Below are 115,343 nucleotides of genomic sequence, written 5' to 3'. Positions count from 1 at the left end.
ATCTGGAAGAAACCGCCGCCTCGATGGAGGAGCTCACCTCTACCGTCCGGCAGAACGCCGAAAGCGCCCGCCAGGCCAACCAGCTGGCCATCGGCGCCACCGGCGTGGCCTCGCAGGGCGGCGAGGTGGTCTCGCAGGTGGTCACCACCATGTCGGGCATCGAAGCTTCGTCCAAGAAGATCGCCGACATCATTTCGGTGATCGACGGCATCGCGTTCCAGACCAACATCCTGGCCCTGAACGCGGCGGTGGAAGCCGCCCGTGCCGGCGAACAGGGTCGCGGCTTTGCCGTGGTCGCCTCGGAAGTGCGTACGCTGGCACAGCGCTCGGCCGGTGCCGCCAAGGAGATCAAGGGCTTGATCGACGACTCCGTGCACAAGGTGGCCGAGGGCTCGGCCCTGGTACGCAAGGCCGGTGCAACCATGGCCGAGATCGTGGCCAGCGTGCAGCGCGTGACCGACATCATGGGCGAGATCTCCGCCGCCTCGCAGGAACAGTCGACCGGCATCGAGCAGGTCAACCAGACCATCACCCAGATGGACGAGACCACCCAGCAGAACGCCGCCCTGGTGGAAGAAGCCACTGCGGCCGCACGCTCGATGGAAGAACAGGCCGGCCACCTGGCCGAAGCGGTGTCGGTGTTCAAGCTGGACGAGCCGGCCGCTCAGGCCGCTCCGGCCGCGCGCGTACGCCCGGTCGCCTCGCGCCCGGTCGCGGTGAAGTCCGCAGCCAAGGCGGCGACGCGTGAAGCCACCCCATCGCGCCCGGCCAAGCCGCAGGCCGCGCTGGCCGACGGTAACTGGCAGGAGTTTTAAGCCGCTGCTGTCTCCCCACAAAGCCCCGGCACTGCCGGGGCTTTGTGTATCTGCCCCCGGCGCAGCGCGCACTGCCCTGCCGCCGGCTGCGATCGCACCGCCCGCGCAGCGCCGTGCACCGCCAGCGGACCCGGCTGTCTGCAATGCACGATTGGTGCTTCAGTTGCATGACCACATGGCCGATATCCAGTCATAGCTAACGACGCGTATGGATATGACGACCACCTCGACTCCCGCTTCAGACACACGCGAATTTGATTTTGGCGACCGCGATTTCAAGCGCGTCTGCGACCTGATCTATCAGCGTGTCGGCATCGCCCTGGCTCCGGCCAAGCGCGACATGGTGTATGGCCGGTTGTCGCGTCGCCTTCGCGTGCTCGGCCTGCGCTCCTTCCGCGACTACCTGGACCAGCTGGAAGCAGGCAACGACGAGGAGGAATGGCAGGCGTTCACCAACGCGCTGACCACCAACCTGACCTCGTTCTTCCGCGAGCCGCACCACTTCGACAAGCTGCGCGAAGAACTACAAAAGCGCGCCTCGCAGGCACCGTTGAAGATCTGGTCGTGCGCGGCCTCCACCGGCGAAGAGCCCTACTCCATCGCCATCACCGCCTGCGAAGCCTTCGGCACCTTGACCCCGCCGGTCAGCATCGTCGCCACCGACGTCGACACCCAGGTGCTGGAGACCGCCTCGCGCGGCGTCTACGCCATCGACCGCGTCGCCTCGCTGGACGCATCGATCAAGCGCAAGTACTTCCAGCGCGGCAGCGGCCCCAACGAAGGCAAGTGCCGGGTGATCCCGGCATTGCGCCAGCTCATCGAATACCGCCAACTGAACCTGCTGGCACCGCGTTACGACGTGGGCGGCCCGTATGCGGCGTTGTTCTGCCGCAACGTGATGATCTACTTCGACAAACCGACCCAGCGCGGCATCCTGTCGCGGCTGGTCAGCCACATGGGCGACGACGGTCTGCTCTACACCGGGCATTCGGAGAACTACCTGCACGCGGCCGATCTGATCCAGCCGTGCGGGCGCACGCTGTATCGGCGCAGCCCGCGCGCGGGAGCGTCTGCATGAGTACCGCCGTGCAGGTCGACGATGTCATGCGCTACCGCGATTCGCGGTTCCAGACCATCACCGCCAAGCTGTTGCCCACCCAGTACCTGGTGGTCGACGACGACACCGCGTTGACGACCACCTTGGGATCGTGCGTTGCCGCCTGCCTGCGCGACCCGGTCCTGAAGATCGGCGGCATGAATCACTTCCTGTTGCCGGAAGGACAGGTCGGCGATGGCGCACCCGCGCGTTATGGCAGTTATGCGATGGAGTTGCTGATCAACGACATGCTCAAGCGCGGCGCGCATCGCAAACGTATCGAAGCCAAGGTCTTCGGCGGCGCCAACGTGCTCAAGGGCTTCACCAGCAACCCGGTCGGCACCCGCAACGCCGAGTTCGTGCGCCAGTACCTGCAGGCCGAACACATTCCCATCATTGCCGAAGATCTGTGCGGCATCCATCCGCGCAAGGTGTGGTTCTTCCCGACGACCGGACGCGTGGTCGTGCAGCGCTTGCCGCATGCACACGAAGCCGAAGTCGCCGCCGCCGAATCGGCCGTGCGCGCCCGTCTGTCCAAAGCACCGGTTACCGGTGGAGTGGAGTTGTTCGAATGACGCTGGAAACCCCTGTGCGTGTATTGATCGTCGACGACTCGGCGGTCGTACGCCAGATGCTGACCGAAATTCTTTCGCGCGATGCAGGCATCGAGGTGATCGGCTCGGCCGCCGACCCGATCCTGGCGCGCGAAAAGATCAAACGCCTCAATCCGGACGTGATCACGCTGGATGTGGAAATGCCGCGCATGGACGGTCTGGTGTTTCTGGAAAACCTGATGCGCCTGCGCCCCACCCCGGTGGTGATGATTTCGTCGCTGACCGAGCGCGGCGCCGACACCACCTTGCAGGCCTTGTCGCTGGGTGCGGTGGATTTCGTCTCCAAGCCCAAGATCGACGTCGCACGCGGGCTGGAAGGCTACGCGGAAGAAATCGTCAGCAAGGTCAAGATGGCCTCCAAGGCCAAGGTCAGCGCGCTCAATCGTCCCAGCGCGCCCAAGGTCACCCTGGACATGCAGTCCGCACCGGTTCCCGGCAGCGCGCTGCGCTTCCGCACCACCGACCGCCTGATCGCCATCGGCGCATCGGCCGGCGGCACCGAAGCCCTGCGCGTGGTGCTCGAACACATGCCCGCCGATGCCCCGGCGGTGGTGATGACCCAGCATCTGCCGGCCAGCTTCAGCACCGCCTTCGCCGAACGCCTCAATCGCCACTCGGCGATGTCGGTGCGCGAGGCCAGCGATGGCGAGGCGATCCTGCCGGGTCACGCCTACCTGCCGCCGGGCGGCCAGCACCTGCGCATCATCCGCGACGGTGCGCGCTGGCGCTGCCGCATCGACGACGGCCCGCCGGTCAATCGCCACAAGCCGGCGGTGGACGTGCTGTTCCGCTCCGTCGCCGCCAACGCCGGCCCGAATGCGGTCGGCGCCATCCTCACCGGCATGGGCGACGACGGTGCACGCGGCCTGCTGGAAATGTTGCAGGCCGGTGCGCCCACGCTGGTGCAGGACGAAGCCAGCAGCGTGGTGTGGGGCATGCCAGGCGCCGCCTACAAGCTCGGCGCCGCGCAGGAAGTGGTGCCGCTGAGCCGCGTTGCCGAGCGCCTGATCGCGCTGTCGGCACAGGCGCGTTGATCCGGCATGACCGTTCGTCCCCCGCATCCGGCTGAACAGGCGGCGGTTCCCGGCGTCGCGGTAACCGCATCGCTGGCGACGGCGGAGACACCGGCAGATCACGCGCCCCTTCCCAGGACGTTCAAGGTCGGCCCGATCACCGCTGGCGTGAGCAGGCCGGACGAACATCCCGATGCCACGCGCTCGCGCCTGCTGGCCGAAGCGCTGGACGGCAGCAGCAGTGCGATCCTGATCTGCGATCTGCAATCGCGCCTGCTCTACGCCAACGACGGCTTCCAGCGCATGTTCGGCTATACCGAGGCCGAACTGGTCGGCAAGCGTCCCTCGGACGTGCTGACCCGCGCGCAAAGCGACCAGGACGAGGTGGCGCGCATCCGCGACCGCGCCGATGCGTTGCAGCAGACCCAGGCCGACCTGCTGGTATACCGCAAGGACGGCACGCCGCTGTGGATTTCGCTCAACTTCAATCCGATCTACGACGCCAGGCATCTGCCGTCGCATTACGTGGCGGTGCTGACCGACATCACCGACACCAAGATGCATGAGGTGCTGCAGCACCGCGTGCTCGAGGCGCTGGTGCAGGAACGGCCGCTGATCGAGGTGATGACGCTGATCTGCACCGAGGTCGAGCGCATCGCACCGGACGTGCTGGCCACGGTCATGAGCGCGGACAACCAGGGCTGCCTGCATTCGCTGGCCGCGCCCAGCCTGCCGCCGGAATATGCCGATGCGGTCAACGGACTGAAGATCGCGCCGGGTGCAGGCGCCTGCGGTACGGCCGCCTGGCGCGGCCGCCCGGTAATGGTGGAAGACATCGCCACCGACCCGCTGTTTGCGCAATTCCGCGAACTGCTGCTGCCGATGGGTCTGCGCGCGTGCTGGAGCACACCGATCCGCTCCAACAGCGCACGCGTGCTCGGTACCTTCGCGCTGTACTACCGCAAGGCGCAGCGTGCCGATGCCTGGCACGTACGCCTCACCGATCTGTGCCAGCAGTTGTGCACACTGGCGCTGGAACGCGAACAGATCCGCCAGCGCGTGCATCAACTGGCGTTCTACGATGCGCTGACCGGCCTGCCCAACCGCATCATGTTCAGCGCACGCGCCGAGCAAGCCCTGACACAGGCCGAATACGCCGGCGAACCGGCCACGTTGATGTTCATCAACATCGACCGCTTCAAGTTGATCAACGACAGCCAGGGCCATGCCGCCGGCGATGGCCTGTTGCGCGACATCGCCTTGCGCATCGGCGAACAGCTGACCGCCACCGCCATGCTGGCGCGCCTGGCCGGCGACGAATTCGCGCTCGCGCTGCCGCAATGCAGTGCCGAGCAAGCCAGTGCCGCCGCAGAACGCGTGCTGGGCACCATCGCCAGGCCGTTGCCGGTCGGGCACATGACCGTGCATCCGTCGGCCAGTATCGGCGTGGCGATGTTTCCCGAAGATGGGCGCGACATCAACATCCTGCTGCGGCATGCCGATCTGGCCATGAACCGCGCCAAGCAGGAAGGCGGCGGGCGGTTCCGTTTCTTCAGTTCCGACATGAACCGCATGGCGCAGGAACGCGTTGCGCTGGAAGCGGAGCTGCGCCAGGCGATCGACCGCGATCAACTGCAGTTGCACTACCAACCGCAGTTGCACAGCGCCGCACCGCACGCGCTATACGGCGTGGAAGCGCTGTTGCGTTGGAATCATCCGCAGATGGGCGCCATTTCGCCGGCGCGGTTCCTGCCCGTGGCCGAAGAGCAAGGCATGATGCCGCAGCTCAACGACTGGGTGCTGCGCAGTGCCTGCCGGCAGATCGCCGATTGGCGCAAGCGTGGCGTGCCGGTGTCGCGCGTGTCGGTGAACCTGTCGGCGAGCAGCTTCGAAAGCCCGCGCATGCTCAGCGACCTGTTGCGCCTGATCGCCGACATGGGCGCGCAGCCCTCCGACCTCACGCTGGAAATGACCGAGAGCGTGATGCTCTCCGGGCAACCCGGCGTCCTGGAAAACCTGCACGCCATCCGCGAAGCCGGCATCTCGTTGTCGCTGGACGACTTCGGCACCGGCTACTCCAGCCTGAGCCACCTGCATCGCCTGCCGATCGACGAGCTCAAGCTGGACATGAGCTTCGTGCGCGACATCGAACACAGCGAAGACGCCCGCGCCCTCACCACCTCGGTGCTGCGCATCGGCGAGCATCTGCGCAAGCACGTGGTTGCCGAAGGCGTGGAAAACGAAGCCCAACGCCTGTTCCTCGCCGACCTCGGCTGCGAAGTGCTGCAGGGCTATCTGTTTTCGCGGCCATTGCCGGCGGCGGCACTGGAAGCCTGGCTGGGTGCGCAGTCTTAGAGCGGCTCACGACAACCATGTCGTGGTTTGTCAGGCTGTTCTCCTAGCGTTTTATGCCGGCATCAGCAGATCGAAGCAAATTGCCGGAAGGCAAAGCATCTGATCTGGTGCTTCTGTGCAGGGCCCTTGCCGCCCACCCTCGCAGGACACGCTGCAAGTACATCCCTGTAGGCGCTTACGCGGCATCCATGCCGCGCAAGGTCCGGCGACGGTGCGCAGGCAAGGACCAAGTGAGGTGGTCGGTGCTCATCGTTGCAAGCAGCGCCAACTGAGGTGGCCGGTGCTCATGCTTGCAGGCAACACACGGTGTCGTTCTGATCGCCAGATCAGCGGCACATCATGAGAGCGATGCCTGTGCCTGACTGTTGTCTTCAAGCGCGCGCCTTTGCATCCGCGTCGAATCCGATGCCACGGTGCGCTTCAACCAACCCAGCAATTGCGCAGTGACGAAGGCCGGATTCTCCAGCGATGCGATGTGCCCGGCATCGGGGATCAGCTCATAGTCGCACCCGATCACCTCGGCCATCAGCCACAGCTCTTCGGGCGGGCGCGGAATATCGTCTGCGCCGCCAAGCAGGAAGGTGCTGGCCGGATTCAGCGCGGACATCGCCTCCAGGCGATCCGCGCGCCCGAAGATCAGCCGGCCCAGCGGCACGATGGAGGTGCGCAACTGCTCGGCAGACAGCGCGGCCAGACGCTGCGCAAACGCAGCCGGCAGCGCGGAATTCAGATCGATGCCGGGGCGGAAAAAGATCGGCATGATCGCCTCGATCAACGCAGGCGTCACCTGCCCGGCTGCTTCGATCGCATCGAGCAAAGCGAAATAACGCGTTTGCGTGGCCTGCGGCTCGGCACCCAGGAAGGTATCCATCAGCACCAGGCTGCGCACGCGCTGCGGTGCCAGCAGCGCCAGCTCGGCGCCCCACATGCCGCCGACCGACAGGCCGACCACTGCGCATTGCGGTAGCTCCAGCGCATCAAGCAACAGCAGCATCTGCCTGGCAAGGTCGCCCACCGTCTGCGTGCCCGCTGGCAGTGCCGCCGATTGCCCGTGCCCCCACAACTCGGGAACGATGACCCGATAGTGCGGCGAGAGCGCCTGGATCTGCGGTTCCCACATGGCCGCGTCCCAGAGATAACTGTGGCCAAGCAACACCGGAAACCCTTGACCGTATTGTGCGTAGTGCAGCGTTTGACCAGCGATCGTGCAAGTAGGCATTGGAGATCAATCAGAGCGATGGGAGCGGCGCCACTCTAGACCTGCCGACTTCAGATTTTTGTTGCAATGCGACAGACGAGTTAACTGCGATTGCCTTAACTCCCGGCATTGCGCAGCTAAAACGAAGTCATCGCCCGAATAACGAAAAACGCCCGGCATTGCCGGGCGTTTTTCGAACAGGTGAGCAACCAACTGGATCAGGCAGCGACGGTATCGGCCACGTCCTGATATTCCTGGATCTGATCGAAGTTCATGTAGCGGTAGATTTGATCGCCACTGGTCTTGATCACGCCCACATCGGCCATGTACTCGTCCTTGGTCGGGATGCGGCCCAGACGCGAGCAGATCGCCGCCAGTTCCGCCGAACCCAGGTACACGTTGGTATTGCGGCCCAGACGATTCGGGAAGTTACGCGTGGAGGTGGAGAACACCGTGGCGCCCTCGCGTGCCTGCGCCTGGTTGCCCATGCACAGCGAGCAGCCCGGCATTTCCATACGCGCGCCGGCAGCGCCGAAGGTGCCGTAATGGCCTTCCTTGGTCAGCTCGGAGGCGTCCATCTTGGTCGGCGGTGCAACCCACAGACGGGTCGGGATATCGCGCTTGCCTTCCAGCAACTTGGCAGCGGCACGGAAGTGACCGATGTTGGTCATGCATGAACCGATGAACACCTCGTCGATCGCCGCACCGGCCACGTCGGACAGCGTCTTGACGTCGTCCGGGTCGTTCGGGCACGCCACGATCGGCTCGTGGATGTCGGCCAGGTCGATCTCGATGACGGCGGCATACTCGGCGTCGGCATCGGGCTGCAGCAGCTGCGGATCGGCCAGCCACTCTTCCATCTTCTTGATGCGGCGGCCCAACGTGCGCGCATCGGCATAGCCTTCGGCAATCATCCAGCGCAGCAGGGTGATGTTGCTGGTCAGGTATTCGATGATCGGCGCCTTGTCCAGGTGCACGGTGCAACCGGCCGCCGAACGCTCGGCCGAGGCATCGGACAGCTCGAACGCCTGCTCCACCTTCAGGTTCGGCAGGCCTTCGATTTCCAGGATGCGGCCGGAGAAGATGTTCTTCTTGCCCTGCTTGGCCACGGTCAGCAGACCGTCCTTGATTGCGTACAGCGGGATCGCGTTGACCAGGTCACGCAGCGTCACGCCCGGCTGCATCTCACCCTTGAAGCGCACCAGCACGCTCTCGGGCATGTCCAGCGGCATCACGCCGGTGGCGGCGGCGAAGGCCACCAGGCCGGAGCCGGCCGGGAACGAAATGCCGATCGGAAAACGCGTGTGCGAGTCGCCACCGGTACCGACGGTGTCGGGCAGCAGCATCCGATTGAGCCAGCTGTGGATCACGCCATCGCCCGGACGCAGCGACACGCCGCCACGGGTGGAGATGAACTCCGGCAAGGTGTGGTGGGTCTTGACGTCGACCGGCTTCGGATAAGCGGCGGTGTGGCAGAACGACTGCATCACCAGGTCGGCCGAGAAGCCCAGGCAAGCCAGGTCCTTCAACTCGTCGCGGGTCATTGGGCCGGTGGTGTCCTGCGAGCCCACCGAGGTCATCTTCGGCTCGCAATAGGTACCCGGGCGCATGCCCTGCCCTTCCGGCAAGCCGCAGGCGCGGCCGACCATCTTCTGCGCCAGCGAAAAGCCCTTGCCGGTGTCCGGCGGGTCCATCGGCAGGCGGAACAGGTCAGAGGCCGGCAGGCCCAGGAACTCGCGCGCCTTGGCGGTCAGGCCGCGGCCGACGATCAGCGGAATGCGGCCACCGGCGCGCACTTCGTCGAACAGCACGTCCGACTTCATCGCGAACTCGGCGATCACCTGCCCGTTCTTCAGCGCCTTGCCGTCGTACGGCCGCAGCTCGACCACATCGCCGTGCTCCATCTGCGACACGTCCAGCTCGATCGGCAACGCGCCGGCGTCTTCCATCGTGTTGTAGAAGATCGGGGCGATCTTGCTGCCCAGGCACACGCCGCCGAAGCGCTTGTTCGGAATGAACGGAATGTCCTCGCCGGTCCACCACAGCACCGAGTTGGTCGCCGACTTGCGCGAGGAACCGGTACCGACCACATCGCCCACGTAGGCGACCAGATGGCCCTTGTCCTTGAGATCGGCGATGGCCTGGATCGGGCCGCGCTTGCCGTCTTCTTCCGGCTCGAAGGCCGCGCCGTCGCGCTTGTTCTTCAGCATCGCCAGCGCGTGCAGCGGGATGTCCGGGCGCGTGGTCGCATCCGGGGCCGGCGACAGGTCGTCGGTGTTGGTCTCGCCCGGCACCTTGAACACGGTGACGGTCATGCTCTGCGGCACTTCCGGCTTGCTGGTGAACCACTCGGCATCGGCCCAGCTCTGCAGCACGGCCTTGGCATGCGCATTACCGGCTTCGGCCTTTTCCTGCACGTCGTGGAAGGCATCGAACACCAGCAAGGTGTGCTTGAGCGCTTCGGCGGCGGTGGCGCCCAGCTCGGCGTTGTCGAGCAGGTCGATCAGCGGCTGGATGTTGTAGCCACCCAGCATGGTGCCGAGCAGCTCGGTTGCACGCGTCGGGCTGATCAGCGCGGTTTTCTCGGTGCCGAAGGCCACCGCGGCCAGGTACGAAGCCTTGACCTTGGCGGCATCGTCCACGCCAGCCGGCACGCGCTGGCTGAGCAGCTCGACCAGGAACTCTTCTTCGCCCGCCGGCGGAGCCTTCAGCAGCTCGATGACCTCAGCGGTCTGCTGCGCGGTCAGCGGCAGCGGCGGGATACCGAGCGCGGCGCGCTCTGCAACGTGGTGGCGGTAGGCTTCCAACATGCGGATTCTCCGAAAGACAACAGTGAATGTGTAGACGCGAAACGTGGATCAGCTTGCGGGTTTGGGAACAACGATCTTCAAACCCTTGAAGTAGTCGCGGAAAAAGCCCTCGTCGCGGGTGATCAACCCGTCGCACTGGAGCAGCGCGTGGGCGCCGATCAGGAAATCGGCCACCACCCGCTCGCGTTTGCCGCCGCGCGCGCGGAAGCGCTTGTTCATATGGCCGGCGCGCACCGCCGCCGCTTCCTGGGTGGCTTCGTAACGCACCCCGATCGAGGCCAGGGTTTCCATCAGGTCGACCTGGGTATCGAGCATGGCCAGCACCTCGGCCACCACCGCATCGCAGACCACCACCTCGTCGCGCGCCAGCGCATCGCCGATGCAGATCTCCGACACTTCGCCGTAGACCGCATCGCCGACCAGGATGTCCAGCAGCACCGATGAATCCAGGGCGATCATGGGTCGAATGGATCCCCGGGGGCGCGGCCGCGGATGGCGCGCATCGCCTCGTCGGTGCTGGTCAGCCCGTCGACCAGCTTGAACTTGCCGCGCACCTTGCGCAGCGCCTCGCTGACGTCCTTGCGCAGGATGATGCGCCCGCCGTCGAGCTCGATCTTGAGCGTGGTGCCCTTGGTCAGGCCCAGGGCATCGCGCACGGCCTTGGGCAGCGTGATCTGTCCGCGTTCGGCAACTGTGGCTTCCATGGAGGTGACCCCGGCAGAAAGTATGCGCCGATTTTACATACTTGACTTGTCGTACTCAAGGCCACATACCCTGTCCTGCAACCGAACGTACACACTGAATTGGTCACACTGTTCCAGACAGACCTACAGCCTGCAGCCATAGGAGTGATGCATGAGCGATTCCTTTTCCACCCGCACCTCGCTTGAGGTCCACGGCAAGCGCTACGAGTACTACAGCCTGCCTAAGCTGGGCGAGCGCTTCGATATCGGCCATCTGCCCTATTCGATGAAGATCCTGCTGGAGAACCTGCTCCGGCACGAGGACGGCGGTGTCACCGTCGGCAAGGACCATATCGAAGCGGTCGCCAAGTGGGACCCCACCGCCGAGCCCGATATCGAAATCGCCTTCATGCCCGCCCGCGTGGTGCTGCAGGACTTCACCGGCGTGCCATGCGTGGTCGACTTGGCCGCGATGCGCGATGCCGTGGTCAAGCTCGGCGGCAACGCCGACCAGATCAACCCGCAGATCCCCTCCGAACTGGTTATCGACCACTCGGTGCAGGTGGACGTGTTCGGCTCGGCCGATGCGCTCGACCTCAACGGCAAGATCGAATTCCAGCGCAACCAGGAACGCTACGGCTTCCTGCGCTGGGGCCAGAAGGCATTCGAAAACTTCAAGGTGGTGCCACCCAACACCGGCATCGTCCACCAGGTGAACCTGGAGAATCTGGCGCGCGTGGTGATGAGCGCGGACAAGGACGGAACACAGATCGCCTACCCGGACACCGTGTTCGGCACCGACAGCCATACCACCATGATCAACGGCATCGGCGTGCTGGGCTGGGGCGTGGGCGGGATCGAGGCCGAGGCCGCGATGCTGGGGCAGCCCTCGTCGATGCTGATCCCGCAGGTGGTCGGCTTCAAGCTCAGCGGCAAGCTGCCCGAAGGCGCCACCGCCACCGATCTGGTGCTCACCGTCACCCAGATGCTGCGCAAGGCCGGCGTGGTCGGCAAGTTCGTCGAGTTCTACGGCGAAGGCCTGCAGCATCTGCCGCTGGCCGACCGCGCCACCATCGGCAACATGGCACCGGAGTATGGTGCCACCTGCGGCATCTTCCCGGTCGACGACGAATCGCTGACCTATTTGCGCCTGTCCGGCCGCAGCGAGGAGCAGATCGCGCTGGTCGAGGCCTATGCCAAGGCGCAGGGCCTGTGGCACGACGCCAACACCCCGCCGGCGCAGTACAGCGCCACGCTGGAGCTGGACATGGGCGAGGTCAAGCCGTCGCTGGCCGGCCCCAAGCGCCCGCAGGACCGCGTGCTGCTGGAAGACATGCAGTCCAACTTCCGCGAGAGCCTCAAGCCGTTCGTGGATGCGCGCAGCAAGCGCCTGACCGACATCAAGCAGGAAGACCGGCTGAAGAACGAAGGCGGCGGCGGCACTGCGGTCGGCGCCAAGGCAGCGCAGGCCGAGAGTTCCACCGACAGCGGTGCCGGCTGGCAGCTGCGCGACGGCTCGGTGGTGATCGCCGCGATCACCTCGTGCACCAACACCTCCAACCCGGCAGTGATGCTGGGCGCCGGCCTGCTCGCGCGTAACGCGGCGGCCAAGGGGCTGAAGGCGCAGCCATGGGTGAAGACCTCGCTCGGGCCGGGCTCACGCGTGGTCACCGATTACCTGAGCAAGGCCGGTGTGCTCGCCGATCTGGAAACGCTCGGTTTCTACGTGGTCGGCTACGGCTGCACCACCTGCATCGGCAATTCCGGCCCGCTGCCGGACGATGTGTCTGCGGCGATCGCCAAGGACGACCTGGTGGTGTCTTCGGTGTTGTCGGGCAACCGCAACTTCGAAGGCCGCGTGCATCCCGAAGTGAAGATGAACTACCTCGCCTCGCCGCCGCTGGTGGTGGCGTACGCGATCGCCGGTACCACCGACATCAACCTAACCACAGATCCGCTGGGCACCGGTAGCGACGGGCAGCCGGTGTATCTGCGCGACATCTGGCCGAGCAACAAGGAAATCGGCGACACCATCGCCGCCACCGTCGGCCCGGAGATGTTCAAGCAGAACTACGCCGACGTGTTCAAGGGCGACAGCCGCTGGAACACCATCGCCTCCCCGGATGGTGCGCTGTACGAATGGGACGCGGCCTCGACCTACATCAAGAACCCGCCCTACTTCGACGGCATGACCATGCAGGTCGGCCATGTCGAGGACGTGCACGGTGCGCGCATCATGGGCCTGTTCGGCGACTCGATCACCACCGACCACATCTCGCCGGCCGGCAATATCAAGAAGGATTCGCCGGCGGGCCGTTTCCTGCAGGAGCGCGGCGTGCAACCGGCCGACTTCAATAGCTACGGCAGCCGCCGCGGCAATGACGACGTGATGGTGCGCGGTACCTTCGCCAACATCCGCATCAAGAACCTGATGTTCGGCGGCGAAGAAGGCGGTAACACGCTGTACTACGGAAAGGACGGCGCGGCACCGGAAAAACTGGCGATCTACGATGCGGCAGTGAAGTACAAGGCCGACGGCGTGCCGCTGGTGGTGCTGGCCGGCAAGGAATACGGCACCGGCTCCTCGCGCGACTGGGCGGCCAAGGGCACCAACCTGCTCGGCGTCAAGGCGGTGATCGCCGAGAGCTTCGAGCGTATCCATCGCTCCAACCTGGTCGGCATGGGCGTGCTGCCGCTGCAGTTCCTGGAGAACGAAAACGCGCAGACGCTGGGCCTGGATGGTTCGGAAGTGCTGGACATTACCGGCCTGCAGGACGGCGCCAGCCGCCGTGCCACCGTAGATGCCAGAAAGTCCGATGGCAGCGTCAAGCAGTTCCAGGTCAAGGTGCTGCTGCTGACGCCCAAGGAAGTGGAGTACTTCAAGCACGGCGGCCTGCTGCAGTACGTGCTGCGCCAACTGGCCGCACGCAAGGCAGCCTGATCGCAAGGCGCGCTGCGCCATCAGCTCGACGACACTCCCGCCGCCTGGCGGGAGTGTCGTTTTGGGTGGCCAGAACTCGCCAACGCCGGGACGGTGAACCGTCGTCGGAGGCAGCAAGACGCTGCACGCGACGCAGCGCAACGGGGGAGATACCTTGCCACCAGACACCGGTCGCGCTCGCCTGACGATGCGCACACCGGAGTCGCCGTGCTCAGCGCCCCGCGGGCTCCCATTGCGCGTGCGTCAGCTGCCAGTCGCCGTCCTGCAGGCGCCAGCCGGTGGTCACCTGATAGGTCTGTGCCTGCTCGGGCAGCCAGCGTCCGCTGCCACCGGTCAGCAGCGCGGTGAAGCGCACGCGCGCGGTGTCGTCGCGCAGCTGCACCTCCACCGGCCCCAGGGTCACGCCGATGCGGCGGTTGCCCAGCATCTGCAGTTGCATCAGTCGCCGCAGCCCGGCTGCGTCCAGTCCTTGTTCGCCGACAAAATCCTCGGCCACCGGCGCCATCGCCGCGCCAATCTGCCGCGCCTCGATCGCCTGATGCATCGTCTCCAGTGTTGCGCGCAGTCGTTGCTCCGGTGCGGCACGCGTGCAACCGCTCAAGGCCACGACCAAAATCGCGACCAGCCCGACCCGCCACCACGCTTGAATGCTGCTCTGCATCACGCTTCGCCTTTTCCATCCATGACGGTATGCTGCCTGCTGTTGTAGTGCCGTGGAACACACCGCGTCACGTACCGAATACCCTGGAGGGGGGCAGATGAATCAGGCACGTCCTTGGTTGCAAAGTTACCCGGCCGGCGTCGCCGCCGAGATCGATCTGGAGCAGTTCCGTACCGTGGCCGAGGTGTTCGCCACCTCGGTCAAGCGGTTTGCCGACCGCCCCGCGTATCACAGCTTCGGCAAGACCATCACCTATCGCGAAGCTGATCAACTGGTCGAGCAGTTCGCCGCCTATCTGCTTGGCGAACTGCAGTTGAAGAAAGGCGACCGCGTCGCCCTGATGATGCCCAACTGTCTGCAGTATCCGGTCGCCACCTTCGGCATCCTGCGTGCCGGCCTGACCGTGGTCAACGTCAATCCGCTGTACACCCCGCGCGAGCTGAAGCATCAGCTGATCGACTCCGGCGCCAGCGTGCTGGTGGTGATCGACAACTTCGGCACCACCGTGCAGCAGGTCATCGCCGACACCCCGGTCAAGCAGGTGATCACCACCGGGCTGGGCGACATGCTCGGCTTCCCGAAAGCGGCGCTGGTCAATTTCGTCGTCAAGTACGTCAAGAAGCTGGTGCCCGATTACCGCATCAATGGCGCGATCCGTTTCCGCGACGCACTGGCGCTGGGCCGCAAGCACAGCGTGCCGACCTTGCAGATCGAGCCCGACGACATCGCCTTCCTGCAGTACACCGGCGGCACCACCGGCGTGGCCAAGGGCGCGATGCTCACCCACCGCAATCTGGTGGCCAACATGCAGCAGGCCCATCAGTGGCTTGCCGGCACCGGCAAGCTGGAAGAAGGCGCCGAGGTGGTGATCACCGCGCTGCCGCTGTACCACATCTTCGCATTGACGGCCAACGGCCTGGTCTTCATGAAGATCGGCGGCTGCAATCACCTGATCAGCAATCCGCGCGACATGCCCGGCTTCGTCAAGGAACTGAAGAAGACCCGCTTCACCGCCTTCACCGGGGTCAACACGCTGTTCAACGGCCTGCTCAATACCCCCGGCTTCGATCAGGTGGATTTCTCCTCGCTCAAGATGACCCTGGGCGGCGGCATGGCGGTGCAACGTTCGGTCGCCGAACGCTGGAAAAAGGTCACTGGCCTGACCCTGGTTGAGGCTTACGGCCTGACCGAAACCTCGCCGGCCGCCTGCATCAACCCGATGGACCTGAAGGACTACAACGGCTCGATCGGCCTGCCGATTCCGTCCACCGATGCCTGCATCAAGGACGACGCCGGCGCGGCGCTGCCATTGGGCGAGATCGGCGAGCTGTGCATCAAGGGCCCGCAGGTGATGAAGGGCTACTGGAAGAAGCCCGAAGAAACCGCCAAGGTCATGGATGCCGACGGCTGGCTGCATACCGGCGATATCGCGCGGATGGACGAACAGGGCTTCGTCTACATCGTCGACCGCAAGAAGGACATGATCCTGGTGTCCGGCTTCAACGTGTATCCGAACGAGATCGAGGACGTGATTGCCGAGATGCCCGGCGTGCTGGAAGTGGCCGCCGTCGGCGTACCGGACGAGAAGTCCGGCGAGATCGTCAAGGCTGTCATCGTGAAGAAGGACCCTGCCCTGACCGCCGACGCCGTCAAGGCGCACTGCCGCGCCAACCTGACCGGCTACAAGCAGCCGCGAGTGATCGAATTCCGCAAGGAGTTGCCGAAAACCAATGTCGGCAAGATCCTGCGCCGCGAATTGCGGGATGCGCCACCCAGGTAATCGCAGACATGTCCCGGCAGGAAGTGAAGATCCTGCCGAAGATGCACACCAGAGGGCTTTCCCGGCGATGGGAAAGCCCTCTGCGTTCATGGAGATAGTGCCGGTGTAGCATCGATTTGGAGTGGATCGTGCGCGCCCGCCGGCATCCACTCTCCCATCGCGGGCCCTCCCAGGATCATGCCCATGAACACGATTGAAAAGCGCTACCTCGGCCGTCCTCACTCCACCATTCGTGTTGACTCATCGGTCGCCGACGGCACCCACTGGTTGTTTATGCATGCGGACGCGGATGCCGGAGTACGGCCGTGCTGCCGGACCGACTTGCTGGAAGACATGTGGGAGATCATGAGCACCATCACCCGCGCTCCGCATGAGCGTCGCACCGGCGAGCTCCGCCATTTCGTACTGGCCTCCGACGCGGACGCCTTCAATCTCGGTGGCGATCTGGACCTGTTCGCACGCTTGATCCGCGAACAGAATCGCGAACAACTCATGCGGTATGCGATTCGCTGCGTGGAAGGCGTCCATCACCTGCATACCGGCTTCGGTGGGGACGTGCGCAGCATTGCGCTGCTGCAGGGCGATGCATTGGGAGGCGGGCTGGAGATGGCCCTGGCCTGCCATACCATCGTGGCCGAGGAAGGCATCGGCATGGGACTGCCCGAGGTCCTGTTCGGCCTGTTTCCGGGCATGGGCGCGTATTCCTTCCTGTGCCGCCGCGTTTCGCCTCAACTGGCAGAGAAGATCATTCTCGATGGACGCATCTACAGCAGCGAAGAGATGCATGCGATGGGGATCGTGGACGTGCTGGTGCCCAAGGGACAGGGCGTCGCGGCTACCCAGACCCTCATCCGCCAGCAGAAGCGCATCTCCAATTCCTATCTGGCAATGAACGCGGCGCGCAATCTGGCACAGGCAGTGCCTTACGACGAATTGCTGCGCATTACCGAAGTCTGGGTCGACACGGCGCTGGCACTGAGCGACAAATCGCTGCGTACGATGGACCGCCTGGTCAAGGCACAAAATCGCCGAGCCGGCGCAAGCGTTGCCTGATTTTTGGTCGATCCAATACTGGGGGAATCAGGCCCGGCCGATGGCCGGGCTTTGCTCAGCCCGAATCGCCGTTGCCCGTGACGTCGCCATCGGATGCTTTCTGGGCCCGCAGGGCAAGCGCTTCGCGTCCTTGCATCAACCCGTGATTGAGCTGCTCCAGCCGCTGCCGCCATTCGGCGCGTAACTGGGCTTCGGAAAGCCGCATCAACTCACCGCCCTGCTCGGCCAGTCCGACCAGCCCGAGATTGCTGGACACCCCCTTGACGGCATGCGCATGCTCGCGCAACCGCTCCCAGTCCTGGTCGGCGGCGGCCTTGCCAAGCTGCACCACACAGGCAGCCGCATCGCTGAGGCACTGTTGGATGAACTCGCGTTCGAATTCCTTCCCCATGCCCAGTTCGGCCAGTTCGTCCAGGACCGCAGGATCGAGCACCACACCGCTCAACGCCGGGCCACGCTGGACGATGACCGGATCGGCCTGACGCAATTTCTGGTTGACGGCAATGTCGGCCAGGGTGTCCAGCAGCTTGACCGCCGCAACGGGCTTTGCCAGAAATGCATATGCACCCGCTTGCTCGCAACTGCGAATCGACTCGGGTGTCACGTCGGCACTCAGCACCACCACCGGGGTGCCCGGTTTGCCACCCGCCTGCATGACCCGCAGTTGCTTGAGCATGTCCAGGCCGCTGACGCCGGGCATGTGCAGGTCGACGATGGCGGCGTCGTAGTCGGTTTCGGCCAACGCGTCCAGCACGGCCTCACCCCCATCCACGCAGGTCACGCGATGTCCCGCTTTCTGCAACAGCCGCTGCAGGACCAGGCGGTTGGCCAGGTGATCGTCTGCCACCAGGATCATCATGCTGCGTACGCGGGCACGGTGGCGCAGGAATGGATCGGCAAACGCGATCACGTTGCCCGGGATCGTTGTGGCATCGGCGTCCTGCAACACGGGCGGTGTCGAGGTGGCCGGCTTGGCGGTCGCCGGACCGAACGGGAGCTCGAACCAGAACAGGCTACCGCCTTCTGGATTTTCATCGAAACCGATTGCGCCGCCCATCGACTGGACCAGTCCCCGCGCGATGGTCGTTCCCAGCCCGCTGCCTTCGAACCGCCGGGCCAGTCCGGTATCGGCCTGTTCGAAGGCCTCGAACAGGCGCGGGCGCATGTCGACCGGCACGCCGATACCGGTATCCAGAATCTCGAACCGCAGCCGCAGTCCGGCGCGGGCATGCACTGCGGTCGCCGCCTGGGCATTGCTGACCGCCACGGTCAGCTGCACGCGGCCATGATCGGTGAACTTGACCGCATTGCCGACCAGATTGAGCAGGATTTGCTGCAGGTGGATCGCATCCCCATGCAAGAGCGTCGGCACGTCCTCTGCCACGTTCGCCCGGTAGTCCAGGCCCTTGGTCTTCGCCTGCGGTTCCAGGATCAGCGCAATGGCCTGCAGCGTATCGCGCAATGCGAAATCGGACGCATTGATGCGGAGCTTGCCAGCTTCGATGGCCGAGATGTCCAGCACCTCCTCCACCAGCGCCAGCAGACTGCGTGTGGAGGCTTGAATGGTTTTCAGGCATTCGCGCTGCTCATCGTCCAGCCGCGTCGTTGCCAATACCTCGGTCATGCCGGACAGACCGTTCAGCGGTGTCCGGAACTCGTGACTCATGTTGGCCAGAAAGCGGCTCTTGGCCTCGCTGGCGCGGCGCGCCTCGGCGGTTGCACGGGTCAACTGCCGCAGCAGACTGGAGAAATACAGCGGAACGGCTGCCAGACCCACCGCAAGCCCGACCCCAAGGCGCTGGTTGCGTTGCCAGTATTCGGTCATCGACAGCGTCGTGGAAAAGCTCACCACCGCCATTGCCACCGCAAGATACAGATAGCGGTTGCCGTAGCGCAGGCCGTTACCGACGGTGACCCACATCACCACGACATACACCCAGGCCAGCGGCTCGCCCATCTGGATCATGCCGGCAGCCATCAGCCCGTAGTCGGCCAGCATGCCCAGGATGCGACGCGCATCCGAGCGGTCGGGTCGCCACAGCAGCCATCCAAACAACGTCAGGCCAAGCCCGAGGCCTGTCAGCACGATGACCAAGACACCGGTGTGCTGGTGCAGCGGCAAACTGTGCCGGACACTCGGCACGAGGACATACGACAGGATCAGGCTGATCAGAACGATGCGGACGATCGCCTGGCCATGTTCGCTGTCAGGTCGATTCATCAACCGCTGCCGGATCCTTCCGAACGGATTCATAGCCTTACACCCCGGGTCGTGCCGATGCGGTCGAGAATTCGCCGCAGATCTGGTCCAGCTGCGCGCGGCCGCGCAGCAGCGCATCCACACAGCGTGGGTCGAACAGGCGACCGCGTTGTGCGTAGAGATAAGCCAGCGCGGCGTCCATGGTCCAGGCCTCCTTGTACGGGCGCGGCGACAACAGCGCGTCGAAGACGTCGGCCACCGCCACGATGCGCGCTTCCAGCGGAATCGCCTCGCCCACCAGTCCATCCGGATAGCCGGTGCCGTCGTAGCGCTCGTGGTGACGCAGCGCGATCAGGGCGCCGACCTGGATGAAGCGGTTCTGGCTGCCGCTGAGCAGCTCGTAGCCGATCCGCGGATGCCGCTTCATGATGCTCATCTCGTCGTCGGTGAGCTTGCCCGGCTTGAGCAGCACCGCATCGGGAATGGCGATCTTGCCCATGTCGTGCAGCGGTGCGGCCATCTCGATGATGCGCACTTCTTCTTCCGACAAGCCGAGCTGCTCGGCGATCAGGCCGGCCACGTGCGACATGCGCTCCAGGAAGGCGCTGGTGCCCGAATCGCGGTACTCGATGGCACGCGCCAGCCGTGACAGCGTCTCGCGTTCGCGCTCCTCGACCTCGTTCATGCTGGCCAGCAGACGCTGCTCCAGCGACAGTGCGCGTTGCTTGACGCTTTCGCTCTGCTGACGCAGCTGCAGCAAATTGGCGCAGCGCGCACGCAGTTCGCGCGGGCGAATCGGCTTGACCAGGAAATCGATCACGCCCGCTTCCAGCGCCGCCTGGCGGATCGGCTCGTCGCCGACGATGGTGATCAGGATGATCGGAATATCGCGATGGCTAGGCAGCCGGCGCAGACGCCGGGCGAACTCCAGGCCATCCATGCCGGGCATGCGGTAGTCGAGCAGCAACAGGTCCACCCGTCCGGCCTCGCACCACGCCAGCGCGTCGAGCGGGTCACCGAAATCGTGGACTTTCAACTCCGGTGCGATGTCCTCGATGACGTGGCGCAGCATCGTCCGCGCAGACATCTGGTCATCGACAATGACGATGTTCAATCCCAGATCCGCCTTTTCCGACCAGCTTCCCGATGGATCCGCCGACGATACGCCGGCAAGATTACCCAAAACATCCTGCATAGCCGTTGCTCCTCTATCCCGAGAACGGAAAAGCGATGACGCCGGCCGCTGTGCCGACTCCCCCGACGATACGCCATTCGGGGCTCCGCTCTAGCATATGCAGTATCTGTGCCGTCGGCACGCCGACGGCACAAAAAAGATCAGGCTTCCGGACGCATGTACGGGAACAGCAGCACATCGCGGATCGAGGTACTGCCGGTCAGCAGCATCACCAGCCGGTCGATGCCGATGCCCAGGCCGCCGGTCGGCGCCATGCCGTACTCCAACGCACGGATGTAATCGGCGTCGTAATGCATCGCTTCGTCGTCTCCACCGTCCTTGGCCTGCACCTGCGCCTGGAAGCGCGCGGCCTGGTCTTCCGGGTCGTTGAGCTCGGAGAAGCCATTGGCGAGCTCCTTGCCGTTGATGAACAGCTCGAAGCGGTCGGTGTACCCCGGCTCGGTGTCGCTGGAACGCGCCAGCGGCGACACCTCGACCGGGTGGTCGGTGATGAAGGTCGGCTGCACCAGGGTGTGTTCCACGGTGGCCTCGAAGATTTCCAGCAGCAACTTGCCCCAGCCGTAGGACGGCTTGACCTTGATCTTCAGCCGCTCGCAATGGCGCAGCAGCGCATCGCGATCGGTGCAATCAGCCGCGCTGATCTCCGGATTGTGGTGACGAACGGCCTCATCCATGCGCCAGCGCCGGAAAGCCGGCGCCAGATCGATGGCGGCGCCGTCCCAGTTCACCTGGGCGGTGCCCAATACCGACTGCGCGGTGTCGCGGATCACCTGCTCGGTCAGGTCCATGATCTCGTGATACGTGGCATAGGCCTCGTAGAGCTCGAGCATGGTGAACTCGGGGTTGTGCCGGGTCGACACACCCTCGTTGCGGAAATTGCGGTTGATCTCGTAGACCCGCTCCAGCCCACCGACCACCAGCCGCTTGAGGTACAGCTCCGGCGCCACGCGCAGGTACAGGTCCAGGTCCAGCGCGTTGTGGTGGGTGGTGAACGGCTTGGCGGTGGCGCCACCGGGGATGTAATGCATCATCGGCGTTTCCACTTCCAGGAAGCGGCGCGTATCCAGCCAGGCGCGGATCGCGCGGATGATCCTGGAGCGCTTGATGAAGACCTCGCGCGCCTCCGGGGTGACGATCAGATCGACGTAGCGCTGGCGATAGCGCTGCTCCACGTCCGACAGGCCGTGCCACTTGTCCGGCAACGGACGCAGCGACTTGGTCAGCAGGCGCAGCGCGCTGGCCTTGACCGACAGCTCGCCGGTCTTGGTGCGGGTCAGCCCGCCCTCCACCGCCACGATGTCGCCGACATCCCAGCCCTTGAACGCGGTATAGGCATCGCCCAGCACATTGCCCTGCAGGAACAGCTGCACGCGCCCGGACTCGTCCTGGATCTGCGCAAAGCTGGCCTTGCCCATCACCCGCTTGGCCATCAGGCGGCCGGCCATCCTGACCGTGCGGCCGCTTGCTTCCAGTGCCTCAGAGGTCCAGGTGTCGGCATCGGCAAATTCGGCCTGCAGATCGCCGGCGAAGTGTTCGCGCACGAAATCGTTGGGATAGGCGATGCCCTGGCCGCGCAACGCGCCCAGTTTCGCGCGACGCTCGGCGATGAGGCTGTTCTCGTCGGCGGGGATCTGCGGCGCGGGGGTCTGCTCGGTCATGGCGGGAATCGGTCTGCGATAGGTCGGGCGCGTGCCCGGTGGAGAATGCGGAACCGGGCTAGCCGGTTCCTGCGTTTTACGGTGTATCGGTGACAACTGCACGGCGCGACGGGACTGCGTGACGATGTACAGGCTGCGCGGCGCTGCACATGTCGCAGCGTCCGCGAAAAAAGACGTCGCTGCGCGGCGGGCGCGGCGAGGTCTTGCTGCGGTCAGGCATCCAGGCGCTTGGAGCCTGCCGCCAGACCGGCCTTGAGGCTGGCCTCGACGAATTCGTCCAGGTCGCCGTCCAGCACTTTTTGGGTGTCGCTGCGTTCGATGCCGGTGCGCAGATCCTTGATGCGGCTCTGGTCGAGCACGTAGTTGCGGATCTGGCTGCCCCAGCCAATGTCGGACTTGGTGGCTTCCAGCGCGTCGCGCTCGACGTTGCGCTTCTGCACTTCCAGCTCGTACAACTTGGCGGCCAGCATCTTCATCGCGTTGTCGCGGTTCTGGTGCTGGCTGCGGCCGGTCTGGCAGGCGACCACGGTATTGGTCGGGATGTGCGTGATGCGCACCGCCGATTCGGTCTTGTTGACGTGCTGACCACCGGCGCCCGATGAGCGATACACGTCGGTGCGCAGGTCGGCCGGGTTGATGTCGATCTCAATGTTGTCGTCCACTTCCGGCGACACGAACACCGAGGTGAAGCTGGTATGCCGGCGGTTGTCCGAATCGAACGGCGACTTGCGCACCAGCCGGTGCACGCCGATCTCGGTCTTCAGCCAGCCATAGGCGTACTCGCCCTCGATGCGGATCGTGGCCGACTTGATGCCCGCCACTTCGCCGCCGGACACTTCCATCAGTTCGGTCTTCCAGCCGCGCGACTCGGCCCAGCGCAGGTACATGCGCAACAGGATTTCGGCCCAGTCCTGCGCCTCGGTGCCGCCGGCGCCGGCCTGGATGTCGACGAACGCATTGGCGCCGTCCATCTGGCCGGAGAACATGCGCTGGAATTCCAGCTTCTCGACATGGGTCTGGTACTTGTCCAGATCGGCGATCACCGCCACCGCGGTGTCCTCGTCCTGCTCGCTTTCGGCCAGTTCCAGCAGATCGGCCGCATCGCTCAGGCCGGCCAGCACATCGGCGATGCCGATGACGGTCTTTTCCAGCAGCGAGCGCTCGCGGCCCAGGGCCTGCGCGCGCTCGGCATCGTTCCACACATCGGGGCTCTCAAGCTCCCGGCTGACTTCTTCTAGACGCTCTTTCTTGACGTCGTAGTCAAAGATACCCCCTGAGCGAGAGCACGCGATCGTTGAGATCGGTGATGCGCTGGCGGATCGGATTGGTTTCGATCATGACGGACTTCCGGCAAACAAGCTGGCTAGTTTAGCAAGCGGGCGACGGTGACGGAACGCGGTAGGCATGCTGTTCAGCCCGGCATAGCCGGGACCGCTGGCGCCTCGGCATGTCCGGCGGCGCGCCGCAGCGGCGCCAGGTAACGACGGCTGCAGGGCAGCTGGCCATTGCCGGACAGGTGCACGCGCGCCTCGCCTGCGTCCAGCGGTTCGATCGACACCACGCAGCCCAGGTTGACGATGTAGCTGCGATGGATTCGCACAAACACGGCCGGATCGAGTCTGGCCTCGATCGCGGCCATCGTGCTGCGCAGTGGGTAATCATGGCCGCGTACATGCAGGTTGACGTAGTTGCCCGACGCCTGGGCCCACTCGATGTCGGCAGTGGCGACCAGGAAGTCGCGCCCCAGCTTGCGCACCAGAAAGCGTTCCGGACGGTCCAGCGGCTCGACCGGCGGGCCTTCGTCCGGCGCGGCCAGCAGCCGCACCTCGCCCTGCAGGCGGCGCAGCAAAAACCGGTAGCCATGCATGCACGCAACGATGATCGCGAAAGTACGCACGTCCTTGAGGTACTCGTAGAACAATTCCTGCGGCCACGCTCCAAAATCATAATGTTCGCCCAGCAGCCGATAGGTCAGCATGCGCAGGCCGACCATCGTGACGACATGCACCACCGAGACCGCCACGCTGACCAACAGATACCAGGGTAGCCGGCGCCGCCAGGTATCCAGATGTAACGGCAGCTTCCGCGTGAACCAGGCGATGACGGGGACGAGCATCAGCAGCCAGACCAAGCCGCTGGACATCTCCCACACCCAGGGTTCCCAGCTCTGGATCGGCAGCCCGGCGCGCCGGCGATCCATCAACTCGGTAACGGCGTTGCCACTGGCGTTGACCACCACCACCATCAGCCAAAACAACATGCCTGCGCTGCGCTGCCAAGGCAGAAAGCGCTCCAGGATCGTGCGTGCCGGGTCGGTACTCATCCCCATATTCTAGGCTGGCGGCGCCGATCGTCACCCCACGGCGGAACCCATTCGTCCCTGAAGATCCCTGTTTCGTCCCTTCCCGCTGGTCGCCCGCTGCGTCATCTCGCGTAGTTGGGGCATATCATCCTTGGTGCAGGGCGGCCAATGCAAAGGCGTCACGATCTGGACTGGCTGCGCGTCATCGCCTTCGGCCTATTGGTGCTTTATCACGTCGGCATGTATTACGTGACCTGGGACTGGCACGTCAAAAGTTCCTCGACCCACCTGATGCTGGAGCCGGTCATGCTGCTCAGCAGCCCGTGGCGGATGTCGCTGCTGTTCCTGATTTCCGGTGTCGCCACCGCCTTCATGCTGAACAACAAGCCCGAGGGCTTGCTGTACCGACGTTCGCGCCAGCTGCTATTGCCGCTGCTGTTCGGTATGGCCGTGATCGTGCCACCACAGTCCTACTATCAAGTCGTCGAACAATTGCCCGGCGGCTACCGCCAGGGCTATCTGGCGTTTTATGCCAAGTATCTGAGCGCCTACCAAGGGTTTTGTGGAGCCGATGGCGACTGCCTGCGCCTGCCCACCTGGAATCACCTGTGGTTTTTGCCCTACCTGTGGGCGTACACCCTGGTGGTGTGGCTGCTCTGGCGCCTGCTTCCTGCGGCAGCGAAGGTGCGTCTGTGCGCATGGGCTGCGCGCCCGCTCCAGGGCTGGGGTGCGTTACTGGTACCGCTGACGCTACTGGCGGTCGCACGGCTGGTGCTGGTGGCTCGCTTCCAGCAAACCAACTGGCTGTTCGATGACTGGTACAACCACGCGCAGTACCTGCTGGTCTTCCTGATCGGGGTGCTGATCGCGCCAATAGCCAGCATCTGGGAATCGTTACAGCGCCTGCGCTGGGTGGCACTGCTGCTGGCCTCTTGCAGCTATGCGCTGATGATCCACACCTGGTACTTCTCCATCTATGACGATGCGCACCCGGCACCCACCGCCCTGCGCCTGCTCTTGCGTGCCGTGTGGGCGGTAGAACAATGGTGCGCGATCGCCGCCATCCTGGGCTTCGCCTATCGTTTCCGTCATGCCGATGGTGCCGTGCTGCGCTATCTCACTGCTGCAGTGTTTCCGGTATATGTCCTGCACCAGACGATCATCGTGGTACTGGCGCATTCCCTGAAGCCATTGGCGCTGCCGCAGCTAGCCGAGAGTGCGACGCTGATCGTCGCAACCGCTGTGCTGTGCTTGGCCAGCTATGAGGTCATTCGCAAGCAGCGCTGGCTGCGGCCGCTATTTGGCCTGCCGACGTTACCGGCGCCGCGCGCCGCAATTCCAATAAAGGGTGAAACTGAGGTCTAGCAATGTCAGACCTGGCTTCTGACTCGGGAATGCAGCCGCGCATCTTCGACAAAACCGCCCGCTTGCCGTCCCCGGTTCGTCCCTGTGGGACCGCAACTGGTCACTCGGGGACGGCATCGCCGCCCTTGGCACAGCTGCTTGGGGCCTGCGTTGCCGAGGATGCGGGCATGCCTCCTGCCGACACCACCATGACCGAACGCCGTCACGATATCGATGCCTTGCGCGTCTTCGCCTTCGCACTGCTGATCCTCTACCACGTGGGCATGGCCTATGTGGCCGACTGGGATTTCCACCTCAAGAGCGTGCACACCGCGCAGTGGCTGCAATGGCCGATGATCGTGCTCAACCGCTGGCGGATGCCGCTGCTGTTCATGATCTCCGGCATCGCGATCGGGCTGGCGCGGCCGCAGGCCAGGCCCTGGCGCTTTGCCTTGCAGCGCTGCGGGCGATTGCTGCCGCCGCTGTTGTTCGGCATGTTCGTGGTAGTCGCGGTGCAGGCCTATTGCCAGGGCGTGAGCAACGGCAAGGTCAGCCCGGGCTTCGGCAGCTTCCTGCTGCGCTACTGGCAGGTGCGGCCATGGCCGGCCGGCAGCTTCGATGGCTGGGAGCACGGCATCACCTGGAACCATCTGTGGTATCTGGCCTATCTGCTGCCCTACACCATTGCCTTGATGGCGCTGGTGTCGTTGGCCCGACCGCTGCGGTTGGCCGCGTGGCCGCGCTTGCCCGCTGCGCTGGCGGTGCCGGCACTGCTGCTGTTGCCAATGCTGTGGGAAGCGTTCTGCGTGCTGTGGGTGATGCCGCGGCACCCGCCCACCCACGCGCTGTTTGGCGACTGGTTCGTGCACGCCGAATCGTTCCCGCTGTTCGTCCTGGGGTATCTGCTGGCACGCCGCGAACGCTTCTGGCAGCTGGCCGTACAACTGCGCTGGCTCACCTCGGTCGCCGCACTGGTGGCGATCGGCACCGAACTGGGCATTCGCTATGCCAGCATCCAGGGGCAGACTGCGCAACTGGGTGCACCGCTGGCCGCGCTGCCGTGGGAGGCGATCGAACACAGCGCACGGGCCGTCTACACCTGGCTGGCGCTGCTGACGATTCTTGGCTGGGCCAGGCTTCGATTGAATCGCCCGTTCCGCTGGCTGCCGTACTGCACGGAGGCGGTGTTCCCGTGGTACATCCTGCACCAGAGCCTGATCATCGTGACGCTGTACTGGCTGATGCCCCTGCATCTGCATGCCTGGCTGGAGCCGGCGCTGGTACTCGCCGCCACCGTGATCGGCTGCCTGGCGTTGCATGAGTTTGCGATCCGCCGGGTGCGCTGGTTGCGTCCCTTGTTCGGATTGCGTGCGCGCAGGCCGCGCCTGGCGAGCAAGACCGACAGCGCGCCGGTGCCGTCATGAAAATGTTGCGCAGGCGTGTCCCGCTTCGGCATGCGACGCACTGGACGGCCCGTCGGCAGCAACGCAAGATGCGCGCCGGATACGCTCTTTCGAAGACACCATGCGCCCTACCCTGCTCGCCGCCACCTTGTTGCTCGCACCCGTCGCCGCCCTTGCCGATGCGCCGGTCGGCATCGCCTTCGATCACCAGGACTGGACCATCGCCTGCGACAACACCCGCACCTGCCGCGCTGCCGGTTATCAGCCGGATGACGACGGCAGCACGCCGGTATCGGTCTTGCTGACGCGCAAGGCCGGTGCGGGGCAGCAGGTCACCGCCGAGTTGGTGCTGGGCCAGTACGACGAGCTCAAGATGCCGGCATCGCTCACCTTGCGCATCGACCAGCGCGACCTGGGCAAGCTGGCATTGAATCGCGACAGCGGCACCGCACCGCTGACCAGCGCGCAGGTGACCGCACTGCTGGCCGCACTGACCCGCAGCAGCAAGATCGTGGCGCTCGGCAACGATGGTCGCCGCTGGCAGCTGTCCGACCGCGGCGCCGCAGCGGTGCTGCTGAAGATGGACGAGTTCCAGGGCCGGCTGGGCACGCGCGGCGCCCTGTTGCGCAAGGGCGATCGCGACGAGGCTGCAGTGCTGCCGGCTGTGCCCGCACCGCAGGTGCGAGCGGTCAAACTCGCAGCAACGCAAGCAGCCGATGCGCGCCTGGGCACGCTGCCGGCGTTGTACCAAGCGCTGCGTGCCAGCTTGCCGGCCGATGAGGAATGCAAGGGGCTGCAGGCTGGCGATGCAGCCGAGCCGCTGTCGGTCACCCGGCTCAGCGGCGACAAACTGCTGGTCTCGACTGACTGCTGGATGGGCGCCTACAACATCGGCACCGGTTTCTGGGTCATCAATGCACGTCCGCCGTTCGCGCCGACGTTGGTGACCACGCAAGCCAGCGATATCGACGGCTCCACCATCCTTGCATCGCAGAAGGGACGCGGCCTGGGTGACTGCTACAGCGAGTCCAGCTGGACCTGGGACGGCCGCCGTTTTGTGCCGACCTCCGAATCCACCTCGGGCCTGTGCAGATTGGTCGCCGCTGGCGGCGCGTGGGAATTGCCGACCTTGGTGACCGAGGTCAAGAAGGCGCCTTGACCGGGGCGAGGTCGTGCGAGCGCAGGTCTGCTTGCAGCACTGTCTTGCAAGAGGCCTTGAGCGACGAACCAAACCACCTTGCCGCCATCAGGCATGCGCCACTTGCGGCATGTACCACCACGTACATGCCGGCTGTGGGTGCGCCGCCCCGTGTAGAGCGGTTGATGTGAAGCCTGGCTGCAGGGCCGCGCTGCCGCCCCTACCGAAGCCCGCGGTTGACAGCCGCGCGCTCAGCCCGTGACTGTCGCCGGCTCGCAGTGCTCGACGATCAACTGCACCGCGGTGCCGCCGCGATAGTCGTCGCTGACCAGGCGGTACGCCAGCCGCACCATACGTGCCGGCTCGCTGCCGCGCCAGCCGTTGAAGTGGATGGCGTTGAGCGGTTCGGCACGGCCGGCACAGCGCAGCGTGAGCTTGAGATGGCGTTCCTTGAGCAGGCGCCATTGCAGCACTTCGAACTGACCATCGAACAGCGGCTCGGGAAAGCCCTGCCCCCACGGCCCGGCCACGCGTAGCGCCTCGGCATGCAGGTGATCGAGTTCGTGCGCGGCCAGTTCGCCATCGCTGTGCAATTCGGCATGCAGCAGCGAGGCGTCGACCATCGCCTGCACCTGGCGCTGGAATGCCTGTTCGAAGGTCGCCAGCGCGGCATGCTCCAGACTCAGCCCGGCGGCCATCGCATGCCCGCCGAACTTCTGGATCAGGCCCGGGTGGCGCGCATCCACTGCCGCCAGCACATCGCGGATATGCAGGCCGGGGATCGAGCGTGCCGAACCACGCAGCTGGCTGCTGCCCGGCTCGGCCGGCGCCAATGCAATCACCGGGCGATGCAGGCGGTCCTTGAGCTTGGAGGCCACCAGGCCGATCACGCCCGGGTGCCAGTCGGCATCGAACAGGCACGCGGCGATCGGCAACGCGCCATCGGCATCCAGCACCACCTTGGTGACGGCCTGTTCGGCATCGTCGGTCATCAATTGCTGCACCGCGCGGCGCTCGGCGTTGATCTCTTCCAGCATGCCGGCGATCTCGCGCGCCCGGTTCCAGTCCTCGCTGAGCAGCAGCTCGATGCCCAGCGCCATGTCTTCCAGCCGGCCGGCTGCGTTGAGACGCGGGCCCAACGCAAATCCGATATCGCTGGCGCTCAGACGCGCCACGTCGCGGCCGCTGGCATCGATCAAGGCGCGCAGGCCGATGCAACCCTTGCCCTCGCGCAGGCGGCGCAGGCCGGCCGACACCAGCGCACGGTTGTTGGTGTCCAGCGGCACCAGATCGGCGACGGTGCCGACTGCCACCAGGTCCAGCAATACCGACAGATCCGGCTCGGCGCGTTCGGCGAAGGCGCCGCGCGCACGCAGCACACCGCGCAAGGCCATCAGCACATAGAAGATCACCCCGACCCCGGCCAGGGATTTGCTCGGGAAGCGATCGTTGGCCAGATTCGGATCGACGATCGCATCGGCCGGCGGCAGCACCTCGCCAGGCAAGTGATGGTCGGTGACCAGCACCGTCCAGCCACGCGCCTTGGCGGCGGCCACGCCGGCGTGGCAGGCGATGCCGTGATCGACCGTGACCAGCAGATCCGGCTGCAATGCGGCCAGCTCCTCCACCAGTGCCGGCGACAGGCCGTAGCCATGCACCATGCGATTGGGTACCGCGTGATGCACATCCAGCGCGCCGAGCATGCGCAAGCCACGCACGCCGACCGCACAGGCGGTGGCGCCATCGCAGTCGAAATCGCCCACCACCAGGATGCGCCGTTGCCGGGCGATCGCATCGGCCAGCAACTCGGCGGCCACGTCACTGTTGTGCAGCAACTGTGGCGACAGCAACTGACCCAGGCGCGGGTGCGCGCCGTGGGTATCGGTGACGCCGCGCGCGGCATAGATGCGGCGCAGCAGCGGCAACATGGCATCGGGCCAGCTGCCGGCCTGCCCGGGCGGGCGCCGGACGATCCGCGGGGTGGAGGTCATTGCGCCAGCTGTACGCGCGGCTTGCGCCAGAAACGCCAGCGTTGCGCATGCGTCAGCGACACGGTTTCGCCGTCCTGGAAATCCAGCACCAGCCGATCCAGTTCGCCACGTGCCATCGCCGGCAGCAGGGGCGCCACCGCATCGTCGCTGAACTGCTGCAGCGAGCGCAGATGGCGCAGGTCCACCAACGCATCCACGCGTTGTTCGCCCTGCGCATCGGCACCGGCCGCCAGCGCCAGCGCACGCAGCAGCGATTCGCGGCTGCGTACCTGACGGTGCGGCGAGCTCACCGCATGCGGCAGCACGCCGCCGCCCCAGAACCACAGCGAATTGATCGCCGGTTTGCCGCTGGCCACGCGGCCCTCGTTCCAGGGATGCTGATGCAGCACCACCTGCGCCTCGGTCAGCAAGGCACGCCAGCGCCGGCCGATCTCGCCGGCCGGCAGATGCTCGAACAGGTCATCGCCGATCGCCAGATCCGGTGGCGCAAATTCCGGCAATTTGGCATCCGGCGACAGCCGCAGGTACCAGCGCGCAGGCGTGGGCGCATCCAGCAGGAAGCCGGCATCGCCGAACATCGGCTTGAGGATGGGCAGCAACACCGCCAGGTCCTCGGCCGTGGGGCCGAGTGCCTCGCCGTAGCCCATCAAGCGCGCGCCCTGCATATCCGGCACCACATAGGCCGGATCGGCACGCACCCAGGTCGCACCCGCCGCATCGCCGGCATCGAGCTGGCGGGTCAACGCGGCCACCGGCCAGTGCGCAGGCGTCAGCGTGAAGTGGCGCTGCAGCTGCGCCACTTCGCCGGGCTCGGCACCGTGCTGGTCGGCACGCGCCAGCGCACGCGCCACCGGCGTGTCGCCCAGTTCACCGGGCAGGCGGCGTTTTTCCGGCAGCAGCAGCGTGGCGGTGGTCATCGGGCGATGGCGTCGTTCAATCCCGGCCCGTCAGTCCAGATAGGCAACGCTGACCACTTCGTACTCGCGCTGGCCGGCCGGCGCATCGATGGTGACCGAGTCGCCTTCCAGCTTGCCGATCAACGCACGCGCCAGCGGCGAGGAGATCGCGATCATGCCCAGCTTGATGTCCGCTTCCAGATCGCCAACGATCTGGTAGCGCTTCTCTTCGTCGGTCTCGGTGTCGGCCAGCGTCACCGTGGCACCGAACACGATCTTGGTGCCGGCCGACAGCTTGGTGATGTCGATGATCTCGGCATGCGAGAGCTCGCCTTCCAGCTGCTTGATGCGGCCTTCGATGAAGCTCTGCTGCTCGCGCGCGGCGTGGTATTCGGCGTTTTCCTTCAGATCGCCGTGCGCGCGCGCTTCGGCGATCGCGTTGATCACCGCCGGACGCTTGACCGACTTCAGCTGGTCCAGCTCTTCGCGCAGACGCTGCGCGCCCTTTGCCGTCATGGGTGCTCTCATGCTTCCAGCTCCTTGTGCAGTTCCTGCAGCGACCACACAGGGCCGGTGCCGCGGAATTCCAGCGAATGCACCAGCGCCTTGGCGCCGGCAACGGTGGTCGAATAGGTCACGCGATGCTGCAACGCTTCACGCCGGATCGAGAACGAGTCGGAGATGGCGGCGCGACCTTCGGTGGTGTTGACGATATACACGATCTCGCCGTTCTTGATCGAATCGACGATATGCGGGCGCCCTTCGGCGACCTTGTTGACGATCTCGCAGCTCAGCCCGTTCTGCTGCAGCCAGGCACCGGTACCGCGCGTGGCGACCAGCGTATAGCCACGCTCCACCAGCGCCTGCGCCACCGGCAACACGCGCTGCTTGTCCGGATCGCGCACCGACACAAACGCCTTGCCCACCGGCGGGGCCTTGATGCCGCCGGCCTCCTGCGCGCGTGCAAACGCGGCGCTGAAGCTGCGGCCCACGCCCATCACCTCACCGGTGGAGCGCATCTCCGGCCCGAGGATCGGGTCCACGCCCTGGAACTTGGCGAACGGGAAGATCGCCTCCTTCACCGAGTAATAACCCGGCACGATTTCCTTGGTGGCGCCCTGCTCGGCCAGCGTCTTGCCAGCCATGCAGCGCGCGGCGATCTTGGCCAGCGGCATGCCGATCGCCTTGGACACGAACGGCACGGTGCGCGAGGCACGCGGGTTCACTTCCAGCAGGAACACCACGTCGTCGCCGGCCTCGTTCACCTGCACCGCGAACTGGGTATTCATCAGGCCGACCACGTTCAGACCTTCGGCCAGCATCACCACCTGACGGCGCAGCTCGGCCTGGGTCTTGGGCGAGAGCGAGTACGGCGGCAGAGAGCAGGACGAATCGCCCGAATGCACGCCGGCCTCTTCGATGTGTTCCATCAGCCCGCCGATCAGCACGTTGCCGTCCTTGTCGGCAATGATGTCCACGTCCACTTCCACCGCGTTGTCGAGGAAGCGGTCCAGCAGCACCGGCGAATCGTTGGAGACCTTGACCGCATCACGCACATAGCGCGCCAGGTCGGATTCGCCGTAGACGATTTCCATCGCGCGGCCGCCCAGCACGTAGCTCGGGCGCACCACCAGCGGATAGCCGATCTCGCGCGCCAGCACCAGGGCTTCCTCGGCATTGCGGGCAATGCGGTTCGGCGGCTGCTTCAGGCCCAGCTTGTCGACCAGTTGCTGGAACCGCTCGCGGTCTTCGGCCAGATCGATCGAATCGGGCGAGGTGCCGATCACCGGCACGCCGTTGGCTTCCAGCGCGCGCGCCAGCTTCAGCGGGGTCTGGCCGCCGTACTGCACAATCACGCCCTTGGGTTTTTCCAGCTCGACGATTTCCAGCACGTCTTCCAGCGTCAGCGGCTCGAAGTACAGACGGTCGGAGGTGTCGTAGTCGGTGGACACGGTCTCCGGGTTGCAGTTGACCATGATGGTCTCGTAGCCGTCATCGCGCAGCGCCAGCGCCGCATGCACGCAGCAGTAGTCGAACTCGATGCCCTGGCCGATGCGGTTGGGGCCACCGCCCAGGATCATGATCTTGTCGCGGTCGGTCGGCAGCGCCTCGCACTCGTCCTCGTAGGTCGAATACAGATACGCGGTGCTGGTGGCGAATTCGGCGGCGCAGGAATCCACGCGCTTGTAGACCGGGCGCACCTTGAGCGCGCGACGCAGCGTACGCACCGATTCCTCGTTGGTGCCGGTCAACTCGGCCAGCCGCGCGTCGGAGAAACCGGCGCGCTTGAGCGTGCGCAGACGCGCCGCATCCAGTGCCGGCATGCCGTCATCGGCCAGTTGCTGTTCGTGGCTGATCAGTTCTTCGATCTGATCCAGGAACCACGGGTCGATGAACGACAGCGCGTAGACATCGGCCACGCTCATGCCGGCGCGGAACGCATCGGCGACATAGAACAGACGCTCCGGGCCCGGTGCCTTGAGCTCGCGCTTGAGCGCGGCGATATCGTCTTCGCTGCTCAGATCCAGGCCGGTCGGGTCCAGCCCGATCTTGCCGGTCTCCAGGCCACGCAGCGCCTTCTGCAGCGATTCCTGGAAGGTGCGGCCCATCGCCATCACCTCGCCCACCGACTTCATCTGGGTGGTCAGGCGCGCATCGGCCTGCGGGAATTTCTCGAACGCAAAGCGCGGGATCTTGGTGACCACGTAGTCGATCGACGGCTCGAACGAGGCCGGGGTCAGGCCACCGGTGATCTCGTTCTTCAATTCGTCCAGCGTGTAGCCCACCGCCAGCTTGGCGGCGACCTTGGCGATCGGGAAACCGGTGGCCTTGGACGCCAGCGCCGAGGAGCGCGACACGCGCGGGTTCATCTCGATCACCACCACGCGGCCGGTGGTCGGGCTGATGCCGAACTGCACGTTGGAGCCGCCGGTATCCACACCGATCTTGCGCAGCACTGCGATCGAGGCATCGCGCAGGCGCTGGTACTCCTTGTCGGTCAGCGTCTGCGCCGGCGCCACGGTGATCGAGTCGCCGGTATGCACGCCCATCGGATCGAGGTTTTCGATCGCGCAGACGATGATGCAGTTGTCCGCGGTGTCGCGGACCACTTCCATCTCGAATTCCTTCCAGCCCAGCACCGATTCTTCCACCAGCACTTCGGTGGTCGGCGACAGTTCCAGGCCACGGCCGACGATCTCGATCAGCTCTTCGCGGTTGTAGGCGATGCCGCCGCCGCTGCCGCCCAGGGTGAAGCTGGGACGGATGATGGTCGGGTAGCCGACCCGGGTCTGGATATCCAGCGCCTCTTCCAGCGTGTGCGCCACTTCGGCGCGGGGGCAATCCAGGCCGATCTCGCCCATCGCCACGCGGAACAGCTCGCGGTCTTCGGCCATGCGGATGGCTTCGCGCTTGGCACCGATCAGCTCGACGTTGTACTTCTCCAGCACGCCGTGGTCGGCCAGATCCAGCGCGCAGTTCAGCGCGGTCTGCCCGCCCATGGTCGGCAGCAGGGCATCGGGCTTTTCCTTGGCGATGATCTTCTCGACCGTCTGCCAGTTGATCGGCTCGATGTACACCGCATCGGCCATGTCCGGGTCGGTCATGATCGTGGCCGGATTGCTGTTGACCAGCACCACGCGATAGCCCTCGTCGCGCAGCGCCTTGCACGCCTGCGCGCCGGAGTAATCGAACTCGCAGGCCTGGCCGATGACGATCGGGCCGGCGCCGATGATCAGGATGGTTTTTAGGTCGGTGCGCTTTGGCATTTCTTTACTCGATTAGGAACATGCGGCAAGCCGCAGGTGCGGAAGAGTGGCCGCGGCGATCGCATCGCGACGCGGCGTGATAGTGCATCGACTCGGCAGAGTCGAACGCCGGGTTCATCCGGCAGATCCATAGCCCAGGGCGCGCAGGGTGTGCTGCATCCATTGATACAGCCCGAAGGACGCGGCAAAGCTGCCCAGGATCAGCAGCCAGCCGATCCCTGAGGTCTTGCCCCAACGGCGTACCTTGTCCGGGTCGGTGTTCTGCATGCGATGGTGAAAGGATCCCCCTCCAACCACATAGCCGACGCCGAAAACGAAGCACATCGGCACCAGCAAGGCCAGCTTCATGCCGCCATGCAGCGTGATCGACTGTGCACCAGCGCGTGCCTGCTCCAGCGGCATCCACACGCCCCAATACGTCAGCGCAACGCCCATCAGCACGATCAGCACACCCATCAAACGAGCGCTCATGCGCGCTTGGCATCCTTGGCCATCAACTCCACGAACCGGTCGAACAACGGCCCCACATCGCGCGGCCCCGGCGAGGCTTCCGGGTGGCCCTGGAACGAGAACGCCGGTGCGTCGGTCAGCGCGATGCCCTGATTGGTGCCATCGAATAGTGACCGATGGGTCACCCGCACATTGGCCGGCAGCGTGCTTTCGTCGACCGCAAAGCCATGGTTCTGCGAGGTGATCATCACCCGTCCGCCGTCCAGATCCTGCACCGGATGGTTGGCGCCGTGATGGCCGGTGGTCATCTTGACCGTGCTGGCGCCGGCGGCCAGCGCCAGCAGCTGATGGCCCAGACAGATGCCGAAGGTGGGCACCTGCCTGGCGATCAGTTCCTGGATGGCGCTGATGGCGTAATCGCAGGGCTCCGGGTCGCCCGGGCCGTTGGACAGGAACACGCCGTCCGGATTCATCGCCAGCACCTCGGCCACCGGCGTGCGTGCCGGCACCACGGTGACGTCGCACCCACGGTCGGCCAGCATGCGCAGGATGTTGAGCTTGACGCCGTAATCGTAAGCAACAACCTTGTGCTTCAGCTCGGCGCGCACGAAGGTGTCGGAATTCAGATCCAGCGAGCCTTCCTGCCAGCTGTAACTGGTCTCGGTGGAAACCACCTTGGCCAGGTCCATGCCCTTCAGGCCGGGGAAGCTGCGCGCGGCTTCCAGCGCCTTGGCGACATCGATCTCGCCGGCCATCAGTGCGCCGTTCTGGGCGCCCTTCTGCCGCAACAGGCGGGTCAGCTTGCGGGTGTCGATGCCGGAAATGGCCACCACACCGCGGGCCTGCAGCCACTCCGGCAGTGCGACTTCGCTGCGCCAGCTGCTGGGGCGACGCGGCACGTCGCGCACGATCAGGCCGGCCGCCCAGATCTTGCTGGCCTCGTCATCCTGATCGGTAAAGCCGGTGTTGCCGATATGCGGATAGGTCAGCGTGACCATCTGGCGGGCGTAGGAGGGATCGGTCAGGACTTCCTGGTAACCGGTCATGGCGGTGTTGAACACCACTTCGCCGACGGAAAGCCCGTTGGCGCCTACGGATTCGCCCTCGAACACGGTGCCGTCTTCGAGGACAAGGATTGCGGGTTGGGTCACGTGGGGGTCTCGCTCTGGCTGCCTGGGACTCCGATGCGCTTCCGGCCAAATTCCGGTTGCAGCAAAGCGCGGACGCGGTGCTGAGGACCGGTCCGACGCTGGTTCGGGCAAGCGAGAATTGTAAAGGCAAGTGCCCCGGCATGCCAGCCTGGAGAACACCGGTCGCCGCGGTGGCATCGCAATGGCGGGATGAATGCGCCACCGCGATCACTCGCCATTCATGCGCGGCGACGCGCCGGCTTACAGCACCAGATCGCGCACGCGATAGCTGCCGGCCGGCTTGCCGAGCAACCGCTTGGCCGCATGCAGGGCACCGCGCGCGAAGATGTCGCGGTTGGTGGCGCGGTGCACCAGCTCCACCCGCTCGCCCAGCCCGGTGAACTGCACCGTGTGCTCGCCGACGATGTCGCCGGCGCGCAGGCTGGCAAAGCGCGGCTGCGCGCCGCTGCCGGTGGCCGCCTCCCCCAGCGTCAGTGCGGTCCCGGAGGGTGCGTCCTGCTTGTGCACGTGATGCGCCTCGACGATGTCGCAATCCCAGCCCGGCAGGCTGCCGGCGGCACGCTCCACCAGTTCGGTCAGCACCGCAACGCCCAGGCTGAAATTGGACGCCCACACCAACGGGATCTGTTGCGCGGCCTCCAGCAACGCGGCGCGCTGCGCCTCATCCAGACCGGTGGTGCCGGACACCAGCGGTTTGCCGCGCTGCGCGCACAGCGCCAGGATCGGTGCGAAGCCCTGCGGCAGGCTGAAGTCGATTGCCACATCGAAGGCCGGCGCACCGCCGAGTTCGCTGGCGGCAAAGTACGGCACGCCGTCCACCACGCGCTGCGAAGGCGAGCGCCCCACCACCGCACCGACGACGTGCAGCGCCTCGTCTTCGGCAGCCAGGCGCAGCAACGCCTTGCCCATCCGCCCGGAGGCGCCGTGGATCAGAACTTTCACAGGAGACGGTGTCATGGCGGCAGGCCTAGCTGGGCGATGGGGTTGTACAAGATAGCTGGGAATCGGGAATCGGGAATCGGGAATCGTAAAAGCTGGGATTGGGGAGTCGGGATTGGGGAGTCGTTAAAGCCGGGAATCGGGATCAGGGACTCGTGAGAGCGGATGCGGGTGTGCGCGTTTTACGTGCTGTGGCGCTTTGGCTTGGTGGCGTCCGTGGGGTGCGCGTGGTGGTTGGCATACAACGTCGCGAGCGGCCATGGGTTGGTAAGGGCTGCGCCACTGCACGTTGGTAAGGACGATGAGGACGCATGGCATACGGCCATCATGGCGGCGCTTGGAAGGTGGCGTTTGCCGACTTCGTGACCGCGATTCCCCAATCCCGACTCCCGAATCTCAGCCCTGCAGCTAGCGCGGCTGCGGCCTTTGATCGCGCGCGATGGTGTTGGCGGCTCTCAGTCGCCTGCGCCGTGCAGGCGCTTGCTCCAGCTCTCTATTTCGCGGCGTTGCAGGCGGCGTTCGAACAGCGCCTGCCATGACGGCACCAGCGGCAGTTGCAGCACCTCGGTAATGGCGGCGACATCGACATCGCGCGCATACAGCAGCTGTTGCAGGCGCAACAGCGTCCATTGCGGATGCGGTCGCTGCTGCAGTGTCAGCATGTCGCCGGCCGCAACGTCGCCGGACTGCAGCACGCGGTAATACCAACCGGTGCGGCCGGTGTCCTGCACGCGGCGCGCCATGTCGCGCACGCCGAAACGGTCGGACAGCTTCCAGCATGGCTGACGCAGCTGCGACACTTCCACCACTGCCGTACCCAACGCAAAGCGATCGCCCAGGCAGACCTCGGCTTCGGTAAGGCCGAGGCTGCTCAGGTTCTCGCCGAATGCGCCGGCCGTCTCCAGCAACGCATGTGCACCGAGCTCGGTCCGCCAGGCGGCGTAGTGATCGCGTGGATAATGGTGGATCGCCTTGTCCGGCCCGCCATGCACACGCCGGTCGCCCTGCTCGTCGCCGTGCAGACCGTCGGGACCGACGTGCACCCTGCCGTCCACCGCCCGCTTGTCGATCGCGCTGCGGCTACCGGGCCGGGTGAAGTCGCGTGCGATACCGATCGCGACGCTGTCGATGGTGATCGCAAGCGCAGGCGCAGGCGCCTGCACGCCAGCGGCCTGCGTGCTCACGCGCCCTGCCCGGGCAATTCGGCCAGCGCCTCGCGCAGCACCTCGCCCAGGACCTGGATGCCGGCGTCGATCCTGTCGCCAGGCACGGTGACAAACGACAGCCGCAAGGTATTGACCTGCGGCAAGGTGGCGTAGAACGGCGCGCCCGGCACGAACGCCACATTGCGCGCGATCGCCCGCGCCAGCAGCGCGGTGCCGTCCAGCCCGGGTGGCAGGGTCACCCACAGGAACATGCCGCCTTCGGGGCGATTCCATTGCACCTGGGGCGGGAAATGCCGATCCAGTGCCTCCAGCATCAGGCTGCATTGACGCGCATACAGCGCGCGGATCTGCGGAATGTGCGTGTCCAGGAAATCGTCCTGCAACGTCTGGTGGACCACGCGCTGGGTGAACGAGGGCGTATGCAGATCGGCCGCCTGCTTGGCCTGGATCAGCTTGCCCAGCACCGCTTCGGGCGCGACCACGTAGCCCAGCCGCAACCCGGGCGCGAGCACCTTGGAGAACGAGCCCATGTAGATCACGCCCTCCGGGTTGAGCGACAGCAGGCTCGGCAGCGGCTGGCCGCTGTAATACAGCTCGCCATACGGGTCGTCTTCGACGATCGGCACACCCGCCTCCGCCGCCCGCGCCACCAGGGCCTGACGGCGCGCCAGCGGCAGCCGGCGACCGGTGGGGTTCTGGAAGTTCGGCAGGCAATACAGAAAGCGCGCATCGGCCAGCACTGCTGGATCCAGCGCGTCCACCACCACTCCGTCCTCGTCCGAGGGCATGCCGACGAAGCTCGGCTGGAACAGCGAGAACGCCTGCAGCGCGCCCAGGTAGCTCGGCGTTTCCACCAGCACCTTGCTGCCTTCGTCGATGAAGACCTTGCCGAGCAGGTCCAGGCCCTGCTGCGAGCCGGTGGTGATCAACACCTGGCTGGGCCGGATGCTGGCGCCGTCGCGGCTCAGGCGTGCGGCCACCCATTCGCGCAGCAGCGCATAGCCTTCGGTGGGGCCGTATTGCAGCGCGGCCTGCGGCGCATCGCGCAGCACCTGATCGCTGGCCGCGCGCATGCGCTCCACCGGAAAGGTGGCCGGCGACGGCAGCCCGCCGGCGAAGGAAATCACCTCCGGCCGCTCGGTCACCTTGAGGATTTCGCGAATCGCCGAACTTGTCAGCGCCTGCGCACGTCGGGAGATCTGGAAGGAGGTCGTCATCGCGCAAGCATAGCGAAGGCCCGTGGCCGACGCGCTGTGCACTGCAGCGTCGACGACGCGACTCGGCTAGTGACAGTGTTGCTGCTGCACCGATCATTGCCACGCGTCACGACGCTCGCCTGGGTTGCAGCGGCGCTAACGAACACCCGCTACAGTGATGCCGATGCACTGGCGTCGATGCCAGCCGGCAAGGCAATCGCTACACGCGCATCCCCTCGCCCAGGATGGTCACCGGCTTCTGTCGTCGACGCGGGTTACCTGCGCAAATCGGCTGGGCCGCGAGCCAGGGCAGCGCGTACCGATCACAGGCCGCCCTTCTGCGCATCGATGGCGCCGGCACGACAATGCGGCGGCAATCGTGCCAACGGCGTTCAGTCGTACGCCGGGCCGACCCACGCAGTGCCTTCGCTGCGTTCGATCAAGGTCTTCCAGCGCTTGCGAACCAGCTTGTCGCGCGAGCGGAAGGTCATGCGCAAGCCCGGCAAGCCGAGCGTGGCGCGCGTCTCGACCATGGCCGAGGCCTCATCGGCAGCAATCTCGATCTTGGTGATCGACTGCTTGTAGTCGATCACCTCTTCCGGGTTGGCCACATGACGCATCTGACGCAGCACCTGCGCCCATTCGCCATTGGACTTGCAGTACTGCTCGCGCGTGGTGGTCTGCCGCTTCTGGTGCGAATCCATGCGGTACAGCACCACCATTTCGAACGTCGGCGCGGTCATCGTACACAGCGCTTCGCCGTCCTGACCGAGCATGGCCTTGTCGTGCGCGGCGTAGAAATCGCGCACCTGCGCTTCGTCCAGCGCGTTGCCACCGTAGTTATAAATGCCGGCAACCGCCGCCAGGATTGCCAATAACACCAACAACCGCATCTGTGTCCCCTGCACCGCCGCGTCCTGCGGCCGCGCAAGTGTAAGGGATGCGATGGATCAGTGACGACGTGGCGGCGCCGGTCCGCAGCTGTCGCAGCCACCGCAGGCCGCGGCGTTCTGCGCCGCCGGCGGCGCCACGCGGCGGCCCAGCGCCCGCATCCACGCAGGCCGCCCATCGCGCAGCAGGCCGATCGCCACTGCGCCACGCAGACGCCGCAGCGTGCCGGGAAATTGCTTCTTCATCACCACCCACAGGCTGAGCAACACCGCCAGCGCGATGACCAGGTATTGCAGCGTAAGCGACAGATCCACTTCAGCCGGCTCCCAGCAGCACGGCCAGCTGGTAGGTCACCAGCGAGGCCAGGTAGGCCAGCGCGAACAGGTACACCGCGCTGACCGTCATTTGCTTCCACGAGTTGGTTTCGCGCTTGATCGTGGCCAGCGTGGAGATGCACATCGGCGCGTAGATGTACCAGACCAGCAGCGACAGCGCGGTGGCCAGCGACCAGCCATCACTGATCAGCGGCGACAAGGCCTGCGCCGCGGCATCGTCGTCGGCAGCCGACAGCGCGTAGACGGTTGCCAGCGAGGCCACCGCCACTTCGCGCGCGGCCAGGCCGGGGATCAGCGCGATGCAGATCTGCCAGTTAAAGCCCAGCGGCGCGAAGAAGATCGCCATCGCATGGCCGATGCGCCCGGCGAAGCTGTAATCGATCGCCGGCAAGGTGGCGTCGGCCGGCGCGGCCGGGAACGACAGCAGGAACCACAGCAGGATGGTCAGGGCCAGAATGATGCCGCCGACGCGCTTGAGGAAGATCAGCGCACGCTCCCACAGCCCCAGCGCCAGGTCGGGCAGATGCGGCAGGCGATAGGACGGCAGCTCCAGCATCAGCGGATGCTCGCTCTTGTCGCGGCGCCACTTCTTCATTGTCCACGACACCAGCAGCGCACTGACGATGGCCGCGGCATACAACCCGAACAGGATCAGGCCCTGCTGGTTGAAGATGCCCCACACGGTCTTCTGCGGGATGAAGGCGCCGATCAGCAAGGCATACACCGGCAGGCGCGCCGAACACGTCATCAATGGCGCGACCATGATGGTGGCGAGCCGGTCGCGCGGGTCCTGGATGCTGCGGGTGGACATGATGCCCGGCACCGCACAGGCAAAGCTCGACAGCAACGGGATGAACGAGCGCCCGGACAAGCCGGCGGCAGACATCATGCGGTCGAGCAGGAAGGCCGCGCGCGGCAGGTAGCCGGACTCCTCCAGCGCCAGGATGAAGGCGAACAGGATCAGGATCTGCGGCAGGAATTTGATCACCCCGCCCAGGCCGGTGATGATGCCGTCCTTGAGCAGGCTGTTGAGCGGGCCCTCCGGCAGCGTGGTGCCTGCCCAATCGCCCAGCATCGCAGTGCCGGCATCGATCAGGTCCATCACTGGGTTGGCCCAGGCATACACCGCCTGGAAGATCAGGAACATCACCACCGCCAGCGTGACCAGCCCCCAGAGCGGGTGCAGCAGCCAGCGGTCCAGCGCATCGTCCACGCGCGAGGTCCGCGTCGGCATGGTCACAGCCGCACTCAGGATCTGTCGCACCTGCGCATGGTAGTTGCCATCGGCAGGCGGCGTGGCGCTCGGTGCCGCCAGGCGCGCGGCCTGCGCGTCGATGCGCTCGACCAGCGCCCTGGCACCGCCGCGGCGTACCGCCACCGTTTCCACCACCGGTACCCCGAGCGCCTGTTCCAGCGCAGGCAGGTCGATGACGATGCCGCGTCGTTGCGCGGCGTCGACCATGTTCAAGGCCACGATCATCGGCCGACCCAGCTCGCGCAGCTCCAGCGCAAAGCGCAGGTGCAGGCGCAGGTTGGTCGCATCCATCACGCAGACCAGCACGTCCGGTGCTGGTTCGCCGGGATAGAAGCCACGGCACAGGTCGCGGGTGATCGCCTCGTCCAGGCTGGCCGGCTGCAGGCTATAGGCGCCGGGCAGATCCAGCACCGCGAAGTCGCGCCCGGATGGCGCACGGAACTGCCCTTCCTTGCGTTCGACGGTGACGCCGGTGTAGTTGGCGACCTTCTGCCGGCTGCCGGTCAGCTGATTGAACAGTGCGGTCTTGCCGCTGTTGGGATTGCCCACCAGCGCCAGCCGCAACGGGACGCTCGCCGCGCTCATGCCTGTGCTCCATCGACGCGCACCTGCACGCGTGCGGCCTCGCTGCGGCGCAGGGCGAACCGGGTGTAACCGACCTGTACCAGCAGCGGTTCGCGCCCGACCGGCCCGGTCGCCAGCACCGTGACTTCTTCGCCGGCGACAAAACCCAGTTCGCGCAGACGCCGGGCGATCGTGTCGTTGGGGAGGCGATCCTCCACGGAATCCACGATGGCGGCGCGATGCAAGGGCATGTCGGACAGCGTCACAAAGACGGCCTGATTGTTAGGAATGGTTCTCAATTCTAGCATCGACGCACCGCGTCATGGCTCAGCCGACCCGTGCCGCTATCATGGTTCGCATCCCATTCATGGACGTTGACGCAATGCAGGACACCGGCTTGATCGTGGAGGACCAGGGAGCGGTCCGCACGTTGCGACTGAACCGCCCAGCGGTGCACAACGCCTTCGATGCGACCTTGATCGGCGCGCTCACCGACGCCTTGCAGCAGGCCGGCCGGGCAGCGCAGATCCGCGTCGTCGTGATCACCGGTGCCGGCGCTGCGTTCTCCGCGGGCGCCGACCTGAACTGGATGCGCGGCATGGCCGGTGCCAGCGAGGCCGAAAACGCGGCCGATGCACTCGCCCTGGCGCGCTTGATGCGCACGCTGGACGAGTTGCCCAAGCCGACCATCGCGCGCGTCAACGGCGCGGCATTCGGCGGCGGCGTGGGCCTGGTGGCGTGCTGCGATATCGCCATCGGCTGCACCGAGGCGCGCTTCGGGCTGACCGAGAGCAAGCTCGGCCTGCTGCCGGCGGTGATTTCGCCGTATGTGATCGCCGCGATCGGCGCGCGCCAGGCACGGCGCTGGTTCGCCACTGCCGAGATCTTCGACGCGGCCACCGCGCAGCTGCTGGGCCTGTTGCATCAACTGGTGGCCGCCGACCAACTGGATATCGCGGTGGAGCGCCAGGTCCGCCTGTTGCTGGCGGCAGCGCCATTGGCCGCGGCCAGCGCCAAGGCGCTGGTACGCGCGGTGCTGCCGCCGATCGACCGCGATGCCATCGACGCTGCCAATGCCGCGTGGATCGCACGCCTGCGCGTTTCCCCGGAAGGTCAGGAAGGCCTGGGAGCCTTCCTCGACAAGCGCAGCCCGGCCTGGGTGCCGGAGGGCGCGGCGTGAGCGACTTCGTCCGCATTGTCGAGGTCGGCCCGCGCGATGGCCTGCAGAACGAAGCGACGCCGATCGCCACCGCCGACAAGATCGCCTTGATCGATCAACTCTCCGCGACCGGGCTGCGCAGCATCGAGGCGACCAGCTTCGTCAGCCCGCGCTGGGTGCCGCAGCTGGCCGATGCGGCCGAGGTGTTTGCCGGCATCACCCAGGCGCCGAGCATCGCCTATCCGGTGCTGGTGCCGAACCTGCAGGGCTATGCGCGCGCACGCGCCGCCGGTGCACAGGAGGTGGCGGTGTTCACCGCGGCGTCGGAGGCCTTCAATCGCACCAATACCAACGCCGGCATCGACGAATCGATCGCGCGCTTTCGGCCGATCCTGGAACAGGCCGCGCTCGACGGCGTGCGCGTGCGTGGTTATGTCTCCACCGTGCTGGGCTGCCCGTATCAGGGCGAGGTGCCGGTGGCCGACGTGGTCGGTGTCGCGCAACGGCTGTACGCACTGGGCTGCTACGAGATTTCGCTGGGCGACACCATCGGCGTCGGCACCCCGGCCAAGGCACGCCAGATGCTGGCCGCGGTGGCGCAGGCGGTCCCGATGCCGGCATTGGCCGTGCACTTCCACGACACCTACGGCCAGGCGCTGGCCAACATCGCCGCCTGCCTGGAGCAAGGCGTGCGCGTGGTCGATGCGGCGGTGTCCGGTGCCGGCGGCTGCCCCTACGCCAAGGGCGCCAGCGGCAATGTGGCTAGCGAAGACGTGGTGTATCTGCTGCATGGGCTGGGCATGTCGACCGGCATCGACCTGCCTGCCCTCGCCCGTACCGGCCGCTGGCTGGCGCAGTTGCTGGGCCGCGAGACCGGCAGCAAGGTCGGCAAGGCCTTGGCGGCGGCCGGCTGAGATTTCAGTCCCGCACGCCGCCGCACCCGCACATCTTCCAGGGCGGTCACACGGACGCTTCGGCTAGAATCGCCGGCTGCGCCGTCACCCGTTCGCCTGCCGGCATCCACCGGCTTCCAGGATTTCCAAGGAACCACCGCATGCAGCCTTCTTCTGTTCTTGCCATCGTCACCGGCGGCGTGTCCGGCCTGGGCCTGGCCGTGGCGCAGCGCATCGTGGCCGACGGCGGCAAGGTCGCCCTGTTCGACGTCAACGCCGACAAGGCCGAGGCGGCGCTGGCGCTGCTCGGTGACGGCAACGCGCAGTATTTCGCCACCGATGTCACCGACGAGGCGCAGGTCGCCGCCAACGTGGCGCAGGCCGCGCAGGCGCTGGGCGGGCTCAACCTGGCGGTGAACTGCGCCGGCATCCTGGGCTCGGGCCGCGTGCTCGGCAAGGAAGCGCCGATGCCGCTGGCGACCTTTCGTACCACCGTGCTGGTCAACCTGGTCGGCAGCTTCAATGTCGCCAAGGCCGCGGCCGATGTGATGCAGCACAACAGCGCCGGCGACGACGGCGAGCGCGGTGTGATCATCAACACCGCCTCGGTGGCGGCCTACGAAGGCCAGATCGGCCAGGCCGCCTATGCCGCCAGCAAGGCGGGCGTGGTCGGCATGACCTTGCCGATGGCGCGCGAGCTGGCGCGCTTCGGCATCCGCGTGATGACGATCGCGCCGGGCGTGTTCTGGACCCCGATGGTGGACGGCATGCCCGAGGCGGTGCAGCAATCGCTGGCCGCGGCGATCCCGTTTCCCTCGCGTCTGGGCCAACCCGACGAATACGCCGACACCGTCGCCTTCATCCTGCGCAATCGCTACCTCAACGGCGACGTGATTCGCCTGGACGGCGGCGTGCGGTTGGCGCCCAAGTAGCAGGGATTGGTGCGTCGGGATTGGGGATTCGTAACAGCACTACTGCCCTGCCCGCCCGCTCCAGCCCTGCTTTGCCAATCCCTCATCCCAAATCACCAATCCCTGACTCATTCCATGAAAGCTAACGACATCAAGAAAGGCAACGTCGTCGAATACAACGGCGGCATTTACCAGATCCGCGACATCGAGCGCAGCTCGCCGCAGGGCCGCGGTGGCAACGTGCGCTTCCGCTTCATCATGTACAGCGTACCCGGTGGCGCCAAGCTGGACGCCAGCTTCGACGCCGACGACAACCTGCCGGAAGTGGAGTTGCTGCGTCGCCTGTCGACGTTCTCGTACAAGGATGGCGAGGCGTTCGTGTTCATGGACGACGAGGACTTCACTCCCTACACGCTGGATGCGGACGTGATCGGCACCGATGCCGGCTACATCATCGACGGGCTGACCGGCATCTACGTGCAGGTGATCGACGACCAGCCGGTGGCCGTGCAACTGCCGCAGACGGTGACGCTGGAAGTGGTCGAAACCCCGCCCGAACTCAAGGGCGGCACCGCCACCAAGCGGCCCAAGCCGGCCAAGCTCAATACCGGCCTGGAAATCATGGTGCCCGAGTACATCACCAACGGTGAGCGCGTGCTGGTCAACACCACCACCGGCGAATTCGCGGGCCGCGCCGACTGATGCGCAAGCTGGTCGTTGTGGTGACGCTGGGGCTGCTGGGCGCCTGCACGGCGCAACCAGCCCCGGCGCCGACAGCCACGCACGCACCTGCGCCGGTGGCCTGCACCGATGCCAAGGTGGACGAGGAGTGGCTGCAACATCCGCCCGGCCTGTGCGGCATGCCGGAGGACGTACGCACGCTGGTGGAGGATTACGACACCTGCGAGCACTTCGCGGGCGAGGACCCGTACGACGCCGATCGTCGCCACGAGATCGAAGTGGCGATCGCGCAATTCTGCACGCCGGCACCGGCACGGCTTGCAAAGCTGATGCAGCAGTACCGCAACAACGCGCAGGTCAGCGACTGGCTGCGCAAGTATTCGGTGCAGGCGGATCTGCAACCGGCTGGCTGAGGTGCGCCGGCTGGTGTGACAGGTGCCAGCTGGTGCAATGCGTCGTCCCTGGCCGGAGCACCGGGAACTGGGACTTACCGCTGCAGGCGTTTGTCGGCAGCCGCATCACCGCGCGCTAGCTCGCGCAGGCGTGCGCGCAGGCGCTGCACATTCGCCTCGCCCTGCTCCAATCCAGTGCGGACGTCGGCCGGCAGTTGCTGCCGCCCCAGCGCCTGCAGTTGTTTCCAGCCGTCGACCAGTACGCCGGTTTCCTGCGCCACGCGCGCGCTCAGGTCCTGCCGCTCGTCTGCTTGCGGCAGTCCGTAGCCGGCGCTGCCCAATAGCGTGGCCGGATGACTGAGCCGGGCCTGCCGCGCGAACAGCGACTGCAGCTGACCCTGCACCGAGTCACGCCCGGCCGCGCCGGGTGTCAGCAGGCGCTTGAGCGCATCGCGTGCCAGCAATTCCTGGCGGCGCAACGCGGCCTGTTCCAGCAACAACGCTGCAGCGGTCTCGCGCAGACCGCCGCGGTCGAACCACTGCGCACGCGCGTCCGCGCGCGCGTCCAGCCATTGCTCCACGCTGGTCTGCGGCACCGGCAGGCCGCGGCGGATCACCTCGAACATGGTCTGGTAATGCGCTGCCGCCGACTCGAAGTAATAGCCCTGGCGAATCGCCTGCGCAGGGTCGTCCAGCACCTGCATGTCGGCGATGCCGGCGCGCTGCAAGCGCTGCCTCACGCCGCGCGGGGTGATCGACGACAGCCGTGCCGCGGCCAGCCGCGGCACGCCGTCGTGCAGGAGCTTGAAGGTCTCCACCGCGCAGTTGTTGCCGATGAAGTAGTAGCGGCCGTCGTAACTCCAATGCACCTGCGCGGCGCGTGCTAGCAGCGCGGCGATCTCCCCGCGCGTCAGTGTCAGCGGCACCGACGACAGCGCGCGCAGCTCCACCTTGGTGTATTCGTCCACGACTTGATTCAACGGCAATACGAACAGCCGCGAGGGATACGAACCGGTCAGCCCGCGCCAGCTGGAAATCTGCACATCGCCGACGAAGGCGCGGAACGACAGCACGCGGTGATACTGCAGATCCAGACGGCAATCGGGACCGGGCGCACGGCCAGGGGCACAGATCACCAGACGCAGCATGCTGTGGCCCCAGCGGCTCATCGGCTGCGCATTTCCCTCGGCCAGCAGGTAGTCCACCGCGTACACACGCGCTGGATCCAGTGCCAGCAGTGACATCGCGCCGGCATCGTTATCGGCCTGCAGGTACGGCAGCGTCGTCTCGCAATGCGTTGCATCGGGCATGCCACCGACCCGCTCGGCGAACCACGCTGCCAGCGCCGGGCGCCGGCAGTGATAATCGGCATCAAGCACGTAGTGTTCGAGATTCACCGCGACGAATTCGGCTGGGCTGCGCCGCTCGTAATCGTCGGGGCTGCGATCGCTGAACCGGTTTGCGCCGCGCCCGATCCGCCAGGGACGCACCTGCCAGCCGGCCAGATCGCGCAGCCGCGGGTCGCGCGACAGGCCGCCGTGCGCACCGCGGTCCAGCACATGCGCCAGTTCATGCACCACGGCGGCCATTGCCGCGCGCGTGGCCGGTGCCTCGGGGTCGGTCTGCGTAGCTTTCGCCTGCACGCTCCATGCTTCCAGTAACGCACGATCAAGCAGGATGCGCCGGCCGATCGCGCGGCCATGCACGTGTGCCGGCAAATCCGTGCGCCACTGCAGCTGGATCGGTGCGTCGATGCGCTGCATCCAGGCCGGCGGCAGACGCTGCGCCACCTGTTCCACCAACGCGTGCGTGGCGTCGATCTGCGCCGCAGACAGGCCCTGCGGATCGACATCGATGCGTAATTCGGCCTGCGCCGCCGGTGCGATCGCTGCGGCCAGCCACAGCCACCAGCACCGGCGAGGAGAACTCACTGGGCCAGGATGGACTGCGCCAGCTCCAGGTCGCTGGACAGCCGCGCCGCATCGCTACGGCTGCGCAACTGCAGCAGCGCCGCTTCCAGCCGTGCGCCGCGGATCGCGCCATCGCTGGCGACGAAGCCGGCAGCATCTTCGCGTGCGTCGGCCACCACCTTGTCGTCGCCGGAACTGCTGCCGGAGGAATTGGACGAACCGGCCGACGATGCACCCGCCGAGGTTCCGGCCAGGCTGGATGCGAAGGCCGCCAGCGGCAGCAGCGTCAAAGCGCAAAACACGAGGGAGCGCATCATTGGCGTATCGATTCCATGTGAAGGTGGTGAAAGACTAACCGGCACGCGTGGCGGCAAGCGCGTCGTCCATCTCGAACAGCTTGCCGGGATTCAGCAAAAGATGAGGATCGAGCACATGTTTGATCCCGCGCATCAAGGCGATCTCCTCGGCCGAGCGCGTGCTCCACAGATAGGCCTTCTTGACCAGGCCGATGCCGTGTTCGGCAGAGATGCTGCCGCCAAAACGCTGCAAGGCCTGCGCCAGCAACTTGGTCACCTGATCGCAGGCCGCCACGAAATCGGCCTGGCTGGTGTCGTCGGGCTTGAGCACGTTGATATGCAGGTTGCCGTCGCCGATATGGCCGAACCACACCACATCGAAATGCGGATACGCATCGTGCAGCAACGCCTGGGTTTCGGCCAGGAACGCCGGCATCGCCGAGATGCGCACCGACACGTCGTTCTTGTACGGCGTGTAGCGCGCCAGCGCTTCGGTGATGCCTTCGCGCAGCCGCCACAGTTGCGCGGCCTGCGCATCGCTCTGGCTGATCACCCCGTCGCTGACCCAGCCCTGCTCCATGCAGGTCTCGAATGCCGCCATCGCTGCGGCTTCCTGCGCCTCGTCGCCAGCAGCGAATTCGGTGACCACGTAATACGGATGCACTTGCGCAAACGGCGCCTGCGCGCCGTGCGCCAGCACGTGTTCGAGCGCGCGGTCGGTGAAGAACTCGAACGCCTCCAGCCGCAGCTGCGCGCGGAACGCGGCAAACACCTGCATCAACACCTCGAATGAAGGCAGCGCCAGCAGCATCACGTTGCTGGGCGGTGGCGGGTCGGTCAGTCGCAATGTCGCTTCGACCACCACGCCGAGCGTGCCCTCGGAGCCGATCATCAGATGGCGGAAATCGTAGCCGCTGGAATTCTTCACCAGCGCGTTGTTGAGCTCCAGCAGTTCGCCGGCACCGGTGACCACCTTCAGGCCGGCGACCCAGTCGCGGGTATTGCCGTAGCGGATCACGCGGATGCCGCCGGCATTGGTGGCGATATTGCCGCCGATCGAACACGAACCGCGCGCGGCGAAATCCACCGGATACACCAGACCATGCTCGCGCGCGGCATTGTGCACCGCTTCCAGCGGCATGCCGGCCTGGACGGTGAGCGTGCGATCCACCGCATTGAACTCCAGCGGCTTGTTCAGGCGCTCCAGGCTCAGCACCAACTCGCCGTTGGCAGCCACAGCACCGCCGGACAAGCCGGTGCGCCCGCCCGAAGGCACCACCGCAACCGCGTTCGCATTGGCCCAGCGCAGCACCGCCTGCACCTCGTCCACCGAACCGGGCAAGGCGATCGCCAGCGGGTTGGGCGCCCAGCGCCGCGTCCAGTCGCGGCCGTAGTGTTCCAGGTCGGCCGGCTCGGTCTTCAAACGCAACGCGGGCACGGCCTGTTGCAACGAAAGGATGCGGGGATCGGTCATGGCACACGGCGCTGCGGTAGGAACCGCACAGCGTGCCAGTGCGCGCCAGGCGCGTCCAGTTGCACGGCGTGGCGCCGCCATGGCGTTGGATTCAGCTGAAACCGTTGCACCGCAAGGACTTCGCCTTCGCAAACACTGCGTTGCGGGCGCCCCATCGCGCGGCCCATCTGGCATAGTTGCCGACCCGATTGCTGCAATGCGCTCCCCCATGTCGCCGAAGAGAACCTCGTTTCCCAAGCAGGACATCCGCGTCCTGTTACTGGAAGGCATCAGCCAGACGGCCGTGGATGTGTTCCGCGCCGCCGGTTATTCGCAGATCGAACTGCACGCCAAGTCGTTGCCGGAAGACGAGCTCATCGCGCGCATCGCCGAGGCGCATATCGTCGGCATCCGCTCGCGCACGCAGTTGAGCGCCGAGGTGCTGGTGCATGCCAAGCGGCTGATCGCAGTGGGCTGCTTCTGCATCGGCACCAACCAGGTCGATCTGGACGCGGCCGAGCTGGCCGGCATCCCGGTGTTCAACGCGCCCTACTCCAATACCCGCAGCGTAGCCGAGCTGGTCATCGCCGAGGCGATCCTGCTGTTGCGCGGCATCCCGCAGAAGAACGCCGAGTGCCATCGCGGCGGGTGGTCCAAGTCGGCTGCCGGCAGCCACGAAACGCGCGGCAAGGTGCTGGGCATCGTCGGTTACGGGCATATCGGCACCCAGGTCGGCGTGCTGGCCGAGTCGCTGGGCATGCAGGTGATCTTCCACGACATCGAAACCAAGCTGTCGCTGGGCAACGCGCGCGCGGCGATCGATCTGGACGACCTGCTGGCACGCGCGGACGTGGTGACCCTGCATGTGCCGGAGACGCCGTCGACCAAGGACATGATCGGCGCGGCGGAGATCGCGCGCATGAAGCACGGCGCGCATCTGATCAATGCCTCGCGCGGTACCGTGATCGACATCGACGCACTGGACGCGGCGCTGAGCTCGGGCCAGATCGGCGGCGCGGCGGTGGACGTGTTCCCGATCGAGCCCAAGGGCAATGGCGATGCGTTCGAATCAAAGTTGACCGCACACGACAACGTGATCCTGACTCCGCACGTGGGTGGCAGCACGCTGGAAGCGCAGGACAATATCGGCATCGAAGTGGCCGCCAAGCTGGTGCGCTACAGCGACAACGGCAGCACCCTGTCGGCGGTGAACTTCCCAGAGGTCACCCTGCCCGAGCACCCCGACAGCCTGCGTCTGCTGCATATCCACCGCAACGTGCCGGGTGTGCTGTCCAAGATCAACGAACTGTTCTCGCGCCACAACGTCAACATCGACGGCCAGTTCCTGCGCACCGATCCCAAGGTCGGCTACGTGGTGATCGACGTCAGCGCCAGCGAGGCGCAGGCCACCGCGTTGAAGGAAGGCCTGGCCTTGATCGAAGGGACCTTGCGGACGCGCATTTTGTACTGAGCGGACGTTGTACTGACGTGCCCCCTTCTCCCAACGGGAGAAGGTGACCCGAAGGGCCGGATGAGGGTACGGGTGACTCGAAAACTCTAGCCACCCGTTCCCTCACCCCGAACCTCCGCTCCGCGGCCCTCCCGCGCTTGCGGCGCGGGCGATCAAAGGCGGCGCGCAAGCTGTGCATGCTCGTCTCGACGGGAGAGGGGCTTTCGCAGACCTGAGCACGAAAAAACGTCTCATCACTCACCCACTGCTTCCAAGGCCATGACAGCGAATGGCCGAGGCAGCAGCGTGGCCGGGGATTGGCGGAGAGCGGCACAGGGATGTGCCGCGGCGGCGAGTCAGACAGGATGTCTGACCGAGCCGGGCAGCCGATCGCCGGCCGCGCTGCTGCCACCCACCGAAGCCGGCAACTAACAAGCGCAGTGCCTGCGCTTGCGGCGCGCGCGCCAGTGGCGCGCAAGCAGTGCCTTATCGCCCCGACAAAAGGGGCTCTAACAAGCTGCTCAACGCGCGCGCGCCACCCACTTCTCGGCCATGCGCCGCATCGACGGATCCAGCTGCGGATCGGCAAGCAGCTCGGCGACCGGGCGCCACGCCAGGGCCAGCGATTCCTCGCTGACTTCGAATGCCTCGTCCGCTCCAGCCACCACCACATAGCGCGCGTCGTAATGCCAGTGCCCGGCCACCTCGCCGCGCTCGGGAATCCAGTGCCGGTCCAGGTCGAAAATGGCCGCGTCAGCCAGGCACAGGCCGCTCAATCCGGATTCCTCCTGCGCCTCGCGCAGGGCCACCTGCGCCAGGTCGCGGTCGCCGTCGGCGTGCCCGCCCAGCTGCAGCCAGCGTTGCAGCTTGCGGTGATGGGTCAGCAACGTGCGCGTGCCATCGGCGCTGACCACCCACGCCGAGCCGGTGAAATGACCTTCGACACGCTCGCGCAGGAACGGGTTGGTGGCATCGTCCAGCAGCTGAGCGAACTGCTCGGCCAGCCCCGCTTCGTCCGGCCAGCGTGCGCGGTAGTCGGCCAATCGCTGTTGCAGGGTTGCATCCACCATCTGTCGTTCCCGGTCGCCCGTTGCGGGCCAGGCGGCCATTATCGCCATTCATGCTGCGTACGCGCTTGTCGTGAGCGTGTAGCTTTGGCAAGGTAGGCCGCTTGCCTGTCCCACCGGGACGCGGCGCACCACCTTCGCCCAGGCGCGCGCGCCTTAGTTGCCACTTAGGGATGTACCGAATGCTGAAGTCTCTGTTGAGGGTCAAACCGATCGAGCCCGCTGGACATGTCGACGGGGGCGAACCGGTCGAAGGCAGCCTGCAAGGCGAAGCCACCCTGCAACGCACCCTGACCGCCAAGCACCTGATCATGTTGGGAATCGGTGCGGTGATCGGCGCCGGCATCTTCGTGTTGACCGGCCAGGCCGCTGCCAACCATGCCGGCCCGGCGGTGATGCTGTCGTTCGTGTTCGCCGGCATCGCCTGTGCGTTCGCCGGCCTGTGCTACGCGGAGTTCGCGGCGATGATGCCGGTCTCCGGCAGCGCCTACTCATATTCATATGCCACCCTCGGCGAGGGCATCGCCTGGTTCATCGGCTGGTGCCTGGTGCTGGAATACCTGTTCGCCGGCTCCAGCGTTGCGGTCGGCTGGTCCGCCTACCTGATCAGTTTCCTGACCGGAACGCTTGGATTGCCGTTCCCGGCCGAGCTGGCCGGCGCGCCACTGGCCTGGGACGGCCACAACTTTGTCAGCTCCGGCAACCTCATCAACCTGCCGGCCGTGCTGATCGTGGCTGCGGTGAGCATGCTGTGCTACGTGGGCGTCACCCAGTCGGCGTTCGCCAACGCCATCGTGGTGGCGATCAAGGTGGTGGTGATCTGCCTGTTCGTCGGCTTCGGTATCGCCTACATCGACCCGGCCAACTGGCATCCCTTCATCCCGGAGAACACCGGGCCGGGCCAGTTCGGCTGGGACGGCGTGTTCCGCGCCGCGTCCATCGTGTTCTTCTCGTATATCGGCTTTGACGCGGTCTCCACCTCCGCTGGCGAGACCAAGGATCCGCAGAAGAACATGCCGATCGGCATTCTGGTATCGCTGGCGGTCTGCACCGTCATCTACATCATCGTCTGCGCGGTGCTGACCGGCCTGCTGCCCTATACCCAGCTCGGCACCGCCAAGCCGGTAGCCACCGCGCTGGAAGCGCACCCGCAACTGACCTGGCTCAAGACCGCGGTGGAGATCGGCGCGATCGCCGGCCTGTCCTCGGTGGTGCTGGTGATGCTGATGGCGCAGCCGCGCATCTTCTACACCATGGCCAAGGACGGGTTGATGCCCCGACTGTTCGGCAAGGTGCATCCGAAGTTCCATACCCCCTATGTCGGCACGATCTTCGTCGGCGTGGTCGCGGCGTTGCTGGCAGGGTTGATCCCGCTCAGCGTGCTGGGCGAGCTGGTGTCGATGGGCACCCTGCTCGCCTTTGCCACCGTGTGCGCCGGGGTGATGGTGCTGCGTTTCACCAAGCCGGATCTGCCGCGCCCGTTCCGGGTGCCGCTGGCGATGCTGATCTGTCCGCTGGGCGCGCTGGCCTGCCTGTTCCTGTTCTTCCAGGCCTTCCAGGAACACTGGAAGGTGTTCGTGGGCTGGACCGTGATCGGCCTGGTCATCTATTTCGGCTATGGCATTCGCCATAGCCGGCTGGCCCGTAAGGTTTGATTGCGAGTCCCTCGCAACAGCCCGCACATCTCGCACACGCCCGCACCGCCATGTGCAGGGATTCAACAGGAACCGCTGCATGTTCAAGCAACTCTGGGCCACCAAGCACCCGCACGCCAGCCACGAGGCGGCCGACGGGCTGGGCCTGCAACGCGCACTCGGGCCGTGGGGGCTGACCGCCCTGGGCATCGGGGCGGTGATCGGCGGCGGCATCTTCGTCATCACCGGCCAGGCCGCGGCCGACCATGCCGGCCCGGCGATCATGCTGTCGTTCGTGCTGGCCGCGGTGTGCTGCGCGTTCTGCGCAATGGCCTACGCCGAGTTCGCGGCGATGGTGCCAGTGTCCGGCAGCGCCTACACCTATACCTACGCCACCTTCGGCGAACTGGCGGCCTGGTTCATCGGCTGGATGCTGGTGCTGGAGTACGGCGTCTCCGCCTCGGCGGTGGCGGTCAGCTGGACCGGCTATTTCCTCAGCCTGCTGGAGCATTTCAACATCCACCTGCCGGCCGCCCTGGTCAGCGCGCCGCTGGACGGCAAGCTGCAGCGCACCGGCGCGATCGCCAACCTGCCTGCCGCCGGTATCGTGCTGCTGCTGACCTGGCTGTGCTACGTGGGCATCCGCAAGTCGTCGGCGATGAACATGGCGATGGTGATCCTCAAGACCGGGCTGATCCTGCTGGTGATCGCGGTGGGCTGGAAGTACGTGGATACCGCCAACTGGCACCCGTTCATTCCGGCCAACGAAGGTCCGGGCAAGTACGGCATGGAAGGCGTGCTGCGCGGCGCGGCGATGGTGTTCTTCGCCTATATCGGCTTCGAGGCGGTGTCGGTGGCGGCACAGGAATCGCACCGCCCGCAACGCGACCTGCCGATCGGCATGATCCTGTCGCTGGTCATCTGCACCGTGCTCTACATCGCCATGGCGGCGGTGATGACCGGCCTGGTGCCCTACACCCTGCTCGGCACCGACGAGCCGGTGGTGACCGCGGTGGCGGCGCATCCGCAGCTGGCCTGGTTGCGCGTGGTGGTGGAAGTCGGCGCGCTGATCGGGCTGTCGTCGGTGGTGCTGGTGATGATCATCGGCCAGCCGCGCATCTTCATGATCATCGCGCGCGACGGGCTGCTGCCGTCGATCTTCACCCGCATCCATCCCAAGTACCGCACCCCGCACGTCAATACCGTGATCACCGGCGTGGGCATCGCCCTGCTGGCGGCAGTGTTCCCGCTGGATGTGCTGGGCGAGCTGACCTCGATGGGCACGCTGATCGCCTTCGCCGCGGTGTGCGCCGGCGTGCTGATCCTGCGCCGTACCCACCCGGAACTGCCGCGTCCGTTTCGCATGCCGGTGGCCTGGCTGATCTGCAGCGCCGGCGTGTTGAGCTGCCTGGCCCTGCTGTCGGCGATGACCCTGCACAACTGGATGCTGATGGGGGTGTGGACGCTGGTCGGGCTGGTGGTCTATTTCGGCTACGGTTACCGCCACAGCCGTCTGCGCGACGGTCGCTGAGTACACCAGTAGGTTAATGCCTGCGCACCGGTCGTCCATGGCGGAGCGATGATTCGGGCCTTCGCTGCAGGGGGCTGATCTGTAGCTTGGTTGGTGGGCGCTGATCTGCGGCTTGGCTGCAGGGCCCTTGCCCGCCCACCCTCGCGGGACACGCCGCAAGTACGTCCCTGTAGGCGCTTACGCGGCATCCATGCCGCGTAAGGTCCCGCGACGGTGGGCGGGCAAGGACCTGTCGGGATGATCGGTGTGCACAGTGAAGAGCAGTAAGCGCAGTGCGTGATGCGCGTTGTTCGATACTGGTGCGCTGGCTCGAGGTGCGACACGGGGGCGACAAGCGGCTTCTCATGCGACCACCGACCAGCTTCCTGGTGCGGTGTCCTCGCCGGTTGCGGGACCCTTGGCGGCATGGATGCCGCCAAGGAGCCTCCATGGACGGATTCACGGCGTGTCCCGCAAGTGGTGAGGGCACCGCGCCTTCGACCAACCAGGCATTTGACATGGGTTTCTGACTGCATCCAACAACAGACGACTGACGAAACCACCGCGCTCACTGCCAGGCGCGCGCTCCTCACGTTTTGTCGGCCGATCTGGGTACGGGTGTGGCGGGAACAAAACCCTGCTGCGCTGCACCTGACCGTAATCCGGCGGGGCAGTAGAATAGGTCCATGAATGCGACCACTGCCCCCCTGCCCTATAGCGCCGCGCGTCTGCACGAGCTGGCGCACCTGCTGATCGGCAATATCCGCGAACTGGCCCAGGCCGGCTGGACGCCGGCCACCAGCAGCAATTTCTCCCATCGCCTGGACGAACAGCACGCGGCGATCACCGTGTCCGGCCGCGACAAGGGCCGCCTGGTCGAAGAAGACATCATGGTGGTGGACTTCGATGGCCTGGCGGTTGGCCGTCCGTTGCGTCCGTCTGCGGAAACGCTGCTGCACACCCAGCTGTATCGCCGCTTCCCCGAGATCGGCTGCGTGCTGCACACGCATTCGCCGGTGCAGACCATTGCCTCGCGGCTGTACGCCGGCAGCGGCATGATCCGGCTGGAGGGCTATGAGCTGTTGAAAGCCTTCGAAGGCAACACCACACATGAAACGGCAGTGGACGTGCCGGTGTTCGCCAATACGCAGGACATGCAGGTGCTGGCCGCGCAGGTCGAGGCCCTGCTGGACAAACAGAGCCTGTGGGGGTATCTCATCGAAGGACACGGTCTGTATGCCTGGGGCCGCAACATGGCCGAGGCGCGCCGTCACCTGGAGGCCTTCGAATTCCTGCTGCATTGCGAACTCGAACTGCTGAAGCTGCGCGGCCCGCGCTGAGTCCTCGCCACCTCCCCCCTTCCTTGTGAGCCAGATCGCCATGAGCCGACTTCGCATCTATAACGATTCCGATCCCAACCTGCCGCAGCTCGATAGCCGCGACGGCGAGCAGATTGCCGCCGAGCTGAGCAAGATCGGCGTGACCTTCGAGCGCTGGAAAGCCAATCAGCCGATCGAGCCGGGCGCATCACCCGAGCAGGTGATGGCAGCCTACCGCGAGGATATCGAGCGGCTCAGCGCCGAGCACGGGCTGAAGACCGTCGATGTGGTCAGCATCGCGCCGGACAATCCCAAGCGCGAGGAAATGCGTGCCAAGTTCCTGGACGAGCACTTCCACAAGGAAGACGAGGTGCGCTTCTTCGTCGCCGGCTCGGGCCAGTTCACGCTGCACGTGGACAACAAGGTCTACGAGATCGAATGCGTGAAGGACGATCTGATCGCCGTGCCCGACAGCACCCTGCACTGGTTCGACATGGGGCCGGAGCCGCACTTCGTGGCGATCCGCTTCTTCACCGAGCCCGATGGCTGGGTCGGCCACTTCACCGGCACCGAAATCGCCCAACAATTCCCCCGCTACGCCCCCGAGAAACCTCCAAAGGCCAGCTGACGATGACACGACCGCAAGCGATCCTCACCGATATCGAAGGCACCACCAGCAGCATCTCGTTCGTCAAGGACGTGTTGTTTCCGTATGCGCGCCGCGCCATGCCGGCCTACGTGCAGGAGCACGGCGGTCACCCGCAGGTGCGGCACTGGCTCAACCAGGTAGCCGACGAGATCGGCGAGGACGTGCCGGACGAAGTCCTGGTCAGCACCCTGCAGACCTGGATCGACGAGGATCGCAAGCACACCGCACTCAAGGCGCTGCAAGGAATGATCTGGAGCGACGGCTACAAGACCGCCGACTTCACCGCGCACATCTATGCCGATGCGGCGATCCAGCTGCAGGCCTGGCATGCGGCCGGCATTCCGCTGTACGTGTATTCGTCCGGCTCGGTGCCGGCGCAGAAGCTGTTCTTCGCCCATAGCGATGCCGGCGACCTGAGCGCGCTGGTCACCGACTGGTTCGATACCGAAGTCGGCCCCAAGCGCGAGAGCGCCAGCTACCGCCGCATCGCCGAACGCATCGGTGTGCCGCCGGGCGAAATCCTGTTCCTGTCGGACGTGATCGAAGAGCTGGACGCCGCCAAGCGTGCCGGCATGCGTACCGCGTTGCTGGACCGTCGCGAGGATTACCCCACCCCACGCTCGGCCGACGAGATCGGCAGCCACCAGCGCGTGGAAAGTTTCACCGAGCTGGCGCTGTAGGCGCGGTCGGCAAGCCTGCTGCGCTTACCCTGGGGTGAGCGCAGTCGTTACCCGACCTTGCATGCGCTCCTGATGCATTGCGGTTCAAGCGCGCCGTGCGCACCCGCCTGACGGCAGGCTCGCGGCGCTGTTGCAGGCGTGGCTCAGCCGACCTTGTCGCTGCGCAGTGGCGAGACTTGGCAGGCCTGCTGCAGGCAACGTGTTCTGCAAGATGTGCTTGAAGCGGATCGATGGACGTTGTGCAACGTCATGGCCTGCGTTGCGATCACTGCGCCCAGGCGCTCCACCCGTCCTCCCAGACCTCGGCGTTCGTCATGTCGCTGCATTCCCCCTTTGGACCGAACGCCTTGCTGCGGCGACTCTCCTTGTTGATCGTCATCGTGGCCTTGATGGCCGGCTGTCATCCCGATGCCGGTGCCGCACTGCCCAAGCAGGCGGCGGCAGGCAAGGATGAGGTCGACCCGGTCGACCAGGCGGCGCTTGCGCAGGCATTGAACGCGCTGCAGCCACAGCGTCCTGGGGTGACCGACCTGTATGTGGTCGGCTTCGCCGGCGATGCCAGCGACGATGTGTTTCGCAACGAGACGCTCTACCTCAGGCAGCTGTTCGAACAACGCTTCGCTGCGCGCGGCCGCGTGGTGACGCTGGTCAACAACCCAGACAATCTGGGCGAGCAACCATACGCTCCGCTGGCGACCTACGACAACCTGTACGACACGCTCGCCGCAATCGGCAAGCGCATGGATCGCAAGGAAGACGCGCTGCTGCTGTTCGTCACCACCCATGGCACCGAAGACCACACGCTGTACGTGCAGGTGGACCAGGACGAGGAAGACTTCATCAGCCCGCAGGATCTGCGCCAGGCATTGGACGATGCTGGCATCGGCAATCGCATCATCGTGCTGTCGGCGTGCTACTCGGGTGGCTTCATTCCGGCGCTGCGTTCGCCGGACACGCTGATCCTCACCGCCGCGCGCGCCGACCGGCCCTCGTTCGGCTGCGGCAACACCTCCAATGCAACCTACTTCGGCCAGGCCTGGCTGATCGATGCGATGAACCGCAGCGACGACCCGCTGGCCGCGTTCGATATGGCCAGGACAGCGATCACCGCGCGCGAGAAGCAGGAAGGCGAACTGCCGTCGTTGCCGCAGCAATCACTCGGCAAGCGCATCGCGCCGGTGCTGGCACGCTGGCGTGCGGGACTACAGGTAGGCCCGGCCGTGGCCTACCCGTATCCGCCGCTGGAGACCGCTCCGGATGCCGGTCAGGACCAGGATCCGGAAGCCGATCCCGATAGCAGGTCGCTGGACAACCCGACCAAGGTCAAGGTGCCGGCCGCACCGGCCAGCCCGCGCAAACCGGCGCCCGTGCCGGCACCCGCAACGCCATGAAGATTGCCACGCGCTGAGACTAATTCTCATTTCGTCAGCGCTGGCGCAGCCTCGCTACACTCGCCCGGCCAGCCAGCTCACGCCAGCCAGCATCGATCCCCGCCAGCGCGCCATCGCCTGCCAGCCCGGGTCCCAAAACGCCTCCCTCGTGGAGGCGTTTGTGTTTCCGGCAATAGGGTTCAAGCGTCGAACGAACCAACAACCAATCACCGTAGGAGCGCATTGATGCGCGACGGGCTCCACCCAGGAACCCCCGGCACCACGCACGCCTCCCTATCAAGGATCGGCGCGCTGCAAGCGATACACCGTGCGTGCGCTGTACTGCCCGGTCGGCAGCGATGCGCGTACATCCACCGCGTGCTCGCCCACTTCCAGCGTGGTCGGCAACGCACCACGCCATAGATGCGTGGACGGCGTGGCCTCGGGCGAGCGGTCGTAGCCGCGCAATTGCTCGGCCGCATCGTCGCGCACGTTCTCGGCCAGCAGGCGCGGATCGGCGCGCTCCACCCGCTTCATCGGCTGCCATGCGCCATTGTCGATGCGCATCTCGACAAGGGTGTCGTCCTGGCCCATGAAGACATTGGCGTAGATCCCCCAGGCCGCATACGCACCCTGGCGCAGCACCTTGGGCGCGTGCAGCAGCAGTTGCGCATCATCGACCGAACGCGCCACGTGATAGGCCAGCGTGTAGTCGCCGCCGGGCGCGACCTGCAGCACCGCGTACCCGTTCGGCGTGCCGTCGCTCATCGTCGCGTCGGGAATGCCGTCGGCGTCCTTGGCACCGGACCAGAACGCCCCGCAGGCCGCGCCGACGTTGTATTCGTGCAGCGGGCGGGCGCCCTGCCAACCTTCGTCGGCGCCGTGATCGACCTGTCGCTGGGTATGGCTGTGTGCGCTGAGCACCAGCACATGCGGAAAATCCTTCAACAAGGCGAACAGGCGGCGACGATCGGCATGCCGAAAGGTCTCCTGCCCCGGCGCCGCGTCGAACAACGGAATATGCATGCCCAGCACCAGCAGCCGCTCGCGCGGCAGCTGCGCCAGATAGGCCTGCAGGAACGCGAACTGATCCTCGCGCAGGCCGCCCACATAAGCCGGTTTGCCGCCTGGCGTATAGATCACATCGTCCAGGAACACGAAGCTGGCGTTGGCCTCTTCCACCGCATAGGTGTCCGGGCCATAGACGGCACGCCAGCTGTCGAGCGAATGCGCATCGTCGCCCGCGTCGACGTTGAGATCGTGATTGCCCGGCACATGGAACCACGGCACGCCGAGCTGGGTGGTCACCTTGTTAAGGGCCGGGTACAGGCTCAGATCGTCGCTGACGATATCGCCCAGCGTGGTGCCCAGCCTGGCCGAGGTCTTGCCGACGATCGGTGCCACGATGTCGCGCTGGTAGTAGCCCACGTCGGTCAGGCTGGCGGTCTGGCTGTCGGCAAACACCAGCATCTGGAAGCCTTCCTTGCCGGCACTGGCGCGCGGGGTCAGCGCAAAATCCCAGTGCTGCGTATTGCGCCCGGTTGCGGCGATGCCCGGGTATTCGCGCTTGGCCGAGCCCTTGGGCGCGTAGTGACGCCAGAAACCCGGCAGTCCGTCGGCGGCTGGCACGAAGCTGCGCTCGCCCGGTTTGATCACGAACACCGTCTGCCCGTCACGCACCGGCAGGCGATAGCGGCCTTGCACGTCGGTACGCACCAGTTGCTCGCCGTTGGAGACCGCTACATCGGCAATGCCGGGCTCATCGGCGCTGCGCCCGGCACGCCCGTCGCGTTCTTCGTAGACGGTGCCATCGACCACGGCATCGCGCGCGTACGCGCTTCCCGCGAGCACACCCAGGACCAACAGAGCGAAGCGAAGCTGCATGCGTTTTCCCGCGCGAAGATCAGCGGAAATTGTACCCGCCCTCGCCAGGCACACGGCGCGAAAGACACGCCGACACGTGCCCCGTAGGAGCGCACCCGGGCGCGACGGGCATTACCGATAACGCCCGTCGCGCCCGGGTGCGCTCCTACATGACTACGTTACTTGTGCCGCGACTCCAATAGCGCCACCGCATCGCCCAGGCCCAGGCCGCGCGCGCGCAGCAGCACGATCAGGTGATACAGCAGATCGGCAGACTCGCCGAGCAACTCGGCATCGCCCTGCACCACGCCGGCCAGCGCGGTTTCCACGCCCTCCTCGCCCACCTTCTGCGCAATGCGGCGGATGCCCTGCTCGAACAGCTTGGTGGTGTAGCTGCCATGCGGGCGCTCCTGCTCGCGCCTGGCGATCAAGGCGTCCAGGCTGCCGAGGAACTGGCCAGGCGCGCCCGGGAAACAGCTGGTGCGGCCCAGATGGCAGGTCGGCCCGTGCGGGCGTGCCTGTACCAGCAGCGTGTCGGCATCGCAATCGGTCTCGATCGACACCACCCGCAACACGTTGCCCGAGCTCTCGCCCTTGGTCCACAGGCGCTGCTTGCTGCGGCTGAAGAAGGTCACTTCGCCACGCTGCTGCGTCACCGCCAGCGCTTCGGCGTTCATGTAGCCCAGCATCAGCACGCGCAGGTTGTCGGCGTCCTGCACGACCACCGGCAACAGGCCCTCGCCCTTGCTCCAGTCCAGCGCGGCGAGCGCGTCGCCCGCTGCCGTCTCGTTACTGCCCATCACGTACCTCGATCTGTTGCGCGCGCAAAAATTGCTTGAGTGCCGGGATCGGAATCGCGCCGCTGTGAAACACGCTGGCCGCCAGCGCGCCATCGACATCGGCCTGGTCGAACACGTCGGCAAAATGCTGCATTTCGCCAGCACCGCCGGAGGCGATCAACGGCACGCTGCAAAGTGCACGCACCTGACGCAATTGCGCGATGTCGTAGCCGCGCCGCACGCCGTCGTTGTCCATGCAGTTGAGCACGATCTCGCCGGCACCCAGGCGCTGCGCTTCGGCCACCCAGTCCAGCGTGCGCATCGGCAAGGCCTGGGTCTTGCTCGGGTCGCCGGTATAGCGACGCACCCTCCACTGCCCATCGTCCTCACGAATCGAGTCGACACCGACCACCACGCACTGCACGCCGAAGGCATCGGCCAGCTCGGAGATCAACTGCGGGCGGCCAAGCGCCGGCGAGTTGATCGAAATCTTGTCGGCACCGGCATGCAGCACCGCGCGCGCGGTTTCGACATTACCGATGCCACCGGCCACGCAGAACGGGATATCGATCAACCGCGCCACCCGCTCGACCCAGGTGTAGTCGACCGAGCGCCCTTCCGGGCTGGCACCGATGTCGTAGAACACCAGTTCGTCTGCGCCCTGGTCGCGGTAGCGCAGCGCCAGTTCGACGATGTCGCCCATGTCGATGTGGTCGCGGAACTTGACGCCCTTGACCACGCGCCCGTCGCGCACGTCCAGGCACGGAATGATACGGCGGCTCAGCATGCCAGTGCCTCCTTCAACGCCAGATGCCCTTCCAGCAAGGCCTTGCCGAGCACGATACCGGCGCAGCCGGCAGCCTTGGCGGCCGCGACATCGGCCAGGTTGCGCGCACCGCCGGACACCTGCACCTGCAACTGCGGCGCCAGCGTGCGCAGGTGCGCGTACAAATCCATGTTCGGGCCGGACAGCATGCCGTCGCGCGCGATGTCGGTGCACAGCAGATGCTGCAGGCCGGCCTGCGCGTAACGTACGGCCAACTGATCCAGCGTGGCCTCGGCGGGCTCGGTCCAGCCGTGCACCGGCAACTGCCATACGCCGTCGGCGTCCTGGCGCGTGTCCAGCGCGATGGTCAGCCGATCGGCGCCAAATTCCTGCAGCCATTCGATAACGCTGTCGGGCTGGCGCACTGCCAACGAGCCGATCACCACGCGTGCGGCGCCAGCATCGAGGATACGCGCCACATCGGCGCGTGAGCGAACGCCACCACCGGTCTGCACCCGCAAGCCGGTGGCACGTGCAATCTCGCCCAGCGTGGTGGCCAGCGTGTAACCACCGGCCTTTGCCGCATCCAGATCGACCAGATGCATCCACCGCGCGCCGGCATCGGCAAACGCCTGCGCGCGCGGCAGCACATCGTCGCCGTACTGCGTCTCGCGTGCGTAGTCGCCTTGCAGCAGGCGCACCACGCGGCCGTTGCGGATATCCAGGGCCGGGTAAACGGTGAAACTCATGGGAAGCTCATCTCGAGAAAATTGCGCAGGATGCGTGCACCGGTCTCGGCCGAACGCTCGGGGTGGAACTGCGCGCCGCAGCGCAGGCCTTGCTGCACCACCGCTGTGAACAGGCCACCGTGATCGCAGGCGGCCACGGTGTCGGCCGTCACCGGCGCGGCGTAACCATGCACGAAATACGCACTGGCACGCTCCGGCAGTCCGTCCAGCAGCGCGGACGCGCGCATCGGCACCAGCTGATTCCAGCCCATATGCGGTACGCGAATGCCGAGCGCCGGCGTCATGTGACGCACGATGCCCGGCAGCAGACCCAGGCAATCGACATCGCCTTCTTCGGAATGCTCGAACAGCAACTGCATCCCTAAGCAGATGCCGATCAGCGGCACCTGCAGTTGTCGCAACGGCTCGACCAGGCCCTGTGCGCGCAGGCGCGACATCGCTTCGGGCGCAGCGCCGACGCCAGGCAGGATCACCCGCTGCGCGCCCTGCAACCCGGCTGCATCACGTACCAGGCGCGCTTCCACGCCCAGCCGCTCCAACGCGTAGCGCACCGAGCCCAGGTTGGCGCCGCCGGCATCGATCAACGCGACATCGGTCATAGCGCACCCTTGGTGGTGGGCAACGCGGTGCCTTCGCGACGGATCGCCTGGCGCAACGCACGCGCCAGGGCCTTGAAGCAGGCTTCGACCTTGTGGTGATCGTTCTCACCGCGCACGCTCAGGTGCAGGTTCAAACCCGAGGCATCGCAGATCGAGCGGAAGAAATGCGGCACCAGTTCGGTCGGCATATCGCCCACGCGCTCGCGTTTGAACTCGCCTTCGAACACGAAGTACGGCCGGCCACTGAAATCCAGCGCGGCACTGGCGATGGTTTCGTCCATCGGCAGCGTGAAGCCATGCTGCGCGGTGTCGCCGGCCACGCGCCACGGGCTGTCGTCGGGATCGAAGCCGTAACGGCCGATGCCGCGCTTGTCGCCCAGCGCTTCGCGCAAGGCTTGGCCCAGCGCCAGACCGGTGTCTTCGATGGTGTGGTGCTCGTCGATGTGCAGGTCGCCTTCAGCGCGGATGTCCAGCGCAAAACCGCCGTGTTTGCCGATCTGTTCCAGCATGTGATCGAAGAACGGCAGGCCGGTGGCGGTCTTCGGCTCGGCCACACGGTCCAGATCCAGTTCGACGCGGATCTTTGTTTCCTTGGTGTTGCGTTGAACCACCGCACGCCTTGGCGCATCGGCCAGCTCGTGTGCGATGCCGGGCCAGTCCCACTCGCCACCAAACTCGTCGGTGCGCAGCTGGAAGCAACGGATATTGAGGTTCTGCGCGAACTGGATGTCGGTGATGCGGTCGCCCACCATTGCCGAGCGTGCCCAGTCGATCGTGCGGTCCTGCAGGTAAGGCACCATCAGGCCGACCCCGGGTTTGCGTGTGGGCGCGTTGTCGGCCGGCCAGCTGCAGTCGATCAACACTTCGCGGAACACGATGCCCTGGCTGGCGAAGATCTGCAGCATCAGGTTGTTGGGGCCATCGAAGGACGCGCGCGGATAGCTGTCGCTGCCCAGCCCGTCCTGGTTGCTGACGATGACGAACTGATAGCCGGCATCGCGCAACTTGAGCATCGCCGGAATCACGTTGTCGACCAGGCGCAGTTTTTCGTAGGCGTCGATCTGGTAATCGGCCGGCTCGGTGATCAGCGTGCCGTCGCGGTCGACGAAAAGAATCGGGGTCATGCGGCGGCCTCCTGCTTGCGTTGCAGCGCGCTCAGCACGCGCTCGTTCTGTTCGGGCGTGCCCAGGGTGATGCGCAGCGCGTCGGACAGCTGCGCAACCGCGCGTTGGTCGCGTACCACCACACCAGCCTCCAGCAGCGCCTGGAATGCCGCTTCGGCATCGTCGAAGCGCACCAGCAAGAAGTTGCCCTGCGAGGGATACACCTGACGCACACCGGCAAGCTGCTCGAGCGCCTGGTGCACGCGCGTGCGCTCGCTGCGCACCTCGGCGATGCGCCGACGCGTGACCTCCAGCGCAGGCGCCGACAAGGCCTGCTCGGCCATTGCCGCGCACGGCGTCGGCACCGGGTACGGCGCCTGGCAGCGCCGCAGCAGGGCGATCAGCTCGGCGTTGGCGATCAGGCTGCCGATGCGCGCCGCTGCCAGCGCATGCGCCTTGGACAACGTGCGCAATACCGCCAGATTGTCGTAGCGCGCCAGCAGGCTCACAGCCGATGGCACATCGGAGAATTCGCCGTAGGCTTCGTCGACCACCACCAGCGCCTTGCCCTGCAGGGCCTGCACGGCGGTTTCGATCTCGTCCAGGGCAATCGCCGAGCCGGCCGGGTTGGACGGCGAACACAGGAACACCAGCTTGGCCTGCGAGGCCAGCGCTGCCGCGACGATCGCCGGGATATCCGCGTGGAAACCCGCAGGCCCGTCCACCAGCGGCACCTCGACCAGGGGTGCGTTCTGCAGGCGTGCGCACACCGCGTACATGCCGAACACCGGCGGCGTCACCACCACCGCATCGCGCCCAGGGGCGCACAGGCCGCGCACCAGCAGATCGATCGCCTCGTCACTGCCGCGGCCGATCAACAGCTGCTCGGGCGCGCAGCCGTACAGCGCCGCCAGTGCGCTGCGCAAACCCTTGGGTTGCGGATCCGGGTAGCGCCGCGTGCTTGCGCCGGGGTCGGCCGGATTGCCCCAAGCCGACTCGTTGGCGTTGAGCCACACATCGCCCTGCAAAGCGCTGGTGCGTGCCGACGAATAGCCGGCGAACGCACGCAAATCCTCGCGCACCAGATCCAGAATCGATGACGTGCTCATGCTGCCACTCCCATGCGCAATGCCACTGCATTGGCGTGCGCATCCAGGCCTTCGGCGCGCGCCAGAATCAGCGCGCATGCGCCGATGCCGTCGATGCCGGCCTTGCTGGCGGCCTGCACGCTGACCATATTCTGGAAGCTGGCCACGCTCACGCCGCTGTAGGCGCGCGCCGCGCCGCTGGTCGGCAACACATGGTTGGTGCCGCTGCAGTAATCGCCCAACGCTTCGGGCGTGTAATCGCCGAGAAACACCGAGCCGGCCGCTTCGACTTGGCTCAGCCACGCACGCGGCTCGCGCAGCGCGAGAATCAAATGTTCCGGTGCATAGCGGTTGCTGATCGCAAACGCCTCGTCCAGGGTCTGCACCTTGATCAGGCGCGATTGCGCCAGCGCCTGGCGTGCGATCCCGGCGCGCGACAGTTGCGCCAGCTGGGTGTCCAGTTCCACCTGCACCGCCGCGATCAGCGCATCGCTGTCGGACAGCAGCAGCACCTGCGAATCCGGGCCGTGTTCGGCCTGCGACAGCAGATCGGCGGCAACGAAGGCCGGCTGCGCACCGGCATCGGCGATCACCAGCACTTCGGACGGACCGGCCGGCATGTCGATGGCCGCCGCGCCGGACTGCGCCACCTGCTGCTTGGCCTCGGTGACGAAGCTGTTGCCCGGGCCGAACAGCTTGTCGCAACTCGGAACCGATTCGCTGCCATACGCCATTGCCGCAATCGCCTGCGCACCGCCGAGCTTGAACACCCGGCGCACGCCGGTCAGCTGCGCGGCGACCAGCACCGCCGGATCCACGCTGCCGTCCTTGCGTGGCGGCGTGCACAACACCACCTCGCGGCATCCGGCCAGACGGGCCGGCACGCCCAGCATCAACGCAGTCGACGGCAACGGCGCACTGCCGGCCGGCACGTACAGGCCGACCCGGCCGATCGGCCGCACTATCTTTTCGCACACCACGCCCGGCGCGGTCTCCACCGCATACCCCTCGCTCATGCCGGCGCGGTGGAAGGTGTCGATGCGCGCCACCGCATCCTGCATGGCCTGACGCAGTTCCGGCGCCACGGCCGCTTCGGCGGCAGCGAACTCGGCCTCGCTCACGGCAAAGCTGTCCAGCGCCACGCCATCGAAACGCGCGGTGATCTCGCGCAAGGCGGTATCGCCGCGTGCACGCACATCGGCAATCAATGCAGCCACCGCGTCGCGCGTCTGTGTAGCCACGGTCTGCACCGGGCGGGTCAATGCCTGCGTCCGTGCAGCGGCGTCCAGTTGCGACCAATCGAGAATATTCATGCCAGCGAGCGCTCCACCGTCAACACCATCAGACCTTGCGCACCTGCGCGTTCGAGTTCTTCCAAGCGTTGCCAGGTCACCGCGCCATGACACATGGTCTGCAGGCGCAACGCGCCATTGCCATCGTCGGGCAGCTGCACCAGCGGCTCTGCATCGGGCAGCAGACGGCGCAGCGCATCCACGTTGCCGTGTTCAGCGCGGAACATCAGCAGCTTGCTGTCGCGCAGCTTGAGCACACCGTCCATGCGCCGCAGCAGCATCGCCAGCAGCGCGGCGCGTGCGTCGGCCGGCTCGCGCACCGCACCGGCCAACACTGCTTCGCTCTCCATCACCAGCTCGACCGGCTTGAGCTGGTTGGCGGCCAGGGTGGCGCCGCTGGAAACCAGATCGCAGATCAGATCGGCGGTGCCCAGGCGCGGGGCGATCTCCACCGAGCCGGACAGCTCCACCACCGCCGCGTCGATACCCTGGCGCTCCAGCCAGTCGGCCAGGATTGACGGGTAGCTGGTGGCGATGCGCTTGCCGGCCAGTTGCGCCACGCCCTGCCAGTCCCACTCTTCCGGCACCGCGAGCATCAACCGGCACTGGCCGAAACCGACTCCGCGCACCGCGTGATACGCGGCCGGCAGGCCGTTGCGGCGTCGCTCGGATGCCTGCTCTTCGAGTTCGTTCTGGCCGACGATGCCCAGATCGCAGACGCCATCGGCGATCAGGCCGGGGATGTCGTCATCGCGCACCAGCAGCAGGTCCACCGGCAGCGATTCGCCGTAGCAGAACAGCTTGTCGCGGCTCTGCCGCCAGCTCAGCCCGCAGGCCGCCAGCAGGCTGCGCGCCGGTTCGGCCAGGCGGCCGCTCTTCTGGATGGCGATACGCAACCGGTCACGTGCCGGTGCTGCCGTGGAAGCACTCATCTTGTTCTCTCAGTGGGATTCGACAGGGCGCGACGATTGCTCGCGCAGGGCCTCGGCATAGCCGCCGGCGCCATGTTCCAGGGTGCGCGCAACGCGCCCGATGGTGGTCACGCTGACCTGGGTCAGCTCGTGGATTTCGCGATACGGCACGCCCTTGATCAACAAGGGCACCACCCGCCAGCGGTCGGACATGGCCTCCAGCTCGGCGGGCGTGCACAGGTCGCGCAGAAAGGCCTCGACCGCACCGGGCTCCTTCAGGCACGCCAGCGCATCGGCCAGCATCTTGAGGGAGGCGGCGGCATCGGCACTTTCGCGGGAGGCAGGTCGTTGTTTCATTGCGTTAATGTAATAGCGTGTTAGTACATTAACGCAAAGGCAGGCCCCAAGACAAGCCCGACGGGCGAAGCGTTCAGAGAAGTCCCGGACCGTGGCGGCGGACCAGAAACGACAAACCCACCGACACCGAGGTGCCAGTGGGCCTGTGCATGCTTTGGCAGGGGTGAGCGCTGCTGACCGGCTTTAACAACCTGGCGGCGCCATCGCACTGCTTCCGGAGGCGTCAATCGCCGGTGGCGTTACCGGCCACCAGCATCGCCCTGGCCTGCTCCAGCTCCACCAGCAAGGTGCTGGCCAGCTCGTCGCGGGCCACGTCGAACTGCTGCTCGCGCACCAGGTCCTTGACCGCCACCACCCCGCGCGCCAGCTCGTCGTCGCCGGCCAGCACCACGAAGCGGATGCCCGCGCGTGCGGCGTACTGGAACTGCTTGCCGATCTTCTTCGGCTCCATCTGCACTTCGGTATTGATGCCGCCGATACGCAGCCGACGCGCGATATCCAGCGCATCGTCCAGGCGCGACTCGTCCATCAGCGCCACCATCGCGTGCACGCTGCTCTCGGCGATGCCCTGGATCAGGCCGGCCTCGCGCAGCTGCCAGAACAGCCGGGTCAGGCCGATCGAGATGCCAACGCCGGGCAACTTGGACTTGGTGTAGTGGCTGGCCAGGCTTTCGTAACGGCCGCCGGAGCAGATCGAGCCGATCTGCGGGTGGTCGGTCAGCGTGGTCTCGTAGACCGTGCCGGTGTAGTAGTCCAGCCCGCGCGCGATCGAGAAGTTCAGGCAGTACGCGCTCTCGGGCACGCCCAGCGCCTTGACCAGTTCCAGCACCTCGCGCAGCTCGGCGATGCCCTCGCCCAGCGTCGCGCTCGCAGCGACCGAGGCCTCCAGCGCCTGCAGCTGCGCCAGCGCATCGGCATGCCCGTTCGAGCGCACCGCCACGAAGGCCAGGATCTTGTCGACCTGCGCGGCGGCGATGCCGAAGCCTTCGCCCACCAGCGTGTCGCGCACGTAATCGGCGCCGCGCTTGTCAATCTTGTCGACCTCGCGCAACACCGCCAGCTGCAGCTCGCCCTCGGCCACGCCCAGGCTTTCGAAGAAGCCGCGCAGCAGCTTGCGGTTGTTCAACTGCACCTTGAACGCGCCGATGCCCAGCTCGGCGAACACCGCGTGGATCACCGCCAGCACTTCGGCGTCGTAGCGGATGCTCAACGCATCTTTGCCGATCACGTCGATGTCGCACTGGTAGAACTCGCGGAACCGCCCGCGCTGGGCACGCTCGCCGCGATACACGCGCTGCATCTGGTAGCGGCGGAACGGGAAGCTCAAGTCGTGCTCGTGCTCAGCCACGTAGCGGGCCAGCGGCACGGTCAGGTCGAAACGCAGTGCCAGCTCCGGCAGGCCGCCCTCGCCGCCCTCGTCTGCCGCCGCGGCGGCATTGGCCAGCGCGCCGGTGGACTGCACGAAGTAGACCTGGCGCTCGGTCTCGCCGCCGGACTTGGTCAGCAACACATCGGACAGCTCGAACACCGGGGTTTCGACCGGCAGGAACCCGAACCGCTCGTAGTTGCGGCGGATGACGTCCAGCATGCGCTGGAACGCGATCTGCTCGCGCGGCAGCAATTCCATGATGCCGGGCGGCGTACGGGGCTTGATCACGAGCGAAACTCCTGCAGGGCAATGTGGCGAACGCGCAATTCTACCGGCTGCCGGCCGCGCTGACCGCATGGCGTATCATTCACACGCATTCCAGCAGTGCGTGACTCATGTACCGGCAGCTTCCAGACCCCAGCACGACCTGCCCGGCGCCCGGCGCGGCCACGCGCACCGATGCGCGCGGCTCCGACTGCGCACAGTGTGCGGTCCGCGGCCGGGCCATCTGCGCGGCGCTGTCGCCGCAGGAAATGGACGCACTCGACCAGGCCACCAGCGCCCAGTCGTACGCGCCCGGCAGCACCCTGGTGCGCGCCGGCGACACCCGCCACCACGTCTATACGCTGACCTCCGGTGCGCTGCGCATGGTGCGCACGCTGGCCGACGGCCGCCGCCAGGTCACCGGCTTCGTGCTGCCGGGCGATTACGTGGGGCTGACCGAAACACCGCAGCACCGCCACGATATCGAAGCCATCATCGACAGCCGGGTCTGCCGCACGCCGCTGGCACAGATGCGCCAGTTGCGCGAGCGCTACCCGCAGCTGGAACGCAAGCTGCTGCAGCGTGCCAGCATGGAGCTGGCCGCCGCGCAGGACACCGGCCTGCTGCTGGCGCGCCTGCAACCGGGCGAACGGCTGGCGCACTTCCTGCTGCGACTGGCCGCCCGCTCCACCCAGCCCGGCGCCAGCGGCGACACCGTCGCCCTGCCGATGAGCCGCAGCGATATCGCCGACCACCTCGGGCTGACCGTGGAAACGGTGAGCCGCACCTTCACCAAGCTGCGGCAACAGCAGCTGATCGCGCTGCCGCAGCTGCATCTGGTGCAGATCCTGGATTACGCGGCGCTGCGCAGCCTGGCGGGCGATACCGTCTGAAACGCGGCGGCCAGCAGGACCGATGCGACCAGCGAGCGCGCGCGCCCATAGGCGCAAGTGGTGCGGATGTTGGCATCAACAATTTCGGATGTTTGCGCGCCCGTCCGCACCAGGCCATCGACCAAGCTTTGCTTTGCGCGTCGCGCAGACAGCAAGCATCGCCGCGCGTGACTGACCCGCAGATTCGAACGCGATGCCGGCACTCCAGGCCGCTCGCGCGATCGTCACCGCCCGCGCCGCCTACAACGACTCAGCGACCGCCCAGATTCGCGCTCGCCACCGACGCGCCGCAGCCGCCGCCCAGCAACCGCGATTGCCGCAGCCAGGCCCGGTCCGGGTAGTAGGCGAATACGAAGGCGCCCTCACGCAAGGTATCGATCAACTGTCGGGCCACCGCCGGACGCACCGCCGGGCAGCCCAGGCTGCGGCCAAGCCGGCCCTGCGTGCGGATCACCGCCTCGCTGACATAGGGCGCGCCGTGGATCACGATTGCGCGGTCGCGCGCATGGTCGTTGAACCCGGGCTCCAGCCCCTTCAGCCGTAACGAATAGCCGTTGTGGCCGGTATACGACTCCTGCGCGGTGAACGCGCCCAGGCTGGACTGGAAACTGCCGTCGTCGTTGGAAAACTTGGCCGCCAGGTTGTTGCCGGTGTTGCGCCCGTGCGCCACCCATTCCTGGAACAGCAACCGCTGCCGCTCCAGATCGAACACCCACAGCCGGCGCTCGGTCGACGGCCGGCTGTAGTCGATGACGCTGAGCACGCGTTCGGCGCCCACCTGCTGGCGCTGCCGCGCGCATTGCAGCGCCTCGGCCGCCAGGGCCAGCACCTGGCGATCCAACGACGGCGCCTGCCGCGCCAACGCATCGACCAGACCAATACGCGGTACGCCCAGCCCCGGCAACGGCGCGGCGGAGATGGCATCGGCCGCACTGGCCATTCCAGCCGCTGCCCACCCGCACAACGCGGCGGCAACGGCGATCACTCGATAAGACATGCAACGACCCACATCGGACGCGGCGCCATGGCGGAACCGCACCCCCTACAAATAGCCGCATGTGCGGCACTTTCCAACCCCGGCAGGCTGAACGCGTTCGGTCAGGCCGCATCCGCAAGCAGGCGCTGCCGGAACGCCGCGTAGTCAGGCGCCAGCGTTTCGGCATGCGCAGGACGCTGCAGCAGCGCGGCCAGTGCCGGCGGCACCTCCACCTCACGCCCGATCAGCGGCTCGACCACGCCCTCGAACTTGGCCGGATGTGCGGTGGCCGCCACCGCCCAGTCGCCGGTGCCGCCCTCGGCCCCTTCTGCGCGCAGCTGCTCGAGCACATGCACGGCGGTGGCGGTATGCGGGCAATGCACTTCGCCGTAGCGCGCAAAGCGCTGCTGCACGGTGTGGCGGATCGCCGCATCGTCCACCGAAAGCGCACGGAAGGCCTCGCGCAGCGCGACGTCGTCGCCCTGGTAGAGCCAGCGCAGCCGTTCGAAGTTGCTCGGCGCACCCACGTCCATCGCATTGGCCAGCGTGGCGATGCTGGGCTGCGGCGCGTAATCGTCGCCGGCAAAATAATCCGGCAACACATGATTGGCATTGGACGCCAACGCGATACGGCCCAGCGGCACACCGAGCGCGCGCGCCAGGATCGCCGCCAGCCCGTTGCCCAGGTTGCCGGTGGGCACCACCAGATTCAGCGCCGCCCCCGCCCCGGCATGGTGCTGCAGGGCGGCGTGCGCGTAATAGCTCATCTGCGGCAGCAAGCGGCCCAGGCTGATGCTGTTGGCCGAACTCAGCGGCAGCTGCGCCTGCAGGTCGGCATCGTTCAGGGCCTGCTTGACCATCGCCTGGCAATCGTCGAACGAGCCGGCCACGCGCAGGGCGTGGATGTTGTCGCCGAAGCAGCCCAGCTGATGCGCCTGGCGCGGCGACACGCGCCCGTCCGGATACAGCACCACCACGCGCAGACCCGGCTGGCGGTGGAATGCCGCGGCCACGGCAGCGCCGGTGTCGCCGGAGGTGGCAACCAGGATGGTGAGCGGGCGGTCTTCGGCACGGCGCAGGCGGGTCAGGCAGGCGGCAAGAAAGCGTGCGCCGAAATCCTTGAACGCGGCGGTCGGGCCATGGAACAGCTCCAGCGCGTAGTCGCCAGGGGTGCCCAGGGCCACCAGCGGCGCCGGGAAGTCGAACGCTTCGGCACAGATGGCCGGCAGCTCGGCCGCCAGCGCATCGCCGTCGAAGAACGGCCGCAGCAACGTGGTGGCGGTGTCGGCCAACGTGGTGCCGGCCGTCAGCGTGCGTGCCGGTGGCAGGGTCTGCGGCACGTACAGGCCGCCATCGGGCGCCAGGCCGGCGGCAATCGCCTGGCTCAGGCTGGCGGCGGGCGCGCCGCCACGGGTGGAGAAAAAGTTCATGGTGACGACTCCAGACAAGACGAAGACGGGGCGTTGCCCGTGAATGAGAAGGCCGGACACTGCGGCATGGCCGCGCCGCGTTGCGGCGGCGCCCGGCAAGGGCGGCGCAGCGCTATGCTGCGCGCACCTTCCAGTGGAGCCGGCAGATGATCAAGGTCAGCGTGATGTACCCGTACCGGGAAGGCGCCCGCTTCGACCATGCCTACTACCGCGACTCGCACATGCCACTGGTGAGCGCGCGGATGGGCGCGGCCTGCCTGCGCTATACGGTGGACAAGGGCATCAGCGGCGGCGAGCCGGGCAGCCCGCCGGCCTTCATCGGCATGTGCCATATCTTCTGCGAGTCGGTGGAGGCCTTCGGCGCCAGCTTCGGGCCGCACGCCGAGGAGATTCTCGCCGATATCGCCAACTACACCGATCTTGCGCCGGTCATGCAGATCAGTGAGGTCGTGGTCGGTTGAAGCGTGCCTTGCGCGCTGCACGGCCTGCCTGCCGTGCGCGGGCGATCGATCGACGACGACATCCGCGCGACGGCTCATGCGAGCAACCGCGCGGCCGAGCTGGCGATCGGGGACACCCAGTGCTGGCTGTCCAGGCCAACGCCTGCGAAGGCGGCCTTGACCGATGCGGCGGCCGCGTCGGCGGCAGCGCGCGATGCGAACCAGGCGAACACGCTGGGGCCGGCGCCGGAGATGCTGGCACCCAGGGCATCGTGATCCAGCGCGGCCTGCTTGGCAGCGGCAAACCCGGCGATCAACGGCGCGCGGCGTGGTTCGATCAGCACATCGCGCAGTCCCGCCCGCACCAGCCCCGCATCGCCGGCATGGCAGCCGGCCAGTACCAAGGCCAGGTTGGTGCTCTGCGCGACGAACTCACGCAGCTGATACTCGCCGGCCAAGGCTTCGCGCGCGCGGCGGGTTTCCAGCACCGCATCCGGATGCACCAGCAGGCTGTGCCATGCCGCCGGCACGTTGATCGGCACCAGACGCTCCAGCGTGCACAGCACCAGGCCGCCTAAAAACAATGGGCCAAGATTGTCGCCGTGGCGGCTACCGCTGGCCACCGCCTCGCCATCGAGTGCGTGCTGATACAGCTGCTCGTTACTCAACGGCGCATCCAGCAGCGCGTTGGCGGCAACCAACGCCGCCACGCATGACGCTGCAGAGCCGCCCATGCCCGAACTCAAGGCGATGCCTTTGTCGATTTCGATTTCAAAGCCGAACGGCAGCGACAACGCCGCGCGCAACGACATCAATGCCGCACCCGCCGTGTTGCGTTCGGCATCCAGCGGCAAGGCCACGGTGGTGCCGCGGATGGCGGCGATGCGCACCACAGGCGCATCGATGCGCCGCACCGTGACGGTGTCACCGACGCCGTCGATGGGATAGCCGAGCAGATCGAATCCCACCGCCACATTCGCCACCGAGGCCGGTGCAAAGGCGCGTGCCTGGCCAAGCTCGCGCGCAGCGATCGCCACCTGTTGCATCTCCGCGGACTGGTCTGCAACCGCCTGATTCACAAGCGTGCCCCCTCGCCCGCCGCCACCCGCAGCAGATCGGCAAACACGCCGGCCGCGGTGACTTCCGGGCCAGCGCCCGGGCCTTGCACCACCAACGGGTTTTCGCAGTAGCGACGCGTGGTGAACTGCACCACGTTGTCGGTCAGGCGCAAGTTGGCGAACGCGTGATCGGCCGGCAGTTCGACTAGGCCGACGCTGGGAGCACGATCCGGCGGCAGCTGCGCGACATAGCGCAGCACATTGCCGCGTGCACGTGCGTCGGCCAGGCGCTGCGCGAACGTCGCATCCACCTCATGCAGGCGCGCCATGAAATCGTCCACGCTGGCCTGACGTAGTGCTTCGGGCACCAGGCTTTCGACCTGCACATCTTCCAGGCTGATCTCGCGCCCGGCTTCGCGCGCCAGGATCACCAGCTTGCGCGCCACATCCACGCCGGACAGATCGTCACGCGGATCCGGTTCGGTATAGCCCATGCCGCGCGCCTGCGTCACCAGTTCGGCGAACGGCACGCTGCCGTCGTACTTGTTGAACAGCCAGGCCAACGTGCCGGAAAAGATGCCCTCGATCGAGGTCACTGCATCGCCGGTATCGACCAGATCGCGCAGCGTGGTGATCACCGGCAAGCCGGCGCCCACGGTGGCTTCGTAACGGAAGCGCGCGCCGCTGGCATCGGCCGCCGCACGGATCGCCTGATACCGCTGCAACGGACCGGAGCCGGCCTGTTTGTTCGGCGTCACCACATGGATGCCGGCAGCCAACCAGTCCGCATAGCGATCGGCCACTTCTGCGCTACCGCTGCAATCAATGATCACCGTATGCGGCAGATGCGCGGATAACAGGTGCGTGGTGAAACGCTCCAGATCGGTCGCGGTGGCTGCAGAGGCGAAGGCATCGCGCCAGTTGCCGACCAGGCCGCGCTCGTCCAGCAGCATGCGGCCGCGCGAGACCACTGCGCGCAGGCGCAGATCCAGGTTGGCCTTGCCCAGCAACTGCGGCTGCGCAATGCGCAACTGATCCAGCAACGCCGCGCCCACGTTACCCGGGCCAATCACGCCCACCGAGAACGTCTGCGGCGACAGCCAGAAGCCGGCATGCGCAGCGCGCAAGGCCTTGGTCGCATGCGCTGCGTCGATGGCCACCGAGATGTTGCGCTCCGACGAACCCTGTGCGATCGCCAGGATATTGACCTGCGCACGCCCCAGCGACTCGAACAACCGCGCCGCCACACCCGGCTGGCCGGCCATGCCATCGCCCACTGCAGCGAGCACACTGATGCCGGTGGTCAGCTGCACACGCTGCACCTGACCGACCGTGAGTTCATGCGCAAACGCCTGCAGCAAGGCATTGCGTGCGCGCTCGGATTCATGCTGCTTGACCACGCAACAGATCGAATGCTCGGACGAACCCTGCGAGATCATCACCACCGACACCTGCGCCGTGCGCAGCGCCGCGAATACCCGCTCGGCGGTGCCGGGCACGCCGATCAGGCCGGTGCCTTCCAGGTTGAGCACGGCCAGATCCGGGCTCAGTGTCAGCCCCTTGATCGGCCCGCTCACCGCGCTGCTGGCGGTGATGCGCGTGCCCGGATGTTCCGGCTGGAAGGTGTTGCGGATGATGATCGGCAAGCCGCGCTCGATCGCCGGCGACATGGTCTGCGGGTGCACCACCTTGGCGCCGAAATAGGCCAGCTCGCAGGCCTCGTCGTAGCTCAGCGTTTCCAGCTGCACCGCTTCGGGCACCACGCGCGGGTCGGCTGAGAGCACGCCGTCCACGTCGGTCCAGATATGCAGCTCATCGGCATCGAACAAGGACGCGAAAATTGCACCGGAATAATCGCTGCCGTTGCGCCCCAACGTGGTGATGCGGTCGGCGCGGTCGCGCGCAACGAAGCCGGTGACCACCACGCGCGTCTGCGGATGCGCCTGGCGCCAGGTCGCAAGCCGCTGCGCGCTGGTGTCCCAGTCCACATCGACACCGAGTTCGCCACGGTTGACCACCAGCACATCGCGCGCATCCAGCACCGCACAATCCTCGCCAAGCGCACGGAAATGGTCGCCCAGCAATTGCGCCGAATACACCTCGCCCAGGCCTTGCACGCGGTCGAGCACCTCGCGCGGCAACTCACCGATCACCGCCAATGCGCCCAGGATCTGCGACAGATGCTCGAAGCGCTCGTCCAGCCACTCCACCGACGGCCCGGAATGCTCGCCCAGCAGGGCCACCGCCGCACCGCGATGGCGCGCACGCGTCTCATGCCAGCGCTCGCGCCATTCGGGGCGGTTCTGCGCGGCCAGTTCGGCCAGCGCGATCAAGGCATCGGTCACCCCCTTCATCGCCGACACCACGGTGACCTGCACCGACTCGCCGCGTGCCAGCAACAGCTGCGCCACATGCCGGTAGCGCTCGGCATCGGCCACCGACGTGCCGCCGAATTTGTGCACGACGGTGCGTGCGGAAGATGCGGCAACAGCGGCGGGTTCGAGCAAAACAACAGGCGATGACATCGACAGACCTCGTTAGGGAGGCCCCGTCCGCATCAGGTGAGGGAGGAAAGCCCCCGCATCCTGATCCGGGTGCGGGGCCGTTGTTTTCGGAAGTTACGCGAAGACGACGGGCCGCACCGGGCGAATGGTGACGGTGGTAATGGTGGTGATAATGCCGGCCACGCCCGCACCCGGCCGCAGGTGCGGCTGGCAGATAAGCGAAGCGTTGGCGCAGGCGTTATGCATGTACGCAAAAGACATCACCGGGCCGAGGCCTGTCAAGCGCTGTGTATCAAACCAGCCTTGCGCAACGCGGCGCCTATACAGAAAGCCTTGCGGGACAAAGATTTAAGCAAGGCAGCCCCAAACGATTGATTGCTATGGAAACTTTTTATGCGCCGGACCAAGCGGTGCTTGCGCAGCATCCCATAGTGAGACCTGGTGCTAGACGACGTCGGATCCGGCTGATGCGAGTAGCCGCCGCGCACCCTTCTCGCGCCAAACGCAGAGGTGCATCAGCCACTTTTGACCCATACAGCCCTTAGCCAAGCACCTGCGGATTGAGCTGCCACACCGCATAGTTCAACGCCGCCGCAAAACTCACCCACAGCAGATACGGAACCAGCAACCACGCAGCAACCCGCTGCCACTTGGCGAACGCTACGATCGTCAGCACCAACGCCAACCACAGCGCCACAATATCGACAAACGCCCAAGCACCCATGTGCCAGGCAAAGAACAACCAGCTCCACAACCCGTTCAACCCCAACTGCAGCACGAACAGACCCAGCGCCCCACGCGCACTGCTCCATCCGCCGCGGCGCCAGACCAGCCACACCGATATCGCCATCATCCCGTACAGCACAGTCCACACCGGCCCGAATAACCATCCCGGCGGTGCCCAGTCCGGCCGCTGCAAGCCGGCGTAGAAGCTCGCCGCTTGGATCGATGCCGCCGCTCCCAGGGCCGCGACCAGATAGCACAGCACCAACGAGCCCAGGAGTCCAAACCACTGCGATTTCTTTGTCATCGAACTCTCCAACCAAGAGCAGAAAGTGCGGATGCGACGCGAAGGCATCTAACTGACGCCCGGAACCCTGCCATACCGCATGTCCAGGCAATGAAAACAGTGCTGCGTCCGGCCTTAGGGCTGTGCAGGTAACAAACCGTAGAGTGAACTAGAGCGTCTGGGAGCCAAGCAGCTTGCGTGATAGCGCCCATGTATTGACGGACAATTATGTGCATTTACTAATCACGGCGGATGGTCAGGTCATTACCGGCGGTCAACTACAGGCTTTCGCCGGTGCTGATGTTGGTGCGCATGGCGACCTTGCCGTCCAGGCCGGTGGTCGGGGTCAGCGAAAGGTTGTTGCCTGCCTGCAGTGCGGCACTGCCGCCGGCGTTGATGCTCAGGACGGAATCCCGCTTAATTACCTCCGCCCCCTTTTTTAATTTTTTTCGGCTTACTCATTTCTCCTCATGAAATGGTCTGACATTTTCAACAAATAGTCTTGGAGCTTATCCTCGTCAGATGAAAGATCCTGGACCATTGCGAAACACCCTTTTTTACTTACAGCGTAAGCCCATTTCAAACCGAGCATTCTATCGGGAGGTATATTTATACCCCCCCTTAAAAAAAACATCCAACAAAATTCTGCCTCTAAGTGCCTATCACTAAATATCGGTAACTCATTTCCAACCACATCCCCCAAGATTACCCGAACCTCCTTTTCTGCAATTTTTAATGCTTCCACAACTGATATATCTTGCGCCTCATATTTCATAGCGGGGGCCTCCCGAGCTGAACGGTCACATCAGGATTTAGCTGAACCAGCTTACCTGATTGGGTGTCGATAAAGAAAATTTTTTCGTCTTTATTTACAACATTAATAACATGAAAAACTTTCCCCGGCTGTTCAATAATAAGCGGTCACCCAGCACCGCCACCTTAACCATTTCCTCTATAACTGTTGCAGGCTTACTCCGAGAATTAAATCCGAAGGGCGATGATGGAAGCAACCCATTCATATCAGCATATTTTTTTGCATCAACAACCGCATCCAAATTTTTACCAGAAAGTCGTTACTGCGCCGCATTACACAAGATACGCAGTTAGTGTTAACGCCTGGCCCAGCACCCTCGACATAATTGGGATTAACCCCAATCAAATTTGTAAATTCATCTGCAAGCGGCCTTGCTTCCATATAAATTGTGTTGAAAGCGCTGCCGAGCCTGGCATTTGACGCCCCTGGCGGTACTGCGCCACGCCATCGGCGTAGTTGCCCAGGTAGCGGCGACCGGTGAGCTGGGTGATCTGGTCCACCAGGCGCTGCTCGTAGAAGCCATCGCCCAGGCGGGTCTGGGTCCACTCCGGGTCCACGCCCAGCTTGTCCAGCAGGAAGTCGCTGCTGATGAAGTTGTCGTAATTGACGAAGCGCGGATCGGTCTCGATCAGGTAACGACGGCCGGGGCCATTGCTGCGCCAGGCATTGATGCCGCCCAGGCCGGTTGCCGCACGCCCCATGGCCATGCGATCGGTGGCCGTGCCATTGGACAGACGATACAGCCCGCCGATGGGCAGGCCGCCCTATGCGCCGATGCTGTTAAGCGCGCTGCCGCTAATGCTGCGCCTTGGCTGCTGGTCACGCTGGCGATCAGGGCCGCCCCCTTAATTACCTCCGTCCCGGATGTTGCACAGATCATTGATATTGCAAAATCATTGATTGTAAAGAGCTAAAGCTGGGAAAACCTCAGCCTTCGCCCCCGATTTTTCAGGTTCGAGGTTCCACCTTACTACTCAACAACAGACCACGTATATTTCTCTAGAGAAGAAAATTCACAAAAATCCAGAAGAGCAATCATTGCCAAATCATAACTCGCTAAAGAAGAGGATTCATACTCTCCATATTGCCCACCAACACAAAGTTCAACATTGCCACCTGGCATATCCGACTTCACTTCATAGCTAATATCTTCTGGAGAAACTTTATTGACCAAGAATTTCTCACCTCCGCCACCAATAAAGAGTACCCAACCATCCTCTCTCTTCACACAAAGCAACGTATGCCGTTCGCCATTCAATTTCCCAAGCAAATTAACCACACCACCTTGATCCAAACCATATAACTCCTCGTCCACATTATGATATCCAACTCGATTGTCAAGATAAAATTTCATATTAAGGCCTAATCAATAAAGGAACATCAGGGTCAATAACTGTCAATTCCTTTAAACCCAGACGCGCGCGTCGCTGGTGCTTTCGTTCTAAGAAGCGTTGGAGCGATGACTGCTGACCTGGATCACCACCGGGGTAATGGCCGCCATGGTGCCAGCCGCTGCGCCATGGGCATCGCGGCTGATCTTGCTCATGGTTGAGCCGGTATCGACCATCTTCTTGGTGGTCGAACCGCGTGCGCTGAGGTACGACGCACCCGGGTCGTAGGTCACGCACATCGAGAAGCCGCTCGACTTGCTCGCTGGCTGGCCTGGTGATCGACCGTGTCCTGGCGCGCCAGCAGGGCGATGTCCTTGGCCGCAAGCGTAACGTTCTTGCCGGCACCGATGTCCGCTAACGGGGGTCAGATTCACTTCCTCCGCAAATAGCAGTCTACGGCGTCAGCTCCTGCGAGGCTCCCTGCACATTAGCACCGACGTCTGGTTGCGAGTCTTGTGCGACGGCCAGATTTACACGCATTGAACTTGCCTGTGTCCCGCAGCACATCGTGCAGCCCGGGAACAACGCTTGCCATGCTTTCTTGATGATGGCGATCGACTGCGCTATCTGCACCTGATACATCAGGCCCTGCACGCCACAGGCTGCCAGCTGGATGCTTACGTATTGATGGACAACCATGTGCACTCGCTAGTCACGCTCTGCAGCGGGACCAATCGGGCAACTGATGCAACGGCTTGGGGAAAACTACGTAGCATTGTGCAATGGCCGCCGTTGGCCCACTGGTACGCTATGGGAAGAGCAGCACAAAGCATCTCTTGTGGAGAGTGCGGACTACGTCCTTCGCTGCTATCGCCACATTGCACTCAATTCTGTGCGTGGTCGCCTGACCGACAACCCGGCAGAGTATTGCTGGGCCAGATGCTTAGCTAACCTAGCCAGCGCAGGCACTCCGCCCCCCCCCTTTCGCGGGCGTCATGCGCGATCATCGGCCACGCGAACCGAACACCGTCGACTGATAAGTTAACCTAACCTCGTTATTCGATGATCTGTTCCTAGGTGAAGCGCGTCTTCATGTCCAATCTCCTCTGGGTAGGGAATTGGACTCCAAACTGAGGCGCCACTCAAAATTGGGAGAGGAGGGACGTCGTAGTCATATCCACTTAAATTGAGGATCAACTTGAAACTCCAACCCTGCTGCCTGCAAATTCTTTATAACATCATAAACCTCCGGAGCCTTTCCAGTAAAAATAACAAATGAACCCTGCTTGAGAAATTTTCTGGCCTCAATGAAATTCGAACCAACTACAGATGCAACCATTCGCACATGCTCAGAGTTACTAAAGTCTCCACTACACCTAATACTGTATTCGTTATTGTCACTATTTATCTCAGGAATAACTGTAGTTACAAGCGACCATCCACAATTTTTACAAATAAGACCCTGAGTTCTGCCATCCATGTAAATATCTAAATGCCCCCCACAAACCTCGCACCTCCCCAAAATATCATTCATTATTTGACCTTTGGTTGAAATATCTTGAACTCACCTTGCCGCGACAAATCAGGCTGATTAAACAGCGGAGAATTTCTGTCCAGTGAGCGCCGAGGAGCAACAACAATTTTGCCATCGCCATAAGCCCAGACAAGATCAGTGGGCGCTTTAACCGGAACACCCATTTTGTTAGCCAGGTTTTGCGCAAAGCCTAGATCACAAGATCCAGTTTCGCAAGAGAGCAAGCGAATAGGTTGACCGCTATAGCTTGGATCGCCTTTTATAAGCTTGGCCAGCACCCTCTGATCGGCTGCTACTGGACCATTTGGCATGAAGACTTCGACCTCATTCTTATTTCCGTGAGCGATAACGTCAAAAAAACCATCAGAATCAACATCTCTCCGCTTAGAAGCATTCAAGAAAAATTGATCAGATTTCCCCATAAAATTCAGCGAACCAGGAACTACATCGACTGGCCTACTCGAATTTAGGTAGGTAACAATGTCATCAGCCTTAAACGCGTCGCCCACGCTTGTGGCTGCCTTTGCAGCGACACCACCCTTCCCCACATAGAGTTCTGGAGCAACGAGTGAGAATACGTCAACGCTGACCTTGCCGCCGATTGCACCCGCCTTGGCTATGTCATAGATATCCCAAGAACCGTGCGTGTTCGTGTAGGCCGCAAATGCGAGATCCTCTGCATAGCCGCTGATACCAGTTTTTATTGCATTTAACGCGCTCTTTGCGTCGTTAAAGTTCTTCTCGGCAGTAGCTGCGTAACCATTCCCCCACAGATAGGCTAGTTGATCAATCGTTTGTCCAACCTGGCCTGCAGGACTCATACCTTTGGCCAGCTCTGCCACACCGGCAACCATTTCCCAGACCCGGCCGGTAGCACCGACCGTACCTGCTCCCATACCCAGCGCCGCGCGCAGCGCAGAATCAGCGGTTGCAACTGATAGCGGGATGCTACCGTTCCATGCTGCCGAAGCCAGCGCTTGGCTGCTGCAATCACCTGCCATCGCACACGCAAGCTTGTGGCCAAGATCTGCAGTCGTCACATGGGTGACGAAGTCCTTGGTCAGTGAACCGTCCTTGTCGGAGTTGAACAGGCCAACCAACTCAGGCACGTGACCCGCAAGCCAAGCGGTGTATTCCCCAGCGTGATCGAGCTGATCTTGCATGGCTGCGGCGGCCAGCTGTTTTTGCTCCGCGCATCCGCCGCTGGCTGGATCGCTACACGCACCGCGCAACGCGAGATTGCGTTCTTCCGACAGCGCCTTCAGTTGCTCGGCGCGCTCACACTGGGTGCCAGACTTGGAACAAGCGATCAGGGCTGTGGCATATTCCATCCGCTCTTGATGGCCGAGGTAATTGTTGGACACCTCATTCAAGGCTGCGGCACCGCCTGCAGCACCACCGGCCGCAGCGCCTAGCGCGCTCGCTGACAACCCTGTCAACGTGGCAGCCACCGCTTTATTGATTCCGGCTTTCTCCAACGCTTCTGCCAGGTATGGTGCCGCCACGGTGCCTGCGGCTGCGCCTAGCGCTCCTTCCGTGCCACCTGTCAGACCACCCACAACCGCATGTGACAGCACACGCAACGTGCCGCCATTGCCCCAATCCTTCATCAACTGATCAGCTTCAGCCCGCTTGCTGTCGTCACCGGTTGCATCTGCTTCCGCATAGAGCTCGGCCGCCTTGTCAACTTTTCCCTGTGCGTAATCGCCAACAAACTTCGTTGCCTGCTGCCCTGCGGTGGCGGTGATCTGCGCTTGCGCGGCAACTTGGTCACGCAGTGCCTGACCATCCCATTGCTTGGTCAAGCCACCTGCGTCATCGCCGCTGATCACATCGCGCTTAAGACCCGCCAATGCATCTGCAGCGGTCTTACCAGACTTGGCGAGTTGCCCAGCCTCGTCGGTGATGAGCAAGCTGCCACCACTGATCCCACTGGTGGTGGTCGATGTCGCATCGCCACTCTTGCTCCCAATGCCAGCCGCTGTACCGGTGCTTCCAGTCTGGAAGTTCTGCCACGACCAGTTTGCGCCGTTATTGACTGTCGGCTGGACCTGACCGGTTTCTCCTTGCTGCTTCTTGTCGCCTGTTCCCTTGCTATATCCGCCCGACAGACTGAACCCTTTGGCGTCGTAACTGCTAGTGTTTTCAATATCGCTATAGGTCAGCGTGCCGGTCTGCAGGCGATTGACGCCGGCATCCACCGCCGCCTGGGTGCTGGCGATCACCGAGCCTTTCAGATCGGTATTGCCGCCGACACGGATGTTGAAGCCGCCGTCGCCGGCCTGGATACCGCTCTGTTCGGTCACGCTGGCAAAGTCGCCACTGACCTTGTTACTGCTATAGCTGGCGCTGGCACTGAACCCTGCGCCAAAGGTCACACTCGCGCCAACACTCTTGTCCTTGCTGTCGTACGTGCTGGTGTCCTGCAGGCTCTCGATGCTCAGATTGCCACCGACATCGGCGATCACCTTGTCCGCCGACAGCTGCGCGCCCTTGAGCGTGGTGTCATTGCCACTGATGACCGTGGCCGTGTTGCCGGCAACCAGATGACTATTACTGTAGGTCACGTCTTCGCCATTGGCTTTGCCGCGCGATCCAGCTGCACTGATCATCACGCCAAATGCGGCACCATCCGGGCCGTAAGTGATACCGACACCCAGCGACGCGCTGCTGCTCTTACTGGTACTTTTTTGCTCGGCGGTGTTCTTCGCTGCTTCGATGAGTACATCGTGATCGGCTGCCAGCAGCAGATCATTGCCCGCCTTGATGTCGCTCCCACGAATCAACAAATTACTTTGGTCGCCACCGCCGGTGGCAATCAGGTTGACGTCACCACCTGCCTGTAGCTTGGAGCCTTGTGCGAGACTGGCCGTCTGCGTGCTCTTGCTCTCGCTCTTGCTGCCGCCAATGCTGATGGCAATGCTCAGATTGGCCCCCTGAGCTGCGCCGGCGGCGCTGCCACTGCTCAACGCGCTGCCAGCTTGGCCCAGCGCCTGTCCTGCCCCATATGCATTATAGGCCGCCGATCCGAGCGCAAGTGCTTCCATGCGACTGTCGCCCTTGACCTCCTTGCTGGCCTTGTAGCTGTCGTTTGCCGCCTGCGCCAGGCTGATCGCAGCCGAGCTCAAGGTCAGCGACAAACCGCCTTGGCTAAACTTGCTGCGCTGTTCCGCATCACTGTCGTTATAGACCTCCGTGATCGCGATGTCCTTGCCGGTCGCGGTCATGTCGCCCTGCAACGCCATGACATCGCCGCCCGTAATCGCCAACTTGTTGCCGGCCACCAGGGTGACGTCACCCTCCAGGCTGCCGACCGTCGTTCCGGTATGCGTGATCTGGTCGATGTCGGCGCCAGTGGTGACCTTTTGCTTACCGAGCGTCACCCCAATACCGCCACTTCCGAACAGACCGGACTTGGTGGTGACTTTGTCATGCTCTTCGCTATGCGTGTTCTGAGCAGTTTCCAAGGTCAGGTTGTTGCCTGCTGCAAGCGTGACGTCGCCGGTGCCGACAATCTGCGCACCTTGCGATAGCAGATCGTTACCCGCCGCGATCTGCACCGTGTCGCCACTGAGCGTGGTGGTGACCGCCACGTTGTCCTGCCACTCATCATGCGTGGTCGTGGTCTTGCTGGAGAACGTGCCCTTCTTCTTCTTGGTCATGTCCTGCACGGCGTCGTGCTGCTCGCTGGCGGCGAGCAGGTTGACGTCGTTGCCGGCAGCCAGGGTGATGCCGCCTTCCTTGGTGGCGGCAGATGCGGCGGTGAGGGTGATGTCGTTGCCGGCCTGCATCGCCAGGTTTCCGCCGGCACTGAACTCGGTGCCGTGGACGGTTTCGTCGCTGGTACTGGTGGTCTGCTTGAAGCGCTTGCGCGTTTCCAGCGTGTTGCTGGTGTCCACAGTGGTCAGCGTGCTGGCATTGATGTCGTTGCCGGCGCTGATGCCCAGGCCCTTGCCGGCGTCCAGCTTGGCCGCGACCAGATTGACGTCGTTGCCGGCGCTGAGGATCAGGTTGCCGCCGGCGGTGAGTGCCTGCTGATCGATGGTCTGCGTGGTCGTGGTGGTGGTGACGCGCGTCTTGCCGTTGCGGGTCTTGTAGCTGTTGGTTTCGGTCTCGTTGAGGACGGACTCGACGTTGAGGTTGTTGCCTGCTGCGGCAATCAGATCGCCGCCGGCCTTGACGTCGGCCTGGCGGATGGTCAGGTCGTTGCCGGCGGTCAATTGCAGGCTGTCGCCGGTGCTGATGTTGGTGCGTGTGGCGACCTTGCCATCCAGGCCAGTGGTCGGGGTCAGCGAGAGGTTGTTGCCTGCCTGCAGTGCGGCACTGCCGCCGGCCTTGATGTTGACGCCGTGCAGTTGCAGGTCGTTGCCTGCCGAGACCACTAGGTCCTTGTCTGTGGTCACCGACACCGCATCGCCGCCGCGCAGCAGGCCGTTGTCGTTGCGCAACGCGCTGGGCGTGAGGCTGAGGTTGTTGCCTGCGATCAACGCCGCACTGCCATCGGCCTGCACGCGGGTACCGCTCAGCGTCATGTCATTGCCGGCGAATAGTTGCAGGGTGTTGCTGGCGCTGATGCCCGACAGGATGCCGACGCCGTTGATGGCCTTGGATGCTTCGCTGACCAGATTGTTGCCGGCTACCAGTGCAACGTCGCGGCCCTGGATCTGGCCCTGATTGAGCAGGTCGTTACGGGCTTCCAGCGATACAGCGCCAGTGCCGCTGATGCGGCCCTGGTTGAGAAGGTTGCCTGCGGTGATGCTGACATCGGCGCCTGCGATGACGCCCTGGTTGCTCATGGCGTTGGTGGCGTTGAGCTCGACGTTGCCACCGGCGATCAAGGCGCCATTGCCACGCAACTGCAGCGAGTTGGAGGCCAGATACACAACGGGTACCAGCACCTTCTGGCCCTGGTAGTTCTGCTCCACCATCCACACGATGTCCTGCGTCAGCGCGGCCGCTTGTGCGGCGGTCAAGCCCACGCCCATGCTCAGCTGCAGCTGACCTGCGGCGGCCACGCCCGACTCCAGCAAGGCGCGGTACTGTGCCACGCCATCGGCGTAGTTGCCCAGATAGCGGCGGCCGGTGAGCTGGGTGATCTGGTCCAGCACCAGGCGCTGCTCGTAGAAGCCATCGCCCAGGCGGGTCTGGGTCCACTCCGGGTCAACACCCAGCTTGTCCAGCAGCAAGTCGCTGCTGATGAAGTTGTCGTAGTTGACGAAGCGCGGGTCGGTCTCGATCAGGTAACGACGGCCGGGGCCATTGCTGCGCCAGGCATTGATGCCGCCCAGCCCGTTGGCGGCGCGGCCCATTGCGGTCAGATCGGTACCGGTGCCGCCGGATAGGCGATACAGCCCGCCAATGGGCAGATCGATCTGCGTCAGCGAGGTTTGCCCGCTACCCACAATGTTGGTCACCGGAATGGTGGCCGGATCGACTCGGGTACGGCTGTCGGTTGCGACGGCAGTGACGCCGGTACCGGCCGCGGTGGCCTGCACGTCTGCCTGATCGACGCTGCTGCGTACAAGCCCACTATCGTTGGACGCGACAGGTGCAACCGACATCTTGACGATGCCACCCGATGTGGCCAGCGTTGCGTCCTGCGTGTTGGCGCCCACCTGGGTGCCTGCACTGCCGGTCGTACCGGTGGCAACACGAATACTGTTCGCGCCGCCATTGGCACGGCCGATCACTGCCTGGCCGCCCACTCCACCGGCGCTTTGCATGGCGCGACCAGTCAAGCCACCTTGTGCGCCGACACCATTCAGTGAAGCGCCGCTGATACCACGACCGTCGCTGCCGACGGCACCATTGCTGATGTTGGCACCATTGATGCTGACGCCTTGGCCACCGGTCATGCTGGCGCCCAGGGCGATATAGCTGCTACTGGTCGTCGAAGAACCCAATTGTTGATCTTCTTCCTCGTAGTAGCAAACGACCTTCTGTCCAACCGGCTGCATGCAGTCATTGGTGATCGCGGTGACGATGTGCTCCACATCGCTTTGCCGGACAACCTGGTTCAATGCCAGCGCTTGGTTGAGCAGTTGCTCACCGCCATTGATCATTGCATCCGAGAGCCCTCCAAGACCTTGCTGGTTGGCAGCAAACAGACCGGCTGCGGCGATGGTCGACGCATTATTTGTGACGCTGCCCGACAGCAAGATGTTTCCACCCGCTGCAATCTTCCCCTCCGCACTTGCGGATGACAGCTGCTCCTGCTGGATCACCTGATAGTTGCGATAAATGCCAGGTGCGAGTCCTTTGTAGGGATACGGCGCCCGCGCGCCCTGCAGATTCCGGATCGCTTTGCCTTCGATGAGCTCGCCGCCGGAGTAAATATTGTCGCTACCAGGATCGGTCGACACGTTGGTCGTATTGATCACCCGCCGCCGATTATTCAGCTGGTTGGCCGCAATCAAGATGCTCCCATCAGCCTCTATGCTGCCCGACAGGTTATTGACCACACCCGTACGCGATACCAAGGTGCCGCCGCCATCCTCCGCGCCGCCGATGGCGATATTGCCCAGGCTGAAGATGCGCGCGTCGCGATTGAGCAGTTGATCGCGCACGATCAGATTCATGTTGCCGGTGGAACCGAGCAAGGCCGAGCCATAGGCTGCGTTGTCGGTCGCGCCGCCGAAGTCGGCGCCGTTCACCAATGTGCCGGTGTTCACCGAGACGTTGCCGCCGACGATGCTGCCGGTGTTGTTGATGCTGTTCGCCACCAGCGACAGTGCGCCATTGCCGGAGATACTGCCGGCGTTGTCGATGATATTGCCGCCGTTGAGGCGCGTGTCATTGGACAGGATGTTGGCGCCTGCGCGGTTGGTGATGCTGCCGGCCGTAATGTCCAGGCTGCGCGCAGCCTTGAGCGTGGACTCGTTGACCAGGCTCCCACCGACGCGCAGGTTGAAAGTGCCGTTACTGGTCAGGTCTGCACCGGCGCGGTGGGTGTAGTCGCTACGCAAGGTCAGGTCCAGCAGGTTCTGCGCCAGGATGCTGCCACCACCGTCGAAGCCGACGGTGTCGATCACCACATCGCCGGCGCCGCCGGTCACGCTGCCGGCGCCAATCTTGCCACCCGCGTTGTTCAAGTTCTGCAGGTTCAGGCGGACTGCCTGCTCGGCCTTGATGGTGCCGTTCTGATTGTCTAGCGTGGCGCCTGCGCGCTGCAGCAGGAAGCTTGCGCCGGCATAGACGTTGCCGCTCTGGTTGTTCAAGCCAGTGGTGTTGGCGATCAGGTCGCCGCCGGCGACCAGCTGACCGCTGTTGTTGGCGATGCTGGCGGCATCGATCACCACGCTGCCGCGTCCACCGAGATTGCCGCCGCTGTTGGTCAATGCACCGCCAGTGGTGATGCGTGTCAGTCCACCGCCGTTGTTGACGATACTGCCTTGGCTATTGTCGATACTTCCGCCGGAGGCGGTCAGCGTATTGCCGGCATCGAGCTGGCCGCCGCTGTTGAGCAACGCGCCGGCGACGGCAACGTTGAGATCATGGCCAGCACTGAGCTTGCCGCCTTGGTGATTGTCCAGCTGGCCGCGTGCCGTGACGCTGAGGTCGCGCGCTGCTTGCAGACTGCCTCCGCTACTGCTGATGTTTTCCGCAGTAACCACTGCGTCGGTGCCGGCACCGATCGTACCGTTGCCGTTGTCCAGGCCACGATTGAGTTCGACGCGCAGGCTTCCACCCGCACCAGCGTTCGCGACCGCCTGCACAATGCCGCCGGCATTGCTGAGGCTGTCGGCACGCAAGGTCAGCGCACCACCGCTGGCCTGCAGCAAGCCGTTGCGATTGTCGGCCGCGCCGGTACTTTGCACCTTCAATCCACGTGCTGAGACCGAACCACCGATGTTATTGAGGCCAGCAACAGTGAGTGCTGCATCGCCCGCTGCGGCAATCGCGCCGCCCTGGTTGTTCAACGCGCCACTGGCATCCAGGTTCAGTTGCCCTTGCGTGAGGATGCGCCCACTGCTGTTGCCCAGCGCACTACGGCTGGTGACCGACAGGACGCCGGTGCCGGCATGCTCGATGCGCCCTTGTGCATTTTCCAGGCTGGCTGCAGTGATGGTCAGATCCTGCGCATTGCTGGCCAGCGTGCCACCGATGTTGTCGATCGCGCCGCCGATGCTGACGCGGGTCAGTCCGTTGCCGCTTTGCACCAACCGCCCGCCGGCATTGCTCAGGCTGGCGCCGTCGATACTCAGCTGGTTGGCCTGCATCTGGCCGGCGACGGCGTTGAGACGCCCGTTGTCGATGTTGCCGCCGGCCTGCACGGTGAGCGTCCCGCCGGCAAGCAAATCACCGCCACGATGATCGAGGTTGCCGCCGGTGGTCAGTGCGACATTGCCGGTTGCGCGTGTGCTGGCACCCGCCAGCTGCAGCTGGCTGCCCTGCGCCGTGAGGTTGCCGCCAGCCAACAGCTTGCCGGAGGCGCTGAGTTGGCGATCGGCGATCAGGCTCAGCGTGCGTCCGCTGCCGAGGCTGCCGTCTGCGCTGATACCGGCGCCCACTGTGCCGGCGATACTGATCTCACCCGCACGCAGGCTCAAGTTGCCCGAAGCGGTGGTCTGCCCGGCGTTCTCGATGCGGGCCCCCTGCAGACCTACCGTCGTACCGCTGACGGTGCCCTGCTGACGCAACACGGCGTCGCTGGTCAAGGTGACCTGCTGAGCGCCGAGCTGGCCAGCCACACCCAGATCGCCCTTGGAGCGTAATTCCAGCGTGCTGCCAGCGCTCAAGGTGCCGCTCTGTGCCAGCGCGCCATCGGCCTGCGCCGAGAAGCTGCCAGCCGATGCGAGGCTGCCGCCGAGTTCCAGGTTGCCGCGGCTGATCAATGCGACATCGCCGCGCTCGCTGCCCAGCTGGCCGCTGCTGCTGACTTGCGCCGCTTCCACGCGCAAGCCATTGCCGCCAATCAGGTCACCGCGATTGTCCACCGCTCCAGTGGCGATAACACCCAGGCGTTGCAAGCCGTAGGCCTGGCCAGTCTGGCGCAGCGACCCGACGCCCAAGGCGAGTTGATCGCCGGCGCGCACGGCGCCAGCATTGTCGAGCAAGCCGCCGATGGCGAAGGTAGCGTCACCCTGCGCGAGCAGCACGCCGCTGGCGGCATTGCTTGCGCTGGCTGCGGTGACGTTCAAGCTCTGACCAGCGACGACTTGCGCCGCATTGGTCAACGCGCCAGCTGCGCTCAGCACCACATTACGGTCGGCTTGCGCGACACCGGCAACCGCCAGGTCGCCGGTGCTGCGTAGATTCAAATCAGTGGCTGCATCGAGTGCGCCACGGCTGTCGATCGCGGCGCCATCCAGGCTGATAGCGCCACCGCTTTGCAGCACGGCAGCCTGACCGGTGCCGATCCGCGCGCCGCGCAGGGTTGCATCGCCCGTCGCCACCGCCTGTCCGTTCATTGTCAGTGCGCGCTGCGCCTGCAGGTCCAATTGCGTTGCCGACTGCAGCGTGCCTGCGGCGGTGAGATCGCGACCGGCCTGTAGCGCGATCGATTGCGCCTTGAGTGAACCCGCCTGCTGCAGATCGCCAACTGCAGCGGCCTGCAGTGTGGTCGCTGCGGCGACAATGCCTTGCAGCGTCATGTCGCCTTGGCTGATCAAACTGACGTTGGCAGTTTCGCTACCGAGCTGGCTGCTGCTGCGTAAGCTGCCTGCCTCCACCTGCAGCGTGTCTTTGGCAATGAGGTTGCCGCGGTTGTCCAGCGTGCCAGTGACCTTCGCGGTCAGTGCCTTGCCTGCAATCGCAGTACCGCCCTGCTCCATGCTGGCGGCGGTGATGCGCAGATCGCCGCCGCTCTGCAGGCTGCCGGCGTTCTGCAACGCGCCAGTGGTCAGCGTGACGCTGCCATCGGCGGCCAACACGCCGGCCGCCACGTTGTTGATGTTGCCTGCCTGCACCGACAGATCACGGCCAGCAATCACCTGGCTCGCATTACTCAAGGTGTCGGTTGCGCTCAACACAACATCGCGATTGGCTTGTGCCACGCCTGCAAGCGCAAGTGCTCCCGTGCTGCGCAGGCGCAGGTCCGTGCCGGCATCAAGCGTGCCACGGCTGTCGATTGCCGCACCGTCCAGGCTGATCGCGCCGACGCTTTTCAGCACGGCGTCGCGGCCGGTGACGATGCTGTTGCCGCGCAGGTTGGCGTCACTGCCCGCCTGCGCCTGACCGTTCAACGTCAGGCTACGCTGCGCCTGCAGATCCAACGCAGACGCGGACTGCAGGGTTCCCCCGGCAGTGAGATCGCGGCCGGCCTGCAATGTCACGGCCTGCGCGTTGAGCGAGCCGGCCTGCAGCAGATCGGTGCCAGCGGTGGCTTGCAGCGTGGTCGCCGCAGCCACCACACCGTGCAGATCGATCGCGTTCTGGCTGGTCAGCGTCAGTGCGCCGTCGACCGAGCCGAGTTGCCCGCTGCTGACGATGCTGTCGGCAGCGATGCTCAGATCCTTGCCCGCTACCAACTGACCCGCGTTTTCGAATACGCCTGTCGACGAAATCGATACCGCATCCCCACTGTAGACACGTCCGCGCTGAAGCAATGTTCCGGTGTTCAGTGCAAGGCCACGCTCGCCATGCAGGGTGCCATTGTTTTCCAGCACGCCAGCGACATCGACGCGCAGGTCGCGTAGTGCACCCAGGGTTGCCGTTGCGGCGTTGTTGGCACTGGCAGCCTGCACGTGCAGGTCGCGTGCTGCGACGACTTGAGCGCCATTGTTCAACGTGCCCGCAGCGGTCAGCGTAACATCGCGCCCGCCCTGGACCACGCCAGCCAGTGCAAGACTACCGGCGCTACGCACGTTCAAATCGGTCGCCGCATCGAGCGAACCGCGGCTATCGATGGAGCCGCCATCCAGGGTGATGGCGGCACCACTCTGCAGCACTGCTGCAGCGCCCGTCAGAACCGTTGCACTGGTGACGGTTGTCTCACCCGTACTCGATGCCTGTCCATTCAGGGCGAGCGTGCGCTGTGCCTGCAGATCCAACGTGGATGCCGATTGCAGAGTGCCATTTGCAGTGAGGTCGCGCCCTGTCTGCAATGCGATCGACTGTGCCTTGAGCGAACCGGCCTGCTGCAAGTCGCCGCCAGCAGTCGCACGCAATGCAGTGGCCGCTGCAACCACACCCTCGAGTTGCAGCGCATCTCGGCTGTTCAACGTGACATCGGCGCGCTCGCTACCCAACTGCCCACTGCTACGCAGCGTGGCCGCATCGACCTGCAACGCATCCTTGGCGATCAGATTGCCACGATTGGCCAGCGTGCCTGCGATGGCGGCGCGCAATGCCTTGCCTGCAGACGCGCTGCCGCCCTGGTCCATATTGGCTGCGCTGATCTGCAGATCGCCACCGGCCTGCACGCGGCCAGCGTTGTTCAGCAGTGCCGTAGTGGTCAGGGCGATGTTGCCCTCGCCCGCCAACACACCGCTCGTGGTGTTGTCGAGGCTACCTGCCTGCACCGACAGATCGCGGCCTGCAAACGCCTGCGCTGCGTTACTGAGCGCGCCGGCTGCATTCAAAACAAGGTCGCGCCCGCCTTGTGCCACACCCGCCAGCGCCAGATCGCCCTGGCTGCGGATGTGCAGATCGCTCCCTGCATCCAGCTTGCCGCGGCTGTCGATGGCCGCGCTGTCCAGCGCGATCGCTCCCGTACTCTGCAACACCGCATCCTGGCTGGTTGTCAGTGTGGCGGCGCGCAGCGAAGCATCACCGCCAGCCTGGCCCTGGGCAGCAAATGTCAGAGCACGCTGTGCCTGTAGATCCAGCGTGGACGCCGACTGCAGGTTGCCAGCAGCGGTGAGATCACGCCCGGCACTCAATGCCAGCGACTGCGCTCTTAGCGAGCCTGCCTGCTGCAGATCGCCAGCGGCGCTGGCCTGCAGCGTGGTCGCAGCGGCAACCACGCCTTGCAGCGCGATATCGCCCTGGCTGCCCAGACGAACACCTGCCGCTTCGCTGCCGAGTTGACCGCTGCTGCGCACGCTGCCGGCATCGATCTGTAGCGCGTTCCTGGCAATCACATTGCCAGCGTTGTCGAATGACCCGCTCACAGCTGCCGAAAGCGTGTTGCCCGAGCTGGCGCTGCCGCTTTGCGTGAACGCGCCAGCGGTCAGCTGCAGATCGCTTGCCGCATACAGGCTGCCGGCGTTATCCAATGTGCCGGCCGTGCGCACGCGCGCACCGGCATCCGACGAAAACGCGCCACTTTGCGCGTTGCGCAACGAGGCCGCCTCTACATCCAGCGCGCCAGCTGCGATCACCTTCGCGCGGTTCTGCAGTGCTGCGCCCGCCTGCAATGTGGCTGAGCCAGCGCTCTGCACGGTGCCGTCCAACACGAGCTCGGCAGCACTGGCGATGCGCAGGTCGCCACCTGCATCGATGACACCGTTGTGCTCGACCGCTGCGCCGCGCAATTGCACCGCGCCGTCGCCGCGGAGCTGACCACGCTGACGCAGCGCGCCGTTCGCCTGCAAATCGATCGTGCCTGTCGAACTCACCACGGCATCGCTGACGAGCTCACCGCCTGCGGCGATCACCAACCCACCGGCGGTGGTCTGCAGGGTGCCGGAGAGTGCGGTATCCCCGCCGCTACGAAGATTTACGCGACCGGCGTTGAGGATGCCCGAGACCTGCGCGTCCGCTGCGGCGTACAGGCCCAAAGCAGTACCTGCCACGGTGTTGCCGCTGAGCGCCAGACCGCCGCGGCTGCGCAGCAACGTCTCCCCACGCTGGCTGCCGATATCGCCACGACTGTCCAGCTGCGCCGCGTCGATGGTCAGCGCATTGCCAGCAACGAACGTGCCGCTATTGACTAGACCACCGGCAACCGCCGCCTGCGCATCGCGTGCGGCCGCCAGACTGCCCGTCGTGGTGACAGACGCTGCCTGGAGACGCAGATCGCGACCAGCGTAGCCGCTACCGGCATTGTTCAACGCACCTGCACTGCGCAACTCCAGATCGCCACCCGCAGACACTGCGCCGCGCTGTGCGATGTCGATACCCGCCGCATCGAGCGCCACTGCATCCGCTGCAATCAGCTGACCCTGCAGTTCCAGCCGACCGCCGGCTTGCACATCAGCACCCTGCCCGGCCTGCGCCAATCCACCCAGGCGCACGTTGCCGCTGCTGTTCACGCGCAAGGCGGTGGCCGCGTCCAGGGTGCCCAGTGCATCGATCGCGTTCGCATTCAGCCCGATCGCGCCGCCGCTCTGCAGCGTGCCGGTCAGGCCGATCTGGCCCGCGCGCAGGGTTGCAGCGGTTGCCGCATAGGCCACACCGTTGCTGCGCAACACACCATCGGCGCCCAGATCCAGCGCACCCGTCGTATGCAGGCTGCCATCGACATTCAATTCCGAACCGAACAGACGGATGGCGCCGGCGCTGCTGCGGCCGCTGTCGCTCAACGTGCCACTGGCTTGTGCATCCAGGATACCGGCGGCGACCAGATCGCCTGCCAGGGTCATGCGCGCGCCGCGCAGACGCACATCGCCTTGCTGCGAGCCGAGCACGCCGCGCTGGTCGAGGTCACCGGCTGCACGCACACCCATTCCATCGCGCGCCACCGTGGTCCCGCTCAGGCTCACCTGGCCCGCGCTGTCGATCTGCAGATCGCCACTCTGCGCCGCCAGGGTGCCGCGACTCACCACGCCGACACCGGCTTCGGTCGCAATCAGGCGAATACGGTCGGCATACATGCCGCCCAGCTGCGCCACGTCGATGCCGATCGACGGTGCGGCGCCATCGGTGCCCGGCATCACGTCCAGCAGCATGCCGTCGTAGCTGACCCGCCCTGCACCCGCGGCAGCGACCAGTTCCCTGGTCCAGATCGAGCCCTCCACGCTGAGCTGACGCGACAGCAGGTCCAGGCGATCCACGTTAGACGCATCCAGACCGTTGCTGCCGATACTCAGCGCACCGCCGGTGATGCTGAAGCCGTTCAACGCACCATCGCTGCCCAGGTTGGGCGTGCCGGTGGTCAAGGTCACGCGCGCGGTGTTGAGAAACCCGCAGCCATCGCAGGAAATGCCGTTGGGGTTGGCGATCACCAATTGCGCCTTGGCACCGGCGATTTCGGTGTACCCCTGCAAGCGGCTGCTGGCCGAGGTCACCTCATTGAGGATCAGCGAGGCGGCACCGCTGCGCTGCAGATTGTCGTTGCCGGCGACATAGCCGCCCAGCTCGGTCTTGGATATCTGCGCGCTGTTGTTGAGGATCAACCCGTTCGGGCCGACGTTGAAATTGCTGTAGCGGTTATGCGAGATGCCGCGCGCATTGGGCGCGACGATGTCCACCACCGGCACGCCATTGGCGGCGACCTGTTGACCTGGTGTCTGGCCGCCGGGATTTGGCGTTGGTGCCACCTGTGCCCACGCCGGAAACGATGTCCAGGTGACCGTGCAGCACAGCAGCAACGCAAGCGCGCGCTTGCTTTGTTCGGCCAGGTAAGCACGTACGCTCATCGCTTCGGTGTCCATCGTTTCTCTCTCGCCACTGGTCGGCGTCATCAATCAACAGCGCGCTGCCGGCTGGCGGCGCGATCCATGTCAGAACTGGTAGATCACACGCGCGCCATACGCCGGCTGCGCACTTCCAAACCCATCCGGGCGATGGATCGCCCAGCCGGCAAACGCATCGATGCTGGCACCGAACCAGCCCCCGCGCAGACCCACCGCGCCGCCCATCAGACTGCGGCCGCGCAGGCCGCTGGCACTGGTGCCATCGATGCGACCGGCATCCATTCCCAGGTACGGTGTCAGCCCGATCTGCTGGATCGGAAAACTCAAGGTGTTGCGCCAATACGCGCCTTTTTCCGCGCCCAAGGTCGCTTCGCCATCGAAGCCGCGCACGCTGTAGCGGCCCCCGATGGTGACGAACTCCGAGCCAAGCAACAGCTCGCCTGCGGTTTGCGCACGCAGGCTGCTTTCCCACGCCATCGGCACCGGTCCCAGCTTGAACGGCATGGCGGTGCTCACGTCCAGCGTGGTCACGCCATAACGGAATGTCGGGAAGCCGATCTGCGGGTCGTAACCGGTCCACTGGCTGTTGAACCACGGCGTGCCACGCCGATGCGCGATACGCACGTCCAACTGCATCGTCCCCAGATAGCGGCGATGGGTGACGTAGAACTCCGCGCTGCTGGTATCGCGACGCTGGATGCCGATCTCCACGCCATCCAGATAACTGCGCGCACGCCGCCGGCCAACCGTGACACCGGCAGAGGTCTTGCTGGTGCCGTTGCGATGCAATACGCGCTGGATATCCAGCTGCGCGTTGCTGGATTCGCCGCTGGACTGGAAGGTCTGCAAAAATCCGTCCACGCGCTGGTGGTAGCGGTACGACGAGGCCGACAACGCAAACGTCCACCAGCCCCATGGCAGGCTGTAACTGAGACTATTGCCGCGCGTGCCGCGCTCTTCGTCGCGCGTGGCCAGGTCATGGCTGTAGCCGACGCTGAGCAGATCGTTGAGCCCCAGCGGGTTGTCCAGCGAAAAATCCAGCCCGCTCTGCACGCGCCCGGTGGCTTCCACGCCAGAATCGTCGGCATTGGCCACGCCGCGCCAGCGCCGACCATGCTGCAAGGTGATGACCAGATCCGATTCGCCCGGTGCCTCGCCCGGCGCGATGTCGATCTTGGCGTCCTGCGATGGCAGTCGCTTGAACTGCTCCACCGCCTGCTCGATCGCACGCAGGTCCAGCAGGTCGCCATGCCGTAGCGGCAGCGCGCTCTTCCAATGTTCGCCGCCGGTGTCGGAAACCACGCGCACCGCACGCAAGCGGCCGGGCATCAGTTCGAAACGCAGTTCGCCGCGCGAAAGATCCTGTTCGGGCACGCCGATGCGGGTGGTGACCAGACCGCGCGCGACCAGTTGGTCCAGGGCGCGACGGCGGATGATGTCGATACCCGCGCGACCGATGCAGCGGCCCTCATAACGACGCAGCGAGGTCCACAACCACGCAAAGCGTGCACCGTCGTTTCCTGCACCGGACAGGCGCACGCGGGCGATCGGGAAACACAGTTCCTCCTTTGGCAGCACGGTGCTGCGCGCATCCACGCGCTCGGCATCCTCGCGCGGGCCGGCGAAGGGTGCTTGTCGCTCCTGTTCCTGACGCCGCTGAATCTCCTCGGCCTGGCGCAATTGCTCCTGGCGATCCAGCGTTGTCGGTGCTGTTTGTTGTGCAGCCGCCAGCCCGGCGACAGCCCATAGGCAAGCCGCCAGCGCCATTGGCGCCGAACGCATCCACATTTGTCCTGCCCCCTGTCCGGCGGGCCGCGCTTGGGCGCCCCGTCGCTCACACCGCCATGCCCGGCCACCAAGACGGCGACGCAACCTTCAGCACAACGAACGCGGCGCAACTGTGATGGAACGTTAAGAACTGGTCAACGCGCCGTGTAGGGGCCACCCTGTAAGAAAAACCCGACCCTTCCAATTTTGTGACTTAAATCACTTAAAAAGCGGGCAAAAATATCCCTGCGTATCGGCTCTGCTACCTAATTCCGCCCCTTTTAAGCGCAAAACATCCGGCAACGCGTGACTAACGTAGACAACACAGTAATGACGATTAATGCATATGTAACTGCGACCAGCGTGGCAAATCATGGGCGTATTCGAGTGATGCCCGCCCCGTCAATTTCCAGGCCCCCGTGGCGCCGCTTGAAGGCGATTGACTGGAACGGGAAGATTGCCTCAACGCGTTTTTAGTGACTGATGTCACACTTAAAGCAGACTGATCCGATGAAGATCGCGTTAAATTCGTGATGACGTCGGCTTTACGTGGGCATACGCAGTATCGCCAGTCGTCATACGCCTGGACCGCTAATGCACTGCCTTTTCCCCCAGCTTTTGCAACCACGTGCGTCGCGGCCGTCCTGACCGCACGGGCGCACTCACTCCTCTGCTCAGCCTCGCTTTGATCGCCGCATGTGTGCCCCAGGCGCACAGTGGTGAAGTGCGGCCTAACGGGGTGACTGATGCCTCCACCGCCCTTACTCCCATGCAGCAGGCTGAGCAGTTGCGCGCCCAGCAACGCCATGCGGATGCCTTGGCCATCTATGAGCGTGTACTGCGTGCGAACCCACGGGACCGTGGCGCCTATGCCATGCGTGCGATCACGCTGAGCGACCTCGGCAGCGCACAGCTCGCAGCAGAGGCCGTGTGGCGGCATCCGGACTGGTTCTCGCAGCAGGAGCGCGAGCGCATCGAAAACGATCGTGTCGCCCGCATGATCGGGTGGGCCAGCGCCGAACCCATCGACACCGCACACCGCTATGCCGAGACCGACCAGGCCCTGGTCAATGTCGCCCGCATCGAACGCGAATCACCGCCGACGCTGACGTGGGAAGCCACGCGGCTGCGCGTCGACAGCCTGGTCGCGCTCAACCAGCGGCAGCGCCATCGCGACGTCGTGGCCAACTACCAGGCGTTGAAGGCGGAAGGTATCGAGGTTCCCGCCTATGTACTGCCGACGGTCGGCGATTCGCTGATGGGCCTGCGTCGCCCGGCCGAGGCCGAAGCCGTGCTCCGGCAGGCCCTGCAGCACAATCCCGACGACTTCAATACGCAGCTGCTGCTGGGCTACGCCTTGCTCGAGCAGGAACGCTTCGACCTGGCGATGCCGCTGTTTGAAAGACTCGCGGCCACGCAGGCGCCGTGGCCGCGCCGCAACGGCGCCAGCAGCGGCTACGAAAACTGGGATCGCTTCAGCGCAGACATTGCCCTGGCCACCGCACGCTCGGCGGCCAACCACAATCGCGACGCAGACGCCCTGTTGCGCGAACGCGTAGCCATCGGCCCCGACAATGCGGAGCTGCAGGCGGCACTGGCCTCGATCGAATTCCGTCGCGGGCACCCGAGCGCCGCGCTGCAACGCAATGCGATGGCCTTGACGCTGGATCCGCACCAGAAACAGGCGCGCAGTGGCGTGGTCGAAGCGCAGCGCGATCTGGATCGCCTGGATCTGGCCGCAGCGACCTTTGCGCCGCTGCGCAAGGAATATCCGGATGACGCCGGCCTGCAGCGGCTTGGCGCCTCGCTGGAACGCCAGCGCGGCTGGCAGGTACATCTCAGCCATGCGCGCGGCCGCAGCGACAACGACACCCTGACCAACAGCACCTCGCCGCTCGGCAACGACTTCGGCAGCACGCTGCTGGAAGCCGAATCGCCGCTGCTCGGCGAGCGCTGGCGCGTGGGATTGCGTGCACGCGACGATTGGGCCGATTTCCAGGACACGCGCGTACGTTATCGCAGCTTCTGGCTGGGCACGCACTACCGCTACGACCGCCTGGATGTCAGCGCCTACGGCGGACGGGCGCTCGACGAATTCGATCGCGATGGCACCGCCTGGGCGCTGGATGCCGGCTGGCGGTTTTCCGATGCCTGGTACGGCAGCCTGGCCTGGCGCACACGCGATCCGGACGCCTCATTGCAGGCACGCCGTTTCGGCATCACTGGCGACAGCATCGGCGCCGCCCTGCGCTGGACACCCAACGACGAAAGCCGTTGGGAACTGCAGGCACGCCAGCTGCGCTACAGCGACGGCAATCGGCGCGATCAGCTGGATCTGTCCGGCAGCCAGCGCCTGTGGGCCAGCCCGCACGTGCTGCTGGATGGCCTGTTCGCCGCTTCGGCCGGACGCGCCGAAGACGACCGCGCCGTCAATTACTTCAATCCGCGCCGCAACTCTGCGGTGGCCGCTGGCGTGCGCATCGATCAGATCGGCTGGCGTCGCTACGACTACGCCTTCCGGCAGCGGCTGGAGGTCACCGTCGGGCCGACCTATCAGTCCGGCTTCGGCAGCCAGTGGGTGCCCAGTGCGGCCTACCGGCACCTGTGGTCGCTGGGCGACGGCAGTGCGCTGAGCTACGGCGTGAGCTGGTCTCGCCCGGTCTACGACGGCCAGCGCGAACAACAACTTGGATTCGACCTGGATTTCCGATGGGGAGGTACGCCTTGATCCGCCTGCCGCTGTTGCTGGTCGCCTTGCTGCTGATGACGTTCGCGTCGTCGGCGCAGGCGGGCCTGCTGGTGCTCAGCTACCACGATGTTCGCGACGACGTCGCCGCCAAGGGCGATCCCGATCGTTATGCGGTGTCCACCAGCAACTTCGCCGCGCATCTGGACTGGCTGCGCTCGCACGCCTATCACCCGGTGAGTGTGCAGCAGGTCCTGGATGCACGTGCCGGCAGGCGCGCCCTGCCCTCCAGGCCGGTGCTACTGACCTTCGACGATGGCTTGCGCAGCGTCTACACGCGTGTGTTCCCCTTATTGCAGGCCTATGGCTATCCCGCGCTGGTCGCACCGGTCACCAGCTGGGTCGAATTGCCGGCCGACCAGGTGGTGCCCTACGGCCATCGCGATTTCACCCACGATGATTTCGTCACCTGGGCACAACTGCGCGAAATGCAGGACAGCGGCCTGATCGAAATCGGTTCGCACAGCGACGATCTGCACAAAGGTATCCCCGGCAATCCATTCGGCAATCAGACCCCGGCAGCGGTCACCCGTCGTTGGGAAGCGGGCAAGGGCTATGAGAGCGAAGCGGATTATCGCCAGCGCATCCAGACCGATCTGCGCCATAGCCGCGACGCCATCGTGGCGCACCTGGGCAAACCGCCGCGCGCCATGGTGTGGCCGTATGCCGCATACAACCGCGCCAGCAACGCCATTGCCGCGCAACTGGGCATGACGCTCAGCTTCGACCTGGAAGGCCGCTCGCACGAAGCCGATATCGGCCAGCAGGGCCGCGACCGCGTAGACGGGCAATCGCTGGCCAGCCTCGGCCGCCTCTTGCTGTTCAACAACCCCGATGTGCGCGACCTGGCCGGCGAACTGCGACGCGATCTGTCGCGCGATGGCCTGCGTGCGATCCAGATCGATCTGGATTACGTCTACGACCCGGACCCGGCGCAGCTGGCACGCAACCTCGACATCCTTGTCCAGCGCGTCAAGGACATCGGCCCCAGCCATGTGTTCCTGCAGGCCTTCGCCGACCCGGATGGCGATGGCGCAGCCGATGCGCTGTACTTCCCCAACCGGCATCTGCCGATGCGCGCGGATCTGTTCGGGCGTGTGGCCTGGCAGCTGCGCACCCGTGCCGGCGTGCGCGTGTTCGCCTGGTTGCCGGTGCTGGGCTTCCATCTGCCCGACGCGCAGCAGCAGGCGGCGCTGCAGATTCGCGGCAAGGACCCGAAGGATGTGCCGCGCCTGGATCCGGGCAATCCGCGCACGCATCAGCTGGTCGCCGACATCTACGAAGACCTGGCCGCCAACACCTACTTCGAAGGCCTGTTGTTCCATGACGATGCCTACCTGCGCGACGACGAAGTGCCTGCCTACGGGAATGGCGATCCTGCCACGCGCACGCAGCAGCTGATCGGCTTCACCCAGGAGCTCAAAGCAGCCGCCGAACGCTGGCGCCCCAAGCTGGTGACCGTACGCAACCTGTTCGCGCAGCCAGTGCTGCAGCCGCATAGCGAGGTCTGGTTCGCGCAGCGCCTGGATGCGTTTGCTTCGGCCTACGACTACACCGCGCTGATGGCGATGCCGTACATGGAGCAGGCCGACGACCCGCAACATTGGCTGCAGCAGCTGGCGCAGCGGGTCGGCCAGCAGCCGCATGGTTTCGAGAACACCATTTTCGAACTGCAGACCGTGGATTGGCGCACCGGCAAGCCCTTGCCGGAGGGCGTGCTGCTCGAACACAGCAAGTTGCTCCTGGCTGCGGGCGTGCGCCACCTGGCGTACTACCCCGACGACTTCATCGGCGGCCACCCGTCTCTTCCCGAAGCGCGCGAGGCCATGTCGGCTCGGCAATTCCCATATATCGAGCGGTAGCCGATGACGACCAGCCTCCTGTTGGGCGCCCTGTTCAACTTCGCGTTTTTCTATCCCATCATCATGGCGTTCTTCTGGATGATCGGAGGCACGTACTACTACCTGCGACGCGAACGCGGCACACCGGGTCCCTCGTCGCCGCCACCGTTGGCCAGCGAGCCCTTCGTGTCGTTGCTGGTGCCCTGCTACAACGAGGCCAAGCATGTCGGCGAAACCATCGCCGCGATGAGTGCGCAGAACTACCCGGACTTCGAGATCATCGCCATCAACGATGGCAGCAGCGACGACACCGCCCAAGCGCTCGACGATCTCACCCACCAGCATCCGCGCCTGCGCGTGGTCCATCTGGAGCAGAATCACGGCAAGGCCAACGCGCTGCGCGTCGGCACGCTGGCGTCGCGCTCGGACTATCTGGTGTGCGTGGATGCCGACGCCATCCTGGATCCGAACGCCACCCGCTGGATGGTCGGCCACCTGATCTCCGGCCCGCGCGTCGGCGGCGTCACCGGCAACCCGCGGGTGCGTAACCGCACCACGCTGATGGGCCGCATGCAGGTGGGCGAATTTTCCGCCATCGTCGGTTTGATCAAGCGTGCGCAGCGTGTTTACGGACGGCTGTTCACCGTGTCGGGCGTGATCTGCGCGTTCCGGCGTTCGGCGTTGCATCACGTCGGCTTCTGGTCCGACAACATGGTCACCGAAGACATCGACATCTCCTGGCGTCTGCAGCTGGACGACTGGGATATCCGCTACGAACCCAACGCGCTGTGCTGGATCCTGATGCCGGAGACCTTCCGCGGCCTATGGATGCAGCGCCTGCGCTGGGCGCGCGGCGGTGTGGAAGTGTTGCTGAGCCATGGCCGCCGCGTGCTGTCCTGGCGCAGCCGACGCATGTGGGGCGTGCTGCTGGAATATGCGCTCAGCCTGGCCTGGGCCTACACGATGCTCTTCATCATCGTGCTGTGGCTGCTCGGCAAGGTCATCCCGCTGCCGCCTGCGCTGTACGTCGACACCATCCTGCCGCGTTGGCATGGCCTGGTGCTGGCGGTGGTGTGCCTGATGCAGTTCGCCACCAGCCTGGTGATCGAACGCCGCTACGAAAAAGGCCTGGCGCGCCAGTTCTTCTGGGTGATCTGGTATCCGGTCGCCTTCTGGATGATCGGCATGCTCACTGCCGTCATCGCCTTCCCCCGTGCCCTGCTCGCGCGCCGCAGCAAACGCGCCCGCTGGAAAAGCCCCGACCGAGGAATCCAATGACACCGCCCATCATCAACCTGCCGCAACGCCTCGGCCGCTCGCGCCGCCTCGCCTACGGCGCCGCCACCGCCGGCGCCTGGATGGTCTACTTCTATCTGTGGGCACCACTGGCAACGCTGATCGCCTGGTTCTTCGGCCTGCGCAGCGCCTATATGGAGCTGTACCTCAAGCACAACGCGCTGGATCCGTTCGCACTGGGCGCCCTGCCGGTGATCGCCCTGATGAGCGCCATCACCACCGTCGGCTGGGCCGAGTACAACCGCATCCGCTTCGCCAAGGCCGATCAACGCAAACGCCGCCGCACCGTGCTCGAACCGGAAGTCGATCAACGCCTGGGCGTCCCCGAGCAACTCGGCAGCCTGCTGCGCCATAGCCGCATCGCCTCGGTGGCGATGGACAAGTTTGCACGACCGGTAGGGGTGCGGGTTGTGCGGCATGGCTGAGTCGGGTTGATGGACGATAGATACGACCGATCGCTCAGGCAATCGATGACCTCGCTCAGCAATGCGCCGAGCGCAAGCGTCAGTCCAGTCGATTCTGTTGACCCCGGCTCGATTCGAACGGGCGACCTTCCGGGGCTGCAGGGCTTCGTGCCGATCCATGGCCTCGCTGTGGCTAGGAGGAGGGAAGATTCGGTCCCTGTTGCTCGCGGGGGGCAGCGCCGAGCGTGTAGATGCAGATGACAACAGTCGACCTCGCTACACCATGGCTATGCTGGCGCAATTCAAGAATGTCTGAGCCATGACTGCACATCACTGAACAACGGCCTTCGGGCGCACAAGGCTTCCCCACGTACGAAGCGTATCCGTGGGACTCAGCTGACATACGCTGACCAAGCCTGTTGACAGCCGCTCGAAAATGTATGGAAAGGCCATGCTGGTTCCCTTTGTCAATCACAGCTATTGCAATAGCGAATTGCCGGATTTATTGTCTAGCGCACAAGACTAATTCACCAGAAACGTGATGCCGAAGTCTCAAAGCGTGGGTTTGCAACTGTCTTTCGCTCTGTATGGAGCGGCCAACAGAATGGCTCGGATGCATAAGCCGTTCCTTGAGCCACTGGGCCTGACGTTCCCGCAGTACCTTGTGATACTTGAGCTCCTGCATGGCTCGCCGCAGTCCGTAGGCATGCTTGGCGAGCGTCTCGACATGGACACCGGCACCATCACCCCCCTTGTGAAGCGGCTTGAAGCGGCGGGATTTGTTACCCGTGCCCGCGACCCACGCGATGAAAGACGCGTGCTTGTTGATCTGACAGCGCGTGCCGGCGGCATCCGGGACGAGATCTTGAGCGTCAGCCAGAAGATCAAGAGTGCTTGCAAGCTCGACGAACAGGGCTTGATCGAGTTACGCGACACCTTGCAGGCCCTGAGTCGTCCTCAACTCGGCTAAAGACGCCGCCAGAGCCTTCTCTTCAACCCATTTATCTAGCGCACTATGTTGTAGTTCACCAGATTTTTCTGAGGTTCCGCGGCGGACTTGGAGGATTCTCTGAACGCCCTTACAAATCCGGGAGTATTCATAAAAATGCACAAAGCCAGAGAACAATCAGCAACGACCTCCGAAGGAATGCTCTCGTTCACCGAGGCAACTCGCGTGCGTCGCTCGATACGCGGCTTTCTGGATGAGCCGGTGCCGGATCGTGTTATCCGGGAGGTTCTGGAGGATGCGCAACACGCGCCGTCCAATTGCAACACGCAGCCTTGGAATACTCACATTGTCCGCGGCGACAAGCTCAAGCAGCTTTCCAGGTTACTGCATGCCAAGAACGACGCAGGAGAATTCACTCCCGACTTCTCGTTTGATCAGAATGACTTCTACGGCGAGTATCGCAAACGTAACGACGCGCTAGGCAAGGCCTACTACGAAGCCATGAACGTCATGCGCGAAGACAAGGAAGGCCGGCGCCGCGTAGGAGCGATGAACTACTCGTTTTTCAATGCACCACAGGTCGCGTTCTTGTTCATGCCCTCATTTGGCGACAATGTACGCGTCGCCGGTGACATGGGCATGTATGGCCAGACCATCCTTCTGTCGCTTGCAGCTCGCGGACTCGGCGGCATCCCGCAAACCGCGCTCGCGTTCTTTGCCGGAACAATCCGCGAATTCCTTGGCATTCCCGACGAATTGAAGCTGCTGTTCGGCATCTCTTTCGGGTACGTAGATGAGGCAGCGCCTGGCAACCGGATTTATATGGATCGCGTGCCCGTCGACACGAGTACGACCTTCCATTCCTGACGCACGCCAGCGCGCATTCAATTATCCACCGCGCCCGCTCCAGTGAGTCGGGGCGGTGAACGGAGTGCTTCGCGCGGCTTGCCGCGCCTTTGGCAGCGATCGACCACTCAAAGGATAAACAATGAAAATAGGCATATTGGGAACCGGCCACATCGGCAAAACGCTCGTGAAGAAACTCAGTGCCGCAGGTCATGAAGTCAAAGTGGCCAATTCGCGAGGGCCGGAAACCATCAAGGGCGACATCCTTGGGCATGGTGCCCGTGCCGTCACGTCCCTGGAAGCGGTACAGGACGTGGACGTGGTGATTCTATCGACGCCCCTCGGTGCCATTCCAAAGATAGCCCCACTGTTTGCCAACCTGTCTGCCAATCCCGTTGTGATCGACACTTCCAACTACTACCCCAAGCGCGATGGTGAGATTGCGGAGATCGAGGCTGGGCTGACAGAGAGCGAATGGGTCGCAGCACAGCTTGGCCGCTCTATCGCCAAGGCGTGGAATGCCATCACCTCCGCGTCCTTCGCGGAGAAGGGTGTCCCTGCCGGCGCGGAGGGGCGAATCGCCATCCCCGTCGCTGCCAACGATGACCGTGCACGCGACATGGCGATGAGGCTGGTGGACGATACCGGACTTGACGCCGTCCATTCGGGACCGCTCAGCGAATCATGGCGCCAGCAGCCTGGATCGCCAAGCTATTGCACTGACCTCACGCGCGAGGAGCTGCCCCAGGCCTTGAAGGCTACCGACCGTGCACGCTTGCCTAAGCGCCGCGACCTGGCGATCGAGGCGATCATGGAGCGGGTTGGCGACGGAACCACCAACCCCGACTCGGAGTATGCCGTTCGCCTTACCCGGGCGCTCTTCATGTGAGCGTCGCAACGTGCCTTGAGGAGCTACCTCAGCGGCAGACTGCCGGCTGATGGGTCCGAAACATATCGTCTTTTGCAATCAAGCGCGCCCTGCCCTCTTCGGGCGTGGGCACCGCCGGCGAGGCATAACAGGTCGATGAAGCGTTGCTCATGGTTCGAACGGACCACTGCGGCGTTCCGGCTATGGGTGAGCCGCCACGATGGCGGCACTCTGCTGCCTCGCTAAGTGTCCCTGCTCTTTCGCCTTGGGACATGCACGACGCCCAGATTGCCCTAGCCGGATCGCGCGTGCCCTGCACAACCCAAAAGTCACCACTGGAAAACGTTTATGAGCCAAAGCACTCCTCTCATCTTCCTCATGGGTACCACTGGCCAGACCGGCCGCCTAATTTTACAAGAGTTCGACAAGAACCCAGGCGACGTGCGCGTTCGCATCGGCGTGCGCAAGCAGGAGGATCTGGAACGGCTGCGCGCTGAGGGCCGTGATGCCGTGTTATTCGACCTCGATGATCCACGCACCTTTGCCACTGCGCTCTGCGGTGTCGATCGCATGAACGTCCTGACCGGCTATACCATCGCCATGACTCACCAGACCAAGACCGTGGTGGACGCGGCGAAAAAGGCCGGCGTCCGGCACATCGTCAACCAGGGAGTCTTCGCGGCAGACGACGCTACCGATTCGAAGTATTGCTGGTTCGCGCTGGTCGAAGCCTACATCGAGGCCAGCGGCATTGCCTGGACGCACCTGCACCCCAACGTGTTTCTCGAAAACATGCTGAGTGTGTCGCCGCCGGTCGGAGGCACGTTCTCGGTTTATTGGGGTGAGAACCGAGTCGGCTATGTCGCGCTTCACGATCTGGCGGCAGTAACTGCCAAGGTCCTGCGCGAGGGTCCGGAACGCCACGGGTCCAAGAACTACTACCTCAGTACCGAAACCATGACCGGCGCAGAGCTTGCCGCCGCGTTTAGCGAGGTGCTCGACCGTCCGATTCACTGCAACATGCTCGGTGTCTCTGATGTGGAAGCGCATTTCAAGAAAGGTACTGTGGAAGTCGAGGACTGGTATGCCCGTAGCTCATTCGAGCTACTGACACAGTTCGCCGATGGACGCATGGGCTACATGGGTACGGTCAAGGACGACGTCCCCTATCTGCTGGGCCGGCCAGCAATCAACGTCCGTGCTTGGGCGGAAATGCACAAAACGCAGCTCCTGGCATTCGTTGATAGCCCTTCGACGTGAAGCAGGGCTAGAAGTGCTTGATCAGGTAGCGCCTGCTGCCCGGCCAGGAATCGTGGACCGGGTCATTGGGTTCTCAACGTCTGCGATGTCGGTGACCGACCCTGTGGCATCGCGAGGGCACAGGGTCCGGACACATGCAAGTTGGACATGGCCCGCCATACGACCCTTGGCAGTAGTCACGCAAAATGGGCAGTACGCGCGTGTCGCGCTAAACCACTGATTTCTGGTGACCCCGGCCCGATTCGAACGGGCGACCTTCCCCTTAGGAGGGGGACGCTCTATCCAGCTGAGCTACGGGGCCAAGGTGGGCATTGTCGCACGATCGTTGCGATTGCCAAGCCGGCGGGTGGTCGGCGGAGCCTGCTAAAATCGGCGGCTACCCGTGTCGTGGGGGGCCGCTGGCCGCCACGCGACCGTCCCGACCTTTGGAGATCCCATGTCCGCTGACCTGCTCAAGGCGCTCGACCTCGCCGCGTCCAATTCCGGTACCTATCTTGGCGAGGCGACCTGGTCGCAGGCCACCGGCGCCGGGGTGCTGCAGCCGCTCAATCCGACCACCAACGCGGTGATCGCCGAGGTGCAGGCCACCACGCCGGAAGACTACGAGCTGATCGTCCAGCGTGCGCAGGCCGCCTTCAAGGTGTGGCGGACCACGCCTGCGCCGCGCCGTGGCGAAGCCGTTCGCCTGTGTGGCGAGGCGCTGCGTGCGCACAAGGATGCGCTGGGCTCGCTGGTGGCGCTGGAAATGGGCAAGAGCAAGCCCGAGGGCGACGGCGAAGTACAGGAGATGATCGACATCGCCGACTTCGCGGTCGGCCAGAGCCGCATGCTGTACGGCTACACCATGCACTCGGAGCGCCCGGGCCACCGCATGTACGAGCAGTACCAGCCGCTGGGCCTGGTCGGCATCATTAGTGCGTTCAACTTCCCGGTGGCGGTGTGGGCGTGGAATGCGTTTCTGGCGGCCATCTGCGGCGATATCTGCATCTGGAAGCCGTCCAACAAGACCCCGCTGACCGCGATCGCGACGATGAAGATCTGCAATGCAGCATTGAAGGACGCCGGCTTCCCGGACATCTTCTTCCTGATCAACGATGCCGGCACGGCGCTGTCGCAGAAGTTGGTGGAAGACACCCGCATCCCGCTGATCAGCTTCACCGGTTCGACCCAGATCGGCCGCGTGGTTGCGGAAAAGGTCGCGCACCGCCTGGGGCGTTGCCTGCTGGAGCTGGGCGGCAACAACGCCATCATCCTGGACGAGACCGCCGACCTGAAGCTGGCCATCCCGGGCATCGTGTTCGGCGCGGTGGGCACCGCCGGGCAGCGCTGCACCACCACGCGCCGCCTGATCGTGCACGCATCCATCTACGACAACGTGCTGGCCACGCTGGTCAAGGCGTACAAGCAGCTCGACAGCAAGATCGGCGACCCGACCGACCCGGCAAACCTGATGGGCCCGCTCAACAGCCAGGGCGCGGTGGAGCAGTTCCTGGCCTCGATCGCCAAGGCCAAGGCCGCTGGCGGCACGGTCGAAGTGGGCGGCACCGCGATCGACCGCCCCGGCAACTTCGTGCTGCCGGCCATCGTCACCGGGCTGCAAAACAGCGACGCGGTGGTGCAGCACGAGACCTTCGCGCCGATCCTGTACGTGATGAAGTACAGCACGCTGGACGAGGCGATCGAGCTGCAGAACGGCGTGCCGCAGGGCCTGTCGTCGTCGATCTTCACCCAGAACCTGAAGGCGGCCGAGAAGTTCCTGTCGGCGGCCGGCAGCGACTGCGGCATCGCCAACGTCAACATCGGCACCTCGGGTGCGGAGATCGGCGGCGCGTTCGGTGGCGAAAAGGAGACCGGCGGTGGCCGCGAATCCGGTTCGGATGCGTGGAAGGTCTATATGCGTCGTCAGACCAATACGATCAACTACTCCGACTCGCTGCCGCTGGCGCAGGGCATCAAGTTCGATCTTTGATCGACGCGCAGGCGCGCCGGGCATCGAGCCGGCGCGCTGTCGCACGCGTACCGGAGCATGGCTGCCACGTTGTGCCTGCGCACGGCTCGGCCAATCAGCGGCGGCCTGGTGCCTGGATCATTTGCAGTGAGTCACGCAGTTGCGCACGACCTCGGTGCTCAACGTTTCATCGGCCGCTAGTCCCGATGTCGGGCACGGCCAGAGATGCAGCCTCGCCCATTCCGGTCAAAACCGGCCACGCACAGCGTCTGGCCGCAGACGGCACGCCATTCGGGCGGCGGCTCTGGGATAATCGGCCCACGCCAGCCGTCGGCTGCCGCCACTTCAGGAGTTCATGATGAACGTCGTCGTTCGACAGACCAGTGCCATGGCCATCGTCAGCCTGGTCTCGGGCATTCTCGGCTGGACGCTGATCCCGTTCCTCGGCAGCCTCTGCGCCATCATCACCGGCCACCTGGCGCGCGGCGAAATCCGCCGCAATCCGCAGGGGCTGGACGGCGACGGGCTGGCCATCGGCGGGCTGATTCTTGGCTGGCTGGCGGTCGCGCTCTGGGTGGCAGGGGTGGCGATCTTCATCCTGTTCTTCGGCGGCCTGGCCTGGCTTGCGGCCGCCAACAGTTGAGCATGGCCGCGCCCTCCTCCGCCCAACGCTTCAACGACCGCGTCGCGGCCTATGTGCGCTACCGGCCGAGCTATCCGCCGCAGCTGCTGCGCTGGCTGCACGAAGAGCTGGGCCTGACGCCGGCCACCGCAGTGGCCGATATCGGTGCCGGCACCGGCATCTCCAGCCGGCTGTTTCTGGAGGCCGGTTATCCGGTCACGGCGGTGGAACCCAACCCGGCCATGCGCGCAGCCGCGCAGCAGTGGCTGGCGGAGTTCCCCAAGTTCCGCGCGGTCGACGGCACCGCCGAGGCCACCGGGCTGGCCGATGCCAGCGTCGGCTTGGTGTCCGCGGCGCAGGCCTTTCACTGGTTCGACGTGCAGGCGGTGCGTGCCGAGTGGGCGCGCATCCTGCAGCCCGGCGGGCTGGCGGTGATCTACTGGAACAGCCGCGAGCTGGACACCACCGACTTCCTGCGCGGCTACGAGCAACTGCTGCTGGACTACGGCACCGACTATTCGGCCGTGGCCGAACGCTATCAGGACGATGCCACCATGCAGGCGTGGTTCGGCGAAGGCTTCCGCGCGATGACACGCTTTCCGAATGTGCAACGGCTGGACTTCGATGCCTTGCGCGGCCGGCTGCTGTCTTCGTCGTATGCCCCGCTCGCGCATGACCCACGCCATGTCCCGATGCTCGCCGCACTGCGCACGCTGTTCGACGCGCATGCACGCGACGGGCTGATCGACTTCCAATACCAAACCCGGGTGTTCGCCGGGGGATTGAACTGACCCGCATGTATTCGCTTGCCCGCCCCTTGCTGTTTTCCCTCGATGCCGAGCGCGCCCACGCGCTGGCATTGCGCTCCATCGATGTCGCCTACCGCACCGGCACCACGCCGCTGCTGGCCAAGCGCCCGGTGCCGCTGCCGACGCCGGCCTTCGGTCTGATATTTCCCAACCCGGTCGGGCTCGGTGCCGGCCTGGACAAGAACGGCGAGCACATCGATGCACTGCTTGCGCTGGGTTTCGGCTTCGTCGAGATCGGCACGGTGACGCCGCGGCCGCAGGAAGGCAATCCCAAGCCGCGCATGTTCCGCTTGCCGGAATACCAGGCGGTGATCAACCGCATGGGCTTCAACAACCTGGGCGTGGACGTGCTGGTGGCCAACGTGCAACGCGCGCGCCGGCGCGGCGGCCTGCTCGGCATCAACATCGGCAAGAACAAGGACACGCCCAACGAGGAAGCCACCAGCGACTACCGCTATTGCATGGAGCGCGTATACCCGCTGGCCGACTACATCACCGTTAACATTTCTTCGCCCAACACTGCCGGCTTGCGCGAGCTGCAGGAAGAACAGGCGCTGCGCCGGCTGATCGCCGATCTGCGCGACACCCAGGAAGCCCTGGCCGCGCAACACGGCAAGCGCGTGCCGATGCTGGTGAAGGTGGCGCCGGATCTCAACGACCGCGACATCGATGCGGCCGCGCGCGTGCTGGCCGATCTGGCGGTGGATGGCGTGATCGCCACCAATACCACGGTAACGCGCACCCTGATCGCCAACCATCCGCTGGCCGCCGAGGCCGGCGGCCTGTCGGGCGCGCCGCTGCTGGGGCAATCCACGCTGGTGCTGCGCCGCCTGCGCGCGCGTCTGCCCGAGTCGATCCCGTTGATCGGCGTGGGCGGCATCAACTCCGGTGCGGATGCGGTGGCCAAGATGGCAGCCGGCGCGACGCTGGTGCAGTGCTACAGCGGCCTGGTGTATCGCGGGCCGCCGCTGATCGGCGAATGCGTGGACGCGATCCGTCGCCGCCGCGAAGCGCCCAGCGGCGGTGCGGTGTCGCCGCTATGAGCGCTGCAACGCAGGCCGGCTGGCACTTGAGCGAACACGCGCCCCTGCGCGCGCTCAATACCTTTCATGTCGATGCCACGGCGCGCTGGTTGCTGAGCATCCACGCACCCGATGCCTTGCCGCAGGCGCTGGCAGCGCCGGAGATCGCCGGGCAAGCGCTGCTGGTGCTGGGCAGCGGCAGCAACGTGCTGCTGGCCGGCGACCCGCCGGGCTGCGTGCTGTGTTTCGAAAACCGCGACATCGCCATCATCGCGCACCACGCCGACCACGCCATCGTGCGCGCCGGTGCCGGCGTCAACTGGCACGCGCTGGTGCTGTATTCATTGCAGCAAGGCTTGTCGGGGCTGGAGAATCTGGCCTTGATTCCCGGCACCGTCGGCGCCTGCCCGATCCAGAACATCGGCGCATACGGCGCGCAGGTGGGCGACTTCATCCATGTGGTGGACGCTTTCGATCTGCATGCCCAGCAGTTCGTGCGGCTGACTGCGGCCGAGTGCGCCTTTGCCTATCGCGACAGCGTGTTCAAGCAGCAGCCGGAGCGTTATCTGATCGTCGCGGTGGAATTCAATCTGCCGCTGCTGCACGAGTTGCGGCTGGACTACGCCGGTATCCGCGAGGAGCTGGCCAGCATGGGCGCCGACCTGGCCGGTGCCGCCGATGTGGCGCAGGCGGTGATCAACATCCGTCGGCGCAAACTGCCGGACCCGGATGTGCTCGGCAATGCCGGCAGCTTCTTCAAGAATCCCTTGCTGCCCAGCGAGCAGATCGCCGCGCTGCAGGCCACCTTTGCCGATATGCCGGTCTACCCCGGCGAACAGCCCGGCCAGGGCAAGTTGTCGGCGGCCTGGTTGATCGAGCAGTGCGGCTGGAAGGGCCGGCGCGAAGGCGATGCCGGGGTGTCGCCGGATCACGCCCTGGTGCTGGTCAACTACGGCACCGCCAGCGGTGCCCAGCTGCTGGACTTTGCGCGCCGCATCGCCGAATCGGTGCGCGAGCGTTACTCGGTGATCCTGGAGCCGGAGCCGCGCATCATCGGAGCGCATTGGTGACAGCGCAGCAGGCATCACGACGTGCTGCGCTGTGGATGCTCACCAGTACCTTCGCCTTCGGCCTGATGGCCAT

At 65.1% G+C, this 115,343-nt stretch carries 90 protein-coding genes, 1 tRNA gene and 1 pseudogene (2 of these 92 only partly in view); 39 read left to right on the top strand and 53 right to left on the bottom strand.

Going from position 1 to position 115,343, the window contains the following annotated elements; translation table 11 throughout:
- The 5 genes from AC1PLS_RS09830 to AC1PLS_RS09810 form a co-directional block, all read left to right on the top strand.
- Nucleotides 1-815, top strand: the 3' end of a protein-coding gene (locus tag AC1PLS_RS09830) for a methyl-accepting chemotaxis protein (protein ID WP_184380273.1). Its footprint begins 1,564 nt before the window's first position; only the last 815 of its 2,379 coding nucleotides appear in the window; its start codon lies off the left edge, out of view; its stop codon occupies nt 813-815.
- Nucleotides 816-1,023: 208 nt separating this feature from the next.
- Nucleotides 1,024-1,893, top strand: a complete 870-nt coding sequence (locus AC1PLS_RS09825) for a CheR family methyltransferase (protein WP_046342487.1) — start codon at nt 1,024-1,026, stop codon at nt 1,891-1,893.
- Nucleotides 1,890-2,486: a chemoreceptor glutamine deamidase CheD gene (cheD, locus tag AC1PLS_RS09820; RefSeq protein WP_024937701.1), complete on the top strand. Its 597-nt coding sequence runs from the start codon at nt 1,890-1,892 to the stop codon at nt 2,484-2,486. Before AC1PLS_RS09825 ends, cheD begins: the two co-directional genes overlap by 4 nt.
- Entirely contained in the window at nt 2,483-3,559 is a 1,077-nt protein-coding gene (locus AC1PLS_RS09815) for a protein-glutamate methylesterase/protein-glutamine glutaminase (RefSeq protein ID WP_104541965.1), read from the top strand. Before cheD ends, AC1PLS_RS09815 begins: the two co-directional genes overlap by 4 nt.
- A gap of 6 nt (nt 3,560-3,565) precedes the next feature.
- Nucleotides 3,566-5,893, top strand: coding sequence for an EAL domain-containing protein (locus tag AC1PLS_RS09810; protein WP_226427790.1), 2,328 nt, complete (start codon nt 3,566-3,568; stop codon nt 5,891-5,893).
- Between the two features lie 337 nt (nt 5,894-6,230).
- On the opposite strand, the gene AC1PLS_RS09805 is transcribed toward AC1PLS_RS09810, so the two are convergent.
- The 4 genes from AC1PLS_RS09805 to AC1PLS_RS09790 form a co-directional block, all read right to left on the bottom strand.
- The gene (locus tag AC1PLS_RS09805) at nt 6,231-7,112 is read right to left on the bottom strand and encodes an alpha/beta fold hydrolase (RefSeq protein WP_260214062.1); all 882 of its coding nucleotides are present in this window, start codon (nt 7,110-7,112) and stop codon (nt 6,231-6,233) included.
- Between the two features lie 197 nt (nt 7,113-7,309).
- Nucleotides 7,310-9,901: a bifunctional aconitate hydratase 2/2-methylisocitrate dehydratase gene (acnB, locus tag AC1PLS_RS09800; protein WP_024937705.1), complete on the bottom strand. Its 2,592-nt coding sequence runs from the start codon at nt 9,899-9,901 to the stop codon at nt 7,310-7,312.
- 48 nt (nt 9,902-9,949) lie between these two features.
- Nucleotides 9,950-10,360: a type II toxin-antitoxin system VapC family toxin gene (locus AC1PLS_RS09795; RefSeq protein ID WP_024937706.1), complete on the bottom strand. Its 411-nt coding sequence runs from the start codon at nt 10,358-10,360 to the stop codon at nt 9,950-9,952.
- Entirely contained in the window at nt 10,357-10,605 is a 249-nt protein-coding gene (locus AC1PLS_RS09790; protein ID WP_016903180.1) for an AbrB/MazE/SpoVT family DNA-binding domain-containing protein, read from the bottom strand. Before AC1PLS_RS09790 ends, AC1PLS_RS09795 begins: the two co-directional genes overlap by 4 nt.
- Before the next feature lie 151 nt (nt 10,606-10,756).
- Here AC1PLS_RS09790 and acnA point away from each other — a divergent pair, with 151 nt between their 5' ends.
- A complete protein-coding gene (gene acnA, locus AC1PLS_RS09785) occupies nt 10,757-13,525 on the top strand; it encodes an aconitate hydratase AcnA (RefSeq protein WP_039527487.1) in 2,769 nt (922 codons plus the stop codon).
- 211 nt (nt 13,526-13,736) lie between these two features.
- Here acnA and AC1PLS_RS09780 read toward each other — a convergent pair whose 3' ends face one another.
- Nucleotides 13,737-14,186 carry a Cif family virulence factor gene (locus AC1PLS_RS09780; protein ID WP_184380269.1) on the bottom strand — a complete coding sequence of 150 codons (450 nt, stop codon included), beginning with the start codon at nt 14,184-14,186 and terminating at the stop codon, nt 13,737-13,739.
- A 97-nt stretch (nt 14,187-14,283) separates the two neighbouring features.
- Between AC1PLS_RS09780 and rpfB the strand changes: the two genes are divergently transcribed.
- Complete coding sequence (gene rpfB, locus AC1PLS_RS09775; RefSeq protein ID WP_184380267.1) at nt 14,284-15,966, top strand: fatty acyl-CoA ligase RpfB; 1,683 nt, start codon at nt 14,284-14,286, stop codon at nt 15,964-15,966.
- Between the two features lie 183 nt (nt 15,967-16,149).
- The gene (locus AC1PLS_RS09770) at nt 16,150-17,019 is read left to right on the top strand and encodes a crotonase/enoyl-CoA hydratase family protein (RefSeq protein ID WP_184380265.1); all 870 of its coding nucleotides are present in this window, start codon (nt 16,150-16,152) and stop codon (nt 17,017-17,019) included.
- A 55-nt stretch (nt 17,020-17,074) separates the two neighbouring features.
- Here AC1PLS_RS09770 and AC1PLS_RS09765 read toward each other — a convergent pair whose 3' ends face one another.
- The 5 genes from AC1PLS_RS09765 to AC1PLS_RS09745 all read right to left on the bottom strand — a co-directional run bounded on the left by AC1PLS_RS09765 (nt 17,075) and on the right by AC1PLS_RS09745 (nt 24,332).
- Complete coding sequence (locus AC1PLS_RS09765) at nt 17,075-19,273, bottom strand: ATP-binding protein (RefSeq protein WP_184434744.1); 2,199 nt, start codon at nt 19,271-19,273, stop codon at nt 17,075-17,077.
- Nucleotides 19,274-19,277: 4 nt separating this feature from the next.
- Nucleotides 19,278-20,414: a cyclic di-GMP phosphodiesterase response regulator RpfG gene (rpfG, locus tag AC1PLS_RS09760; protein ID WP_024937712.1), complete on the bottom strand. Its 1,137-nt coding sequence runs from the start codon at nt 20,412-20,414 to the stop codon at nt 19,278-19,280.
- Nucleotides 20,415-20,554: 140 nt separating this feature from the next.
- On the bottom strand, nt 20,555-22,072 hold the full coding sequence (gene lysS, locus AC1PLS_RS09755; RefSeq protein ID WP_104576814.1) for a lysine--tRNA ligase: 1,518 nt from the start codon (nt 22,070-22,072) through the stop codon (nt 20,555-20,557).
- Between the two features lie 212 nt (nt 22,073-22,284).
- A protein-coding gene (gene prfB / locus AC1PLS_RS09750) for a peptide chain release factor 2 (protein WP_102252050.1) occupies nt 22,285-23,410 on the bottom strand; the annotation gives its coding sequence in 2 pieces (ribosomal slippage) (nt 22,285-23,334 and nt 23,336-23,410; 1,125 coding nt in all).
- A gap of 73 nt (nt 23,411-23,483) precedes the next feature.
- The gene (locus AC1PLS_RS09745) at nt 23,484-24,332 is read right to left on the bottom strand and encodes a LytTR family DNA-binding domain-containing protein (RefSeq protein ID WP_260300190.1); all 849 of its coding nucleotides are present in this window, start codon (nt 24,330-24,332) and stop codon (nt 23,484-23,486) included.
- 177 nt (nt 24,333-24,509) lie between these two features.
- On the opposite strand from AC1PLS_RS09745, the gene AC1PLS_RS09740 reads away from it, so the two are divergent.
- The 3 genes from AC1PLS_RS09740 (at nt 24,510) to AC1PLS_RS09730 (ending at nt 28,280) form a co-directional block, all read left to right on the top strand.
- Nucleotides 24,510-25,739, top strand: coding sequence for an acyltransferase family protein (locus AC1PLS_RS09740; protein ID WP_237474929.1), 1,230 nt, complete (start codon nt 24,510-24,512; stop codon nt 25,737-25,739).
- Nucleotides 25,740-25,927: 188 nt separating this feature from the next.
- Nucleotides 25,928-27,142, top strand: a complete 1,215-nt coding sequence (locus AC1PLS_RS09735) for an acyltransferase family protein (RefSeq protein ID WP_184434747.1) — start codon at nt 25,928-25,930, stop codon at nt 27,140-27,142.
- Nucleotides 27,143-27,242: 100 nt separating this feature from the next.
- Nucleotides 27,243-28,280: a DUF1176 domain-containing protein gene (locus AC1PLS_RS09730; protein WP_184434628.1), complete on the top strand. Its 1,038-nt coding sequence runs from the start codon at nt 27,243-27,245 to the stop codon at nt 28,278-28,280.
- Nucleotides 28,281-28,510: 230 nt separating this feature from the next.
- Here the strand turns inward: AC1PLS_RS09730 and recJ are convergent, their stop codons facing one another.
- The 13 genes from recJ to AC1PLS_RS09665 form a co-directional block, all read right to left on the bottom strand.
- Nucleotides 28,511-30,250 (bottom strand): single-stranded-DNA-specific exonuclease RecJ, encoded by a 1,740-nt coding sequence (recJ, locus tag AC1PLS_RS09725; RefSeq protein ID WP_065032245.1) that lies wholly within the window; start codon nt 30,248-30,250, stop codon nt 28,511-28,513.
- Complete coding sequence (locus AC1PLS_RS09720) at nt 30,247-31,167, bottom strand: phosphoglycerate mutase (RefSeq protein ID WP_481104427.1); 921 nt, start codon at nt 31,165-31,167, stop codon at nt 30,247-30,249. Before AC1PLS_RS09720 ends, recJ begins: the two co-directional genes overlap by 4 nt.
- A 30-nt stretch (nt 31,168-31,197) precedes the next feature.
- Nucleotides 31,198-31,662 (bottom strand): transcription elongation factor GreA, encoded by a 465-nt coding sequence (gene greA, locus AC1PLS_RS09715; RefSeq protein WP_024937720.1) that lies wholly within the window; start codon nt 31,660-31,662, stop codon nt 31,198-31,200.
- Between the two features lie 8 nt (nt 31,663-31,670).
- The gene (gene carB, locus AC1PLS_RS09710; RefSeq protein ID WP_024937721.1) at nt 31,671-34,913 is read right to left on the bottom strand and encodes a carbamoyl-phosphate synthase large subunit; all 3,243 of its coding nucleotides are present in this window, start codon (nt 34,911-34,913) and stop codon (nt 31,671-31,673) included.
- A 114-nt stretch (nt 34,914-35,027) separates the two neighbouring features.
- Nucleotides 35,028-35,384, bottom strand: a complete 357-nt coding sequence (locus AC1PLS_RS09705) for a hypothetical protein (protein WP_065032247.1) — start codon at nt 35,382-35,384, stop codon at nt 35,028-35,030.
- Nucleotides 35,381-36,514, bottom strand: coding sequence for a glutamine-hydrolyzing carbamoyl-phosphate synthase small subunit (carA, locus tag AC1PLS_RS09700; protein WP_024937723.1), 1,134 nt, complete (start codon nt 36,512-36,514; stop codon nt 35,381-35,383). The genes AC1PLS_RS09705 and carA overlap by 4 nt, the downstream gene beginning before the upstream one ends.
- Before the next feature lie 240 nt (nt 36,515-36,754).
- The gene (gene dapB, locus AC1PLS_RS09695) at nt 36,755-37,471 is read right to left on the bottom strand and encodes a 4-hydroxy-tetrahydrodipicolinate reductase (RefSeq protein ID WP_039521385.1); all 717 of its coding nucleotides are present in this window, start codon (nt 37,469-37,471) and stop codon (nt 36,755-36,757) included.
- 437 nt (nt 37,472-37,908) lie between these two features.
- Entirely contained in the window at nt 37,909-38,616 is a 708-nt protein-coding gene (locus AC1PLS_RS09690; RefSeq protein WP_481104489.1) for an MOSC domain-containing protein, read from the bottom strand.
- Between the two features lie 17 nt (nt 38,617-38,633).
- Entirely contained in the window at nt 38,634-39,836 is a 1,203-nt protein-coding gene (locus AC1PLS_RS09685; RefSeq protein WP_481104426.1) for an aminotransferase-like domain-containing protein, read from the bottom strand.
- Nucleotides 39,837-40,207: 371 nt separating this feature from the next.
- Nucleotides 40,208-40,708 (bottom strand): hypothetical protein, encoded by a 501-nt coding sequence (locus AC1PLS_RS09680; protein WP_046342454.1) that lies wholly within the window; start codon nt 40,706-40,708, stop codon nt 40,208-40,210.
- 57 nt (nt 40,709-40,765) lie between these two features.
- Entirely contained in the window at nt 40,766-41,020 is a 255-nt protein-coding gene (locus AC1PLS_RS09675; RefSeq protein WP_039521380.1) for a DUF6587 family protein, read from the bottom strand.
- Between the two features lies 1 nt (nt 41,021).
- A complete protein-coding gene (feoB, locus tag AC1PLS_RS09670; RefSeq protein ID WP_065032252.1) occupies nt 41,022-42,881 on the bottom strand; it encodes a ferrous iron transporter B in 1,860 nt (619 codons plus the stop codon).
- A complete protein-coding gene (locus AC1PLS_RS09665; protein WP_016904358.1) occupies nt 42,878-43,126 on the bottom strand; it encodes a FeoA family protein in 249 nt (82 codons plus the stop codon). The genes feoB and AC1PLS_RS09665 overlap by 4 nt, the downstream gene beginning before the upstream one ends.
- A gap of 116 nt (nt 43,127-43,242) precedes the next feature.
- Between AC1PLS_RS09665 and AC1PLS_RS09660 the strand changes: the two genes are divergently transcribed.
- The 5 genes from AC1PLS_RS09660 (at nt 43,243) to AC1PLS_RS09640 (ending at nt 46,917) form a co-directional block, all read left to right on the top strand.
- On the top strand, nt 43,243-44,040 hold the full coding sequence (locus AC1PLS_RS09660; protein WP_126966417.1) for an enoyl-CoA hydratase-related protein: 798 nt from the start codon (nt 43,243-43,245) through the stop codon (nt 44,038-44,040).
- Nucleotides 44,037-44,933: a hydroxymethylglutaryl-CoA lyase gene (locus AC1PLS_RS09655; RefSeq protein ID WP_481104425.1), complete on the top strand. Its 897-nt coding sequence runs from the start codon at nt 44,037-44,039 to the stop codon at nt 44,931-44,933. Before AC1PLS_RS09660 ends, AC1PLS_RS09655 begins: the two co-directional genes overlap by 4 nt.
- 140 nt (nt 44,934-45,073) lie before the next feature.
- Nucleotides 45,074-45,844: an SDR family oxidoreductase gene (locus tag AC1PLS_RS09650; protein WP_481104424.1), complete on the top strand. Its 771-nt coding sequence runs from the start codon at nt 45,074-45,076 to the stop codon at nt 45,842-45,844.
- 114 nt (nt 45,845-45,958) lie between these two features.
- The gene (yeiP, locus tag AC1PLS_RS09645; RefSeq protein ID WP_016904354.1) at nt 45,959-46,525 is read left to right on the top strand and encodes an elongation factor P-like protein YeiP; all 567 of its coding nucleotides are present in this window, start codon (nt 45,959-45,961) and stop codon (nt 46,523-46,525) included.
- Entirely contained in the window at nt 46,525-46,917 is a 393-nt protein-coding gene (locus tag AC1PLS_RS09640; protein ID WP_102257038.1) for a hypothetical protein, read from the top strand. Before yeiP ends, AC1PLS_RS09640 begins: the two co-directional genes overlap by 1 nt.
- A gap of 74 nt (nt 46,918-46,991) precedes the next feature.
- Here the strand turns inward: AC1PLS_RS09640 and AC1PLS_RS09635 are convergent, their stop codons facing one another.
- The 3 genes from AC1PLS_RS09635 to AC1PLS_RS09625 are packed head-to-tail and all read right to left on the bottom strand — an operon-like array spanning nt 46,992 to nt 50,576.
- Nucleotides 46,992-48,827 carry a DUF7844 domain-containing protein gene (locus tag AC1PLS_RS09635; RefSeq protein ID WP_481104423.1) on the bottom strand — a complete coding sequence of 612 codons (1,836 nt, stop codon included), beginning with the start codon at nt 48,825-48,827 and terminating at the stop codon, nt 46,992-46,994.
- The gene (locus tag AC1PLS_RS09630; RefSeq protein ID WP_024937732.1) at nt 48,824-49,123 is read right to left on the bottom strand and encodes a DUF2388 domain-containing protein; all 300 of its coding nucleotides are present in this window, start codon (nt 49,121-49,123) and stop codon (nt 48,824-48,826) included. Before AC1PLS_RS09630 ends, AC1PLS_RS09635 begins: the two co-directional genes overlap by 4 nt.
- 34 nt (nt 49,124-49,157) lie before the next feature.
- Nucleotides 49,158-50,576, bottom strand: coding sequence for an FAD-binding oxidoreductase (locus AC1PLS_RS09625; protein ID WP_481104422.1), 1,419 nt, complete (start codon nt 50,574-50,576; stop codon nt 49,158-49,160).
- A 208-nt stretch (nt 50,577-50,784) separates the two neighbouring features.
- Here AC1PLS_RS09625 and serA point away from each other — a divergent pair, with 208 nt between their 5' ends.
- Complete coding sequence (gene serA, locus AC1PLS_RS09620; RefSeq protein ID WP_481104421.1) at nt 50,785-52,026, top strand: phosphoglycerate dehydrogenase; 1,242 nt, start codon at nt 50,785-50,787, stop codon at nt 52,024-52,026.
- Between the two features lie 500 nt (nt 52,027-52,526).
- On the opposite strand, the gene AC1PLS_RS09615 is transcribed toward serA, so the two are convergent.
- Nucleotides 52,527-53,114, bottom strand: coding sequence for an NUDIX hydrolase (locus AC1PLS_RS09615; RefSeq protein WP_184434648.1), 588 nt, complete (start codon nt 53,112-53,114; stop codon nt 52,527-52,529).
- A 140-nt stretch (nt 53,115-53,254) separates the two neighbouring features.
- Between AC1PLS_RS09615 and AC1PLS_RS09610 the strand changes: the two genes are divergently transcribed.
- The 6 genes from AC1PLS_RS09610 (at nt 53,255) to AC1PLS_RS09585 (ending at nt 60,255) form a co-directional block, all read left to right on the top strand.
- A complete protein-coding gene (locus tag AC1PLS_RS09610) occupies nt 53,255-54,727 on the top strand; it encodes an amino acid permease (RefSeq protein WP_054592451.1) in 1,473 nt (490 codons plus the stop codon).
- Between the two features lie 79 nt (nt 54,728-54,806).
- A complete protein-coding gene (locus AC1PLS_RS09605) occupies nt 54,807-56,237 on the top strand; it encodes an amino acid permease (RefSeq protein ID WP_016904398.1) in 1,431 nt (476 codons plus the stop codon).
- Between the two features lie 665 nt (nt 56,238-56,902).
- Entirely contained in the window at nt 56,903-57,556 is a 654-nt protein-coding gene (locus AC1PLS_RS09600) for a methylthioribulose 1-phosphate dehydratase (protein ID WP_016904399.1), read from the top strand.
- 40 nt (nt 57,557-57,596) lie between these two features.
- Nucleotides 57,597-58,163 carry a 1,2-dihydroxy-3-keto-5-methylthiopentene dioxygenase gene (locus tag AC1PLS_RS09595; RefSeq protein WP_481104420.1) on the top strand — a complete coding sequence of 189 codons (567 nt, stop codon included), beginning with the start codon at nt 57,597-57,599 and terminating at the stop codon, nt 58,161-58,163.
- Nucleotides 58,164-58,165: 2 nt separating this feature from the next.
- The gene (mtnC, locus tag AC1PLS_RS09590; protein WP_046342443.1) at nt 58,166-58,864 is read left to right on the top strand and encodes an acireductone synthase; all 699 of its coding nucleotides are present in this window, start codon (nt 58,166-58,168) and stop codon (nt 58,862-58,864) included.
- 314 nt (nt 58,865-59,178) lie between these two features.
- Nucleotides 59,179-60,255 carry a C13 family peptidase gene (locus tag AC1PLS_RS09585; protein WP_481104419.1) on the top strand — a complete coding sequence of 359 codons (1,077 nt, stop codon included), beginning with the start codon at nt 59,179-59,181 and terminating at the stop codon, nt 60,253-60,255.
- A gap of 276 nt (nt 60,256-60,531) precedes the next feature.
- On the opposite strand, the gene AC1PLS_RS09580 is transcribed toward AC1PLS_RS09585, so the two are convergent.
- The 11 genes from AC1PLS_RS09580 to hisS all read right to left on the bottom strand — a co-directional run bounded on the left by AC1PLS_RS09580 (nt 60,532) and on the right by hisS (nt 71,398).
- Nucleotides 60,532-62,118, bottom strand: coding sequence for a calcineurin-like phosphoesterase C-terminal domain-containing protein (locus AC1PLS_RS09580; RefSeq protein WP_481104418.1), 1,587 nt, complete (start codon nt 62,116-62,118; stop codon nt 60,532-60,534).
- Nucleotides 62,119-62,276: 158 nt separating this feature from the next.
- Nucleotides 62,277-62,897: a bifunctional phosphoribosyl-AMP cyclohydrolase/phosphoribosyl-ATP diphosphatase HisIE gene (gene hisIE / locus AC1PLS_RS09575; protein WP_046342441.1), complete on the bottom strand. Its 621-nt coding sequence runs from the start codon at nt 62,895-62,897 to the stop codon at nt 62,277-62,279.
- Entirely contained in the window at nt 62,887-63,663 is a 777-nt protein-coding gene (gene hisF, locus AC1PLS_RS09570; RefSeq protein WP_046342440.1) for an imidazole glycerol phosphate synthase subunit HisF, read from the bottom strand. Before hisF ends, hisIE begins: the two co-directional genes overlap by 11 nt.
- Complete coding sequence (hisA, locus tag AC1PLS_RS09565; protein ID WP_184380239.1) at nt 63,657-64,391, bottom strand: 1-(5-phosphoribosyl)-5-[(5-phosphoribosylamino)methylideneamino]imidazole-4-carboxamide isomerase; 735 nt, start codon at nt 64,389-64,391, stop codon at nt 63,657-63,659. Before hisA ends, hisF begins: the two co-directional genes overlap by 7 nt.
- Complete coding sequence (gene hisH, locus AC1PLS_RS09560) at nt 64,388-64,990, bottom strand: imidazole glycerol phosphate synthase subunit HisH (protein ID WP_039521347.1); 603 nt, start codon at nt 64,988-64,990, stop codon at nt 64,388-64,390. Before hisH ends, hisA begins: the two co-directional genes overlap by 4 nt.
- On the bottom strand, nt 64,987-66,114 hold the full coding sequence (gene hisB / locus AC1PLS_RS09555) for a bifunctional histidinol-phosphatase/imidazoleglycerol-phosphate dehydratase HisB (RefSeq protein WP_184434657.1): 1,128 nt from the start codon (nt 66,112-66,114) through the stop codon (nt 64,987-64,989). The genes hisH and hisB overlap by 4 nt, the downstream gene beginning before the upstream one ends.
- Entirely contained in the window at nt 66,111-67,202 is a 1,092-nt protein-coding gene (gene hisC / locus AC1PLS_RS09550; protein WP_184434660.1) for a histidinol-phosphate transaminase, read from the bottom strand. Before hisC ends, hisB begins: the two co-directional genes overlap by 4 nt.
- A complete protein-coding gene (hisD, locus tag AC1PLS_RS09545; RefSeq protein WP_184434663.1) occupies nt 67,199-68,494 on the bottom strand; it encodes a histidinol dehydrogenase in 1,296 nt (431 codons plus the stop codon). Before hisD ends, hisC begins: the two co-directional genes overlap by 4 nt.
- The gene (gene hisG, locus AC1PLS_RS09540; protein ID WP_024937748.1) at nt 68,491-69,405 is read right to left on the bottom strand and encodes an ATP phosphoribosyltransferase; all 915 of its coding nucleotides are present in this window, start codon (nt 69,403-69,405) and stop codon (nt 68,491-68,493) included. The genes hisD and hisG overlap by 4 nt, the downstream gene beginning before the upstream one ends.
- A gap of 9 nt (nt 69,406-69,414) precedes the next feature.
- Nucleotides 69,415-69,741 carry a YerC/YecD family TrpR-related protein gene (locus AC1PLS_RS09535; protein ID WP_102252027.1) on the bottom strand — a complete coding sequence of 109 codons (327 nt, stop codon included), beginning with the start codon at nt 69,739-69,741 and terminating at the stop codon, nt 69,415-69,417.
- 223 nt (nt 69,742-69,964) lie between these two features.
- On the bottom strand, nt 69,965-71,398 hold the full coding sequence (gene hisS / locus AC1PLS_RS09530; protein ID WP_104542015.1) for a histidine--tRNA ligase: 1,434 nt from the start codon (nt 71,396-71,398) through the stop codon (nt 69,965-69,967).
- Between the two features lie 245 nt (nt 71,399-71,643).
- On the opposite strand from hisS, the gene AC1PLS_RS09525 reads away from it, so the two are divergent.
- Complete coding sequence (locus AC1PLS_RS09525) at nt 71,644-72,267, top strand: Crp/Fnr family transcriptional regulator (RefSeq protein WP_054592468.1); 624 nt, start codon at nt 71,644-71,646, stop codon at nt 72,265-72,267.
- 250 nt (nt 72,268-72,517) lie between these two features.
- Here the strand turns inward: AC1PLS_RS09525 and AC1PLS_RS09520 are convergent, their stop codons facing one another.
- Both AC1PLS_RS09520 and thrC read right to left on the bottom strand, forming a co-directional pair.
- Nucleotides 72,518-73,264, bottom strand: a complete 747-nt coding sequence (locus AC1PLS_RS09520; RefSeq protein WP_115510935.1) for a murein L,D-transpeptidase catalytic domain family protein — start codon at nt 73,262-73,264, stop codon at nt 72,518-72,520.
- Between the two features lie 101 nt (nt 73,265-73,365).
- Complete coding sequence (gene thrC, locus AC1PLS_RS09515) at nt 73,366-74,673, bottom strand: threonine synthase (protein WP_184434669.1); 1,308 nt, start codon at nt 74,671-74,673, stop codon at nt 73,366-73,368.
- Between the two features lie 146 nt (nt 74,674-74,819).
- Between thrC and AC1PLS_RS09510 the strand changes: the two genes are divergently transcribed.
- Nucleotides 74,820-75,134, top strand: coding sequence for an EthD family reductase (locus AC1PLS_RS09510; RefSeq protein ID WP_065032272.1), 315 nt, complete (start codon nt 74,820-74,822; stop codon nt 75,132-75,134).
- Between the two features lie 74 nt (nt 75,135-75,208).
- Here AC1PLS_RS09510 and AC1PLS_RS09505 read toward each other — a convergent pair whose 3' ends face one another.
- From AC1PLS_RS09505 to AC1PLS_RS09450, 12 genes and pseudogenes are all read right to left on the bottom strand, one after another.
- Entirely contained in the window at nt 75,209-76,159 is a 951-nt protein-coding gene (locus tag AC1PLS_RS09505; RefSeq protein WP_184434672.1) for a homoserine kinase, read from the bottom strand.
- 29 nt (nt 76,160-76,188) lie between these two features.
- Nucleotides 76,189-78,696, bottom strand: coding sequence for a bifunctional aspartate kinase/homoserine dehydrogenase I (gene thrA / locus AC1PLS_RS09500; RefSeq protein WP_184434675.1), 2,508 nt, complete (start codon nt 78,694-78,696; stop codon nt 76,189-76,191).
- 93 nt (nt 78,697-78,789) lie between these two features.
- Nucleotides 78,790-78,957: a hypothetical protein gene (locus tag AC1PLS_RS09495; protein WP_184434755.1), complete on the bottom strand. Its 168-nt coding sequence runs from the start codon at nt 78,955-78,957 to the stop codon at nt 78,790-78,792.
- A gap of 259 nt (nt 78,958-79,216) precedes the next feature.
- Complete coding sequence (locus tag AC1PLS_RS09490; protein WP_439655020.1) at nt 79,217-79,705, bottom strand: TspO/MBR family protein; 489 nt, start codon at nt 79,703-79,705, stop codon at nt 79,217-79,219.
- Between the two features lie 433 nt (nt 79,706-80,138).
- Nucleotides 80,139-80,459 carry a hypothetical protein gene (locus tag AC1PLS_RS09485; protein WP_184434678.1) on the bottom strand — a complete coding sequence of 107 codons (321 nt, stop codon included), beginning with the start codon at nt 80,457-80,459 and terminating at the stop codon, nt 80,139-80,141.
- 467 nt (nt 80,460-80,926) lie between these two features.
- Nucleotides 80,927-81,127, bottom strand: a pseudogene (locus tag AC1PLS_RS09480) (S-layer family protein); the annotation flags it as partial.
- 341 nt (nt 81,128-81,468) lie between these two features.
- Nucleotides 81,469-81,852: a hypothetical protein gene (locus AC1PLS_RS09475; RefSeq protein WP_144410759.1), complete on the bottom strand. Its 384-nt coding sequence runs from the start codon at nt 81,850-81,852 to the stop codon at nt 81,469-81,471.
- Nucleotides 81,853-81,939: 87 nt separating this feature from the next.
- The gene (locus AC1PLS_RS09470; protein ID WP_154831913.1) at nt 81,940-82,122 is read right to left on the bottom strand and encodes a hypothetical protein; all 183 of its coding nucleotides are present in this window, start codon (nt 82,120-82,122) and stop codon (nt 81,940-81,942) included.
- A gap of 160 nt (nt 82,123-82,282) precedes the next feature.
- Nucleotides 82,283-82,528 carry a hypothetical protein gene (locus AC1PLS_RS09465; protein ID WP_221237852.1) on the bottom strand — a complete coding sequence of 82 codons (246 nt, stop codon included), beginning with the start codon at nt 82,526-82,528 and terminating at the stop codon, nt 82,283-82,285.
- Between the two features lie 472 nt (nt 82,529-83,000).
- A complete protein-coding gene (locus AC1PLS_RS09460; protein WP_184434681.1) occupies nt 83,001-83,363 on the bottom strand; it encodes a hypothetical protein in 363 nt (120 codons plus the stop codon).
- Nucleotides 83,363-97,840, bottom strand: a complete 14,478-nt coding sequence (locus AC1PLS_RS09455; RefSeq protein WP_481104488.1) for a hemagglutinin repeat-containing protein — start codon at nt 97,838-97,840, stop codon at nt 83,363-83,365. The genes AC1PLS_RS09460 and AC1PLS_RS09455 overlap by 1 nt, the downstream gene beginning before the upstream one ends.
- A 69-nt stretch (nt 97,841-97,909) precedes the next feature.
- Entirely contained in the window at nt 97,910-99,610 is a 1,701-nt protein-coding gene (locus AC1PLS_RS09450) for a ShlB/FhaC/HecB family hemolysin secretion/activation protein (protein ID WP_184434684.1), read from the bottom strand.
- Between the two features lie 748 nt (nt 99,611-100,358).
- On the opposite strand from AC1PLS_RS09450, the gene AC1PLS_RS09445 reads away from it, so the two are divergent.
- The 8 genes from AC1PLS_RS09445 to AC1PLS_RS09410 all read left to right on the top strand — a co-directional run bounded on the left by AC1PLS_RS09445 (nt 100,359) and on the right by AC1PLS_RS09410 (nt 109,799).
- Complete coding sequence (locus AC1PLS_RS09445; RefSeq protein WP_481104417.1) at nt 100,359-102,317, top strand: tetratricopeptide repeat protein; 1,959 nt, start codon at nt 100,359-100,361, stop codon at nt 102,315-102,317.
- Nucleotides 102,299-104,197 carry a poly-beta-1,6-N-acetyl-D-glucosamine N-deacetylase PgaB gene (pgaB, locus tag AC1PLS_RS09440; RefSeq protein ID WP_184434690.1) on the top strand — a complete coding sequence of 633 codons (1,899 nt, stop codon included), beginning with the start codon at nt 102,299-102,301 and terminating at the stop codon, nt 104,195-104,197. Before AC1PLS_RS09445 ends, pgaB begins: the two co-directional genes overlap by 19 nt.
- A gap of 3 nt (nt 104,198-104,200) precedes the next feature.
- On the top strand, nt 104,201-105,454 hold the full coding sequence (gene pgaC / locus AC1PLS_RS09435) for a poly-beta-1,6-N-acetyl-D-glucosamine synthase (protein WP_039527593.1): 1,254 nt from the start codon (nt 104,201-104,203) through the stop codon (nt 105,452-105,454).
- A complete protein-coding gene (pgaD, locus tag AC1PLS_RS09430) occupies nt 105,451-105,897 on the top strand; it encodes a poly-beta-1,6-N-acetyl-D-glucosamine biosynthesis protein PgaD (RefSeq protein ID WP_184434693.1) in 447 nt (148 codons plus the stop codon). Before pgaC ends, pgaD begins: the two co-directional genes overlap by 4 nt.
- Before the next feature lie 592 nt (nt 105,898-106,489).
- Nucleotides 106,490-106,846 (top strand): MarR family winged helix-turn-helix transcriptional regulator, encoded by a 357-nt coding sequence (locus tag AC1PLS_RS09425; RefSeq protein WP_202397492.1) that lies wholly within the window; start codon nt 106,490-106,492, stop codon nt 106,844-106,846.
- Nucleotides 106,847-106,981: 135 nt separating this feature from the next.
- A complete protein-coding gene (locus tag AC1PLS_RS09420) occupies nt 106,982-107,692 on the top strand; it encodes a nitroreductase (RefSeq protein ID WP_126966368.1) in 711 nt (236 codons plus the stop codon).
- Nucleotides 107,693-107,813: 121 nt separating this feature from the next.
- Nucleotides 107,814-108,560, top strand: a complete 747-nt coding sequence (locus tag AC1PLS_RS09415) for an NADPH-dependent F420 reductase (protein WP_481104416.1) — start codon at nt 107,814-107,816, stop codon at nt 108,558-108,560.
- Between the two features lie 327 nt (nt 108,561-108,887).
- On the top strand, nt 108,888-109,799 hold the full coding sequence (locus tag AC1PLS_RS09410) for an NmrA family NAD(P)-binding protein (RefSeq protein WP_065032283.1): 912 nt from the start codon (nt 108,888-108,890) through the stop codon (nt 109,797-109,799).
- Nucleotides 109,800-110,023: 224 nt separating this feature from the next.
- Here the strand turns inward: AC1PLS_RS09410 and AC1PLS_RS09405 are convergent.
- Nucleotides 110,024-110,100: transfer RNA gene (locus tag AC1PLS_RS09405), tRNA-Arg, on the bottom strand.
- Nucleotides 110,101-110,235: 135 nt separating this feature from the next.
- On the opposite strand from AC1PLS_RS09405, the gene amaB reads away from it, so the two are divergent.
- From amaB to AC1PLS_RS09375, 6 genes are all read left to right on the top strand, one after another.
- The gene (amaB, locus tag AC1PLS_RS09400; protein ID WP_102252462.1) at nt 110,236-111,768 is read left to right on the top strand and encodes an L-piperidine-6-carboxylate dehydrogenase; all 1,533 of its coding nucleotides are present in this window, start codon (nt 110,236-110,238) and stop codon (nt 111,766-111,768) included.
- A gap of 337 nt (nt 111,769-112,105) precedes the next feature.
- The gene (locus AC1PLS_RS09395; protein ID WP_016903110.1) at nt 112,106-112,390 is read left to right on the top strand and encodes a DUF4190 domain-containing protein; all 285 of its coding nucleotides are present in this window, start codon (nt 112,106-112,108) and stop codon (nt 112,388-112,390) included.
- A 2-nt stretch (nt 112,391-112,392) separates the two neighbouring features.
- Nucleotides 112,393-113,160: a class I SAM-dependent methyltransferase gene (locus tag AC1PLS_RS09390; protein WP_184434699.1), complete on the top strand. Its 768-nt coding sequence runs from the start codon at nt 112,393-112,395 to the stop codon at nt 113,158-113,160.
- 5 nt (nt 113,161-113,165) lie between these two features.
- Nucleotides 113,166-114,221 (top strand): quinone-dependent dihydroorotate dehydrogenase, encoded by a 1,056-nt coding sequence (locus AC1PLS_RS09385; protein ID WP_016903108.1) that lies wholly within the window; start codon nt 113,166-113,168, stop codon nt 114,219-114,221.
- Nucleotides 114,218-115,270 carry a UDP-N-acetylmuramate dehydrogenase gene (murB, locus tag AC1PLS_RS09380; RefSeq protein WP_184434701.1) on the top strand — a complete coding sequence of 351 codons (1,053 nt, stop codon included), beginning with the start codon at nt 114,218-114,220 and terminating at the stop codon, nt 115,268-115,270. The genes AC1PLS_RS09385 and murB overlap by 4 nt, the downstream gene beginning before the upstream one ends.
- On the top strand, nt 115,264-115,343 hold the 5' end (the start) of the coding sequence (locus AC1PLS_RS09375) for a DMT family transporter (protein ID WP_046342396.1). Its footprint extends 829 nt past the window's final position; the window shows 80 of its 909 coding nt (coding positions 1-80); it begins with the start codon at nt 115,264-115,266; its stop codon lies beyond the right edge, outside the window. The genes murB and AC1PLS_RS09375 overlap by 7 nt, the downstream gene beginning before the upstream one ends.

It is taken from the genome of Xanthomonas sp. NCPPB 3218 (genome assembly GCF_056725185.1).
Note: the sequence above shows the minus strand (reverse complement) of the source record. Positions and strands in the feature narration are given on the sequence as shown.

What these genes read in the sequence shown, in the direction of transcription:
- AC1PLS_RS09825 (WP_046342487.1), top strand. Translation starts at nt 1,024, where the DNA reads ATGGATATGACGACCACCTCGACTCCCGCTTCAGACACACGCGAATTT.
- cheD (WP_024937701.1), top strand. Translation starts at nt 1,890, where the DNA reads ATGAGTACCGCCGTGCAGGTCGACGATGTCATGCGCTACCGCGATTCG.
- AC1PLS_RS09815 (WP_104541965.1), top strand. Translation starts at nt 2,483, where the DNA reads ATGACGCTGGAAACCCCTGTGCGTGTATTGATCGTCGACGACTCGGCG.
- AC1PLS_RS09810 (WP_226427790.1), top strand. Translation starts at nt 3,566, where the DNA reads ATGACCGTTCGTCCCCCGCATCCGGCTGAACAGGCGGCGGTTCCCGGC.
- AC1PLS_RS09805 (WP_260214062.1), bottom strand. Translation starts at nt 7,112, where the DNA reads ATGCCTACTTGCACGATCGCTGGTCAAACGCTGCACTACGCACAATAC.
- acnB (WP_024937705.1), bottom strand. Translation starts at nt 9,901, where the DNA reads ATGTTGGAAGCCTACCGCCACCACGTTGCAGAGCGCGCCGCGCTCGGT.
- AC1PLS_RS09795 (WP_024937706.1), bottom strand. Translation starts at nt 10,360, where the DNA reads ATGATCGCCCTGGATTCATCGGTGCTGCTGGACATCCTGGTCGGCGAT.
- AC1PLS_RS09790 (WP_016903180.1), bottom strand. Translation starts at nt 10,605, where the DNA reads ATGGAAGCCACAGTTGCCGAACGCGGACAGATCACGCTGCCCAAGGCC.
- acnA (WP_039527487.1), top strand. Translation starts at nt 10,757, where the DNA reads ATGAGCGATTCCTTTTCCACCCGCACCTCGCTTGAGGTCCACGGCAAG.
- AC1PLS_RS09780 (WP_184380269.1), bottom strand. Translation starts at nt 14,186, where the DNA reads ATGCAGAGCAGCATTCAAGCGTGGTGGCGGGTCGGGCTGGTCGCGATT.
- rpfB (WP_184380267.1), top strand. Translation starts at nt 14,284, where the DNA reads ATGAATCAGGCACGTCCTTGGTTGCAAAGTTACCCGGCCGGCGTCGCC.
- AC1PLS_RS09770 (WP_184380265.1), top strand. Translation starts at nt 16,150, where the DNA reads ATGAACACGATTGAAAAGCGCTACCTCGGCCGTCCTCACTCCACCATT.
- AC1PLS_RS09765 (WP_184434744.1), bottom strand. Translation starts at nt 19,273, where the DNA reads ATGAATCCGTTCGGAAGGATCCGGCAGCGGTTGATGAATCGACCTGAC.
- rpfG (WP_024937712.1), bottom strand. Translation starts at nt 20,414, where the DNA reads ATGCAGGATGTTTTGGGTAATCTTGCCGGCGTATCGTCGGCGGATCCA.
- lysS (WP_104576814.1), bottom strand. Translation starts at nt 22,072, where the DNA reads ATGACCGAGCAGACCCCCGCGCCGCAGATCCCCGCCGACGAGAACAGC.
- AC1PLS_RS09745 (WP_260300190.1), bottom strand. Translation starts at nt 24,332, where the DNA reads ATGTTGTTTTGGCTGATGGTGGTGGTGGTCAACGCCAGTGGCAACGCC.
- AC1PLS_RS09735 (WP_184434747.1), top strand. Translation starts at nt 25,928, where the DNA reads ATGACCGAACGCCGTCACGATATCGATGCCTTGCGCGTCTTCGCCTTC.
- AC1PLS_RS09730 (WP_184434628.1), top strand. Translation starts at nt 27,243, where the DNA reads ATGCGCCCTACCCTGCTCGCCGCCACCTTGTTGCTCGCACCCGTCGCC.
- recJ (WP_065032245.1), bottom strand. Translation starts at nt 30,250, where the DNA reads ATGACCTCCACCCCGCGGATCGTCCGGCGCCCGCCCGGGCAGGCCGGC.
- AC1PLS_RS09720 (WP_481104427.1), bottom strand. Translation starts at nt 31,167, where the DNA reads ATGACCACCGCCACGCTGCTGCTGCCGGAAAAACGCCGCCTGCCCGGT.
- greA (WP_024937720.1), bottom strand. Translation starts at nt 31,662, where the DNA reads ATGACGGCAAAGGGCGCGCAGCGTCTGCGCGAAGAGCTGGACCAGCTG.
- carB (WP_024937721.1), bottom strand. Translation starts at nt 34,913, where the DNA reads ATGCCAAAGCGCACCGACCTAAAAACCATCCTGATCATCGGCGCCGGC.
- AC1PLS_RS09705 (WP_065032247.1), bottom strand. Translation starts at nt 35,384, where the DNA reads ATGAGCGCTCGTTTGATGGGTGTGCTGATCGTGCTGATGGGCGTTGCG.
- dapB (WP_039521385.1), bottom strand. Translation starts at nt 37,471, where the DNA reads ATGACACCGTCTCCTGTGAAAGTTCTGATCCACGGCGCCTCCGGGCGG.
- AC1PLS_RS09685 (WP_481104426.1), bottom strand. Translation starts at nt 39,836, where the DNA reads ATGACGACCTCCTTCCAGATCTCCCGACGTGCGCAGGCGCTGACAAGT.
- AC1PLS_RS09680 (WP_046342454.1), bottom strand. Translation starts at nt 40,708, where the DNA reads ATGCGGTTGTTGGTGTTATTGGCAATCCTGGCGGCGGTTGCCGGCATT.
- feoB (WP_065032252.1), bottom strand. Translation starts at nt 42,881, where the DNA reads ATGAGCGCGGCGAGCGTCCCGTTGCGGCTGGCGCTGGTGGGCAATCCC.
- AC1PLS_RS09660 (WP_126966417.1), top strand. Translation starts at nt 43,243, where the DNA reads ATGCAGGACACCGGCTTGATCGTGGAGGACCAGGGAGCGGTCCGCACG.
- AC1PLS_RS09650 (WP_481104424.1), top strand. Translation starts at nt 45,074, where the DNA reads ATGCAGCCTTCTTCTGTTCTTGCCATCGTCACCGGCGGCGTGTCCGGC.
- yeiP (WP_016904354.1), top strand. Translation starts at nt 45,959, where the DNA reads ATGAAAGCTAACGACATCAAGAAAGGCAACGTCGTCGAATACAACGGC.
- AC1PLS_RS09640 (WP_102257038.1), top strand. Translation starts at nt 46,525, where the DNA reads ATGCGCAAGCTGGTCGTTGTGGTGACGCTGGGGCTGCTGGGCGCCTGC.
- AC1PLS_RS09630 (WP_024937732.1), bottom strand. Translation starts at nt 49,123, where the DNA reads ATGATGCGCTCCCTCGTGTTTTGCGCTTTGACGCTGCTGCCGCTGGCG.
- AC1PLS_RS09625 (WP_481104422.1), bottom strand. Translation starts at nt 50,576, where the DNA reads ATGACCGATCCCCGCATCCTTTCGTTGCAACAGGCCGTGCCCGCGTTG.
- serA (WP_481104421.1), top strand. Translation starts at nt 50,785, where the DNA reads ATGTCGCCGAAGAGAACCTCGTTTCCCAAGCAGGACATCCGCGTCCTG.
- AC1PLS_RS09615 (WP_184434648.1), bottom strand. Translation starts at nt 53,114, where the DNA reads ATGGCCGCCTGGCCCGCAACGGGCGACCGGGAACGACAGATGGTGGAT.
- AC1PLS_RS09610 (WP_054592451.1), top strand. Translation starts at nt 53,255, where the DNA reads ATGCTGAAGTCTCTGTTGAGGGTCAAACCGATCGAGCCCGCTGGACAT.
- AC1PLS_RS09605 (WP_016904398.1), top strand. Translation starts at nt 54,807, where the DNA reads ATGTTCAAGCAACTCTGGGCCACCAAGCACCCGCACGCCAGCCACGAG.
- AC1PLS_RS09600 (WP_016904399.1), top strand. Translation starts at nt 56,903, where the DNA reads ATGAATGCGACCACTGCCCCCCTGCCCTATAGCGCCGCGCGTCTGCAC.
- AC1PLS_RS09595 (WP_481104420.1), top strand. Translation starts at nt 57,597, where the DNA reads ATGAGCCGACTTCGCATCTATAACGATTCCGATCCCAACCTGCCGCAG.
- mtnC (WP_046342443.1), top strand. Translation starts at nt 58,166, where the DNA reads ATGACACGACCGCAAGCGATCCTCACCGATATCGAAGGCACCACCAGC.
- AC1PLS_RS09585 (WP_481104419.1), top strand. Translation starts at nt 59,179, where the DNA reads ATGTCGCTGCATTCCCCCTTTGGACCGAACGCCTTGCTGCGGCGACTC.
- AC1PLS_RS09580 (WP_481104418.1), bottom strand. Translation starts at nt 62,118, where the DNA reads ATGCAGCTTCGCTTCGCTCTGTTGGTCCTGGGTGTGCTCGCGGGAAGC.
- hisIE (WP_046342441.1), bottom strand. Translation starts at nt 62,897, where the DNA reads ATGGGCAGTAACGAGACGGCAGCGGGCGACGCGCTCGCCGCGCTGGAC.
- hisF (WP_046342440.1), bottom strand. Translation starts at nt 63,663, where the DNA reads ATGCTGAGCCGCCGTATCATTCCGTGCCTGGACGTGCGCGACGGGCGC.
- hisA (WP_184380239.1), bottom strand. Translation starts at nt 64,391, where the DNA reads ATGAGTTTCACCGTTTACCCGGCCCTGGATATCCGCAACGGCCGCGTG.
- hisH (WP_039521347.1), bottom strand. Translation starts at nt 64,990, where the DNA reads ATGACCGATGTCGCGTTGATCGATGCCGGCGGCGCCAACCTGGGCTCG.
- hisB (WP_184434657.1), bottom strand. Translation starts at nt 66,114, where the DNA reads ATGACCCCGATTCTTTTCGTCGACCGCGACGGCACGCTGATCACCGAG.
- hisC (WP_184434660.1), bottom strand. Translation starts at nt 67,202, where the DNA reads ATGAGCACGTCATCGATTCTGGATCTGGTGCGCGAGGATTTGCGTGCG.
- hisD (WP_184434663.1), bottom strand. Translation starts at nt 68,494, where the DNA reads ATGAATATTCTCGATTGGTCGCAACTGGACGCCGCTGCACGGACGCAG.
- hisG (WP_024937748.1), bottom strand. Translation starts at nt 69,405, where the DNA reads ATGAGTGCTTCCACGGCAGCACCGGCACGTGACCGGTTGCGTATCGCC.
- AC1PLS_RS09535 (WP_102252027.1), bottom strand. Translation starts at nt 69,741, where the DNA reads ATGAAACAACGACCTGCCTCCCGCGAAAGTGCCGATGCCGCCGCCTCC.
- AC1PLS_RS09525 (WP_054592468.1), top strand. Translation starts at nt 71,644, where the DNA reads ATGGACGCACTCGACCAGGCCACCAGCGCCCAGTCGTACGCGCCCGGC.
- AC1PLS_RS09520 (WP_115510935.1), bottom strand. Translation starts at nt 73,264, where the DNA reads ATGTCTTATCGAGTGATCGCCGTTGCCGCCGCGTTGTGCGGGTGGGCA.
- thrC (WP_184434669.1), bottom strand. Translation starts at nt 74,673, where the DNA reads ATGAACTTTTTCTCCACCCGTGGCGGCGCGCCCGCCGCCAGCCTGAGC.
- AC1PLS_RS09510 (WP_065032272.1), top strand. Translation starts at nt 74,820, where the DNA reads ATGATCAAGGTCAGCGTGATGTACCCGTACCGGGAAGGCGCCCGCTTC.
- AC1PLS_RS09505 (WP_184434672.1), bottom strand. Translation starts at nt 76,159, where the DNA reads ATGCAACAGGTGGCGATCGCTGCGCGCGAGCTTGGCCAGGCACGCGCC.
- thrA (WP_184434675.1), bottom strand. Translation starts at nt 78,696, where the DNA reads ATGTCATCGCCTGTTGTTTTGCTCGAACCCGCCGCTGTTGCCGCATCT.
- AC1PLS_RS09490 (WP_439655020.1), bottom strand. Translation starts at nt 79,705, where the DNA reads ATGACAAAGAAATCGCAGTGGTTTGGACTCCTGGGCTCGTTGGTGCTG.
- AC1PLS_RS09485 (WP_184434678.1), bottom strand. Translation starts at nt 80,459, where the DNA reads ATGAAATATGAGGCGCAAGATATATCAGTTGTGGAAGCATTAAAAATT.
- AC1PLS_RS09475 (WP_144410759.1), bottom strand. Translation starts at nt 81,852, where the DNA reads ATGAAATTTTATCTTGACAATCGAGTTGGATATCATAATGTGGACGAG.
- AC1PLS_RS09465 (WP_221237852.1), bottom strand. Translation starts at nt 82,528, where the DNA reads ATGGTTGTCCATCAATACGTAAGCATCCAGCTGGCAGCCTGTGGCGTG.
- AC1PLS_RS09460 (WP_184434681.1), bottom strand. Translation starts at nt 83,363, where the DNA reads ATGAATGATATTTTGGGGAGGTGCGAGGTTTGTGGGGGGCATTTAGAT.
- AC1PLS_RS09455 (WP_481104488.1), bottom strand. Translation starts at nt 97,840, where the DNA reads ATGGACACCGAAGCGATGAGCGTACGTGCTTACCTGGCCGAACAAAGC.
- AC1PLS_RS09450 (WP_184434684.1), bottom strand. Translation starts at nt 99,610, where the DNA reads ATGTGGATGCGTTCGGCGCCAATGGCGCTGGCGGCTTGCCTATGGGCT.
- AC1PLS_RS09445 (WP_481104417.1), top strand. Translation starts at nt 100,359, where the DNA reads ATGCAGCAGGCTGAGCAGTTGCGCGCCCAGCAACGCCATGCGGATGCC.
- pgaB (WP_184434690.1), top strand. Translation starts at nt 102,299, where the DNA reads ATGGGGAGGTACGCCTTGATCCGCCTGCCGCTGTTGCTGGTCGCCTTG.
- pgaC (WP_039527593.1), top strand. Translation starts at nt 104,201, where the DNA reads ATGACGACCAGCCTCCTGTTGGGCGCCCTGTTCAACTTCGCGTTTTTC.
- pgaD (WP_184434693.1), top strand. Translation starts at nt 105,451, where the DNA reads ATGACACCGCCCATCATCAACCTGCCGCAACGCCTCGGCCGCTCGCGC.
- AC1PLS_RS09425 (WP_202397492.1), top strand. Translation starts at nt 106,490, where the DNA reads ATGCATAAGCCGTTCCTTGAGCCACTGGGCCTGACGTTCCCGCAGTAC.
- AC1PLS_RS09420 (WP_126966368.1), top strand. Translation starts at nt 106,982, where the DNA reads ATGCACAAAGCCAGAGAACAATCAGCAACGACCTCCGAAGGAATGCTC.
- AC1PLS_RS09415 (WP_481104416.1), top strand. Translation starts at nt 107,814, where the DNA reads ATGAAAATAGGCATATTGGGAACCGGCCACATCGGCAAAACGCTCGTG.
- AC1PLS_RS09410 (WP_065032283.1), top strand. Translation starts at nt 108,888, where the DNA reads ATGAGCCAAAGCACTCCTCTCATCTTCCTCATGGGTACCACTGGCCAG.
- amaB (WP_102252462.1), top strand. Translation starts at nt 110,236, where the DNA reads ATGTCCGCTGACCTGCTCAAGGCGCTCGACCTCGCCGCGTCCAATTCC.
- AC1PLS_RS09395 (WP_016903110.1), top strand. Translation starts at nt 112,106, where the DNA reads ATGAACGTCGTCGTTCGACAGACCAGTGCCATGGCCATCGTCAGCCTG.
- AC1PLS_RS09390 (WP_184434699.1), top strand. Translation starts at nt 112,393, where the DNA reads ATGGCCGCGCCCTCCTCCGCCCAACGCTTCAACGACCGCGTCGCGGCC.
- AC1PLS_RS09385 (WP_016903108.1), top strand. Translation starts at nt 113,166, where the DNA reads ATGTATTCGCTTGCCCGCCCCTTGCTGTTTTCCCTCGATGCCGAGCGC.
- murB (WP_184434701.1), top strand. Translation starts at nt 114,218, where the DNA reads ATGAGCGCTGCAACGCAGGCCGGCTGGCACTTGAGCGAACACGCGCCC.